Consider the following 112,046-nt stretch of genomic DNA (forward strand, 5'->3'; position numbering starts at 1 on the left):
CGGGATGTCCAGAAAGGGCGCGGCGAAAGTGCCCATGAAATGACCACCGCAACCGACCCAGTCGCCGCCGTGGTCATCGGCACCCGCCATGACGATCCAGTCGCGGCGCTCGACGTCCGGCCAGGCGGCGCGCAGCACGGCGAGCGCGTTGTCATGGAACGCCTGCCCGCCCGTCATCTCTCCGAACGGGTGGGCAAGACGGAAAACCGCGTCGGGCGCGCAAGCGGCGTCGAGCGCGGCGCGGATCGCATTCTCGTCCCAGTCGTCTTGCGCGGCACGCAGGGGGGCCAGGGCCGCCTTGTTCGCTGCGTGAGTCATTCCGCGGCCTCGCCATAGGGGACGTTCTTGCCGCCATAGCGCCGCACGCGGACGTTGCATTGTTCGGCATGGCCCACGAATCCTTCGAGCATGCACAGCCGCGAGCCGTATTCGCCCACCAGCGCGGCGGCCTCGTCCGTTGTCACCTTCTGGTAGCTGTGGGTCTTCAGGAACTTGCCGACCCAGAGCCCGCCCGTATAGCGGCCCGCCTTCTTGGTCGGAAGGGTGTGGTTCGTGCCGATCACCTTGTCGCCATTGGCCACGTTGGTGCGCGGGCCCAGGAACAGCGCCCCGTAGCTGTGCATGTTCTCCAGGAACCAGTCGTCGCGGTCGGTCATCACCTGGACGTGTTCGTAAGCCATGTCATTGGCGACCTGCAGCATCTCGTCATGGCTGTCGCAGAGGATCACGTCGCCATAGTCGCGCCAGGATACGCCGGCGGTCTCGGCCGTGGGCAGGATCTCCAGCAGGCGGTCGACCTCGGCCAGCGTCTCCCTGGCCAGCTTGCGGCTGTTGGTGATCAGGCAGGCAGGGCTGTTGAAGCCGTGTTCGGCTTGCCCGATCAGGTCAGTGGCGCAGATTTCCGCGTCGACGGTTTCATCGGCGATCACCATGGTCTCGGTCGGTCCGGCGAAAAGGTCGATACCCACGCGCCCGAAGAGCTGCCGCTTGGCCTCGGCCACGAAGGCGTTGCCCGGGCCAACCAGCATATGCACCGGGTCGATGCTCTCGGTGCCGATGGCCATGGCGCCCACGGCCTGGATGCCGCCCAGGCAGAGAATCTCGTGCGCCCCGCCCATGTGCATCGCCGCCACGATGGCCGGGTGCGGCTCGCCGTTCACCGGCGGAGCGGAGGCCACGATGCGCGGCACGCCCGCCACGCTCGCCGTCAGGACGGACATATGGGCACTGGCCACCATGGGGAACTTGCCGCCGGGCACGTAGCAGCCCACCGATTGCACGGGAATGTTCTTGTGACCCAGAACGACGCCCGGCAGGGTCTCGACCTCGATATCCGTCATCGACGCGCGCTGCGCCTCGGCGAACCGCCTGATCTGGTCCTGTGCGAACTTGATATCCTCCATCTCGCGCGGGCTGACCTTCTGCATGGCCGCCTCGATCTCGGACTGGCTCAGGCGATAGCTGTCCGGCGTGTAGCCGTCGAATTTCTCGGACAATTCGCGCACGGCGGCATCGCCGCGAGTCTCGATATCCTTGAGCGTGGACTCCACGACCGTGCGGACCTTGCTGTCCTCCTCGACGCGCTCGGCCTCGGGTTTGCTTTTCTTGAGGTGTTCGATGCTCATGTCTTTCAACCTTGCTTTTCCGGTTGGGGCGGCTCGATCTCGCCCCGGTCAAATCTTTCCCACCCGTGGCCGTCGAACACGTCCACGCCCAGCTGCGCCAGAACATGCGGGAAATCGACCATGACCCAGTTGTCAGTGATCTTGCCGTCCTCGACCTTCCAGAAATCCATGTACCGGATTTCCACACGCTCACCTGTTGGCGCGACACCCATGAAATCGCCCGAATGGGTGGCCTCCTGCCGGCCGAAAGCGGCGGCCCATTCGCCCATGTAAAGCCGCGCCTCGTCCACGCAGACCTTGTCGGAAAAGGCCGCCTGGAAGGGGCGTTGCCAGTTGTCCTGGAATTCGCGCAGACCGGTCTTGGTGCCGCAGCCCTGATTGCCCATCCAGCGGAAGCTGTCGGCAAAGAATTGGCAGATGTCATCGACGCGGTGATCGTTGAGACCGTCGACCATGCCCTCGATCACGGCGCGCGTCTCGTCTGTCTTGTCCAGGTCCGTGTCGCGCGTCAGCACGGCCTGTTCGGGGCGGGAACCTCTCATCGGGTCACTCCTGTCGTGTCGGGTTGAAGGGGGCGTGGCGGTTGGCGCCCTCCTTCGACAGGAAATCCCGCGGCACCCGGTTCAGCGCCGGATGCCGGCCCGTGGCACTATTGCGAAAGGCGCGGCTCATCCCTTGACGGCCCCCGCGGTCAGCCCGCTGACGATCTGGCGCTGGAACACCATGACCAGCAGGAACAGCGGCGCGGTGATGGACACGGCAGCGGCCACGGCGACCACTTGGTCCGTCGTCGTGGTCTCGCGGTTGAACATGCCCGCGATGGCCGGAACCATGGTCTGGTTCGAGGCGTCCAGCAGCAGCGAGGTCACGAGGAAGTCGTTATAGGCCAGAAGGAAGCTGAACAGCCCCGTGGTGATGACGCCGGGCCACATGACCGGCATGATGACCAGCCGGAAGGCCTTGAAATGCGAACAGCCATCGACGCGCGCGGCCTCGTCAAGGTCGGCGGGGATATTGGCGAAGAAGCTGCGCAGCATCCAGATGGTGAAGGGCTGGTTGATGGCCACCAGCACCGCGATGACCGCCGCCGGTTTGCCGTAGAGCGTGGGCGCGTTCTCGCCCAGGAGCGGCACCAGCCACTCGGCCGAGTTGATGAAGACCGGCAGGTAGCCCGCCACCAGGACCGAATGCGGCAGCGACCGGAAGATCAGCGCAATGATCAGGATCCAGAAGGCCAGCGTCGAGCCCGACCGTGCCAGCCCGTAGCCGGCCAGCGTGCCGACTGTAAGCGAAATGGTCACAACCCCGGTGGTCACGATCAACGAATTCTTGAAATTGTCGATGAAACCGCGCTCGATCCAGACGGTCTGGTAATGCTCGGTCGTGGCGCCGATGATATCACGCCCCAGCGGGCCGACCAGCGGGCCCAGCAGATCAGTCACCAGCGGCAGCACCCCGAAAAAGACCAGCACGAAGCCCAGCGCCACCAGCACGGCGGCAACGACCCAGCCCAGGGCGACAAAGCCGCCGGGGCTGTAGCTTGCCACCAGCGGGGGCACGCGCCGCACCGTCATCCGCGCGGTGACCCAGATCACTGCCAGGCCGAGGACGATCTCGAGGATCGACCAGCCGGACCCGTCGGCACGGGTGGCCGGCCCGAAGATGACGTTCAGAGGGTTGGCGTCGAAGGCATCCACCGGCGACTTGAAGCTCATCACCGTGATCCAGGCGATCGGGAAGGCCGCGATCAGGCACCACAGGGCCAGGAATGTGCCCGACATGATGCGTAGCGATGCGGGTTGGCGCAGGGCTTTCGCGGTGGACATCAGTGGCTCCCCTTGTGGTCACGCCACGTGCGCTTGAGCAAGGGCACGAGCAGGATTGCAATCCCGATCATCGTCAGCATGGCCGAGGCCGAGGCACGGGAGATCGAGCGGTTCCCGGCCTGGTCGGGCGTCAGGAAATCGTAGGTGAGCCACTGCAGCGAGATCACGTAGCCTTCGGCGCGGAAGCCGACGACCTCCTCGAAGACACGGTAGGTATCCATGAGGTGGATCATCGCCACGAAGATCAGCAGCGGCGCGAGGTGCGGAATAATGATCAGGCGCAAGCGCTGCCAGCGGTTGGCCCCGTCGATCAGGGCGCTTTCAAGGCTGTCCTGGTTGACCGTCTGAAGCCCGGCGTAGAACACGATCGCCGCGAAGGGCGCGACGTGCCAGACCCGGTAGAACATCATCATCAGTTCGATGGTCCAGGCCTGGGCGAAAAGCGCCAGGTCCTGCTCCAGCCACCATTCCAGCAGCGCGGTCAGGATCCCGTCGCCCCGGAACAGCCAGTTGATGGACAGCGCCCCGATCACCGGCGTGATGATGAAAGGCAGCAGCGACAGGAAGATCACCGGCCCCTTGATCCTCTGCGAGGCGTTGTTGATAACCAGCGCGATGGCCAGGCCGAAGCCCAGCACCAGCGGCAGGGTCACAAGAGTGAACATCAGTGTGAAGCGCAGCGCCTTCCAGAAGTCGATGTTCTGAAGCGCGGTCCAGGACCGGTCCTGCACCGCCTCCCAGAAGCGGCCCATCTCCAGGACGTTCCGATAGGTCTGAAACCCCACGAATTCGGTTTGGCGCGTGATCTCGCCCGCCTCGTTCAGGACGGGCCGCGTCTCCATCTCGGTGGTGCAGGTCTGTTCAAGAAAGCCGGCGGTGCAGCTTTCGACCTCGACCGTCTCGTAAATCGGCTGTGTGACCGTGAAACTGTTCCAGAAGACCGACACGAGCGGGAAGGCAATGAACAGCAGCATCATGAAGATGGACGGGCCGACGAAGGCGGCAAACACTTTGGGCTTCATGGGTCCTCTCCCGGGTTGGGCCGTGGGGCCCGGCGTGGCGGGTCGGTCTGGTCGGCGGCCGCGCAGGGGGCGCGCGGCGACGCCGGGGGATCGGGGCCGCGCCCTGGCACGGCCCCGGATGTGCCTTAGTCGATAAGGCCGGCCTCTTCAGCCGAGGTCATGTAGGCCGCCTCGATGTCGGCCAGCGTGGTCTCGGCGTCCTTGTTGCCGTTCAGATAGGCCGCAATCCCGTTGCCCAGCGCGCTGTGCATGATGCCCATGGCGGAGGAGGCGGGATAAGGTCGCGCGCCGTTGGCGGCGGTGGCGGCGGCCCCGGCGGCCAGGTCACCGGGCTCATAGCCGTCAATCAACCAGACGGCGGCCTCGGGGCTTTCCTGCACCGTTTCGGTGTCAATGCCCTCCATGGCGACGCGGAAGGCGGCCTCGGCCTCTTCATCGGTTATGTTGCTGGCAATAACGATGCCGTCCCACCAGATCGACGAGACCGGCGCCTCCGGGCCCATCGGGGCCGAGGCCATCTTGACCTTGCCGACGACCTGGCTTTCCTCGGGGTCGTCCATCGCACCCGCGCGGCTGGCCCAGAGGTTCGCCATGGCAATCTGGCCTTGCTGGAACTGCTGCTGGACATAGGTGGAATCTGCGGCCAGGTATTCCGGGTCGAGATACTCGGTCGTGGCCTTGAGCTTCTCCAGCGACGCTACGCCCATCTCGTTGTTGATCGTGGGCATGTTGTCGTCGTCGACGAAATCGCCGCCATGCGCGAGGAACATGTTCACGAATTCCTCGCCCAGGTTCCAGCCCGATGCGAAGGTGCCGCCAAGCGGATAATCGACGACGCCAGCCTCCTCGATGACCGCCGCGGCCGCCAGCATCTCGTCGTAGGTGGTGGGCACCTCCAGGCCGAGATCGTTCAGGATGTCCTCGCGGTACATCAGGTGCTGGTTGTTCACCATCATGGCCACGGCCATTATATCGCCATCCACGGTGATCAGCTGGTTCGGGCTCAGGTGCTGGCCATATTCGTCGACCAGATCGTTGAGCGGGCGGATCGTGCCGGCATTCAGCAGCGGGATCATGGTGGCGTTCGCCACCCCGCCGATATGATAGAGTGAGGGGTCCGCGGCGAAGGCTTCAGGCTGCTTCTCACGGAATTCCTGGTCGAGGTTGGCCTCGAAGTTGCCGCATTCGGCCATGTTGTCTGTCACGGCCTTCCAGGCCTCGAAGCCGGCCGTGAGCGACCGCAAAGGCACGTCGTTTTCAAAGGCGCATTCGGCGGCGCCGGCGCTGGCAACCGCGCTCATTGCTCCTGCCATCAGGATGGTCTTGAATGTCATGCGGAATATCTCCCTGCTTGTTTGTGGGCAGCCCTGCAGTCGCAGCCCGAAGTGTTGGAGGCCTCAACCCCCGATACGCTCACCCGTCCGGGCATCGAACAGGTGGCAATGCTCGTGCCCGACATGGATCGTGACCATGTCGCCGATCTCGGCGCGGAAGGTCTTGTCGGCCTTGGCCGCGACCAGAACACCGCCGATGCGGACGCTGACCATCGTGGCATCGCCCAACAATTCCAGAGTGTAGATCGGCGCGGTGATCTGTCCGCCGCCGGCCTTGCCCGGGCGCACCTCGGCATCTTCGGCGCGAAAGCCCAGCGTCACCGGCCCGTCGGCCACGTCCAGCCCCTCGATCCGGGTGCTTGACGTGGAAAAGACGCCGCCGTCGCAGTCGCCGTCCATCAGGTTCATGGCGGGCGATCCGATGAACCCGGCCACGAAGGTGTTCGCGGGTCGGTCGTAGATTTCGGTCGGGCTGCCGACCTGCTGGACGATGCCCTTTTCCATGACGACGACGCGATCCGCGAGCGTCATGGCCTCGATCTGGTCATGGGTGACGTAGACTGTCGTCACGGAGAGTTCGTGGCTGAGGTTCTTGATCTGTGCCCGCGTGCTGACCCGCAGCTTGGCATCGAGGTTCGACAGCGGCTCGTCCATCAGGAAGACGTTGGGTTCGCGCACGATGGCCCGGGCCAGGGCCACGCGCTGGCGCTGGCCGCCCGACAACTCCGACGGCTTGCGGTGCAGGAAATCGTCCAGCTCGACCATGGCGCTGGCGCGCATGACCCGTTCGTCGTGACGGGTCGGGTCGGTGCCGCGCACCCGTAGCGGGAACCGGATGTTCTCGTAAACGTTCAGGTTGGGGTAAAGCGCGTAGGACTGGAACACCATGGCCACGTCGCGGTCCTTGGGTTCAAGGTCGTTGATGACCTTGCCATCGACCGTTATCTCGCCCTCGGTCGGGTCTTCCAGGCCGGCGATCATGCGCATGGTCGTCGTCTTGCCACAGCCCGAGGGCCCCAACAGCACGAGGAATTCCCGGTCCGCGATCGTCAGATCGAAATTATCGACGCCGACGAAATTGCCCCAGCGTTTCGTCACGCCGCGAAGCTGGATTTCGGCCATCGGGTCACCTCTCCTGTGAATGCACGCATTTTGCATACGTTTGCATGAACCCTAGACTCTCGTTTCAGCTTTCGGCAAGTTCTTTTTGCAAGCGTATGCAGAAACAAGGATAAGATATCGTCCCAATGGCAGATTTTCAGGCAGCGAAGGACATCGTTTTGGCATATCACGCCGCACTCGACGCGGCCGAACCCGATTCGGCCGCACGGGTCCTGGCGGGCTGCACGACGCCCGGCTACATCTGGCGTGGCTACCACCCGTTCGGCGAATTGACCGGCCCGAAAACCGTCGCCGAAACCTTCTGGGCCCCGCTCAAGACCGCCCTGACCGGGCTCCAGCGGCGGGAGGACATCTTCCTGGCCGGCACCAACGAGATTGATGACCACGCCAGCACCTGGGTCGTCTCCATGGGGCACCTGATGGGCCTGTTCGACGCGCCCTGGCTGGGTATCCGTCCCACACGCAAGATCGCCATGCTGCGCTATTGCGAATTCAACCGCATCGCGGACGGCCGCATCGCGGAGACGGCGATGTATTTCGACATTCCGAACCTCATGGTCCAGGCCGGTCAGAACCCCTTTCCGCCGCAAACCGGGGCCGAACTGGTGCAACCGGGGCCGATGACCCACGACGGGCTGCTGACCACGGCCCAGCCCCCCGAAGAAGGCGAAACGACCCTTGCGCTGATCAACGCCATGATCGCCGATCTCGGGCAATGGGACTCGGGCCTTGGCCTGTCCGAGGAGCTGGCCCGCAGCTGGCATGACGACATGGTCTGGTGGGGTCCGACCGGCATCGGGGCCACCTATACGATCGACCGCTACGCCCAACAGCACTCGGGTGTCTTTCGGTCCGCCTTCACCGACCGGTCAAAGACGACACACCTGTGCCGCTTGGCAGAAGGGCACTACGGCGGCTTCTTCGGCTGGGCGAATTTCACGGCGCGGCCCACGGGCGGTTTCATGGGAATGCCCGCCACCGGCGCGCCCGGCGAATTCCGGGTCATCGACATCTACCGGCGCGACGGCGACAAGCTGGCCGAGAACTGGGTCTTCGTGGACCTGCTGCATTTCTGGAAGACGCAGGGCGTTGATATCCTCGCGCGCACAACGGAGATCGGCGCATGAAGATCGACGCACATCACCACCTGTGGGACCTTTCTGCCGTGCATTATCCCTGGCTCATGGCGCAGGGGGTCGAGCGCTTCTTCGGAAACCCGGCCCCGATCCAGCGCGACTACCTTCTGGAGGAATTTCGGCGCGATGCGGCCGGGATCGGCGCCTCGGTTCACATCCAGGTCGGTGCCGAGGACGGCTGGGCCGAGGCACAGTGGGTCCAGCGCATCGCCGACAGCGCCGCTGACTGGCCATTGGCGCAGGTGGCTTTCTGCGATCTGACGGACCCGGCGCGCGACGCCAAGCTGGACCGGCTGCAGAGCCTGCCGAGCGTCCGCGGCGTGCGCCAGATCGTGGGACGCGCCCCGGGCGAGGACGCGGCGACCGGGACCAACGCCCTGCTGGACACCCCGGCGTTTGCCGAAGGCCTGCGCGATGTCGGCGAGCGCGGGCTGTCCTTCGATCTGCAACTGATCCCCGAACTTTACGAGGGCATGGCGCGGGTGCTCGACGGCGCGCCGGACACGCCCGTTGCGCTGTGCCACGCAGGCAGCCCGCATGACCGCAGCCCCGCCGGCTTGCGCGCCTGGGCCGATGCGCTGCGCCTGCTGTCAGAGCGGCCGCAGGTCATCTGCAAACTGTCGGGACTGGGCATGTTCGATCATGCCTGGACCCGGGACAGCCTGCGCCCCGTGATCGAGACCTGCCTTGACCAATTCGGACCCTCGCGCTGCATGTTCGGATCGAATTTCCCGGTGGATTCGTTGTATTCCGACTATGCTGCCGTGCTGGCTGCCCACGCGGCCATCGTTCCCGAACCCGCGCAGGGGGCCGTCTTCCACGACACCGCCGCCCGGTTCTACAATCTGCCGTGACAGGGCGATTGCTTCACGGAACCACTGTCCACCCTGACTGGAACGACGACAACGACCACATGCGCGCCTGCTGCCTGTCCGCCGAGGCGGCAATCAAACCGGGGTATCTAGCGCGGTCCATAGGCCCTAGAGTATCCGTCTTGATCAAGCTATTTTTGGCGACCATTCGCGGTCTTGTCGAACGAGTGCGTTGTCCAGTTCGATGAGCTTTCGCATGAGGGTTGTTAGCGCGACTTTTGCGGGTTTTCCATCCGATATCATCGCTTGGTATTTCTGCTTCAGATCCGTGCTGTAGCGGGCGGCGACGAGCGCAGGCATATAAAGCGCATCGCGCAGGAATTTGCGTCCGCCTTGAATGAATGCCTTACCTCGCCATTGGCCCGATTGTCGGGTCATGGGGGCGAGACCGGCAAGGCTGGCGATCTGTTTGCGGGTCAGGGTGCCGATTTCCGGACATTCGACAAGGATCGCAACCGCAGTGACCCGGCCCAGCCCCGGGATCGAGCAGAGAATGTCGAAGACGCGTGCGCGTTTCCGGCACTGGCGCGCGAGGTCCAGCAGCGCTGCTTCCAACTCAGCGAGCTGGCGTTTGATCTGTCGAGGGCGGCCTTCCGCCCGCGGGGCACAGGTCACGATTGCAAAATGCCGCGGGTCTGCGCATACTTTGACCGGGCGCAATAGCATACCGGGGCGAACCGGCCGGCGCCGCTTATACGGGCACTCATGCAAGGCGTGATCGACATGCGGGCATTTCTTCTTCTCGTGGTCTCTCTCGGGCTTGCGGCCTGTGGTGGAAGCAGCCATCGCGACGCGCGCACGATCGGCGCAACGCCCACGGTGGCCTTTGCCACCGGCCCGATCTACAGCGCCTGCCGCGCCTCGGACCGGGACGCCACCGACCGCCAGCTCTGCGGCTGCATTCAGGCCGTTGCCGACCGCGAACTTTCGGGCAGCGACACCCGCCGCATCGCCGGGTTCTTCGATGACCCCGAAGAGGCGCACGCGGTCAAGATCTCGGACAGCTGGCGCAATGAGTCCTTCTGGGACCGCTACCGCGCCTATGTCAGCGCGGCACGGCAAACCTGCGGCTGAGCGCCTCCGCGCAGGCCTCGATCAGGTCCAGGCAACCCTCGAAATCGCGGGTATAATAGGGGTCTGGCACTTCCGCCGCCCCGGCCAGTTCGGCGAAATTCTCGACCCGGGTGGCGTTGCCGGGCGGCCGCTGGGCCTCGATGTCGCGGAGGTTAGCGGCATCCATGGCGAAGATCAGCTCGAAAGCCTCGAAATCCGACGGGTCGAACTGCCGCGCGCGCAGGTCCGACAGGTCATGGCCGCGTGCCCGGGCGGCGGCCTGCATCGGCCCGTAGGGCGGTGCGCCGACGTGCCAGCCCCCGGTGCCCGCGCTGTCAAGCCCGAGGTCCGGCAGGCGGCTGCGCACCACTCCCTCGGCCGCGGGCGAGCGGCAGATATTGCCCAGGCAGACGAAAAGCACCCGCGTCATGACAGCACGCCGCGCCGCGTCATGGCCCGCGCGTAGAGCAGTAGCAGAATGGCCACCAGAACCACCGCCCCCGAGATGGCAAGCGAGACAGGACTGCCTACCTCGAGCGCCGAGGGCTCGGCCAGGCCGATGCCATAGGCCGTGGTCGCGACAATCCCCACCAGCGACAGGCCGAAGACGCTGCCGGCGAGTCGCGACCGCAGAAGCAACATCACCGACCCCAGCACCGCGCCCCAGACAGCGATGGCCCAGCCGGCATTGACCCAGACCGGGAAGCCGTCGATGTGGGCGCGCTGTGCCGCGGTCATCAAGGAGGTGTAGCTGTCCATCGACAGCCGGGTCATGAGATAGTCGAAGGCCCCGCCCGCATTCCAAAACAAGGATGCAAGGCCCACCAGCCAGAGATGCCATGCACGCATGTTGATTCTCCCGTGTCTGCCGGGTCAGGCTAGCACGAAAGAGGGGGACGCCGATGCAGATCGCCATCCTGACCGGTGCGGGCATCTCGGCCGAGAGCGGGCTGGACACCTTTCGCGATGCGGGCGGACTGTGGGCACGCTATGACCTGGCCGACCTGGCCACGCCCGAAGGCTTTGCCCGCGATCCGTCCCTCGTGCTGGATTTCTACAATCACAGACGGCGCGCAGCCCGGAAAGCGACCCCGAATCCGGCACATGCGGCGCTTGCAAGGTTGCAAAAGCAAAAGGGCGAGCGGGTCACGCTGGTCACCCAGAACATCGACGACCTGCACGAACGGGCCGGGTCCGACCCGGTAATCCACATGCATGGTAGCCTGTTCGGCGCGCTCTGCGGCGCCTGCCGGACTCGTTGGCCAGCGGCGCCGGTCATGCGTCCCGCAGATACCTGCCCGGCTTGCGGCGCGGAATCACCTCGCCCAGATGTCGTCTGGTTCGGAGAAATGCCCTGCCATATGGATCGCATCATGTCCGCGCTCGCGCAGTGCGATCTCTTCGTGGCCGTAGGGACCAGCGGCGCGGTCTTCCCGGCGGCGGGCTTCGTCGACCTCGCACGCGACAGCGGCGCCAAAACGCTGGAACTCAACCTGGAACCCGGTGACCGCACCGGTGCCTTTGACACCGGCCGGGAAGGCCCGGCCAGTGTGCTTGTCCCCGCCTGGGTTGACAAGGTTCTCTCGGTCTAACCGTCGTCGCCGGACCCGTTGTCCATGTTGCCATGGTCCATGTCACCGTCCATGGTCATGGCCGTACGCTCGTTATCGATGGGGATCTCGAGCGTCATCTCGCCCGCATGTTCGAAAGTCAGGGTCACCGTGATCGTCTCACCCTGCTCGAACGGCTGGCGAAGCCCCATGAACATCACGTGATCGCCGCCGCGCGCGAGGTTGTGCGCCTCGCCCGCCGGGATGGCAAAGCCCTCTTCGACCTCGATCATGCGCATCACGTCGCCGTCGACGACATGGGTGTGCAATTCCACCCGTTCAGCGACGTCGGACCGCGCCGCGACCAGCCGGTCGGCAATGGCGCTGTCGTTCTGGATCGTCATGAAGGCTGCCCCGGCCATGGCCGTGGCCCCGGCTGCGCGGGCGTAAGGGTCTTCGATGGTGATGTCCTCAGCCCATGCGGGCAGAGCAAGGGCGAGGGCGGCGATCAGGCCGAGAGTGGTTGATTTGAGCATCATGTCTGCTCTCCTGTCTGGTGGCGGGATCGACCCCGCCATGTTGCAAACTGTAAAGCCGGGTTTCAGACAGACGGTGGCGGGTCACGAGCCCGAGTGGCGATGTGAAGATGTGAAATCGCGTGTTGGACTTCAAGGTTTTGCACCAAGCGCCGCATGTGGACAGGTGAAACCGCATTCGGCTCCGGAAAGGCCAGCGCCACCATAAGCGCGAGCGCGACGTCAGGGCAGATATGTGCAGGCCCGATCGGGTTGCCCTCACGGTCCATGGCGACCACGATGATGCTGCCGTCCGCGCAAAGCTCGACCTGCCCGGCGGCCTGCGGCTGACCCCGGGCCACGGCCAACTGCACCGAGGTCATCGCGACCAGCAGCGCCAGCAGGACCGGCAGGATAGAGCGAGGTAGCGTCATTGTCCCTTGCTATTCCGAGACCGCGCCCGCCGGTATCGGACAAAGCGCCGCGCACATGGCAAAGGCCCGGGCGCCAAGGGCGGCCGGACCTTTGAAAAAACCTCGGGGCAGATCAGGCTGTGACCTGAGCCTTGAGAATGTCCTTCTTGACCTTGAGCGCATCGGCGGACAGCGTGTCGTCCTTTGCCTTGGCCATGAACTGGTCCAACCCCCCGCGGTGGTCCACGGTGCGTAGCGCGGCAGAGGAGACGCGAAACCGGAAGCTCCGGCCCAGGACGTCGGATTGCAGCGTCACGTCCTGCAGATTGGGCAAGTAGCGGCGCTTGGTCTTGTTGTTGGCGTGGCTGACATTGTTGCCAGTCATCGGGCCTTTACCGGTCAGTTCGCAACGACGCGACATCTTTTTGTTCCTTGTTCAGGCAGGGCCCGGCGGACGGGCGAGCCCCTCGTTCAAACAGAATAGGCCCCGTGGCGCGGCGCAGGGCCTCAAATTCGATTTGGCCGACCTAGGCGGATTCCACGGCGCCGTCAACCCGCAAGGCGCGGATTCCAAGTGGCCCTAGCCCTTGCCACGGAACCTCTGCACCAAGTGGTCAGCCGCAAGCGCCGGAAGCAATTCGCCGCTGGCAACGCGGGCCTGCAGGTCCTCCAGCAGGGTGGCGATGGACGGGTCCTCTTCCAGCGCGGCAAGCAGGCCGGCGCGCACCTCCTCGCGGAACCAGAACAGCGCCTGCCCGGCGCGGCGCTGGTCCCAGATGCCCCGGTCCCGGCGCCAGGCGATCAACGACTGCATCTCGGCCCAGGCGTCTTCTATGCCACCGGTTTCAAGTGCCGAGACGGTCAACGCCTTGGGAAATCCCTCGGGGTCCTGCGACCGGCGACGCAGAAGGCGCAGCGCGCCGGCATAATCCGAACAGGTGCGCATCGCCTGCGGACGCAGGTCACCATCGGCCTTGTTCACCAGGATCATGTCGCAGGTTTCCATGATCCCGCGTTTCACCCCCTGCAATTCGTCCCCGCCCGCCGGGGCGAGCAGCAGCAGGAAAAGGTCCGACATCTCGGCCACCGCGGTTTCCGACTGGCCCACGCCCACCGTCTCGATCAAGACCACGTCGAAGCCCGCGCCTTCGCACAGAGCGATGGCCTCGCGGGTGCGGCGGGCGACACCGCCCAGCTGGCTCTGGCTGGGCGAGGGGCGGATGAAGGCCTTCGGATCGCGCGACAACCGCTCCATCCGGGTCTTGTCGCCCAGGATCGACCCGCCCGAGCGCGCGCTTGAGGGATCGACGGCCAGGACGGCGACCCTCTTGCCCAGCCCTGTCAGCATCAGGCCGAAGCTTTCGATGAAGGTGGACTTGCCCACGCCCGGCGTGCCCGACAGGCCGATGCGCAGCGCCTGGCGCGCCGGGTCGAGCGCCGCCAGAACCTCCGCCGCGAGGGCGCGGTGATCTGGCCGCGCGCTTTCCACCAGGGTGATGGCCCGCGCCAGGGCGCGCCGATCACCCCTTGCGATCTTTTCTGCCAGAACGGTCGTTTCCATGGCGAACGTTGTGGCGCGGTGCGGCGCCACTGTCCAGAGGAGGCCAGAGCAGACGACTTGTCGCGAAGCCTTGACCTTGGCGCGCGGTCGGGCTGCAACTGGGCCGATGAAACGCCTGCCCATCTACGACTGCCTTCCCGAGCTGATCGACGCCCTGCGCGCCGAGGGCAGGGCCGTGCTGCAGGCCCCGCCCGGTGCGGGCAAGACGACCCGGGTGCCATTGGCCATGCTGGAGGCGGGCCTGACCGATGGCCGCATCGTGATGCTGGAACCTCGCCGCCTGGCCACGCGTGCCGCCGCCGAACGGTTGGCCGAGGGGCTGGGCGAGGCGCCGGGCCAGACCGTGGGCTACCGGATGCGCGGCACGAATGTTCCCGGCAAACGTATCGAGGTGGTGACCGAGGGCATCCTGACCCGCATGATCCAGTCCGACCCGGAACTGCCCGGCGTCGGCGCGGTTCTCTTCGACGAATTCCACGAACGATCCCTGAATGCCGACCTCGGCCTGGCCCTGGTGCTGGAGGCGCGCGCAGCGCTGCGGCCCGACCTGATCCTGCTGGCCATGTCGGCGACGCTGGACGCGGCCCCGGTGGCCGCGCTGATGGAAAACGCCCCGGTCGTCACGTCGCAGGGTCGCAGCTACCCCGTGGAGACCCGTTTCCTGGAGGCGCCCGTTCCCAAGGCCACGCGGCTTGAGGCGGCCACCGCGCGCCTGGTGGAACAGGCCGTGGCCGAGACAACGGGCGGCGTGCTCGTCTTCCTGCCCGGCGAGGGCGAGATCAGGCGCACGGCAGCGCAGTTGTCACTGCCCGGGGACTGCCAGGTCCGGCCGCTATATGGCGCCCTGCCCTTTGCCGAGCAGCGCGCAGCGATCGCGCCAGTGACCTCGGGGCGCAAGGTGGTGCTGTCCACCTCGATCGCCGAGACATCGCTGACCATCGAGGATATTCGCGTCGTCGTGGATGCGGGCCGGGCGCGGCGGGCGCGCTTCGATCCCGGCGCGGGCATGTCGCGGCTGGTCACGGAGCCGGTCAGCCGGGCCGAGGCGACGCAGCGCGCGGGCCGCGCGGGCCGGGTTGCCGAGGGGGTGTGCTACAAGCTGTGGACCAAGGGGGCCGACGGGGCCCTGCCCGCCTTCGCCCCACCCGAGATCGAGGCCGCCGATCTGAGCGGCCTGGCGCTGGAGTTGGCGCTTTGGGGCAGCGCGGACCTGCCCTTCCTGACGCCCCCGCCTCCACGCGCCCTGGACGAGGCCCGCGCGCTGCTGCGGGATCTGGGCGCGCTGGACGGATCCGACCGGATCACCCCGCATGGACGCGCCCTTGCCCGCTTGCCCCTGCATCCTCGGCTGGCCCATATGCTGCAGGTGGCGGGCGCACCCGCGGCGCCGCTGGCTGCCCTGCTGGCCGAACGCGACATCCTGCGCGGGGCCCCGGTGGACCTGTCGCTGCGGCTGGCGGCTCTCAAGGGGCGGCATGGCGGGCCGGGCACGGTGCATGCCGCAGCCCGCGACCGGGTGCGGGCCGAAGCAAAGCGGCTGGCCAAGAGTGCCCCGCGATCCGCCGCGACCTACAGCCCCGCGCAGATGGCCGCGCTCGCCTATCCCGACCGGATCGGGCTGCGCCGATCGGGCGATGCGCCACGCTATGTCCTGTCGGGCGGCAAGGGGGCGGTGCTGGGGGGCGACGATCCGCTGGCGGGCCAGCGCCTGCTGGTCGTGACCGACACCGATGGCAACCCGCGCGAGGCGCGAATACGTGCCGCCCTGACCCTGACGGAAAGCGAGCTGCGCGCGGTTCATGGCAGCCGCATCGCCTGGCAGAACCACTGTGCCTGGTCGCGGCGCGGGGGCCGGGTGCAGACCCGGCAACAGGAATGCTTCGGCGCGCTGGTGCTCGACGACAGGCGCTGGTCCGATCCTCCGGCCGAGGTGGTCGCCCGCGCCATGCTGGCGGGTATCCGCGAGATCGGCCTGCAGCTTTCGTCCGCCGCCGAGCGGTTTCGTGCGCGCGTCGCGCTGCTGCGCGCGCAAGACGCGCGGCTCCCTGACATGGGAGACGCAGCCTTGCTGGCGGGGCTGGAGCATTGGCTCTTGCCGCATCTGACGGGTGTGCGCAGCGCCGGTGACTGGAAAGCCTTCGACAAGCTGCCCGCGCTGGAGGCGATGCTGGACTGGCCGCAACGCGACCGGCTGGACCGGGAGGTGCCCGCGCGGTTCACCACGCCGCTGGGGCGCAGGGTGCCCATCGACTACGGTGCCGAAGCGCCCGAGATTTCCCTGCGCCTGCAGGAAATGTTCGGCCAGACAAGCCATCCGAGCGTGGCCGGACGGCCCCTTCGTGTGACGCTGCTCTCGCCCGCCGGGCGCCCGGTGCAGACCACGATGGACCTGCCCGGGTTCTGGTCCAACTCCTATGCAGACGTACGCAAGGACATGCGGGGGCGGTATCCCAAGCACCCCTGGCCCGAGGACCCGACGCAGGCCGACCCGACCCTGCGCGCCAAGCGGCGGGGTTAGCGGGGGCTCTGCCCCCGTCCGCGTCAGGGCGCGCTATCCTTGGATGCCGGCTCAACGCCACCAGGGGCCATGGCGGTCTTCGCCGCCGTCAACCCGGTCGAACCCGTGTCTGCCGAAGAAATCCCGCTGGGCCTGAACCAGGTCGGTGGTGCCCCGGGCGCGGGTCATGCTGTCGAGAAAGCCGAGGGCCGCGGCCAGGGCGGGTACAGGGTGACCGCCGCTGGCGGCTTGCGCCACGACGGCACGCAGGGCGGGCAGGCTGTCGTCCAGCATGTCCTTGAAGGCGGGGGCGAAGACCAACTGCCCCTGCGGCAGGTCCCCCCGAAACGCCTTGGCGATGTCGTCGAGCAGGGCCGAGCGTATGATGCAGCCCGCGCGCCAGATCTCGGCGATGCGGGCGGGGTCGAGCGACCAGCCGTAGGCGTCCGAGGCCGCCAGCAGGGTACGGAACCCCTGGGCATAGGCGATGATGCGCCCGGCCAGCAGGGCCTGTTCCAATTGCGCCTCGGACAGGTCGACCGGGCCGGCAGTCTGGCCATAAAGACCCTCGCCTGTCTCGCGCAGTGGCTTTTCCGCCGACCAGCTGCGGGCAGCCACCGCCGCCTCGACCGTGGTGGCGGACTGGCCCAGTTTCACGGCCTCGATCACTGTCCAGCGGCCGGTGCCCTTCTGCCCGGCCTGGTCGAGAATGGCATCGACCGCCGGCACACCGGGCGCATCCTCGGCCTTCAGTATCTTGCCCGTGATCCCCACCAGGTAGCTTTGAAGAGGGCCGCTGTCCCACACCGCGAAGGTCTTGCCGATCTCGGCAGGGGCCAGGCCCTGGCCATGACGCATCAGCCCGTAGATCTCCGCGATCATCTGCATATCGGCATATTCGATGCCGTTATGGACCGTTTTGACGAAATGCCCCGCCCCGTCGGGGCCGAGGTGGGCGGCGCAGGGGACGCCCTCGTACCGAGCCGCGATGGACTCGATCATGGATCTGATGCCGGACCAGGCCTGTTCGGTACCGCCGACCATGATCGACGGGCCATGGCGCGCGCCCTCTTCCCCACCGGAGACACCCATGCCGATATAGGTCAGGCCCGCCGCCTCGAGCGCCTCGGTGCGTCGCCGCGTATCGTTGAAATCGGCATTCCCCGCGTCGATGATCGCGTCGCCCGGCGTCAGCAGCGGCCGCAGTCGGTCTATGGTCTCATCCACAGGCGCGCCCGCTGGCACCATCAGGATAACGGCGCGCGGGCCGGGCATGGCAGGCACCATGGTTTCAAGGTCATGATGGGCCGAAAGATTGTCGGCCAGCCCCGCCGCGGCGGCATCGTTGCGGAAAGCATCGACAACCTGATCGCTGCGGTTCGAGACATGAAGGCCGAAGCCCTTGTCGAGGATATTCAGCGCCAGCGCGCTGCCCATGGTACCGAGCCCGTAGAGGCCCAAGGTTGCGCCGGTGCTCATCGTCATCTTCCCTCCCGGCCTGCCTGCCGCTGTGCCCCTACATGCCCTTGCCGCCGGACCGCGACAAGGCCGATCCGGGCACGGCCGCGTGATTTGCCATTTTGCAGATACTTCTTTAAGAAGTTCCCCCGATAAAAAGAATGCAGGGCAGGCAGGGAAACATGATCCAGTTCCGACTTCACGCGATACGCGACTATTTCGCACCGCTGTTCCGGCGTCCCAACGCGGTGCAAATGGCGGCACTGTGTTATCGTGGCGGCTCGGACGGCCCTGAAATCCTGCTTGTCCAGAGCAGTGCCGGCCGTTGGATCATGCCCAAGGGCTGGCCTGTGAAAGGCACCGACGGGGCCGGCACGGCCCTGACCGAAGCCTGGGAGGAAGCCGGGGTCAAGCATGGCAAGGCCGAGTCTTCCGCGTTCGGAAAATTCCGGACGACCAAGACGCTTGATGATGGACCGCGGGTGCCCTGCACGACCTACGTCTATCCGGTCGAAGTGCGCGCGCTGAGCAATGACTATCCCGAAGCCGAGGATCGCAGGCGCAAGTGGGTGCCCCTGTCCGATGCCGCCGATCTCGTCGGAGAAGAGGGGTTGCGTGACATTCTTACCCGGTTCGCGAAGCGAACCGCCGCCTGATCGTCCGCCGCGCGATTGCATCGTCCCTTGCACTCCACTAACGGACCGCCGAACGGGAACGTAACAGTTTTGTGACGAGCGGCCCGGTTCGCGCGGCACAGGGGGACGGCATGGCCGACAAGAACACCGAGTGGACGACCCTGGACAAGGATCTGGGCCGGATAAGCCAGCTCGAATACGCCTCTCAATACGTGTCGCGCCCGATGGTGGGACCCGGCATTGCCCTCGCTTTCATGGTGGTTGTCGGCTTGCTGGCCGGGCTTTTCTGGGGCGGGCAACCGACATCCCTGATCGTTGTCGCCGCGGCGATCTTCGGCGCTTACATGGCGATCAATATTGGCGCCAACGACGTGGCCAACAACATGGGCCCCGCCGTGGGTGCCAATGCGCTGACCATGGGTGGCGCCATCGTCATCGCGGCCCTGTTCGAAAGCGCCGGGGCGCTGCTGGCGGGTGGCGACGTGGTTTCAACAATTTCCAAGGGGATCATCACGCCCGACAGCCTGGCCGATTCCGAGGTCTTCATCTGGGCGATGATGGCGGCGCTGATTTCTTCGGCACTCTGGGTCAACCTCGCCACCTGGGTCGGCGCACCGGTATCCACCACACATTCCGTCGTCGGCGGGGTCATGGGGGCCGGGATCGCGGCCGCCGGCCTGGCGGCCGTGAACTGGCCGACCATGGGCGCCATCGCCGCCAGCTGGGTCATCTCACCGATGCTTGGGGGCGCGATCGCGGCCGCCTTCCTGGCCTTCATCAAGGCGCGGATCATTTATCAGGACGACAAGATCGCCGCCGCGCGGCGCTGGGTACCAGTGCTGATCGCGATCATGGCGGGCGCCTTCGCGGCCTACCTGGCGGTCAAGGGCCTCAAGCGGATCGTCACGCTCGACCTGGGCACCGCCTTGCTGGTCGGGCTGGCGGTCGGGGCCGTGGCCTATGTGGTCGCCGCGCCGCTGATCCGACGCCAATCCGAGGGGATGGAAAACCGCAACAAGTCGCTCAAGGCGCTGTTCGCCCTGCCGTTGGTTTTTTCCGCCGCCCTGCTGAGCTTTGCCCATGGCGCCAATGACGTGGCAAACGCCGTGGGGCCCCTGGCCGCCATCGTCCATGCCGAGCAATTCGGCGAATTTGCGGGCAAGGTCAGCATCCCCACCTGGGTCATGGTGATCGGGGCCTTCGGGATCTCCTTCGGGCTGGTGCTTTTCGGACCGAAACTGATCCGGATGGTCGGCAGCCAGATCACCAAGCTGAACCCGATGCGGGCTTATTGCGTCGCGCTGTCAGCGGCAATCACGGTCATCGTGGCAAGCTGGCTGGGCCTTCCGGTGAGTTCGACGCATATTGCCGTTGGCGGGGTCTTCGGCGTTGGCTTCTACCGGGAATGGCACCACGAACGCCGGGCCCGCGATCGTGGAGCGGCCCGCGGGGTGCGCCTGCCGGTCGAGGAGCGGCGGCGGCGCAAGCTGGTGCGCCGGTCGCATTTCATGACCATCGTCGCAGCCTGGGTCATTACCGTGCCCGCGGCGGCGGTGCTGTCAGGGCTGATCTTCCTGGGGCTGTCGACGGTGGTGTTCTGAACGCACCCAGCTCAGGGATCATACGCCCAGACAGTGCCGCATGATCGCTTTCTGTGCGTGAAGGCGGTTCTCGGCCTCGTCCCAGATCACCGAATGGGGGCCATCCATGACTTCAGATGTCGCCTCGTCATCGCGATGGGCAGGCAGGCAGTGCATGAACAGCGCATTGGCATTGGCGCCGGCCATGAGATCGGCATTGACCTGGTAACCGCGCAGCTGGTTGTGGCGCCGTTCCCGGGCCGACTGGGGATCATGCATGCTGACCCAGGTATCGGTCACGACAAGGTCGGCGCCCTGCACGGCCTTTACCGGGTCGCGCTCGACCTCGACCGTGACGCCCTTGGCGCGGGCCTCTTCCATGAAGACCTGCTCGGGGTCCAGCGGCTCCGGCCCGGTGAAGGTCAGGTCGAAGCCGAACTGCCCGGCGGCATGGATGAAACTGGCGCAGACATTGTTGCCATCGCCGGACCAGACGACCTTCTTGCCCGCGATGGGCCCGTTGTGTTCCTCGAATGTCAGGATGTCGGCCATGATCTGGCAGGGATGGCTGCGATCGGTCAGCCCGTTGATCACGGGCACGTCGGCATGTTCGGCCATCTCCAGAAGGGTCTGTTCCTCGAAGGTGCGGATCATGATCAGGTCGACATAGCGCGACAGGACGCGCGCGGTATCGGCGATGGTCTCGCCATGGCCCAGCTGCATGTCGGACCCCGACAGGACCATGGTTTCACCGCCCATCTGGCGCACGCCCACGTCAAAGGAAATGCGGGTCCGGGTCGAGGGTTTCTCGAAGATCAGCGCCACCATCTGCCCGGCCAGCGGGGTGTCGTCATCGGCCATGCCTTTCGGGCGGCCATTGCGATCGTGCTTCATCGCGGCGGCGTTGTCGATGATCCGCCGCAGCTCGGTGGCGTCGGTCTTGTTGATGTCGAGGAAATGGGTCATGTCGATCTGCTTTTTTCTTGGTCGGGGCGAAGTCCGGGTAATGCCGTATCAGGGGTGGATCATCACCTGCACGGGATCGCCGTCTTCGCCCGGCACTGTTTTCAGGGGGCGAAATCCGGCCCGGGCATAGGCCGCGATGGCACGGGTATTGGCCGGATCGGGATCGGTGAGGATAACCGGGTGGCGGCGTCGCAACCGGCGCAGCCGCGCGGCAATGTAGCCCGCCGCGTGCCCCTGGCCCAGGAAGGCCGGGTCGCCCAGGAAGGTATCAAGGGCCCGCGCACCCGCGGGCAGGTCGGCATATTGCGGCATGGGCCAGTGATGTGCGTCGTAATCCTGGAGGAACGCGAAGGGGATGCCCCCGGCGTGCACGATCCGCAGGTTGATGGCGGGATTCTCGATATCGCCGGCAACCAGCGCCCATTCGGATTCGCCATCACGCCACCAGCCCGCGATATGGGGCTGGGCCAGCCAGGCCTTGAACATCGGCGCATCGGCCGGTGTCACGGGGCGAAAGCTGTAGTCAACCATGCACGGTCATGCCACTTGCGGCGGCATCGAGCCGGTTCACGGCCTCGGAGATATCCGCATCGGTCACGGTCAGTGGCGGCAGCAGGCGCACCACGTTATCGGCCGCGGGCACGGTCAGAATCTCCTCGTCGTAGCACGCCTGCACCACGTCCGTATTGGCCGCCTTGCATTTCAGGCCCAGCATCAAGCCCGCACCGCGCACGGCCTCGAAGACATCCGGATGACTGGCGACCACCCCCTCCAGGCCCTGCCGCAATTGGCCCGCCTTGCGGTTGACCTGCGACAGGAAGGCGTCGTCGGCCACGATCTCCATGACCTTGCAACCCACCGCACAGGCCAGCGGGTTGCCGCCATAGGTCGACCCGTGGCTACCCGCGGTCATGGCCTGCGCGGCCTTTTCCGTCGCCAGCACAGCGCCCAGCGGAAAGCCCCCGCCGATGCCCTTGGCGACCATCATGATGTCCGGGTTCACCCCGGCCCATTCATGCGCGAAGAGCTTGCCGGTCCGGCCCATGCCGCACTGCACCTCGTCAAGGATCAGCAGCAGCCCGTGTTCATCGCAAAGCTCCCGCAGCCCCTCCAGACACTGGTCAGGCAACGGGCGGATGCCGCCCTCGCCCTGCACGGGCTCGATCAGGATCGCGCCCACGTCCGGCTGTGCGGCAGCCGATTTCAGCGCCTCGTGATCGCCCCAGGGCAGGCTTTGGAAACCGGGCAGACAGGGCCCGAACCCCCTGGTCATCTTCTCCGACCCAGCCGCGGCGATACCCGCGCTGGAGCGGCCATGAAACGACCCCTCGAAGGTCAGGATGACGGGGCGGTCCTCGCCCCGGTCATGACGGTATTTCCGGGCCATCTTGACGGCCAGTTCGCAGCTTTCGGTGCCGGAATTGGTGAAGAACACCGTATCGGCGAAGGTCTTGTCCACCAGCATGTCGGCCAGCCGCTGTTGCGGTTCGATCTGGTAGAGATTCGAGACATGCCAGAGCTTGCCCGCCTGGTCGGTCAGCGCCTGCACAAGGTCGGGATGGGCATGACCCAGCGCATTCACGGCGATCCCCGCGCCGAAGTCGAGGAAGCGGCGCCCGTCCTGTTCCACCAGCCAACTGCCCTCGCCCGACACGAAGCTGAGCGGCGCGCGGTTGTAGGTGGGTAGAACGGAAGGGATCATCTTTGTTGTCCTTGCTTGGAAAGCCCGAGTGATGCCGAAAGGCCGGGCATTGGTCAACGATGCGAAGGGAAATGGTGGACGCGCGTGGCGTCGCGGACGCAGGTTCAGCGTCGGCGTCGGGTCTGGGTGGTGATCGGCACGCACATCATGGGTTGGCCCTTAGGGCAATTCCCAGGCCGTTGGAACCCCTATCCGGCATCCGCACGCAAACAGGCACGGATGTATTTGGCGGCCGAGCGATAGTGCGACGGCCCGGCGGCCTCGGCCCATCGTCCGGTCGTCCAGTCGTTGTCGGCGCCCTTCATCGGCCCCCCGTAAAGCGCCGCGTCGTCCATTTCGGTCATGAAGGCCAGCAATCGCCCATGCCGGTCGGCGAGCATCGCGCGCGCCGCGTCCCAGTCCAGGTCCGACTGCCTTTGGCGCAGGTCGGCGTTGTAGGCCTTGAGCTGATTCCACTTGTAGCCCGGTGCGGGAAAGGCCACGTCCTTGCCGGCCCGGCCGTCGTGATACCAGCCCAGGAACAGGTCGATCCAATGGGCGCGATGGGCGATCACGTCCTTGATCGAGGTGTCCTCGTCGCGCTTGCGCATGGCTTGGACGGTCGGAATGCCGGCGATCAGCCGCTCCAGCTTGGCATAGTCCTTTTCGGTGACGGCAATCAGGTCGGCGCGGGTGGTGGCGGCGGGCATGGACCGGCTCCTGTCGGGTCATCACGCCCCATGATGGCGCGCAGAACCCGATTACGCCTTGATCCCGCGCAAGGTTCGGCCCGGGTCTCAGGCCTTGAGCCGGTATCCACGTTTCAGCCAGATCCAGACCATTCCCAGGATCACCACGGCCGCGCACAGAACCACCACCAGCCCCAGCCAGGGGGAGCTGTCGGATACGCCGATCGCCCCGTAGCGCACCCCGTCGATCATGTAGAAGAACGGGTTGAGGTGACTGAAGGTTTGCAACGCGGGCGGCAATGCCTCGATCGAGTAGAAAGTGCCGGACAGGAAGGCCAGCGGCGTGATCAGGAAGTTCGTGATCGCGGCCAACTGGTCGAACTTGTTGGCGTAGATGCCGCCGATCATGCCCAGCCCGCCGAGGACGACCGACCCGGCCACCACGAAGGTCAGCGACCAAAGCGGATGTGGCCAGGGGACATCCAGGAACATCCAGGCCCCGATCGCGATCACCAGCGCCACCATGAGGCCCCGCGCCACCGCCCCGGCCAGGTACCCCAGGAGCAGCTCCACCGGCGACAGCGGCGGCATTAGCGTGTCGACGATATTACCCTGTACCTTCGCGCTGGCGATTGAGGACGAGGTATTGGCAAAAGCGTTCTGGATCACGGTCATTGTCAGGATGCCCGGCGCGATGAATTCGAGGAATGGCACGCCCATGACATCACCGCGGCGGCTGCCGATGGCGATGGTGAAGATCATAAGCAAAAGCCCCGCGTTGATCAGCGGCGCCATGACGGTCTGGCTCCAGACATTCATGAAACGCTGTACCTCGCGCCGGGCCAGGGTCCAGGTGCCCAGCCAGTTCACCGCGCCGAAACGGCGCACGCCCATTTCCGGATTCTCGGTCATCCGCCCGTCCTTTTGCCTTCGATCCGCTTGTATCTGCGGTGTGCGTGCTTAGAATAGGACGCTGACCCGAGATACAACCCCCCGCGCGGTGGCGAAGCGCCATCCGGGGCCAGACCGAGCGGATTGGAAGCAGATGTCCTGGACCGACGAGCGCGTCGAGACGTTGAAGAAGATGTGGGGCGAAGGCCAGTCGGCCAGCCAGATTGCCAAGGAGCTGGGTGGCGTGACACGCAATGCCGTTATCGGCAAGGTGCACCGGCTGGGCCTGTCCAATCGGGCCGGGTCGGGCGGTGCCGCCGCCGCGACCGCAGCGGCCCCCGCGCCCGAGGCGCCTGCGAAACCGGCCCCCGCGCCGAAGCCCGCCACCAAGCCCAAGGCCCGGCCCGAGCCTGAGGCCGAGAACGTCGCCGCCCCCGCGCCCGAGGCACCGGCCGGCCAAGGAGAGGCCAACGAGGACGCGCCGCGCACCACCGCGCGCCGGGCCATCATCCCCGCCGGCCAGCCGCTGCCGCCCCAGCCCAGCGCCAACGAGATCGACCCCGAGGCCCTGGCCAAGGTGAGCGAAGTCGAGAAGGCCGCCAAGAGGCTCAACCTCATGGAACTGACCGAGCGGACCTGCAAGTGGCCCATCGGCGATCCGGCGACCGAGGATTTCTATTTCTGCGGCCTGCCGGTGCAACAGGGCAAGCCCTATTGCGAGGCCCATGTGGGCGTGGCCTTCCAGCCCATGTCCAGCCGCCGCGATCGCAAGCGCTAGACGGTTTCCAGCACCCGCTGTTTCAGCGCCGGCAAGAGCTCTGTTTCGATCCAAGGGTTGCGGCGCAAGACAGCTGTGTTGCGCCAAGACGGGTGCGGCAGAACGAAGGTGCCCGGCGCATGGGCGCGCCAGTTGCGCACGGTTTCGATCACCCCCGCACGCGCGGCCTCGGGGCCAAGGTGCCAACGCTGGGCATGGCCGCCGATCACCACGGTCGTGGCGACGCGGGGCAGCTGCGCCATCACCGCCGCGCGCCACGTTTCGGCACAGCGCCGGGGCGGAGGCAGGTCACTCCCGCGGGCGTCATATCCCGGAAAACAGAAGGCCATTGGCACGATCGCCACCCGGTCCTTGTCGTAGAATTCGGCGCGGCTGAGCCCCAGCCAGTCGCGCAGACGGTCGCCCGAACGGTCATCGAAGGGCACGCCGCTTTCATGCACGCGCAACCCCGGCGCCTGCCCCGCGATCAGCAGCCGCGCCGTGGGCCGGAACCAGGCGACGGGCCGCGGCCCATGGGCGGTTGTCGTGCCCGCGAAATCTTCGGCGCAGAGCGAACAGGCCCGGATACGGGATTTCAGCGTGTCGGCGTCCACGATCGACGGCTCCTTTCGGAGCAGCAACCTAGCGCCGTGCCGCCGCGCTGTCAGCCCGCCGCCTGCTTGCCCTCGGCAGCCCAGATGGCGCCGCGTCGGATCATCTCGGTCACCTGCGGCACCTTCAGGTCGTCCAGTTCGTGCCCGATGGAGCAATAGAACACCCGCCCCTTGTCCCACCGCCGGGTCCAGGTGACGGGGATCACCGTGCCTTCGATCCACCAAAGGTGCTCACCGGAAAAGGTGGTCGTGGCCAGCACGGTGTTCGAGGGGTCGGTGAGCATGTAATACTGCTCGGACCTGATGCGGAAACTGCCGATGCCCCGGACCAGCGGATGGTCGGGCTGGCAGATGGTCACGTCGTAGTCGATGTAGTCTTCCTTGGGCTGGAGGTTGTCCGGCCAGCCCGGCGGATGCGCCACGAACTGCCCGCCGATCAGGAAATGGTAGGTTGGCCGGTCGCGAAAGGCGTCACCCATGTGCCCGTGCCATCCAGCCAGCCCGCAGCCATCGCCGATCAGCTTGAGCAACCCGTCCTCTTGCGACTTGGTCATGTTGCCGAACTCGGCCTGGTGGCCTGAGCGGGCCGAGGACCAGATCGGGGTGATAAGGTCCAGGTCGGCCAGGTCCTCGGGCCGGTCCAGCGGCGCCAACGTGTCGTATACGTCCACTTCGAAGCCGTTGGACTCCAGCAGGTCCTTGTACCAATCGGCGAAATGCGTCGGCGTGTGACCCTCCCAGCCGCCGACGAAAAGCGCAGCCTTCATGTCCGGTCCTTCCTCATGAATTGCAGGATCGAGGCCATGTCGCGGGCGCCATAGCCCTCGGCCTCGGCCCTGAGCAGTCTGTCCAGTGTCACCCGCCCCTGCGGCATGGCGGTGCCCAGCCTTTCGGCCAGGGCGGATGTGACCTGCATGTCCTTTCGCGCCAGTGCGACGGTAAAGGTCACGTCATGGGCCGCCTCGTCCAGGTAGAGCGGGCGGCGGTATTTCAGCATCGGCGCGGCGGCGGCGCTGTTCTCGATCACGTCGAACGCGGCCTCGGAGGCGATTCCAGCGGCCTCGGCCAGGGTCATGGCCTCGGCCAAAGTCTGGTTGATCCCGTGGATCAGCGAGTTGACCACCAGTTTCATCACCGCACCCGCGCCGATGGCGCCAAGGCAGATCGTCGCCCGACCCATGGCATCGAAGAGCGGCATCAGGGGCACGGCCTCTGCCTCGGTGCAGCCCGCCATGATCAGCAATTGCGCCTCCTCCGCCGCCTGCGTGGCGCCCGAGACAGGAGCGTCGATCACCGTACAGCCTGCCGGCGCGGCTTCGGCCAATGCCGCGATGTGATCGGGTGACATGGTGCCCATTTCCACGAACACCCGCGCGCCACCGCCCGCGAAAAGCCCGTCTTCGGAAAGGTGCACTGCCTCGGACGACAGATCATCGGCCAGCATGGTCACGACGACCTCGGACGCCTCGGTCAACGCGGCCGGGCTGTCGGCCACGGCGCAGCCTGTCCGGTCGGCCAGCGCCCGCGCCTTGCCGGGCGTGCGGTTCCAGACGGTCACGTCATGCCCGGCAGCCACGAGGTTGCTCGCCATATGGGCACCCATACGGCCGAGGCCGGCAAATCCGACCCGCATGTCAGGCCACCTTGTCACTTTCAAGACCGGAGATCGCCTGGATCAGGCTGTCCTCTGTCACCTCTTCCGAAGTGAACGTGCGCATCACTCGGCCCGAGAACATGGCGACGATCCGGTCACTGACATGCAGCACCTCCGGCATTTCCGAGCTGATGACGATAACGGCATAGCCCTGCGCGGCCAGGTCGCGGATCAGGTTGTGGATCTCCGACTTCGACCCGACGTCGATGCCGCGCGTGGGCTCATCGACGATCAGCACCTCGGGACGCATGGACAGCCATTTGCCGATGACGATCTTCTGCTGGTTGCCGCCCGACAGGTTGCCGACGGTCTGGCGCCAGCCCGGCGTTCGAATTTCGAGCTTGTCGCGATACTGGTCAAAGATCGAGATCTCGGCCCCGTCGCTGACGAAGGGCCCGGCGGTCAGGTCATCGACCTGCGGCAGGGTCATGTTGTCCCGGCAATTCATGCCGAGGACCAGCCCCTGACCCTTGCGATCCTCGGGCACCAACGAGATACCGCGCGCGATGGCGTCGATGGGGGAATGGATGCGAACCTCCTCGCCATTGAGCAGGATCTGCCCCTCGGAGGGGTCACGCAGGCCGAAGATCGTTTCGGCGATCTCCGTCCGGCCCGCGCCCACCAGCCCGTAGAAGCCCACGACCTCGCCCCGCCGGACGGTGAAACTGACATCCCGGAACAGGTGGCCACAGGACAGGCCGCGCACTTCGAGCGCGACATCGCCCATCTCGTGATGGCTTTCGTTGCGGCTGAGATCCAGCTTGCGCCCGATCATGAGCTGCGTGACCGCTTCCTCGTCCGTTTCGGCCGTGTTGAGCGTGCCGCGATAGCCCCCGTCACGCAGAACGCTGATCCGGTCTGTGATCTTGAAGATCTCTTCCATCCGGTGCGAAATGTAGATGATCCCGACGCCCTTGGATTGCAGATCCGCGATCACCTTGAACAGCACCACCTTCTCGGCATCGGTGAGCGAGGCCGTGGGTTCGTCGAAGATGACCGCGCGCGGATCAACGGTCAGGGCGCGGGCGATCTCGACCATTTGCTGGTTGGCGATCGACAGGTCCCCGACACGTGTCCTTGCATCGAAGCCCACGTTGAGCGTCTTGAGGATCGCGTCGGTATCCGTGTAGAGCTTGCCCCAGTCCACCCGGCCGAATGATTTAAGCGGCAGTTCGCCCAGCCAGATATTCTCGGCCACCGTGAGTTCATCCGCGAGGCTGAGCTCCTGGTGGATGAAGACGACACCTCGCGCCTTGGCCTGCATGGGTGAGGCGACGGTCACCGGTTCCTCGGCAACATAGATCTGGCCCTCGTCGGGATCGTAGATACCGCCGAGCACCTTCATCAGGGTGGACTTGCCGGCGCCGTTCTCGCCCATCAGGGCATGAACCTCGCCGGGGCGAAGATCAAACGAGACGCCATCGAGGGCACGCACGCCGGGGAAGGTCTTGACCACCCCTTCCAGGCGCAGAACAGGGGTTTGATCCGTCATATCTTCAGCTCCTCCTTGCCCTTGCGGTTCAGCTGGCGATCCAGGAACAGCACCGCGATCAGGATCAGGCCGATCACGAGGTTTACCGTTTCGGTATCGGCGCCGATATGTCCCAGCCCCTTGCGCAGCAGCTGGATGGCGATGACCCCGCCAAGGGTCGAGATGATCGAGCCGTAGCCCCCGGCCAGCTTGGTGCCCCCCAGCACCACGGCGGTGATCGCCCACAGTTCGTAGAGCATGCCGTCGTTGGGGTTCACCGAACCGCTTTCCGAATAGAAGACGACAGCCGATAGCGCCGCGAGAAAACCGATCAGCATGAAATTGAGCAGGAAGTGCGGCCCGACCCGTATACCGGCGTTCACGGCGGCGTCGCGATTGTTGCCTATGGCATAGGCATTGCGGCCGTGCACCGTCTTGGTCATGACCAGCCAAAGGATCAACGCCACCCCGAGCAGGAACCAGCTTGCGGTATGCAGCCCCAGGAACTGCGCCTCGGCGAAATCCACCAGCGTCCAGTTCAGATGGCTTGTGGGCTGCTCTCCGTTGTACATGAAGACGAGCCCGCGAAAGCCCAGCATCGACCCCAGTGTGACGATGAAGGCATCCACCCCCGTCTTCCAGACGATCAATCCGTTGATCGCACCGAGCACCACGCCGGTCAGCAGCGCAAATCCCCAGGCCAGCGGGATGGCCCAGTCACCGAGGTTCTGCATGAAAGGCCAGGTCATGCTGTCCAGCATCACGATGGCGGCCAGCGCGAAGGTGGCGCCGACGCTCAGGTCGATGTTGCCGTTGATCATGATGATTGTCATGCCCAACGCGATTATCCCGATAGGGGCCGACTGCTTGAGCAACAGCAGCATGTTATCGAAATCCATGAAGGCCGTGTCCGTGACCGACAGGTAATTGCCCGCGATCGAGAAGAAGGCCAGTTCAAGGACGATGAAGCCCCAGATCGCGCCCTGCTTGAGCAGGTCCTTGCGTGTTGCCATTTTCATGGTGTCCCTCCCTCAGGCGATCGGCGACCAGAGACGGCCCCGCTTGGCGGCGATGTCCAGCCAAACCGCCAGGATGATGACCGCCCAGATCACGACGTCCTGGACGTAGAATTCGAGGCCGATCAGCAGCAGGCCGTTCTCGATGAAGCCGAAGATGAGAACGCCGATCACGGTCTTGATGATCGTGCCCGACCCGCCGAGCAGCGATGCGCCGCCCAGGATGACCATGGCGAGCACCTCGAGTTCGTAGCCCTGGCCGACAGTGTTCTGGCTGCCCAGGCTGCGGCTGGCCTGCAACAGGCCGGCCGTGGCCACGCAAAAGGCCGAGATCAGGTAGGTGAAGAACACCACCCGCGCCCGGGGAATGCCCGAGAAGGTTGCCGCCTGCCCGTTGCCGCCCACGGCATAGATCTTGCGCCCGAAGGGCGTCTTGGACAGCACCAGGCTCAGCACGATGGCAAGTGTGCCGAAGATGACGATCGGCATCGGCACGCCCAGCACATCGCCGCGCCCGAAGATGCCGAACCAGGTGCCTTCCTTGTCGGCGATGTCCATGTTCTGGCCGCCCGACCATGTCAGCGTCAGGCCGTGGATCGCGGAAAGCATCCCCAGCGTTACGATCAGTGAATTGAGTTTCAGGTAGCCCACCAGAAACCCGATGAAGGCCCCCAGCGCCAGGGTCAGGCCGAACATGGCCGGTATCGCCAGCGTCGGACCGAGCGTATCATGCAGGTCCAGCACGACGATCGTCGAGAAGGACATCATCGACCCGACCGACAGGTCCAAATTGCCGCCGATCACCACGAAGGTCACGCCCAGCGCCATCACACCCAGGATCGCCGAGGACCGGATCACGCCAAAGATGTTGTCGATCGCGATGAAACGCTGATTGGCCAGCGCGAAGCCGACCATGAACAGCACGAAGGCGACCAGGATACCCTGCCGGGCGAGGAAGCCGCCGATCCCCTTTTTCGTCAATTCCGCCATGTCATCCTCCCAGATGGTGCGCCGCGGCCCGCGGCCCGGTCACACCAAGGTCATTCCGCCGTCGATCATAACGATCTGCCCGGTCATGTAGTCACTGTCCTTCGAGGCAAGGAACGTCGTCGTCCCGGTGATATCCTCGGGCCGGGCCACGCGGCCCTTGAGTATCTCGGCCGAAAATTCCTCCATCGCCTGTCCGGGGCGCTCGGCGGCGCCGATCTCCATCAGGTCTTGGTCGACCTGTTCCCACATCTCGGTCGCGACAACGCCGGGCGCGAAACCCGTGACGGTTATGCCATGCTTGGCCAGGTCCCGGGCGCCCGATTGCGTGAGCGAGACAACTGCCCATTTGCTGGCGCAGTAGGGTGCAACATTGTCGAAGCCCTGCCGGCTGGCAATGCTGGCGGTGTTGACGATCTTGCCGCCACCGCCTTGGGCGATCATCTGACGGGCCGCTTCCTGCATGCCGATCATGCAGCCCAGACCATTGATACCCATAATGAAATTCCAATTTTCCTCGGTCACGTCGAGGAAATTCATAGGCTTGTTCACGCCCGCGTTGTTGAACTTGACGTCCAGCCGTCCGAAGATTTCGACAGCATGGTCGATCATTGCACGAACCTGCCCGCGATCTGTGACATCCACCACCGCGTGGGTCACCTTGGCGCCGGCCCTGTCCGCGCGCGCCACGTTCGCCGCTGCCACCTCGGCGATCTTGTTCGCGTTTATGTCGGCGAAACAGACATTCGCACCCTCGGCCAAGAGGGCTTCTCCGATCGCGCGGCCGATGCCTTGTGCCGCGCCAGTGACGATGCAGGACCGCCCCGAGACTCGCGTCATGACACACCCTCCCGATTTGCCTTGGAACGAAAAATGCGCGGGGCAGAGACGCCACCCCGCGCATTCCGGGAGAGACCTAGAACACCGGCTTGGAGAACTCGTCCATGTTGTCCTGAGTGATCTTCGGCGTGTCGAAGTAGTTCAGGAAGGGCAGGTCCTCGCCGTTCAGCGTGTCGATCGCCGTCTTCAGCGCGGCCTCGGCGTCATCGACGGGCGACTGGTAGATCGAGCCCCAGTAGTCCCCGTCTGCCATGGCCTCGTAGCCAACGGCGAAGTTGGTAGCGCCGACGAAGGTGATGCCGTCACGGCCCGCGGCCTTGGCGGCATTCAGCGCTCCCACGCCCATGTTGTCGTCCCCGGCGTAGACACCGTCGATGTCGTCATACTTGACGAGGAAGGCTTCCATGACCTGCTGCGATTTCTCGCGGTTCCAGTCGCCGGGCTGGCTTTCCACCAGTTCGACGTTCGGGCAGACCTCGGGCAGACGATCCTGGAAACCGTCGGAGCGTTCGATCGCGGTCGTGTAGCCGGGCTGGCCGGTGATCTCGACCACGCGGGCCTCGTCCTCGATGCCCAGGGCCTTGAAGCGGTCGCACATGATCTCGGCCGAACGCGCGCCTTGGGTGACGTTGTCGGGACCCGAGAAGGAGGAGACGAAGTCGAAGCCGGCCTCGGCGATGTTCGAGTTGGTGACGACCACCGGAATGTCGGCCTGGCTGGCCTTGCGCACGGCGGGGATCACGGCCTCGCCGTTGGTCGGCCAGATGATGATCGCATCGACTTCCTGCTGGATGAGGTCTTCCATCTGGGCAATCTGGCGGGCCACGTCGCCGCCGGCATCCAGCACCACGACCTCGACGTTGTCGTTGGCCTCGGCCGCCGCAATGAAGGCCTGCTCGTAGGTTGTCTGATAACTGTCGACGCCCACGTTATTCTGGGTGATGCCGATGGTGTAGGTCGAATGCGCCTCGGCCAGGGCCGACGTGCCGATCATGGCCGTCGAGCAAGCCAGCGCTAATTTCATTGTCTTCTTCATTCCTGGGTCCTCCCATTAGATGTTCTGTGCGGATCGCGGCTGTCCTCCCAGACCGGGATGACACCCGGCGCGATCCTGTCTCAATAACGCGCGATTCTGCTTCGCTTGTGATCCATCATTTAATCCAATATGGATATTTTTGTATCCGATACGGATTTTTTATCCATACAGTCGGCAGCCCAATTTGAACATTTTGAGGACACATCGATGCACGAATCGAACCGCGCCCCTGCAACCTCCGACAATCTGCGAGCCATGCACCAGCCTGCTGCCAAAGATATCCATTACGGACAAACCTCTGTCGGCCCGGCTGACGGCCTGTCCGGCGTGGCGGCAAGCCCCGACCTCGAACGCATCGTGCATTTTCTTCAGGCCTTCTGCGTCGAGATCGACACGGCGATCGACCCCAACACGCCGAACCCGCATCTCAACATGATCCTGCACCTCTTGCGCGGGCACCTGGAGGGACGCGTGATCTCTCCTTCCTCCATGGTCGCTGCGGCCGGGGTGCCCTATGCCACCGGCACGCGCAAGCTGGCCGACCTTCGCGGTGCCGGACTGATCGAACAGCGCCCGCGCACGAAGAGCGGCAAGAGCTTCTCGCTGCATCCCAGCCCGCAATTGCTGGATAGTTTCAGCCAGCTGGCCGACCGGGTCGACCGCATGGCCCGGGCCACGTTGCTGCAGAAATCCGGCGACGGTGGCGACGCCGACTACTATTTCGGGCGCTCCTACCAACCCGGCCTGGCCGCCATCGCCCCGCCAAGTGCCCTGCCGCAGCCGCTCAAGCTGTCGGGCGGCCTGCGCATCCTGGTACATGGCGATCCGACCTTCATGGTCATGGAAACGCTCAAGCGACAGTTCGAACAAATCGTCGGCACCGACATCCACCAGCGCGCCTTTTCCATAGACCGACTGCGCGAAGAGGCCCTGCGCAACGCCGCCCGCCCCAAGAGCCGCTATGACCTGATCGCCGTCGACCTGCCCTGGCTGGGCGAGTTCGTCACCAAGGGTGTCATCAGCCCCTTGGCCGATGTCATGGATGTTGACCGCCTGGATCCCAGCGACTTTCACACCGCAGGCTGGCGCGCGGCGCACTGGGGTGGCGCGCCCTATGGCGTGCCGAGCCAGACGACCCCCGAACTGATGTTCTATCGCAAGGATTGGTTCGCCTCCGAAGGGCTTGAACCGCCGGCGACCACCGATGCCGTGATCGCCGCAGCACGCCGCCTGCACGACCCGCGCCGGGGGCGCTACGGCGTGGCCTGGAACGCGGCGCGGGGCACGGCCCTCGGCCATACCTTCATGATGACCTGCGCCGCCTTCGGCCAGCCGATCATCGACATCCCGCGCATCGCCGGTGGTTTCGACGCCGACAACCTGGCCGAGGGCGGCTTCGCGCCGCGCTTCGATACCGATCGCGCCCATGCGGCGGCCGACTACCTGATGCAACTGCTGGATTTCTCGCCGCCCGACATCCTGTCCATGTCGTGGTACGAGCGCGTCCGCCCCTATGCGGAGGGCAAGGTAGCCATGGCCTATGGCTATACCCTGTTGGCCCCCTATTTCGAACTGGACAGCAGCTGCCCGGCTCATGGCAACACCGGCTACCTGCCCCATCCTCATGGCCCCGAGGGCGCGCCCATCGCGCCAGTTGGGGGCTATGTGCTCTGCGTGCCGTCCAACCTGGCCCGCGAGCGGGTCGAGGATGCCGCCGAAGCGCTGGTCGCGTTCACCTCGCCCGCGGCACAAAAGCTCTATGCCCAGAACGGCAGCCGCACGGCACCGCGCTATTCGGTTGGCGCGGACCCCGAGGTACGCCGCCTCTCGCCCATCTTCGAGATGGTCGACCAGATGTCATGGCGCGACGAGCTGCAGTTCTGGCCGCGTCCGCCGATCCCGCAGGTGTCAGACATCATCCGCATCTGTGGCCACGAGCTTCACGACATGCTCCGCGGGGTCGTGACCCCGCGCGAGGCGCTCGCCCGGGTCCAGGCCCGCGCGGACGACATGCTGCGACAAACCGTCACCTAGTCCGACACCCAAGGGAGGAAACCATGGACCCCAATCGCCTGAACGGCAAGAACATCCTGATCACCGGCGCGGCCCGCGGCATGGGCGCCGCCAATGCCGAGGCCTTCGCGGCCCAGGGCGCCAACGTTTGTCTCGGGGACCTGGACCTCGACGCCGCGCAAGAGATGGCCGACAAGATCAATGCCGCCGGGAACGGCAAAGCGATTGCCGCGCGCATGGACGTGACCAAGCGCGCGGACAACGCCGCCGCCGTCGCCGCCACGGTCGAGGCCTTCGGGTCCATCAACGTGGGCGTGTTCAACGCCGGACTCAACAAGCCCCGGTTCTTCATGGATATCGACGAAGACAACTGGGACATGATCATGAACGTCAATACCAAGGCCATGTGGCTGGGCATGCAGGAAGTTGCCCGCCAGATGATCGCCCAGGGACCGATGGAGGATCACCCCTACAAGCTGATCAACGTCGGTTCCATCGCCAGCCGCAAGCCGCTGATCGACGTCACCGTCTACTGCACATCGAAATACGGCTGCCTGGCACTGACGGAATGCGGTGCCCTCGGTCTGGCCGAGCATAACATCACCGTGAACGGCTATGCGCCGGGCGTGGTCGTCACCCCGCTCTGGGAACAGCTTGACAAGGACCTTGTCGATATCGGCTTCAAGGAACGCGAAGGCCAGGCCTACGACGACATCGTCGCCAACAACCTGGTGATCAAGCGCGTCTCCTACCCGGACGACATCACCGGGACCGCATCCTTCCTGGCTAGCGACGACAGTGACTACATGACCGGCCAGATGATCCACATCGACGGGGGCTGGGTGACAAAGTAGCCCCGCCTCCACCAAGAGATCCGCACACAAACAGCCGCGGGCACGCCCCGGCAAGGAGTTCTTCATGTCAGACCGTCCAGGCAATGCCTTGATGCCCAACCTGCTGACCCCGCAGGACCTGAAACCCAACTGGCAGTGGGAGGCAAAGCTGCCTTCGCCCGGCCACATGTCGGTAGATTTCGAGCGCCGGGTCGATCACGACCGGCTGCGCCGCTATCGCCTCGCGCGCACGCGGCAGTCGTTGCAGGCCTCGCAGGCCGGATCGTTATTGTTGTTCGACGTCAACAACATCCGCTATGTTTCTTCCACAAAGATCGGCGAGTGGGAGCGGGACAAAATGTGCCGCTTCTGCCTTCTGACCGGCGACGATTCGCCTTATGTCTGGGACTTCGGCAGCGCCGCGGTGCACCACCAGAAGTATTCGGACTGGCTGGAACCCGATCACTGCCTTGCCGGCGTCGTCGGCATGCGTGGGACGATCCCGCCGGAATTCGGCCTGATGCGCAAATACGCCAAGATGATCGCCGAACTGATCAAGGACGCGGGCATGGCCGACATGCCGGTCGGTGTGGACTATGCCGAAACGGCCATGTTTCACGCATTGCAGGAAGAGGGCATCAAGGTTGTTGACGGCCAGCAGATCATGCTGGCGGCCCGCGAGATCAAGAACTGGGACGAGATTCAGCTTCTGACCCAGGCGGCCAGCATGGTCGATGGCGTTTACCACATGATCTACGAAGAGCTGAAGCCGGGCGTGCGCGAGAACGACATCGTCGCGCTGTCCAACAAGATGCTCTACGAAATGGGCAGCGACGACGTCGAGGCGATCAACGCGATCTCGGGCGAACGCTGCAACCCGCATCCGCACAACTTCACGGACCGCCTAATCCGGCCCGGTGACCAGGCCTTCTTCGATATCCTTCAGTCCTACCAGGGCTACCGGACCTGCTACTACCGGACCTTCAACGTGGGGCGCGCGACACCGGCGCAGAACGACGCCTACGTCAAGGCGCGCGAATGGATCGATGCCTCGATCGCGATGATCAAGCCGGGCGTGACCACGGACAAGGTGGCCGAGGTCTGGCCGACGGCGGAAAGCCTCGGCTTCCCGAACGAGGATGCGGCCTTCGGGTTGCAGTTCGGACACGGGCTTGGGCTGGCGCTGCACGAACGGCCGATCATCAGCCGCGCGGTCAGCCTCGATCACCCGATGGAGATCCAGACCGGGATGGTCTTCGCGCTGGAGACCTACTGCCCGGCGACCGACGGTTATTCCGCCGCCCGCATCGAGGAAGAGGTCGTGGTGACCGAGACCGGCTGCGAGGTAATCAGCCTGTTCCCGGCCGAGGACCTGCCGATCGCCAACCGCTACTGAGCAAGCCATCGCTCCAGCACATGTGGGGGGCTGTCTGCCCCCCACACCCCCCGAGGATACTTGCGGCCAGAAGAAACCCTGATGGTCGCCCCGCAAAGGACACTGACAATGGCCAAGGCCAAGACCAACACCGAAGACTACCTGGCGATGTACCGCCAGATGGTGCGCATTCGCACCTTCGAGGACAACGCCAACCAGCTTTACCTGTCGGCCAAGATGCCCGGCTTGACCCACATGTATTCCGGCGAAGAAGCCGTGGCCGTGGGCATCTGCGAGGCCCTGACCGACTCCGACCGCATCACCTCGACCCATCGAGGCCACGGACACTGCGTGGCAAAGGGTGCCGCGTTCAAGGAAATGTTCTGCGAGCTTCTGGGCAAGCAAGAAGGTTATTGCCGGGGCAAGGGCGGCTCCATGCACATCGCCGACCAGAGCCACGGCAACCTGGGCGCCAATGCCATCGTCGGCGGCTCCATGGGGATTGCCACGGGCTCGGCTCTGCGCTCGAAACTGCAAGGCGCAGATGACGTGACCGTCTGTTTCTTCGGCGACGGGGCCACGGCGCAGGGCCTGCTCTACGAGGTCATGAACATGGCCGCGCTCTGGAACCTGCCAGTGATCTATGCCTGCGAGAACAACGGTTATTCCGAGTACACCAAGACCGAGGAAATCGCCGCCGGGTCCATCACCGCGCGGGCCGAGGCCTTCGGTATCGAGGCCTTCAAGGTTGACGGCCAGGACGTTCTGGCGGTCAACGAGTTGACGCAAAAACTGGTGGCGCGCTGCCGCAAGGGCGAGGGGCCATTCTTCCTGGAGCTGGAAACCTACCGCTACCACGGCCACCACGTCGGCGACATCAACCGCGAATACTACCGGTCCAAGGACGAGGAAAAGGACTGGAAGGAAAACCGCGACCCGATCGTGCGTTTCCGTGGCTACCTCGTCGAACAGGGCATCGCCACCGAAGAAGAGATCGAGGCGATGAACGCCGAGATCGACAAGGATGCAACCGAGGCCGTCGCCTACGCCGAGGCCGCGAAATACCCCGACGTTTCCGAAGTCGACATGCATGTCTACGCGGACTGAGGAGAGAGAGATGCGAGAAATTACCCTGTCCCAGGCGGTGAACGAAGCCATTGCCGAGGAAATGCGCCGCGATGAAACGGTCTTCCTGATGGGCGAAGACGTGGCCGAGGCCGGCACGCCCTTCAAGGTCCTGTCGGGCCTGGTCGAGGAGTTCGGCACCCAGCGCGTCATCGACACGCCCATCGCCGAACCGGGCTTCGTCGGGCTGGCCGTGGGCGCGGCCATGACCGGCGCGCGGCCCATCGTCGACCTGATGTTCGGCGATTTCCTCTACCTGGTCATGGATCAGCTGTGCAACCAGGCGGCCAAGCAGCACTACATGTCCGGTGGCAAGCTGACCGTGCCGATGGTCCTGCGCACCAACCTCGGGGCAACGCGCCGGTCGGCCGCGCAGCACTCGCAGAGCTTGCAGGCGCTGGTGGCGCATATTCCGGGGCTGAAGGTGGCAATGCCCTCCTCGGCCTACGAGGCCAAGGGCCTGATGAAGACGGCGATCCGCGACAACAACCCGGTCGTGATCTTCGAAGACAAGCTGATGTACCAGGACAAGGCCCCGGTCCCGGAAGAGGAATTCCTGATCCCCTTTGGCGAAGCCAACGTGAAGCGCGAGGGATCGGACATCACCTTTATCGCCACGTCCTCCATGGTGCAGGTGGCCGAGAAGGCCGCTGAAATGCTGGCCGCCGACGGTATAAGCGCCGAGGTCATCGACCCGCGCACCATCGTGCCGCTGGACGAGGCCACCCTGATCGAAAGCGTCAAGAAGACCAGCCGCGCCATCGTCATCGACGAGGGCCACCAAAGCTACGGCGTGACTTCCGAAATCGCCAGCCGCCTGAACGAAAAGGCCTTCTATCACCTCGACGCGCCGGTTCTGCGCATGGGCGCGATGGACGTGCCCGTTCCGTTCAGCCCGGCACTGGAAGACATCACCGTGCCGACACCCGAGGGCGTGGCCGAGAACGCTCGCAAGCTCTGTGCTGGGGACATGATTCATGCAGCGTGACGTGACAATGCCTCAGCTGGGCATGGCTCAGGACGCAGGCAAGATCGTGTCCTGGCTGAAAGCCCCCGGCGACGCAGTCGCCAAGGGGGATGCCCTGTTCGAGGTGGAAACCGACAAGGCCACGATGGAAGTCGAGGCGCAGGCCGCGGGCTTCCTGACCGGCGTGAGCGCCAGCGAGGGCGAGGACGTGCCCGTGGGCGCGGTGATCGCCCGGATCAGCGACAGCGCCGAGGATGACACGCCTGCCCAAACGGCCGCGGCCCCCGCGGCAGAGGCCCCGGCCGATGACCTTCCCGATGGCCATAGCGTGACCATGCCACAGCTTGGCATGGCGCAGGATACCGGGCTGCTGGTGGGGTGGCTCAAATCGCCAGGTGACGCCGTCGCGGCGACGGACGTGCTTTTCGAGGTCGAAACCGACAAGAGCACCATGGAGGTCGAAGCGGGACGCGACGGATATCTCGCCGCAACGCTTGCACAGGCCGGCGAAGAGGTGCCCGTCGGCGGGCCAGTGGCGGTGATCAGCGAGGCGGCACCGGCAAACCCCGTGGCCCGCTCTGTCGCAAAGGCGGCGGCGGCACCGGCGGCGGAACCCGTCCCGACCAGGCCTCAGCCGACGCCCGAACCGTCGCGCACCGCGCAGCCGGCTGCACCGCAGCCAGCAGGCGGGCGCATACTCGCCTCGCCCAAGGCGCGGCGGCTGGCGCTGGAACAGGGGCTGGACCTGGCCCGTCTGGCCAAGGCGGGCTATCCGCAGCCCTACCATGTCAGAGACCTCGACACGTTGCGCAGCCTGCCCGCCGCCGCATCGGCCGCCGAGGTGGGCACGGCAAGTCGCCGGCTTGTGGCCGAGGTGCCCGAGGATGGCCTGCCGGGCTTCACCGCCTGGGCCGCGGGGGCGCATGGTCTTTCGGATGCCGACGCGATCCTGGCCGCGCTGGCGGCCTGCTCGATGCCTGTTCCCGGGCCGGTGGCCGTCGAACGGCAGGGACAGACGAAAACCTATGCACTGCCCGCCGGCCGAGGCCTGTCAGACGCCATGGAAACCGATGATGCCCCGGCCCTGATCCTGCGTGACCTGCGCGGCAGTCGGCTGACCAGCGTCGAAATGGGCGGCGAAGCCACCCCGGCTCTGACCCTGACACCAAAGGGTGACGGGCTGACCCTCACGCTGGAATGCGCCCCGTCCGAAATGGATGCCGCTGACGCGATCCAGCTTCTTTCCGACTTCGCGGGCCGGGTGGAGCAACCGCTCCGCCACCTGCTCTGACCCCTGGAGACCGACATGGACTACACCGATCTCTACATAAACGGCGCATGGCACGCGACCGAGACGCGCTTCGAAGTGATCAACCCCGCCACCGAAAAGGTGCTGGCCTCGGTCGCCTCGGCCGAGATCGCCGATGCCGACGCCGCGCTGGATGCCGCCGACAAAGCCATGGCCGACTGGGCCGCGCGCACCCCGCGCGAACGCTCCGAAGTGCTGCGCAGGGCATGGGAATTGATGACCGCGCGGCTGGATCACTTCGCCCATCTGATCACGCTGGAAAACGGCAAGGCGGGCGTCGATGCCCGCGGCGAGGCCGCCTATGCCGCCGAGTTCTTCCGCTGGTTCGCGGAAGAGGCCGTGCGCGCCGACGGGTTGATCACCCATGCGCCCGCCTCGGGCGCGCGAATCCTGGTGCAGCACAAGCCCGCCGGGCTGGCCGTGCTGATAACGCCTTGGAATTATCCGGCGGCAATGGGCACCCGCAAGATCGCCCCGGCGCTGGCGGCAGGCTGTGGTGTCATCATCAAGCCAGCCTCGGAAACGCCCCTGACAATGCTCGCGCTGATGCCCCTACTGGAAGAAGCTGGCGTGCCCAAGGGCCTGGTCAACGTGCTGCCCAGCAAACGCACCGGCGCACTGGTCGATCACATGTTGCACGACCCCCGCGTGCGGGTGGTCAGCTTCACCGGGTCGACAGGGGTGGGCCGGAAACTGTTGAAATCCGCTGCCGACCAGGTGTTGAAACCTGCGATGGAACTGGGCGGCAACGCTCCTTGCATCGTTTTCGAGGATGCAGACATCGAAAGCGCCGTCGAAGGCACCATGCTGGCCAAGATGCGCAACCTCGGCGAGGCCTGCACGGCCGCCAACCGCATTTACGTGCATCAGGACGTGGCAGAGGCGTTCACCCGTCGCCTGACCGAGCGCATGGCCGCGCTCAAGGTCGGCGACGGCACGGACCCGTCCGTGGACGTCGGCCCGCTTGTCAATGCCGATACCCGCGACAAGGTGGCCGCGTTCGTGGCCGATGCCGTGGCCAAGGGCGCAAAGGTCGAATGCGGCGGGACCACGCCCGACGGGACAGGGTATTTCTACCCGCCCACCGTGTTGTCAGGCGTCTCCGAGGATGCGGACTGCGTCCACGACGAGATATTCGGCCCCGTCGCGGCACTTCAGACCTTTTCCGACCAGGAAGAGGTGATCCGGCGCGCCAATGACACGGAATACGGCCTTGTTGCTTATGTCTTTTCCGAGGATTTCAAGCGCGCGATGCAGGTCTGCGAACGTCTTGAATTCGGCATGGTGGGCCTCAATCGCGGGCTGGTCTCCGATCCGGCGGCCCCCTTCGGTGGCGTCAAGCAGTCGGGCCTTGGCCGTGAGGGCGGGCACGAGGGCATGCTGGAGTTCATGGAAACCCAGTATATCTCGGCCAACTGGTAGGGGGTGGCAATGTCAGACATCATCGCCAGCCCCTCGACCCGCCGCCTTGCGCGTGACAATGATGTGGATATCGAGGCCCTCGCCAGGCGCCTTGGCCGCACCACGATCGGCCCCGAGGATATCACCGGAAATGCTTCCGCACCCGCAGGCGGCGCCGGCGACACGTCCTACTGGGACGTGGACCATAGCCAGTATGGTCCCGTGACCGAGGAACCGATGAGCCGCTTCGCGCAGGTGGCGGCGAAAAACCTTGCCGCCGCGCAGGCGCTGATACCGGCGGTCACACATCACGACCGCGCCGATGTCAGCGCAATCGAGACCTTTCGAAAGGCGCTCAAATCCGAAGCGCAGGAACGCGGTGTCAAGCTGACCGCGCTGGCCTTTCACGTGGCGGCTCTGGCCCGCAGCCTGCGGGCCTTTCCGCGCTTCAATGCCTCGCTGACGCCGGATGGCGAAACGTTGGTGCTGAAGGGCTACGTCCATATCGGGATCGCCGTGGACACGCCGCATGGCCTGATGGTGCCGGTGATCCGCGATGCGGACACCAAGGGGCTGTGGCAGATCGGCGCGGAAATCGCAGACCTGGCCACCCGAGCCCAGGCCCGCAAGATCGGACCCGATGAAATGGGCGGGGCCTCGATGACCATAACCAACCTCGGCGGGATCGGCGGTACCGCCTTCACACCCATCGTCAACCCACCCGAGGTGGCGATCCTCGGCATCACGCGAACCGAGACGATCACCCGCTGGGATGGCGACACGCCGCGCCCGGTGCCCATGGTGCCGCTGGACCTGTCCTATGATCACCGCGTGATCAACGGGGCAGATGCCGCGCGGTTCCTGGCCCACTATGCCGGGCTGATCGGTGAGCCCCGCAACATGATGATCTGAGAAGGACCGGTCCACGAAAAAAAACGGCGCCCCGCAGGGCGCCGTTTCTCGTCTTGCCGTTTCATTGCGCGGCTCAGGCCAGGTCGTAGCGGTCAGCGTTCATGACCTTGGTCCAGGCAGTGACGAAGTCCTTGACGAACTTCTCTTTCGCGTCGTCCTGGGCGTAGACCTCGGCGTAGGCCCGCAGGATTGAATTCGACCCGAACACAAGGTCCACGCGGGTGGCTGTGTAGGCGGTCTCGCCCGTCTTGCGATCGACGATGGCGTATTCGTTGCGGCCCGTCGGCTCCCACTTGAAGGACATGTCGGTCAGGGTTTCGAAAAAGTCCGTCGTCAGCGCACCGGGCGTCTTGGTAAAGACGCCATGCGCCGTCCCGCCATGGTTCGTGCCCAGAACCCGCATACCGCCGATGAGGCAGGTCATTTCCGGCGCTGTCAGGCCCATGAGCTGCGCGCGGTCCAGCAGTAGTTCCTCGGCGGTGACTTCGTAGTCCTGCTTCATGAAGTTGCGGAACCCATCGGCCATCGGTTCGAGATAGGCGAAGCTGTCGGCATCGGTCATCTCGTCCGTGGCATCGCCGCGGCCCGGCGCGAAAGGAACATCGATGTCGACACCAGCGGCCTTGGCCGCCTGCTCGACCCCGAGGTTGCCGGCCAGGACGATCACGTCCGCGATCGAGGCGCCGGTTTCCTTGGCGATCGGCTCCAGCTTGTCCAGAACGCGGTTCAGGCGCTCGGGCTCGTTGCCTTCCCAGTCCTTCTGCGGGGCAAGCCGGATGCGGGCACCGTTGGCGCCGCCGCGCAGGTCGGACTGACGGAAGGTCCGTGCGCTGTCCCAGGCGGTGGCGACCATGTCCGGGACAGACAGGCCGGCCTCGGCGATCCGGGCCTTCACTGCAGCCACATCATAGACGTCAGACCCGCTCGGCACGGGATCCTGCCAGATCAGGTCCTCTTGCGGGGCATCAGGCCCGATGTAGCGAATGCGCGGGCCCAGGTCGCGGTGGGTCAGCTTGAACCAGGCGCGGGCGAAGGTGTCGGCGAAGTAGTCCGGATCGGCGATGAACTTCTCGCAGATGGCGCGATAGGTCGGATCCATCTTCATGGCCATGTCCGCATCGGTCATCATCGGCATGACACGCTTGGTCGGGTCGGTGGTGTCGACCGGCATGTCCTCTTCGCGGATGTCGATCGGGCGCCACTGGTTGGCCCCGGCGGGCGACTTGGTCAGTTCCCACTCGTAGCCGAAAAGCAGGTCGAAATACCCCATGTCCCACTGGGTGGGATTGGTCGTCCAGGCGCCTTCGATCCCGCTGGTCACGGCATTGGTCGCCTTGCCATCCAAGTTCGGATTGACCCAGCCGAAGCCCTGCGTTTCCACGTCGGCCGCTTCGGGTTCGGCGCCCAGCGCCTCGGCGTCGCCGTTGCCGTGGGCCTTGCCGACGGTGTGGCCACCAGCGGTCAGCGCAGCGGTTTCCTCGTCATTCATGGCCATGCGGGCGAAGGTCACGCGCACCTGCTCGGCGGTGTTCATCGGGTCGGGCTGACCGTTCACACCCTCGGGGTTCACGTAGATCAGGCCCATGTGGACCGCGGCCAGGGGGTTTTCCAGTGTCTCGGGACGCATGATGTCCTCGTAGCGTTCGCTGGCATCCCCCACGAATTCTTTCTCGGATCCCCAGTAGACATCCTTTTCGGGGTGCCAGATATCCTCGCGTCCGAAGGAAAAGCCATAGGTTTTCAGCCCCATGGATTCATAGGCCATGGTACCCGAAAGCAGGATCAGGTCCGCCCAGGACAGCTTGCTGCCGTACTTCTTCTTGACAGGCCACAACAGGCGGCGCGCCTTGTCCAGGTTGCCGTTGTCGGGCCAGGAATTCAGCGGAGCGAACCGGATATTGCCGTGGCCGCCGCCGCCGCGCCCGTCCTGAATGCGGTAGGAGCCAGCCGAGTGCCAGGCCAGGCGGATCATCAGTCCGCCGTAATGGCCCCAGTCTGCCGGCCACCAGTCCTGGCTGTCGGTCAGCAGCGCCTTGACGTCTTCCTTGACCGCTTCGAAGTCCAGCTCCTTGACCTCTTCACGGAAGTCGATGTCGACCAGCGGATCCGGCTTGCGGTCGTGCTGGTGCAGAATGTCGAGGTTGAGCGTCTTGGGCCACCAGGCGGTGACCGAGGGTTCGGTGGACGTCAGCCCGCCATGCATCACAGGGCATTTGCCCGCCTTATCAATGTCGTTTCCGTCCATCTTTTCCTCCGGTCATCGACTGTTGAATCATCAATGGCTATGCCATTCGCAGCTAACATAGGGGTCTTTTAGAATTAGTTTAAGTTGAATATTCTGATTGACATGATAACTTTCCCTTATGTCTTCACTGACCCTCAAGCAGATGCGCTATTTCGAGGCCCTGGCCCGGCACGGCCATTTCGGCCAGGCCGCCGCGGCCTGTGCCATCAGCCAACCCGCCCTGTCCATGCAGATCAAGGACCTCGAAGCCCGGCTGGGCACCCCGGTCTTCGAGCGTGGCCCCAGGTACGTGAGGCTGACGGCCTTTGGCGAACGCGTCGCGGCGCGGGTCCGAGATATCCTGCGCGCGGTCGAGGAGCTGGACGATCTGGCGCGCGCCGCGCGCGATCACCTGACCGGGCCGCTGCGTATAGGCGTAATTCCGACCATCGCACCCTACCTGCTGCCCCGCATCGTGTCCGAGATGTCGCGCCTGCACGACGGGTTGGACATCAACGTGCGTGAAAGCCTGACCTCGACCCTGATCGAAGAACTCGCGCGGGGGCGCATCGACACGGCCATCGTGGCTCTGCCAGTGTCGGAACCGGGGCTTGAGGAGGTGGCGCTCTTCGAAGAAGATTTCGTGCTTGTCCGGCCCGGGACCGATGCCGATCAGCCCGTCCCCGCACCAGAACGCCTGCCCGAGATGCGCCTTCTGTTGCTGGAAGAAGGGCACTGTTTCCGCGAGCAGGCCCTGTCGTTCTGCAACCGCTCGGCCCAGGCCCCGCGCGAGGTGCTGGACGGCTCGACCCTGTCGACGCTGGTGCAGATGGTCGGCGCCGGGATCGGCATCACCCTGATCCCCGAAATGGCCGTGCCGGTCGAGACCCGCTCGGCCCCTGTATCAGTCGCGCGGTTCCCCACACCCGCGCCGCGGCGCACCATCGGCATGATCTGGCGTCGGACGAACCCCCTGGCCGATCGGTTGGCGGTCATTGCCGAAGTCGTGCGGGCCGCCGCCGGGGCCGCCCCCTGACCGAGGGTCGCTACCCCATCTGCCGCACTGGCTGAATAACACTATGGCGACCGGAGAATCTGCGGTAGATTGGGCCAAGAAGAGGCGCAGAAACAGCCCGCAACGGGCCAAAGACGGCAGGCATGGCAAAGCAGGAGACGAAACAGGCGACGATCACCCTTGGGGCGGCCGGCAAGACCGACGTCCGTACCCAGTTCGGAGCCCTGTGCTATCGCATCAAGAATGGCGAGCTGCAGTTCTGCCTGATCACCAGCCGCGGCACCGGCCGCTGGATCGTACCCAAGGGCTGGCCCATGGATGGAGAGACCCCCGGCCAGGCCGCAGCCACCGAAGCCTGGGAAGAGGCGGGGTTGGAAGGGCGTGTGCGCAGCCGGCCGCTCGGTGTCTACAGCTACTACAAGAGCCACAGCGACGACGCCCTGCCCTGCGTCGCGGTAATTTTTCCGCTCAAGGTCAGGAAGGTCCACAATCGCTGGCCCGAGCGCAAGGAACGCAAGCGGCGCTGGGTCAATCGCCGCAAGGCCGCCAAGATGGTCGACGAACCCGAGTTGCGGCAAATGATCCTGTGCTTCGATCCCAAACTGGTTTGATTGCCAAGACGGGGGATCAGCCCTATTTAACCGCTAGGCAAACCACCGCGGCAGGGTCTTGATGATCCACTACACGCTCACCTGCGACCGCGACCACCAGTTCGACAGCTGGTTCCAGTCCTCGGCCGCCTACGAGAAACTGCGCGATGCGGGCCAAGTGGCCTGCGTGACCTGTGGCTCAAGCAAGGTGAGGCGCAGCCCCATGGCGCCCAGCATCGCCAGGGGTGGGGCCGATCCGGCCCCGACACTGGATGGCGCCCCGACATCGGACGCAGAGAAAGCCATGGCCGCCCTGCGCCGCCAGGTCGAGGAGAACAGCGATTACGTCGGGCCGTCGTTCGCCAGGCAGGCGCGCGCCATGCATGACGGCACCGTGCCCGAACGCGCCATCCACGGAGAAGCCAAACCGGAAGAGGCCAAGGCCCTGATCGCGGACGGCATTCCGGTGGCGCCCCTGCCCTTCATCCCCCGGCGCAAGACCAACTGACCCTGCGTCTCAGGTGCCTTGGAAATCGCAAAGGGCGTGAACTTCCATGCCCATCCTCTCCAGCCGCTTGCGCCCGCCCAGTTCCGGCAGGTCGATGACGAAGGCACAGCCCGTGACCGCGCCACCCAGCCGTTCGATCAGCTTCACGCCGGCCTCGGCGGTGCCGCCCGTGGCCAGAAGGTCATCGACCACCAGGACGGTCTGACCGGCACCGATGGCATCGTCGTGCATCTCCATCACCGCTTCGCCGTATTCAAGCTGATAGGATTTTTCGATCACCGCCCCCGGCAGCTTGCCCTTCTTGCGGATCGGCACGAACCCCTTGCCCAGCTGGTGCGCGATGGCCCCGCCAAGGATGAAGCCGCGCGCCTCCAGCCCGACGACCAGGTCGATGGGCTGACCCGCGTAGGGGTGCAGCAACTGGTCAACCGCCATGCGGAATCCGCGCGGATCGGCGAAAAGCGTCGTCACATCGCGGAACATGATCCCCGCGTGCGGGAAGTCGGGGATCGTGCGGATATAGTCCTTCACGGTCTTCATGGGCACGGGTCCTTTCGGGAAACAGTCAGAGAACGCGGCCGGCCACGGCATCCAGCTTGCGCAGCAGGTCGGGATCGCGCGCCTCGGGCGCGGTCAGGATGGCATTGTCCAGCGCCCGGTCACAGCCGCAGGGGCACGGTGCGGCATGGTCCAGTCTCTCGGGCAGCCCGGCAACCGTGCGGCGGGCCTTGTCTGCATTGGCATCCAGGGTGGCGATGATCTCGGAGATATCGACGCTGCCATGATCCGGGTGCCAGCTGTCGTAGTCGGTGATCATGGCGATTGACGCGTAGCAAAGCTCGGCCTCGCGGGCGAGCCGCGCCTCGGGCATGTTGGTCATTCCGATCACATCACAGCCCCAGACATCGCGATAGAGCGCCGATTCCGCTCGGGCCGAGAACTGCGGCCCTTCCATGGCCAAGTAGGTGCCGCCCCGGTGAACGCGCACATCCGCCGCCTGCGCGGCCTCGGCACAGGACTCGGCCAGCCGGTTACAGACCGGCTGCGCCAGGCTGACATGGGCCACACAGCCGGTACCGAAGAAGCTGCGCGCACGGCCGATTGTACGGTCGATGAATTGCTCGACGACGACGAAATCCCCCGGCGCCATCTCCTCGCGGAACGACCCGCAGGCCGAAACGCTGACCAGGTCGGTGCAGCCCAGCCGCTTGAGCGCGTCGATATTGGCGCGGTATGGCACGGTGCCAGGCGCATGGACATGTCCGCGCCCGTGGCGCGGCAGGAAAGCAAGCCTTACGCCATCGATCTCGCCCAGAAGGATATCGTCCGACGGCGCGCCCCAAGGGGTCGCGACCGGGTGCCATTCGGCCCGCTCCAGTCCCGGCAGCTGGTACAGACCCGAGCCCCCTATTATCCCGATCATGGCAGCCATCGCACCCTCCGTCGCTGTCCTTGGCCACCTTGCCCAAACCCGCCCCGGTTGTGAAGCGGGCAATCCCCCGGAGCGGGTTGTAATAACGCCGAAATTTCGGGCACCAGGGAGAGCGAGCGATGCCGCACCGTCATGTATCGCCCGGCCGGGCAAGCGCGAAGTCCTCGCGCACGGCCGTATAGTCGCTGTAGCCCAACCGGGCGAGCGGGCTGAACCGCGTCACGTCGAACCGCCCCCCGACCAGGCAATCGTCGCGCATGTGCACGCCTTTCACCTCGCCGAAAACGACGAGATTCGCCGCACCAGGCAATGCGACGATCCGCGTCAGAGTGCACTCCAGCACCGCCGGGGCCTCGGCCACGCGGGGGCAGTCGATGGTCTCGCATCCTGCCTTGGCGATACCGGCCTTGGCGAATTCGTCCACCTCGCGCGCCAAGCCGCCCGAGGTGCGGTTCATCGCCTCGCGTGCCGCGTACTCCACGATATTGACGGCAAAAACGCCGGTGTCGCGAATATTGGCCACGCTGTCCTTGGTGCCCGCCCGATCGGGCTTGGCCGAGGTCGAGGCAAACATGACCTGCGGCGGCGCATAGGCGACCGCGTTGAAAAAGGAATAGGGCGCCAGGTTGTCCACCCCGTCCGCCCCGCGGGTCGAGATCCAGCCGATCGGCCGCGGCGCCACGATGGCCCCGAAGGGGTTGTGCGGCAGGCCGTGGCCGATTTCGGGGCGGTAGAACATCAGTCTCTCCAAGCGTTTGCCGTGGTATGGCCCCCATGCTACCGAGCATCGCGGAAACAACAAGAAAGACCGGCGCATGAACCTGCGTCCCGAACGCGACGAGGACTGGTGGGAGGTCGAGGCGCTCTTCGACCTGTGTTTCGCGCCGGGGCGCGAGGCCCTGTCGTCCTATCGGCTGCGCGACGGGGTGCCTCCCGTGGGCCCGCTCTGCATCGTGGCACGCGACGCCGATGGCATCCTGGGCGGCGCGATCCGGGGCTGGCCAGTGTGGATCGGCACAGCACGAGCGATCCTGCTGGGCCCGGTCGCCGTTCACCCCACGCGCCAGGGCGAGGGGCTGGGAGGCTGGCTGATCCGCGCGCAGGTGGCCGAAGCGGCCCGCCAAGGCTGGGAGAGGGTCATGCTGGTCGGCGATGCGCCCTATTACGCGCGCTTCGGGTTCGAACCCTTGCAGGGCGTGCACATGCCCCCGCCCACCAACCCCGACCGAGTGCTTGGCCTTGGCCTGACACCCGGCGCCTGGGCCGGGGTCTCCGGCGAGGTTTCGCGCGCGCGCGAAGAGGGTGATTGAAAAGCCCGCCGCCCTTCCCATCTTCAATTCATGACAGCCGAACCCGAGTCCATGCGCCTGGTCAATCCCGACCCGGCGCAGCCGCCGCTGGACGACGCGGCCCGCGCCACCATCAAGGCCCTGGCCGCGCAACAGCATGCGGCGGGCACAGTGCTGATGCAGGTGATCAATTTCGTTGGCGGGCAGGTCGAGGACGGGCTGAAGCTTTTGCCGGGCGCGCAGCTTGCCCGGATCGAGAGCGCCGCCAGTGCCGCCTTGCGCCAGTCCTACGACCTGGCCGGTCAGAGCCGGCGCGGCGCCATGGCCGGCCTTGCCGCATCTGAGTCCGGACACCGGGCGCTGGCCATGATCTCGGGTGCGCTGGGCGGCATGGGTGGGCTGCCCACGGCGCTGGCCGAGCTTCCGGTGGCCACCACGGTGATCTTCCGCTCGGTCCAGTCCGTGGCCGAGGCCCACGGCGAGGACCCCAAAAGCGAGGAAACCCGTCTGCAATGCCTTCAAGTCTTCGGCGCCGGCGGGCCGGGCACGGGCGACGATGGCATAGACACCTCGTTCATCGGCGCACGGCTGACCCTGACAGGCCCGGCGCTCAACAAGCTGCTGGCGCGGATCGCGCCGCGCTTCGCCTCGGTCATCGGCCAGAAACTGGCCGGCCAGGCGGTGCCGGTGCTGGGCGCTGCGGCCGGGGCGGGCACCAACTATGCCTTCATGGACTATTACACCCGCATCGCCCGGGTGCATTTCGGGCTGCGCAAGTTGGCCCGGACCCACGGTGAAGAGGCCGTGCTGACGGCCTTTCACGCCGAACTGGCACGGCTGCGGCGCCCGGCGATCCGGCGTTAGCCCCGCAGCGCCTCGATCACGGCATGACGCACGGACTGTTCGCCCCTCGCGCGGGCGCCGTCCATGGCCGACTTGACATCACCCAGATCCACCTGGTGGAGCAGGTGCTTGACCGGCCCGATCGAGGCCGGGCGCATTGACAGCGACCGCAAGCCCAGGGCGGCGAAGCACACCGCCTCGATCGGCCGGCCGGCATCCTCGCCGCAAAAGCTGACGGGCGTGCCCAGCACCGCGCAGCGGTCTATCAACTGTTCGAGGAAGGTCAGGAAACTGACGTTGAGCGTATCATAGCGCCGCCGCACGCGCTCGTTCTCGCGGTCGGCGGCAAAGAAGAACTGCTTGAGGTCATTGCCCCCGATAGACAGGAAATCCACATCGCGGAAGAACTGGTCGGGCGCAAAGGCCAGGCTTGGGGTTTCCAGCATCGCCCCCACCTCCACGCTGTCGGGCAACGGATGGCCCAGGCGGCGTTCACGGTCCATGGCCTTGTCGAACTCGGCCCGGGCATCGCAGAATTCCTGCAACTGGGCCACGAAGGGGAACATCACCGTCAACGGCCGCCCCGCGGCGGCGCGGATGAGGGCCTGCAGCTGCATCCGCAGCACGCCCGGTTTGTCGAGACCCACACGGATCGCGCGCCAACCCATGGCCGGGTTCGGTTCGTCGTTGGGCTTCATGTAGGTCAGAACCTTGTCGGACCCGATATCCAGCGTACGGAAGGCCACGCGCTTGCCGCCCGCGGCATCCATGACCCGGGCGTAAAGCGCCGACAGCTCGGCCCGCTTCGGCATCTGGTTGCGGATCAGGAATTGCAGCTCGGTCCGGAACAGGCCCACGCCGTCGGCCCCCGACGAGGGCAGCGAGGGCAGATCGGCCATCAGCCCGGCATTCATGCTCAGGGAAACGGTCTGGCCGCAGCGGGTCGTGGCGGGTTGGTCCACCAACGAGGCATAGCGTTCCTGCGCCGCCGCCTGCATGGCGATCTTGTCGCGAAAGGCCGAGCGCACGGTGTCGTCGGGCCGCAGGTGCACGATCCCCTGTTCACCGTCCACGAGGATGGGGTCACCGTTCAACGCCTCGGTGGTTATGTTCTTGGCATGGATCACCAGCGGAATCGCCCAGGCGCGCGCGACCACTGCGGCATGGCTGCCGACCGAGCCTTCCTCGAGCACGATGCCCTTGAGCACCTTTCCGTAGTCCAGCAGTTCGCCCGGGCCGATGTTGCGGGCCACCAGCACGGGGTTCTGGGGCAGTTCGGCCCCGGTGTCGCTGCCCTGCCCGGTCAGGATCCGCAGCAGCCGATTGGACAGGTCGTCGAGGTCGTGCAACCGGTCGCGCAGGTAGGCATCCTTCGACTGCGCCATGCGGGTTCGAGCGAGGGACTGCTCCTTTTCCACCGCCGCCTCGGCCGACAGACCGTTGTCGATGTCGTCCTCCATCCGCTTTAGCCAGCTGCGCGAATTGGCAAACATCCGGTAGGCCTCGAGCACATCCTTCTGGTCGGCACTGGCGCCGGAATTGCGCGCCAGCATCTGGTCCACCGACAGCCGCAGGGTGTCGATGGCCCCCGACAGGCGGGTCTTTTCGGTGTCGGGATCGTCGGCGATGGGATTGGTGACAACCACGCGCGGCTCGTGCAGGAAGACATTGCCGCCCGCGGCGCCTTCTTGTGCGACCGTGCCGCGGAACATCACCGGCTGCTGGTGGCGCGCGGAAAGTGCCGCACCCTCGCCCACGAAAGCGCCGAGTTCCGTCATCTCGGCCAACACCATGGCCACGACTTCCAGCGCATAGACCTCGTCGGCGGTGAACTCGCGCACCGCCCGGGACTGCACCACCAGAACCCCCATGGTGTCGCCCAGCCTCTGGATCGGGACGCCGCAAAAGCTGGAAAACCGCTCTTCGCCGGTCTCGGGCATGTAGCGGAACCCCCGGGCGGCCGGGGCATCGGCGGTGTTGATCACGTCGCGCGCCTTGGCGACGCGGCCCACCAGCCCCTCTCCCACGCGCATGCGGGTCTGGTGAACAGCCTCGGGCGAGAGACCCTCGGTCGCGCAAAGCTCCAGCGTTTCGGCATCGCGGAAAAGGTAGATGGAACAGACCTCGGTGCGCATCGAACCGGCGATCAGCGCCACGATCCGGTCCAGACGCTCCTGGCCGGCATCGTCGTCGGCCATGGCATCGCGCAGCCGGCCAAGCAGCTTGCGGCTTTCGGTTTCGAAGCTCTCGGGCATGTCCCTCGTCCCTGCCGGTATTCTGCCGGGCATTCGGTTCCCATAGCAGCGCAGCTACCGCAACGAGAACCGCGCTACCGTGATCGCGACCGAAGATTGCACGGCTGGCCCCCGGTTGTCACGCGCCATGCGCTGGCGTCCGACGTCACTCCACCTTTTCCAGTTCGAAGGCGTCGTGCAGGGCCTGCACCGCGAGTTCCATGTACTTGCGGTCCACCAGCACGCTGATCTTGATTTCCGAGGTGGCGATGACCTTGATGTTGATCCCCTCCTGCGAGAGCGTCTTGAACATGGTCGCGGCCACGCCGGACTGGCTGCGCATCCCGATACCGACGGCGCTGATCTTGGCCACGTCCGTGTCCGCCACGAGGTCATGATAATTGATGTCGCCCCCCGCCTTGGCCACGTTCAGGGCTTTCTCGGCGCGGGGGACCTGGTCCACCGGGCAGGAAAAGGTCATGTCGGTGCGACCCTCTTCGGAGATGTTCTGGATGATCATGTCCACGTTCACCCCCGCATCGGACAAGGGTCCGAAAATGGCGGCGGCGATGCCGGGACGGTCGGCCACCGAGATCAGGGTCATCTTGGCCTCTTCACGGCTATAGGCGATGCCGGATACGGGGCGGTTTTCCATCACGTCCTCCTCGTCGCAGACCAGGGTGCCGGCCGCGTCGGATTGTTCCTCGAAACTGCTGAGCACCCGCAGTTTCACGTTGTAGCGCATGGCCAGCTCGACCGAGCGGGTCTGAAGCACCTTGGCCCCTAGGCTGGCCAGTTCCAGCATTTCCTCGAAGGCGATGCGGTCCAGTTTGCGGGCCTTGGCCGCGATGCGCGGATCGGTGGTGTAGACGCCATCCACGTCCGTATAAATGTCGCAACGCTCCGCATCGAAAGCCGCGGCGAAGGCCACCGCGGTGGTGTCGCTGCCGCCCCGACCCAGCGTGGTGATCCGGCCCTCGGGGCTGACGCCCTGGAAGCCGGCCACGACGGCCACGCGCATCCCCCCGGCGAACTTTCCGGCAATGTTGTCCGTGGGGATCTCCTCGATCCTGGCGGCGGAATGGGCGCTTGTCGTCCGCACGGGCACTTGCCAGCCCTGCCAGCTGCGCGCGGGAACGTCCATTTCCTGAAGGGTCAGCGCCATCAGCCCGGCGGTGACATTCTCGCCGGAACTGACGATCGCGTCGTATTCGCGGGCATCGTAAAGCGGACTGGTGTCGCTGACATAGCCCACAAGCTTGTTCGTCTCGCCCGCCATGGCCGAGACGATGACGATGACGTCATAGCCCTTGGCGACCTCGACGCCGACGCGCTTGGCCGCACGGCGGATGCGGTCGGGGGTGGCGACGCTCGTACCGCCGAATTTCATCACGAGAACTGGCATGTGCGGCCCTTGGTTCGATCCGCGCCCTGATATGCGCAAGCCCGCCCGAGGGCAAGCGTCACCACCCGCGCAGCACCGCGCCGGGATTCAGGATGCACCGCGGATCCAGCGCCTGCTTGATGGCGCGCATCGTGGCCAGTTTGACCGGGTCGGCATAGCGCTCCAGGTCGGCCACTTTCAGCCGTCCCACCCCGTGTTCAGCACTGACCGACCCGCCCATCTCGTGCGTCAGGTCATGCACCGCGCGCTTGACCGCTGCGCGCTTGTCCGCGTGGTCGGCGCGGCTGCGGCCCGGCCGTGGGAAAACGTTGTAATGCAGGTTGCCGTCGCCCAGGTGGCCGAAACAATTGATTCGGAAATCGCCGACCTCGGCCAGCCTGCCGGGGGCCTGCGCGATAAAGTCGGGGATCGCGGACAGCGGCAGCGAAATGTCATGCGACGACACCGCGCCGATGGCACGGTTGGCCGCCGGGATGCTCTCGCGGATTGTCCAGAGGTCGCGCGCCTGCTGCAACGACTGGGCGATGGTCCCGTCACGGGCGAGGCCCCGCTGCTGCGCGGCGGCGAACAGCGCCTCCAGCGCGCCCTGTGCATCCTGCCCGGCGCCCAGGCCGACCTCGGTCAGGACACACCACTCGGGCACCGCGTCCAAGGGTCGCGGATGGTCGATCCCGGCCTCGGCCAGGAAGTCGAAGCCCTGCCGGTGTATCAGTTCGAAGGCCGAGACCGTCTCGCCCAGTTGCGCTCCGGCCAGCGCCAGAAGATCCAGCGCCGCAGCGGGATCGGGCACGGCGATCAGCGCGGTCGCTGTCTCAACCGGGCGCGGCATCAGTTTCAGCGTTGCCGCTGTAATGATGCCCAATGTGCCCTCGGCCCCGATCATGAGGTCGCGCAGGTCGTATCCGGTGTTGTCCTTGCGCAATCGCGACAGCCCGTGCCAGACGGTGCCATCGGCCATGACGACCTCCAGCCCAAGGCATTGCGCCCGCGCGTTGCCATACCGGATCACGTTCAGCCCACCTGCGTTGGTGGCCAGCAGCCCGCCGATCCGCGCCGACCCCTCCGAGGCCAGAGACAGGGGGAACAGGCGGTCCGCGCCCTCCGCCGCCGCCTGGATATCGGCCAGGATCGCGCCCGCCTCGACTTCCATCGCGTTTTCTTGAGGGTGAACCGCGCGGATCGCCGCCATGCGGTGCAGCGACAGGATAACCGGGGCCGGATCGGATTCGGTGATCTGGCCGCCGACAAGGCCCGTTCCCCCACCATAAGGGATGATCCCGACAGCGGCCCGATCACACAGGCGCACGACGGCCGCAACCTCTTGGGTGGTCGCCGGGGCCACGACCAGCCCCTTCCCCTGCCAGCGCCCGCGCGGCTCTCGCAAGTAGGAAGAGGCGTCGTCAGGCAGACCCTCTTGCCCCAACCTGTCGCTCAGCTTCGATTTGAGCTCGGGGTTAACGGCGTTCAACATGGGTCGGGTCAAAGCATGTGCGCACGCTTGGGGCAAGTCACTCTGACAGGAACTCGGGCTCAAGCACCATGACCGTTCGCCGCGACGGCAGGCTGTCCAGCGACAGGGTGATCCCGGACCCGCCGGTGCGCACGATGTCGTAGCCACTGACCTCCATGTCATCGAGAAAGGCGTTCAGCGTGCTGCGCCCGAACCAGTGCATCGGGATCACCACCGAGGACCGCAACCGATCCATGACCCGCAACAAAGTCTCGTGGCGCAGTGTCAGTCCGCCATCCACCGCAGCCATCACCACGTCGAGACGCCCCAGCATGGCATATTGCGTATCGTCGGGTTCATGGTGCAGGTGTCCCAGGTGGCCGACGCAGAGCCCGGCCACCTCGAAGACGAAGATTGAATTGCCGTTCTCTCGCACCGTGGGCCCGTTGGACCGAACATCGGTGTGCACGTTGCGGATCAGCATTTCGCCCAGGTCCAGCTCGTGATCGCGCGGCTGGCCATTCAGTTCCCAGCCTTCCAGAACATGGGGGATCGCCGGGTCCGGCGCGCTGGTGAAGTGGGTGGAATGGGCGTTGTTCATGGTCACCACGTCGGGGGTGAAATCCACGTTGCCATACCAGCCGGTGAAATCGGTCATTGCCGAAAGCCTCTCCGACTGGATCAGGAACATGGCATGATCGACGTAGGTTATTCGCACCGTGTCCTGCGCGACCGGGTCGCGAAAACTGGCGCGGTGCAGGTAGTCAATGCCGGGCGCCTGCGCGAAGGCGCGGCAATGCGACGGGATACGATCCTGCGCCGAGACGGCGCCGGCGGTGACAAGACAGACAAGCGACAGGATGTAGCGGATCATGACAGGGCCTCCTGATCCTAGGATAGCGCAGCCGCACGGAAAGTCAGATATTTATGCGCGCCCGAGGGACGCCTCCTGTCACGAAAGAAGGACCCGCATGCCGCTCGGGGGCATGCGGGCCGGCTCTGCCATTGGCTCGGCGCTGCTTCAGTTTTCCATGCGATCCGTCAGATCGGCGCGCAGCTCCGGATCATTCTGGGCCAGTTCGATGATCTCGACATAGCGGTCGACGTCGATATCTGGCGTCTCGTTCACCGCGGCCATCATCTCGGTACGGGCCTCTTCCATCAGCTGTTGCTGCTGGGCCTGGTCGCCTTCGGCCTCATCGAGCCGCGCGGCGTAGGTCTGTTCGATCGACATGACCGCATCGACCGCCGCGACGAAGGCGTCCAGCTCAACCGCGGAAACATCGGCTGCGGCGGCAGCCTCGTCGCCGTTGGCCGCGTTGGTGTCCTGCGCAACGGCCGGGGCGGCTACCAGCGCGGAAACGGCCATCCCGGCGGCTGCGAAAGTTGTATGGAGTGTCTTTGTAAGGGTCATTCCGATCCTTTCAGGTGTGAAGTGGTTCAGAAATCAGCACTTAACGTGCTGGCACCGGGACACCAAACACCCCTGCGGAAATCCGCTGACACCACCACCCGGCGCAAGTGTGGATCAGGCGTGGGCGAATGGCACCGGACCGGCCTACCCCGCCTCGGTCTTGCCGCGCCGGTCGTGGCGCAGGTTCGCGTAGAGCACGTGGTTGCGCCAGCGCCCGTTGATCTGAAGATAGGACTGCGCCACGCCCTCGTACTTGTAGCCGCAGGTTTCCAACAGCCGGCGCGAGGCGGTGTTCTCGGGCAGGCACCCGGCTTCGATCCGGCTCAGGTCCAGCACGGTAAAGGCGTAATGCACCAGCGCCTCGATCGCCTCGCGCATGTAACCGTTCCGGGCATGGGCTGCACCGATCCAGTAGCCGGTGGTCCCGGCCTGCGCCGGACCACGCCGGATATGATCCAGGGTGATCGCGCCCAGCAGCACCGCGTCGGCGCGCCGGATCAGGAAAAGCGGCACCGCGGTGCCGTTGGCAACCGACCGCTGCGCCCAATAGACACGGTTCGTGAAGCTCTTGCGCGACAGGTGGTCGGGGGCCCAGCTGGGCTCCCACGGGGTCAGGAAGTCGCGGCTTGCCTCTCGCAGCGCCACCCAATCGCGGAAATCCGTGTGCTGGGGCGGGCGCAGAGTCATGCGCTCGGTCTCCAGCCGGAGCTTCCGCCTCTGGCGCAACATCACGCCGCGAGCCTTTCGCGCAGGGACTCCAGCGTCGGGGCGTCACCCACCGGACCATAAAGCGCCATGGCCGTGCCCGCGCGGCTCAGCATGTCGGCGCCGAAGCTGCGCACATCGCCGGTCGTCACCGCGTCGATGCGTCGTGTCGTTTCCTCGATGCTGGGCACCTTGCCCCAGATCGACAGAAGCCGCGCCAGGCGCTCGGCCCGGTTCGAGGGGCTTTCAAGGCCCATCAGCATCCCGGCCTTCATCTGGGCACGGGCGCGGGCGACCTCTTGCGCGCTCATGTCCTCGGCAGCGCGTTTCATGGTGTCGATGGTCAGATCGGCCAGTTCGCCCAGTTGCTCGCCCGAGGTTCCGGCATATACCGTCATCATGCCGGTATCCGAATAGGCGCCGGTCTGTGCAAAGATCGTGTAGCACAGCCCGCGATTTTCGCGCAGGTCCTGGAACAGGCGCGATGACATGCCGCCGCCCATGGCGATGGCATAGATCTGCGCGGCGTAGATCCGGTCGGCGCAGTAATCCGGCCCCTCGAAGGCCAGCGCGAAATGGGCCTGTTCCAGCGTCTTGTCGTGGCGCGCCTCGCCGCCACCAAAACGGGCGGGCGTCGCAACATTGGCCGGGGCGCGGGCCGGCAGGTGGCCGAAATGCGTCTCGGCCAGTTTCAGCAACTCCTGCGGGTCGACGGCCCCGGCAGCGGCCAGGATCATCTGTTCGGGGCCGTACTGATCCTGCACGAAACCGGCAAGGTCCTCGCGGGTAAACGCATTCACACGCTCGGCCGGGCCCAGGATCGGGCGTCCGATCGGCTGATCCGGGTAGGCCTGTTCCTGCAGCCAGTCGAAGATGATGTCGTCGGGCGTGTCCAGCGCCTGGCCGATCTCCTGAAGGATCACCCCGCGCTCGACCTCGATCTCGCGCTGGTCAAAGACCGGGTTGAGCAGGATATCGGCGATGACGTCCATGGCCAGGGGCACGTCCTGTTCCAGCACGCGGGCGTAGTAGGCTGTCATCTCGCGACTGGTATAGGCGTTAATGTAACCGCCCACGTCCTCGATCGCCTCGGCGATCTGAAGCGCACTGCGCTTTGCCGTCCCCTTGAAGGCCATGTGTTCGAGGAAATGTGCGATTCCGTTCTGGTCGGCCCGTTCGTGGCGCCCCCCAGCATCGACCCAGATACCCAGGGCGGCGGATTTCAGCCCGGGCATGACCTCGCAGGCAACGCGGAACCCGTTGGAAAGGGTGTGGATTTCGACAGTCACTTGGTGCGGCGCTCCCGGATCAGGGTTTCAAGGGCGGCCAAATCGTTGGCCACGGGGGTAACACGCTCAGCGCGATCATAGAGGTCGGCCATACGATCCGGCAGCGGGGGCCGGATGCCGCTGGCCTGTTCCACTGCGTCGGGGAACTTGGCCGGGTGGGCGGTGGCCAGCGTGATCATCGGCGTCGCCCCCAGATACGCCTCGGCCACCTCGACGCCCACGGCGCTGTGCGGGCACAGAAGCTCGCCCGAGCGGGCGATCTCGGCGCGAATGCGCGCCAGGGTCTGCTTTTCCGTCGCCCGGCCGCTGTCGAAACTCTCGCGCAGCATCTCGATGGCGCCCTGCCCCACGGTGAAACCACCCTTGTCGCGCAACTCGTCCATCTGCGCGGCCACGACAGCCCCGTCGCGGCCATAGGCCTCGAACAGGGCCCGTTCGAAATTGGACGACACCTGGATATCCATCGAGGGGCTGATCGAGGGCATCACACCCTCTTTCAACTGGGCGCCGGTCTGCAGCGTGCGATGCAGGATATCGTTCTGGTTCGTGGCCACCACCAGCCGGTCGATGGGCAGGCCCATGCGCTTGGCGATGTAGCCGGCGAAGATGTCGCCGAAATTGCCCGTGGGGACAGTAAAGCTGACTTTGCGGTGTGGCGCGCCGAGGCTGACGGCTGCGGTGAAGTAATAGACAACCTGGGCCAGAACCCTGCCCCAGTTTATGCTGTTGACCCCGGCCAGGCCCACCGCGTCACGGAAGGCGAAGTCGTTGAACATGTCCTTGAGGCGCGCCTGGCAATCATCGAAATCACCCTCGACGGCGAGGGCATGAACATTGGCCTCGGTCGGAGTGGTCATCTGCCGGCGCTGCACTTCGGAGACCCGGCCGTGCGGAAACAGGATGAAGACATCCACGTTGTCCAGCCCCCGGAAAGCCTCGATCGCGGCCGACCCGGTATCGCCAGAGGTGGCGCCGACGATGGTGATCCGTTTACCCGACCGGGCCAGCGCCGCCTGGAACATCTGGCCGATCAGCTGCATGGCGAAGTCCTTGAAGGCCAGCGTGGGTCCGTGGAACAGTTCAAGCAGGAAATGATTTGGTGCCAGCTGCTTGAGCGGCGCGCGCGCGGCATGGCCGAAGCCCCCGTAGGCGGTGTCGATCAGGCCACGGAACTCGGCGTCGGTGAAGGTCTCGCCGACGAAAGGGCGCATGACCTCAAAGGCGGCTTCTTCGTAGCTTTTTCCGGCCAGCGCGGCGATCTCTTCCGCGCCCAGGCGCGGGATCGTCGCCGGAACGTACAGCCCGCCGTCCCGCGCCAGGCCGGTCATCATCGTCTCTTCGAAATCCAGCGCGGGGGCGGTCCCGCGCGTTGATACGTATTTCATGCCTCAGGGTCCCCACGGCGAAGGTTGCGGCGCAGCCAGTAAAGGCTCATGGCCAGCCAGACCGCGGCCAGCAGGAACCAGGTGATCGCGTACTCCAGGTGGTCATTGGCAATGTTGACGGTGTTCACCGGCAGCGGCTCGATCCGCGGATCGAGGGCCGAGGCCCGCGACAGCACCACGAGCAGCCGCTCGGTCTCCAGACGTTCGGCCATGGGGGCCACATCACGGCCGAACCAGATATTCTCGTCTAGGTTTGGGGCTGGTGTGGAACTGTTCACGTCATCGGGCCAGAGCAGCGTGCCGGTCACCTCCATCTCGGGGCGGACCGGGGCGGTGTCCTTTGCCTCCAACGGAAGCAAGCCCTGGTCCAGCAGGATGCGGCGGCCCGTCTCGGTCTCGAAGGATGAAACCACGCGATAGCCCGTCCCCTCTTGGGTGCCCGAGACCAGCACGTGCAACTCCTCGCCCGTGGGACGGCCCGAGACGGTGACGGTGCGGTATTCGTCCTGCGCCTCGTTCACCTCGTCAGGCAGGGGCACCGGGCCGGCCGCCATGCGCGCATTGATCCCGGCCAGAACGCCCTCTTTCCACTCCAACCGATCCATCTGCCAGAATCCCAGCCAGAGCAGCACGGCGAAGCCCCCCAGGCCGACGAGGATTGAAAACAGGAGTTTTCGCATCAAGACATCCGTGATTGCGGTGCATGTACGGCAAAAACGCGCGGGGCATTGGCGCCCCGCGCGTCTTGTCCTGTCCGCCGGCGGGGGTCAAGACCCGCCACCGCGAAAGGCGCTAGGCGCCCCAGACGTAGATCGAGGCGAAGAGGAACAGCCAGACCACGTCCACAAAGTGCCAGTACCAGGCGGCGGCCTCGAAACCGACGTGCTTTTCCGGCGTGAAATGCCCCTTGTAGACGCGGATCAGGCAGACCAGCAGGAAGATGGTGCCGATGATCACGTGCGCCCCGTGGAATCCGGTCGCCATGAAGAAATTCGCGCCATAGATGTTGCCCGCGAGGCCGAAGGCCGCGTGGCTGTATTCATAAGCCTGGAAGCCGGTAAAGATCAGGCCGAGCAGCACCGACAGGATCAACCCGTTCTTCATGTCCTCGCGGTTGTTCTCATGCACGAGAGCGTGGTGTGCCCATGTCGCGGCAGCACCCGAGCACAGCAGGATCAGCGTGTTGATCAGTGGCAGGTGCCAGGGATCGAAGGTCTCGATACCGACGGGGGGCCAGACGCCGTCCACTGCAGGGCTTTGCGGACCCATCGGGTACATGGCGTGCTTGAAAAAGCTCCAGAACCAGGCGGCGAAGAACATGACCTCTGACATGATGAACATGATGAAGCCGTAGCGCAGCCCGATACGCACGACGGGGGTATGATCCCCCTGCTGGCTTTCGGCGACGACATCGGCCCACCAGCCGAACATGGTGTAAAGCACCGCCACCAGGCCGATCAGGAACATCCAGGGCGCCGACCCATCCATCCAGAGCACCGCCCCGAACAGCATCACGAAAGCGCCCACGGACCCTAGGAAGGGCCAGATGGAGGGGTTGAGAATGTGGTAGTCGTGGTTCTTTTCGTGCGCCATTTTGTGCGTTCCCTCGCGCGATATTTTTAGTTTTGGGTCCCGACAACCGGGGCGGTCGCCGTTATCAGCCCGGCATCCAGGGCGGCCTGCTGTTCCTCATCGGGCAGCGGGGCCTCGTGGAAGGTATACCCCAGGGTGATCGTGTGGACATACTGCCCTTCGCGGTCGTCGACAATATCAGGGTCCACGAAGAAGCTGACGGGCATCTGAACGGTCTGGCCCGGCTGCAGGACCTGCATCTCGAAGCAGAAGCAGTCGATCTTCTCGAAGAAGCCGCCCGCGTCGTAGGGCGCCACATTGTAGCTTGCCGAGCCCGCGACAGGAACATCGCTGGTGTTGGTGGCCTCGTAGAAAGCCAGCGCCGTTTCACCTATACGCACCTCCATTTCCCGCTGCGCGGGCTTGAAGCGCCAGGGCATGTCGCGTTCGACCGAGGCATCGAAGCGAACGGTCACGGTCTGATCGAGGATTTCGTCGCTGCCGGCCTCGGCCACGCCGGTCACACCACCAAAGCCCGTGACCCGGCAGAACCAGTCATAGAAGGGCACCGAGGCCCAGGCCAGCCCGCCCATGAGAACCACGACCGTAACGGCCTGCGCAGCCGTGCGGCGGGTGCCGTCTTCGATGCGGTTGAACGGATTCAGGTTCATTCGGCGCTCTCCTCTGCTTGGTCCCGTGCGGCGTCTTCCAGAGCCGGCCGGGCAACGTGGTCGAACCGTTCCATCTGGCGGGGGTCGTCAAGGGACTGGACCTTGACCACCGTCAGGCCCAGCACCAGCGCGACGAAGCCGGCCAACAGCAAGCCCAGCCCCACATTGCGGTCCAGGCGGCGCTTGTGCAGTTCATGTTCTACCCTGATCGCCATGGCTTACCAGCCCCCCAGGCCTTGACCGCGCAGGATCGCCTCAAGAAGAAGCGCGCCGAAATGGCCGAAAAGATAATAGAGCGAGATCTTGAAGACGCGCTTCTCGGTCGCGTGGCCGTCGGCCTCGCTCGCGGTATCGTCGCGGCGCCAGATGTCAACAGCGCCCTTCAGGAACCAGCCATTGAGCAGAAGGGCCACTGCAAGGTAGGCCGGCCCGCCGATCGAGGTGAAACCGATACCCAGCGCCACCGGCGCCAGCGCGATGGTATAGCCCAAGATGTGATTCCGAGTGACGCGGCGGCCATGGGTCTCGGTCAGCATGGGCACGTTCGCGTTGCCGTAGTCGGATTTCACGAAGAGCGCCAGCGCCCAGAAATGCGGTGGCGTCCACATGAAGATCAGCGCGAACATGAGCACGCTTTCGGGCGCTATGCTGCCCGTGGCCACCGCCCAGCCGACCATGGGCGGGAAGGCCCCCGCAGCCCCGCCGATGACGATGTTCTGCGGCGTCGAGCGCTTGAGCCACATGGAATAGATCACCGCGTAAAAGAAGATCGTGAAGGCCAGCAGCCCGGCGGCCAGCAGGTTCGCCGCCAGCGCCAGCAGGACCACGGAAAAGCCCGACAGGGCCAGGCCGATGCCCAGCGCCTCGCCCGGCTGAACCCGGCCCGAGGGAACGGGGCGCGACTGCGTGCGCTTCATCACCGCGTCGATGTCGGCATCCCACCACATGTTCAACGCGCCGGACGCACCCGCTCCGACTGCAATGCACAGGATGCTGACGAAGGCGATGTAGGGATGCACCGGCACGGGCGCGACCAACAGACCCACGAGCGCGGTGAAGACCACCAGTTGCATGACACGCGGTTTCATCAGGGCGAAGTAGTCGCCCATCTTCGCCTCGTGGGAAGGGATGGTCTGTTGGCTGACGTCGGTCATTTGTATCCCGTTCGATTGTCGTCGGCTGCCCGCCCGGACCCGGGGTCGGGACGGCAGCCCGGGCCGATCAGGCTGGATAGTCTTGCTTGGCGGTGGCCAGCCAGTCCTCGTAGACCTCGGGGCTCACCACCTTGACGGTGATCGGCATGTAGGCATGGTCCTTGCCGCAAAGCTCGGAGCATTGGCCGAAATAGACCCCTTCCTTCTCCGCCTCGAACCACAGCTGGGCAAAGCGTCCCGGCACCGCGTCCTGCTTCACACCGAAGGCGGGGATCGTCCAGGAGTGGATCACGTCCGCACCGGTCACGGTCATCACCACGGTCGCGCCGGTCGGAACGACAACGGCCGTGTCGGTGGCCAGGCGGAACTCGTCCTCGGAATAGCCGGCCTCGACAAGCTGGTCGCGGATGCTGTCGTTCAGGTTCCCCTCGCCATAGCCGATCATGTAGCTTTCGAAGAAGATATCCTCGTCGGTGTATTCGTAAGACCAGAACCACTGGTATCCGGTAACGGTGATGTTGATGTCACCCTCGGGAATCTCTTGCTGCTTGAACAGGGTCGGCAACGAGAAGGAGCCGATGAAAACCAGGATCACGATCGGAACCACCGTCCAGGCCACTTCCAGCGGCGAGTTGTGCGTGAAGGTCGCTGGCGTCTTGTTGGCGCGATCATTGTAACGCAGGATCACCCAGGCCAGCAGCCCGGTCACGAACAGCGTGATCGCCGTGATGATGATCAGGACCATGGCATCGAGCCACTGCAGGTCACGGGCCAGTTCCGTGGCGGCGGGCTGGAACCCGGTGCCGCCCGGCTGGGGTGTCCCGATGATCTCGAGGTCATCCATGCCCTGCTGGGCCGAGGCCACCCCGGCGAGGGCGGCGGTTGCGAGGGCCGATCCGGCGGCAAGGCCCAGCTTGCTGACAAAGGTGTTCAGTCGCATGTCATTCCCTAAAGCAGTTCGGACAACGAAACCGGAATCCCGTTGTATTCAATTGCGGTCATCCCATAATCTGGGGGGCAACTCAAGCGCGGCCATTGTGGCAAACGGTCGCTTTCTTGATCTGGATCAAAGCCCGGACCCTCCCGGGCAGGAGGACCCCCTTGACAAACACACCGAACGACATGCCTTCGGACACCGGGTTTCGCCCATTCGAGACCCACCTGGACCGCGACGCCGCCCTGTCGCGGGTCAAGGCGGCAGTGGCCGGCGCCGACGACGGCGAGCTTTTCATGGAACGGCGGCGGTCCGAGGTTCTGGCCTTTGACGACGGGCGGGTCAAGACCGCCAGCTTCGACGCCTCGGAGGGCTTCGGGCTGCGCGCGGTGCGCGGCGAGACAGCCGGATACGCTCATTCGACGGTGATCGACGACCAGGCCCTGAAACGTGCCGTGGCCACCGCACGGCTGGCCGTGGGCGAAGGCGGCGGCACTCTTGCCGATGGCCCGGCCCGGACCAACCGCCACCTTTATACCGATGCGGATCCCATGGCCGAGGCCGAGTTCCCCGCCAAGATCGAACTTCTGGCCGAGATCGACGCCGTCGCGCGCCAGATGGACCAGCGCGTCGTTCAAGTTTCAGCCACGCTGGCCGCCTCGCACCAGGAGGTGGTGATCCTGCGCCCCGACGGCACCCAGGTCAGCGACACCCGACCCATGAGCCGTCTCAACGTTTCGGTCATCGTCGAGCAGGACGGCCGGCGCGAAGGCGGAACCGCGGGCGGTGGCGGTCGGCTGGGGCTGTCTCATGTCGTGGCCCGCGAAAGCTGGGAACCGAAACTGCGCGAGGCGCTGCGCATCGCCCTTGTGAACCTGCACGCGGACCCCGCGCCCGCGGGCGTCATGGACGTGGTGCTGGGCCCGGGCTGGCCCGGCATCCTGTTGCACGAGGCCGTGGGTCACGGGCTTGAGGGGGATTTCAACCGCAAGGGCAGTTCGGCCTTTGCCGGGCTGATGGGGCAGCAGGTTGCCGCCCCCGGCGTGACCGTGCTGGACGACGGCACCCTGCCCGACCGGCGCGGATCGCTGACCGTGGATGACGAGGGCACGCCCAGCGCCCGCAACGTGCTGATCGAGAACGGCCGCCTGGTTGGCTACATGCAGGATCGCCAGAACGCCCGCCTCATGGGCGTGGCGCCCACCGGCAACGGGCGCCGCGAAAGCTATGCCCATATCCCGATGCCGCGCATGACCAACACCTACATGCTCGGCGGTGATGCCGCGCCCGGCGACCTGGTCGCCGATTTGAAGGACGGTATCTACGCAGTGGGCTTTGGCGGCGGGCAGGTGGACATCACCAACGGCAAGTTCGTCTTTTCATGCACCGAGGCTTATCGGGTCAAAGACGGCAAGGTCGGCGCCCCGGTCAAGGGCGCTACCCTGATCGGCGACGGCGCCACCGCCCTTCAGCAGATACGCGGCATCGGCAACGATATGGCGCTGGACCCGGGCATGGGCAATTGCGGCAAGGCCGGCCAATGGGTGCCGGTTGGCGTGGGCCAGCCCAGCCTGCTGATCGGCGGACTGACCGTTGGCGGGGCGGCGGCGTGAGCCTGTTCCGCAGCCCGCCGATCCCGGGCGTCAGCTGGCGACTGGTCCTTGGCGGGTCGGCCGGCGTGCTGATCGGGGGCGTGGCCATCGGCTTGATATTCCTCGGGCTGTCCAGGCTGCTCGCCGCGCCCGAGGGGCAATCGCCCGGGATTGCGAAGGCCTTTGTATCGCACGTAGCCACGGTTTTCCTGTTCTCGCCCTTCGTCACCTGGGTCGGGCTTATCCCCGGCGCCCTGCTCTCGATCCCGGCCGCCCGCGCGGGCTGGGCCGGACCAGGCACGGCGGTTCTGGCGGCGGGGCTGTTCTTCGGCCTTGCCGGCGGTGTGACCGGCGGGCCGGAAACGCTCTACATCTGGGCAAGCTCCGCGCTGCCCTTCGCGCTGCTGTTTTGGCTCGGCGCCTGGATCGCCGAGCCGCGCCTGCGCGCCGCGCCGGTCTGACCACCGGGGGCCAACGCGAAAAATCCGGGTCGGGCATTCTCTTTACCCGCGATTAACCCTTGGCGGTCTAGACCTGAACCCGCAGCAGGCGGAGGACAGGATGACCGGGGATACGCACTCTTCCACTCACCCCCCACTCCCACCCACCACGGAAGATGACCGGTTCAAGGCCCTTCGCCTGTTGCGCTCCCGCCGGGTGGGTCCATCGACCTGGCGCCGCCTGATCGCGGAACACGGGACTGCCGGGGCCGCGCTGGACGCCCTGCCCCAAGTCGCCCGCGCGGCCGGAGTCGATGATTACCGGGCCTGCCCCGAGGGCGTCGTCGCGGCCGAGTTCAAGGCCGGCGCCGCGGCCAGGGCACGGCTGGTCTTCGAGGGCGATCCCGACTACCCGGCCGACTTGGCCACCATATCCGACGCGCCGGTCGCACTGTGGATGCTGGGCGACATCCGGCTGGCGCAGCGTCCGATGATCGCCATGGTGGGCGCACGCAATGCATCGTCGCTGGGCACGCGCATGACCCGCAAGCTTGCCACCGACCTTGGCGAAGCCGGCTTCTGCGTGGTCTCGGGCCTGGCACGAGGGGTGGATGCCGTGGCCCATGACGCGGCGCTCGCGACCGGCACCATCGCGGTTCAGGCCGGGGGCGTAGACGTCATCTATCCCGCCGAGAATGCCTCGCTGGCCGGGCGCATCGCCGAAACCGGCCTGCGCCTGTCGGAACAACCCATGGGCCTGCAACCGCAGGCTCGCCATTTCCCCGCGCGCAACCGGATCATCTCGGGCCTTGTCCGCGCCGTCGTGGTGGTCGAAGCGGCCGCCAAGTCCGGCAGCCTGATCACCGCGCGCAACGCGCTCGACCAGGGGCGCGAGGTCATGGCGGTGCCGGGTCATCCCTTCGACGCCCGGGCGGCGGGCTGCAACATGCTTATCCGCGACGGGGCGCAACTGGTGCGCGGCGCCGACGACGTGACCGAGGCACTGGGCGATCCCGCCCCCGCCGCGCAGCCAGAGACGCAACCAACACCGGACCTTCCCACGCCCCCGCCCGAACGCCGCAGCCTTAGGGACACCGCCGCGCTGCACCGGGACATCCTGTCGCGGCTGGGGCCGAGTCCCATCGCCGAGGATCAGTTGATCCGCGACCTGCATGTCGCTCCGGGCCAGGTTGCCCCAGCACTGGTGGACCTGGAACTCGAGGGGCGCATCCTGCGCCAGCCCGGCGGCCTGTTGTCACGCGCGGTCTGACGGCTTCCGGGGTTTGCCGGTCACGGCGTCCGATCGCTGGCCGCGATCGACCGAAGGCAGAACGGGATCAAGCTCATTGCCGAAACGCCATCACGCGCCGGCACCGGACGCCGCGAGGGGCATCGTCGGCCCACGGCCCGCAGCCCCGAGCCGCGCTTCGACTTGACCCCGGCGCCGTGTCATCCCAAGTGAACGCATTGACAAACGCGCCGGCTCGCGCCCTTTATGCCCGGCCCGCGGCCCAGATTTTTCAAGGAGTGTTCATGCCCGTTGTCGTCGTCGAGTCCCCGGCCAAGGCCAAGACAATCAACAAGTATCTGGGCTCCGACTACACCGTGCTGGCCTCCTACGGCCATGTCCGCGACCTGCCCCCCAAGAACGGATCGGTCGATCCGGACAACGGATTCGATATGGTCTGGGAGGTTGCCAACGACAGCAAGAAGCACGTCAAGGCCATCGCAGACGCCCTGAAGGACGACAACGAACTGATCCTCGCGACAGACCCCGACCGCGAGGGCGAGGCAATTTCCTGGCACCTTCAGGAGGCGCTGACCAAGCGCCGCTCGATCAAGAAGGACACCGCCGTCAGTCGCGTGACCTTCAACGCGATCACGAAAGAGGCCATCACCGAGGCCATGCGGCACCCCCGCCAGGTCGATGGCGACCTGGTCGAGGCCTACTTGGCGCGTCGCGCGCTGGACTATCTTGTTGGTTTCAACCTCTCGCCCGTCCTGTGGCGCAAGCTGCCTGGCGCACGCAGCGCGGGACGGGTGCAATCGGTCTGCCTGCGCCTGATCGTCGAACGCGAGATGGAGATCGAGGCCTTCGATCCCCGCGAGTACTGGTCGGTCAAGGCCCAGTTGGAAACCCCGCGCGGTCAGGCCTTCGAGGCGCGGCTGACCACGCTGGCCGGCAAGCGGCTGGAAAAGTTCGACATCGAAAACGAGACCCAGGCCGAGATGGCCGTGCAAGCGGTCAGGTCCCGTGATCTGGCGGTTCAGAAGGTCGAAGCCAAGCCCAGCAGCCGCAACCCCTCTCCGCCCTTCATGACCTCGACCCTGCAGCAGGAAGCCAGCCGCAAGTTCGGCATGGGCGCACGGCAATGCATGAACACGGCACAGCGCCTTTACGAGGCCGGGTTGATCACCTACATGCGCACCGATGGCATCGACATGGCCCCCGAGGCCGTGGCCGACGCGCGCGGCGCGATCGAAACGCGCTATGGCAAGGACTACGTGCCGGCCTCGGCCCGCGTCTACAAGAACAAGGCCAAGAACGCGCAGGAAGCCCACGAGTGTATCCGCCCCACCGAGATGTCCAAGTCCCCGGCCGAGGCGCGGATCAGCGAGGCCGATCAGAAAAAGCTCTATGACCTGATCTGGAAGCGGACGCTGGCCAGCCAGATGGAAGCGGCGCGGCTTGAGCGCACAAGCGTCGATATCGGCAGCGCCGACGGCCAGGTGGTGCTGCGTGCCAACGGGCAGGTCATCCTGTTCGACGGGTTCCTCGCCGTCTACGAGGAAGGCCGCGATGACGTGGTCGATGACGACGACAAACGCCTGCCCCAGATGTCCGAGGGGGATGCGGCCAGGAAAAGCTTGGTCAACCCTGAGCAGCATTTCACCCAGCCCCCGCCGCGTTACACCGAGGCAACGCTGGTCAAGCGGATGGAAGAGCTGGGCATCGGGCGACCCTCGACCTATGCCAGCGTGATCTCGACGATCCAGGACCGCGAATATGTGCGCAAGGAGAAGAACCGCCTGATCCCCGAGGACAAGGGCCGGATCGTCACGATTTTCCTGCTGAACTTCTTTCGCAAGTATGTCGGCTACGAGTTCACCGCGAATCTTGAAGAGATGCTTGACGATGTCTCGGCCGGACAGCGCGACTGGAAAGAGGTGCTCTCGGGCTTCTGGCGCGATTTTCACAAGGCCATCGAGGAAACCTCGGAACTGCGCATCACCGAGGTGCTGGACGTGCTTGACGACGTGCTGGCGCCGCAGTTGTACCCGCCGCGCGAGGATGGCTCCGACCCGCGCGTCTGCCCCAAGTGCGGCGAGGGGCGCCTGCACCTTAAAACCTCGCGCACCGGGGGCTTCGTGGGCTGCGGCAACTACCCCGACTGCACCTATACCCGGCCGATCGCAGGCGAGGGCGCAGACGGCGATGAACGTGTCCTGGGCGAGGACCAGGGCGACGAGATCTGGCTGAAATCGGGCCGGTTCGGGCCTTACGTCCAACGCGGTGAACCGACCCCCGAGAACAAGAAGCCGCCCCGCGCCTCGCTGCCAAAGGGCTGGGACAAGGAGGCCATGGACCTCGAAAAGGCGTTGACCCTTCTCAGCCTGCCACGCGAGGTGGGCGAGCATCCCGAGGGCGGCACGATCAAGTCGAACTTCGGCCGCTTCGGCCCCTACGTGATGCACCAGCGCCCGGACGAGGCAAAGCCCGTCTACGTCAACCTAAAGGACCCCGACGACGTGTTCCAGGTGGGCATGAACCGCGCGGTCGAGATGCTGGCCGAGAAGCGCGCCAACCCGGGGCGGGGTGGTCGCACGGCGGCCAAACCCCTGAAGGAACTGGGCGAACACCCTTCCGAGGGCGGACCGGTCAACGTCATGGAAGGCCGCTACGGACCCTATGTCAAATGGGGCAAAGTCAACGCGACGATTCCCAAGGAGACGGAACCGGCCGACGTGACCATGGAAAAGGCGGTCGAGCTGATCGCCGAGAAGACGGCGAAAAAGGGGGCCGGCAAAAAGGCCGGTGGCCGCAAGAAGGCTTGACGGCACAAGACATCGTTTCCCTTTTCGAAACGGTTTCATAATATTGCCCTATTCCGTATCTAGATGGGCGGGCAATGAGCATGACCCTCACCCCCGATCCAGCGACCTCGCCGCAGCCCCGCCACGCCACGCGCCGTTGGCGCGACATCGCAGTGCTGGGCGGGCTTTTCGCGCTTGTCATCGCGGGGCTGGCAGGTATCGCCGCGGCCACCGGCTGGGCCGAGACACGCGCACAGCTGATGCGACTGACCGGGGGCCAGGTCGCGCTCCTGCTGGGGCTGAGCCTCGTCAACTACCTGTTTCGCGGCGCCCGGTGGCATCTGTTTGCGCGGCGGCTTGGTCTCCCGACGGGGCTTGCGCAGGACATGCGGCACTTCGTGGGCGGCTTTGCCATGTCGGTGACACCGGGCCGGGTGGGCGAATTGATCCGCATGCGCTGGCTGAAACGCGAAACCGGCTGGGCGGTCGAACGCACCGCCCCGCTGGTGCTGGTGGACCGCGCTTCGGACCTCGCATGCATGGCGCTGATCCTTGCGCTTTCTGTCGCGCTTTCGGCAGGCGGGGCGCGCATGGCCGTGCCGGTCGCACTGCTGGCGCTGGTGGCGGCCTGGATCGCCACGCGCCCGCGCCTTCTGGCCGGCGGCGTGACGCTGGCCTATCGGCTGACCGGCCTGCTGCCCCGCATCATGGGCCGGGTCCGCGGTGCGGCACGATCACTGGCGGTCTTTTCCAACGCGCCGACGCTGTCGCTGTCGATCCTGATGGGGTTGGTCGGCTGGGGCGCCGAGGGCTATGCCTTTCACCTGCTGCTGGTCTGGATGGGGGCCGATATCGGGCTCTGGGCCGCGATGGGCATCTTCACCTTTGCCACGCTCGCGGGGGGCCTGACCGGCGCGCCTGGCGGGGTTGGCGGGGCCGAGGCGGCCATGGTCGCGCTGCTCTCGCTGGAAGGCGTCCCGCTTGAAGTCTCGATCCCCGCCACCGCCGTGATCCGGCTGACGACCCTGTGGTTCGCCATCGCGATCGGGCTGGCCGTTTTCCCGCTGGCCGAGCGCCGCGCGGCACGCGCGCAGGCTTGAGCATCATGGAGGGCGCACGGCGAATAACCTATTCGGGCTGGGGCCGGATCCATAGCGCAACCGGCCCGGTCGCGCGTCCCTTCGCGGCCACGGCCATCGCGGGCACCGCCCCGGCCTTCGGCAACCGGCGGTCCTACGGGGACGCGCCGCTCAATGATGGTGGCAGCGCCTGGGACATGACCGCGCAGAACCGCATCCTCGACTTCGATCGCAGCACCGGGGTCCTCACCGCCGAGGCGGGGGTGACCCTGGGCGCACTCGCCCGCATCCTGCCACCGCGCGGCTGGCTGCCGCCAATCCTGCCCGGCACGGGCTTTGCCACCCTGGGCGGGGCCGTTGCAATGGATGTGCATGGCAAGAACCATCACGAAAGCGGCAGCTTCTGCCAGCACGTCACAGCCCTGACCCTTTTGCAGAACGGCAAGCCGCGCAGGATCACGCCCGGCCGGGACAAGCAGCTCTGGGCCGCCACTTGCGGCGGGCTGGGCCAGACCGGCGTGATCATCCAGGCCACGATCCAGCTGAAACCTTGCCCGGGCGAGGTCATGGTCGTGACCGAGCGCCGGGTCGAGGACTGGGCCGAACATATCGCCCATCTCGATGCTTCGGACGCCGCCTATTGCGTGGGCTGGATCGACGCAACCGCGCGCGACGGGACCCTCGGCCGCGGCATTCTGGAAGAAGCCGAGATCGGCCGCGGGCTGCCACCGTCCCGGCCCGCGCCAAGGCGGGTGCCGCTGGACGCGCCACATTGGGCCTTGGCCGCGCCGATCGTGCGGGCCTTCAACAGCCTCTATTACCGTCGGGTGCCTGCGGCGGGCCGGACGGTCGTGCGTGCCTTAGAGGATTTCTTCTTTCCGCTGGACAAGATCCATGACTGGAACCGCCTTTACGGCAAGCGCGGTTTTCACCAGTTCCAATGCGTGGTGCCACTGGACAAGGCAGATGCCTTGCGCGACATGCTGGCCGAGATCGCCGAAAGCGGGCTTGCCTCGCCACTGGCCGTGCTGAAACGCATGGGACCGGGCCGGGCCGGTTACCTTTCCTTCCCGATGCAGGGCTACACGCTGGCGGTGGATTTCCCCGACAGCGCCGCCGCGCGCGACCTGATTGCCCGGCTGGAGGACCTGACCGTTGCCGCCGGCGGGCGCATCTACCTGGCCAAGGACGGGCTGGCCAGCGGCGCCCGCGTCAAGGCGATGTATCCCGAACATCCCCACTGGCTGTCCGAGGTCCTCAAGGCCGATCCGGACGGCGCACTTGCAACTGACATGGTCCGCCGGCTGGACCTGCGGAGGACATGATGGAACAGACCTGGATCATCCTGGGGGCAAGCTCGACAATGGCGCGGGCCCTGATGCAGAAACTCGCCGAAGAGGGCGCCGGACTGGTGCTGGCCGGGCGCAGGATGGACGACCTGCAGGCTAGCGCCTGCGACGCCCTGGCCCGGGGCGCGGTCCTGGCCGAACCGGTTGCGTTCGACGCCCGACGCCCGGACAGCTTCCAGCCGGTGATCGACCTCGCCCTGAAACAGCCCGGGCAGATCAACTGCGCGGTGTTCGTCGGCTCCATGCCACCACAAGCGGAAATCGACGCCGACCCGGGGCTCCTGGACGGTGTCATTGCCGACAGCTTTACCGGCCCGGCCCGGTTCCTGCAGATGTTGGCCCCCCACCTGGAAGACCGTGGCTCGGGCATCGTGGTCGGGGTCGGATCGGTCGCCGGTGACCGTGGGCGGATCGGCAACTACGTGTACGGCGGGGCCAAGGGCGGCTTTGCCACCTACCTGTCGGGGCTGCGCAACCGCCTTGGCCGGAGCGGCGTGCATGTCCTGACGATCAAGCCCGGCCCGGTGGACACGGCCATGACACAGGACATGGAGGACCTGCCTTTCATGACGACCGCCGAGGCGGTGGCCGATGATATCCTGGCCGGCATCAAGCGCGGCAGGAACGTGCTATACACCCGGCGCATATGGTGGCCGATCATGATGGTGATCCGCGCCATCCCTGAACCCATCTTCAAGAAGATGTCGATCTAGCCCATCAGCCGGAAATACCACTCGGTCCACAGGCCGGCCGCATAGAACATCAGTGACAGCGTGATCAGAAGGTAACCGATGCCGCGGATGTCGCGCAGGGCAAAGACGATGGGATCATAATCCTGGCGACCGAAATAGCCCAGACGGATCATCCGGTAGAGCCAGGCCGCGATCGGCAGCAACGCCACCCAGAGCAGCCACTGGTCGGGGTAGAGCAACTGCGCCTGGTCCGACCAGGAATAGAGAAAGAAGATCACCAGCGACCCTACCATGCCCAGCACCGCCATGTTCAGCAGGTCACCGCGGTCACCCCTGGCATAGCCCCGCCCCGGCAGCCGCTTGTCATCGGGCGCCAGGGCCAGTTCCGTCATCCGCTTGACGCAGCCCAGGGTCAGGAAGACCGGGAAAATGAAGATGAGCATGAAGACCGAGGCCTGCACATCGCTCGCCACCGCGCCGGCGACGACCCGTAGCGTGTAAAGCGAGGCCAAGGTCGCGATATCGATCCAGCGCAGCCGCTTGAGGCGCAAGGAATAGGCCAACGACAACGCCATGTAGAGCGCCACAACACCCAGCATTTGCACCGACAACAGTGCCCCGAGCCCCAGCGCCAGCCCCGCCAAACCCGCGCAGGCCACCATGCCCACCGGGATTGGGACCGTTCCAGCGGCGAAAGGGCGGGCTTTCTTGGTGGCGTGGCGGCGATCAGCCTCGATATCCACCAGGTCATTCACAATATAGATGGTCGAGGCCGCCGCCGAAAAGGCCACGATCCCCAGAAGCACCCTCAGGAACGTGCCCGCGTCAAAGGCATGGGCCGCGATCATCGGCAGGAACAGCAGCACGTTCTTGACCCATTGGTGCGGCCGCAGCGCCTTGAGAAGGGCCCGTGGGGTCCAGCCGCCCGCGATTCGGGTCGGGCTCTCCAACCGGTCCGCCGCACCGCCGGCGCCGCCGACGACAATGGCATGGTCGGCGTGTCGCCAGACCTCGATATCCGCGGCCGCGTCGCCCGCGTAGTCGAAGCCCTTCTCGCCAAAGGCCGCGACGAGGGCGCGTGCCTTGGCGGGCCCTTTCAGGTTCTCGCCATCCCGCGAGGCAAAGACACGGTCGAAGCCGAAGCGCCGCGCCAGCGGTTCGACAAGGGACACATCCGAGGCCGAGGCCAGGACCACCTCGCGCCCCGCCGCGCGGGCCTTTTCGACCAGCGCGACGAGCTCGCTACGCACCGGCAGCAGGTCGATACGCAGCGGCGCGATCCGGGCCAGTTCGGCCTTGAAGGCCGCCTTGTCGGGCAGCCGGCCAAGGGCCCGCAGGGTACCGGCGGGATCGGTCCCCACACCCTTCCAGGCGCATTCCAGCAGCATATCGGTCCGCAGCAAGGTACCATCTGCATCCACGACAAGGGGTTTGCCCGGCATCTCATCCCTCCGGCTTGATGTTGAAGACGCAGCCGTCGCTGGGCAGTTCGGGCGGAGTGACACAAAGTCCCCGCGCCACCCGCCAGGCGGCCAGCACCTTGGGGACGTAGGCGCGGGTTTCGGGATAGGGCGGCACGCCGCCATTTTCGCGCACCGCGCCTTCGCCGGCATTGTAGCCGGCCAGCACCATGATCAGGTCGCGCTCGAACTCTTCCATGAGCCAGCCGAGGTAGGCCACACCACCGGTGATGTTCTGTCGGGTATCAAAACTGTCGCGCACGCCGAAACGCTCGGCTGTGGCGGGCATCAGCTGCATCAATCCCCGCGCGCCCGCGCGGCTGACGGCCTGCGCGTCGCCGGCGCTTTCCACGGCGATCACCGCCAGCACCAGGGCGGGCGACACGGGTTCCCCAACCGAGGCGGCGAGGATTTGCGCGCCGTAGCGCTCGGCCAGGGCACCCATGTCGCGCAAGCGCGGCTGCGGGATGGCCAGATCGTCGGGAGCATTGACCAGAACCGTTTCGGCCTTCACGAAGCTGGCCGGGTCAGAGGCACCGAGATCGGGCGAGACCGCGCCCCAGAACCAGGCGATGTCCGGTGCAGGCCGTCCGACCTGCCCGCCCGCCGGGGGCTGCTCGACCGCGGCCATACCCGGCGTCGTCACCGGCGCGCTAGGGGCGGTCGGAGCGATCTGGACGGTTATGCGACCCGTCGCGCCCTCCGGGGGAACGCCGATACGCTTGAAGGTGAAATCCTCTTGCAAGCGGTGTTGCTCGGCTCGGGGCGCGCCCGCGACGGCAAGCGCTGCCAGCACCGCCATGAATGCCGAAATGATGCTGCGCCGCATTTTCGCGGTCTCCACCTGCCTCGATCTGTCAGGGCGCACTCTACCGCGTCGGGGGCAGGCTGACCAGAATTGTGTGACGGGGGCGGAAGGGGCGGCCCGCGCCGCCTCCAGCCCGGTAAAAAAGCCTGTCAAATAACTGGGAAACACCCGAACGTGAAAAAATAAATGTTCAATATCAATATTTTAATAAATCAATTCACGAAAAATTAATCGGCTGCAAAAATGCACGAAAGCCGTCCAAATCTCGCCCCAATCGATTGGCTATATCTACTCATCCGAAACGGGGACTGCACCAATGAAGAGGCCGGTGCGGGACGATCCGAAGCGGAGAGTAAAACCGAGCGAAACCCTGAGGAGGGACATCAAATGCTGAACTACATCAAGAACTTCCGTAACGACGAAGATGGCGCCGTGACCGTTGACTGGGTCGTCCTGACCGCAGCCATCGTGGGCCTTGGCATCGCCGTGCTGACCACGGTGGGCGAGCAGACCGCCTCCTTCGCCGACGACATCTCGACCGAGCTGAGCAGCCAGGGCATCAAGGAATACTGATCGCCGGCACGTCCGATCCGTCGGACCTGAGACAGGGGCCGCTCCTTCGGGGCGGCCCTTCCTTTTTCCGGCAATGGTTGACGCGGAATTACCCCAAGCACGGCCAGAAGCTGACACAGTCGCACGATAGCGGTTTCATACAACCTTGGGTTTCGGAGAAACACATGTTCAACATCCTACGCAAATTCCGCCGGTCGGATGCCGGGGCCGTGACCGTCGATTGGGTCGTCCTAACAGCGGCGATCGTCGGGCTGGGCGTGGCCGTCGTGGTCACGATACTCCAGACCACGGCCGATGGGGCCGAGGGCCTTGGCGCGCATCTCGACGAACAGACCATCAAGACCTACTGATTGATGCGCTGCTGGCCGATGCCGGGCACGCGACAACGCTGACCCGAAGCGGTCACGCGAGCGACCCAAAACGGCCGCATTCCCGGAGTATTCGTTGAGTCCGTAATGAGTGGGTGCCCCAGCGGTACCGCAAGCGAAAGGAAAGAGAATGCGAGCAGTATTCGGTCTTGTCCTGATCATCGGGGTCGGCCTTGCGGGGGCGGCCATCTACATGGTGCAGGGATACTTCGAACAGCAGAACGCCCAGCTCGCGGCGCAGCGGGCCAGGATGGCCCAGAACGTGCCCACGGTCGACGTTCTCGCCGTGAACCGTGTGGTGGAATACGGCGAGGAGATCACGCCCGAGGATGTTGTTTCCATCAAGCACGCCGAACCCTTCCTGCCCGAGGGTGTTTTTCGCACCGAAGAGGACTTCTTTCCAGAGGGCCCCGAGGAGACCCGCGTCGCCCTGCGCCAGATGGAACCGAACGAGCCTCTGATGGCCGTCAAGGTCACCGCGCCAGGGGAAAGTGCCGGGATCAACGCACTGCTGACGCCGGGCCTGCAGGCCTATGCCATCGACGTGACCGTACGCTCGGCCGTGTCGGGTTTCCTGCGTCCGGGCGATCGCGTCGACGTCTACTGGACCGGCCAAGCCAACCTGGGCGAATTCGGCGGCACCACGGGCGTCACAACCCGCCTGATCCAGAGCGGGCTGACCATCGTCGCCGTGGACCAGAGCACCGACAGCGGGCGTGCCGCAGCCTCGGGCCAGGTGCGCACCGTCACCGTGGAAGCCGACAGCGCCCAGGTCGCCGCCCTTGCCACCGCGCAGGGATCGGGCCAACTATCGCTCGCCCTGGTCGGGGACAGCCTGCCCGCGGCGTCGAATGGCCCGGTCGAGGTCAACCAGGCCACGCTGCTTGGCATTACCCCACGCCAGGAGCCCGAGCCGGTCGAACAGAAAGAGGTCTGCACGATCCGCCAGAACCGCGGCACCGAGCAGATCGAAGTCGAGATCCCCTGCACGAACTGATCCCACCCGGCATCGCGTCATTTCGCCCGGACAGGCCCGCGTCCGGGCGGTTCCGTTTCGCCGCTTGTTGCGGGTTATCCACATGAACCACCCTGCGCACGGTATTGATTCTTGCAAAAAAAGCCGTTTCAGTGCAGGGTCACGATAATATCGGGCAAAAATGCCCAGCAGTGGGCGTGATCGAGAGGCAGGTCACATGACATTCAGAATACCGATCAAGGCGGCCCTCGCTGGGCTTACCCTTGCCCTCACGGCCGCGCCCGCGATGGCGCCCGCCGAGACCCTGCAGGTGATGACGGGCTCGCCATCGAGCGCGTTGAACGTTCCAATGAACCGTGCGGTTGTCGTCGAAAGCGACACGCCCTTCGCCGAGCTTTCCATCGCAAATCCGGGCATCGCGGACATCTCGTCGCTGTCGGAACGCACCATCTACGTACTTGGCAAGGAGCCGGGCCGCACTACGCTGACCCTTCTGGCCGGCGACGGCCGCCTGATCACAAACGTGGAAATCCACGTCACCCCGGACATCGCCGAGTTCAAGGAACGGCTGGAGCAGATCCTGCCCGGTGAACCGATCGAAGTCCGCACCGCCAATGATGGCATCGTCCTGTCCGGCACGGTGAGTTCCTCGGCCAAGCTGGACCGTGCCCTGCAACTGGCCGAACGCTATGCCGCCGGTCGCGTGTCCAACCTGATGAGCGTCGGGGGCACCCAGCAGGTCATGCTGCGCGTGCGTTTCGCCGAAATGCAGCGCTCGGTCTCCAAGCAGCTCAGCTCGTCGGTCGCCATCGGCGGCGACACACTGGGGGGTGACCTCGGCACGGCGATCGGCACCGGAACAACCGCCAGCGAAGGTGGCCGGACCGGCGCCCTGAGCGGCGCCCTGCCCGGCTCCAACGACAACCAGGGGGCCATGCTCTTCGGATTCAACGCGGGCGGGCTGGAGGTCGGTATCCTCCTGGAGGCGCTGGAGGAACGTGGCGTGGTCCGCACCCTGGCCGAGCCCAACCTGACGGCGCTGTCTGGTCAGGAGGCGCGGTTCCTCGCCGGGGGCGAATACCCGATCCCGATCGCCCAGAGCGATGACCAGATCACCGTTGAATACAAGCCCTTCGGCATCGAGCTGAACTTCGTGCCGCGCGTGATCGATGGCGATGTCATCAACCTGGAACTCAACGCTTCGGTGAGCGCACTGGACCCGGCCAACGGCTTCAGCCAGAACGGGTTTACCATCGACGCCTTCAGCACGCGCGAAACGTCGACCACCGTCGAGATGCGCGACGGCGAGAGCTTTGCCATCGCCGGGCTGCTGTCGGACGATTTCACCGACCTCGCCGGCCAGGTGCCGTGGCTTGGCGACATACCGGTGCTGGGCGCGCTGTTCCGCAGTGCCGAATATTCGCGCCAGCAAACCGAACTGGTCATCATCGTCACGCCGCACCTCGTCACGCCGACCCGGGGCGAGGCGCTGGCCCTGCCGACCGACCGGGTGCGCCCGCCGTCGGAACGCGACCTGTTCCTGTTCGGCCGGGTCGCGACGGACGGCGCCCCGACGACGGGTGGCGCCGGGGAAGTCGCGCGCCAGGACTTCAGCGGGTCCTACGGCTACGTCATGGACAACTGAGGAGTCAGGCTCGTGAAACGTTCCCTCATCCTTGCGGCCACGGCCCTGATTGCCCTGTCGGGCTGCGACGACCTGACGAATGTCTTCAGCACGCGCGAGGCCGGCTCCGAGATCGACTCGGGCTATTTCGGCAACGCCACCATGAACAACATCCAGGTCGGAACCGGGCAGGCCAATTACGTCATCAACCTCAACCAGCGCTTCTCGAACGAGGTGCAGCCGACGATCAACTTCGCGTTCAACTCCACCGCACTGGACCAGCAGGCCCGGCAGGTTCTGCGCCAGCAGGCGACCTGGATCAACCAGTTTCCAGAGGTCCGTTTCAAGGTCTTCGGGCATACCGACCTTGTCGGTTCGCGCGCCTACAACCGTCAGCTTGGCCTGCGCCGTGCCCAGGCCGCGGTGGCCTACCTTGTCAGCCAGGGTGTCGATCGCGGACGCCTCGAGGCGGTGGTCACACAGGGCGAGACGCAGCCCCTGATCGTCACCGAGGGACGCGAGCGCCGCAACCGGCGCACCGTCACCGAGGTCACCGGTTTCGTGAAGAACCATCCCACCGTGCTGAACGGTGAATATGCCGCGGTGATCTTCCGGGATTACGTGTCCACCGGGGTTTCGAGCAGCCTCGGCGGGTTGAACCCGCCGGGCCTGGGCCACAGCACGAACCTTCCGGGCGGACAGGGCGGCGGGGACTGAGCGCACCGCACCAGCGCCGCGCGTTTCATGCGCGTTGAAACGGGGCCTTTCAGGTCCCGTTTCGCTTTCCGGCACTTGGAAACAGAGACGCTCAGGCACGGCCCACCGTCTCATTATTCCGCACAATGGCGGAAATTCGGCCCCATTATCGACACGTTTCTCCGTGAATTTCAGCCTTGTCCCAGCCCCCAGTGCGTCCCGCGACGCCGGGCTGGAAAATCGTGATACGGCCCCCGACCGTCCAAGTTCCGTGGGGCCGCTGGAAAGGACGAACCAGGCATGAGTGGTGCAATGCTGCAGCCCGAACCGCAACCGATCACGGCCTGCACGGTCAGTCGTGACGTGCAGAACTTCGATCTGCTGATCGAAGACATGGAAAACTGCATGGGCGAAAGCTGGGGCGACCTGGGGTTCGAGGATACGCTGGCCTTCCTGGAGCAGTCCGAGGCCCGCGACCTGGAATTCCTGGCCATCGCCATGGACGAGGAGGACGAGGCGGATATCGGCCTGATCGTCGACATCGTCCGAACGGCCAAGGACAAGTCCATACGGATAATTCTCATCATCGGCGAGGAGGTTTCTCCGACCACGCTTCACACGCTGATGCGCGAGGGGGGCGACGAATTCGTCCCATACCCCCTGCCCGAGGGCGAACTGGCCAACGCGATCGACCGCGTGATGGCCCCGCCGCCGCCACCGCCCGCGCCGGTCCAGGACGTCACGACAGCCCTCAAGGCCACCGACGACCGCAGCGGCGTCGTGATCCCGGTACACGGCATGGCCGGCGGCACGGGCGCCACGACGCTGGCGGTCAACCTGGCCTGGGAACTGGCCACGATCGAGTCGAACAGGACCAAGACCAGGAAGAAGGACAAGGACAAGACCGGCGAGAAACCGCCCCAGGTCTGCCTGATCGACCTGGACTTCCAGTTCGGCAGCACCTCGACCTTTCTCGACCTGCCGCGCCGCGAGGCGGTGTTCGAGCTGTTGCAAGACACTGAGGCCATGGACAGCGAAAGCTTCATGCAGGCCCTGCAAGGCTTCGAGAACAAGCTGCATGTCCTGACCGCGCCCACCGACCTCATCCCGCTGGATATGGTGACGCCCGCCGATATCGAGCGGCTCATCGAGACCGCGCGAATCAACTTCGACTATGTCATCATAGATATGCCCAAGACTTTCGTGGAATGGACAGAGACGGTGCTGAACGCCGCCCATGTCTACTTCGCGACGCTCGAGCTGGACATGCGCTCGGCCCAGAACACGCTGCGGGTCAAGCGTGCACTGCAGGCCGAGCAGCTTCCCTTCGACAAGCTGCGTTTCGTGCTGAACCGCGCGCCCAAGTTCACCGACCTGAGCGGCAAGAGCCGTATCAAGCGGCTGTCCGAGAGCCTGGGGATTTCCATAGAGGTTCAGATGTCCGACGGCGGCCGCCCCGTGGCCCAGACCGCCGATCACGGCGTACCGTTGGCCGAGGGCCTGCCCAAGAACCCGCTGCGCCGGGAGATCCTGAAACTCGCGACATCGGTCCACGCGCACAACGTCGCCGATGATGCGGCAACCGGATAAGGAGCCCGCCCGATGTTCTCGAAATACAAGAAGACGGCACCGGCCCCGAAAACGACCGCGTCCCGGGCACCGGCCCACGACAGCGGACCGCAGACCCAGGCCGAGAAGGACGCCAAACCCGAGGCGCCGCGCAAGGCGCTGATGCGCGCCAATCCCAAGCCCGCGCAAGTCGCGCCAAAGGACAAGGAGGTCAAGCGCAAGGAACGGCTGGGCGAGATCAAGCTGGAACTGCACAAGGCGCTGCTGGACAACCTGAACCTGGCCGCGCTGGACCAGGCCTCGGAGAAGGACCTGAAGGCCGAGATCACCTCGATCGCCACCGAGGCGCTTGAGGATATGGGCGTTGTCCTCAACCGCGAGGAACGCACCACCCTGACCCAGGAGCTCTTTTTCGAGGTCAAGGGCCTGGGTCCGCTTGAGACCCTGCTTCAGGACGACAACGTCAATGACATCCTGGTCAACGGACCCAAGCAGATTTTCGTGGAACGCGGCGGCAAGCTGGAACTGACCGACATCACCTTCAAGGACGAACGCCACCTGCTGCGGATCATCGACAAGATCGTCTCGGCGGTAGGACGCCGGGTGGATGAATCCAACCCCTATGTCGACGCACGTCTGTCCGACGGGTCGCGTTTCAATGCCATGGTGCCGCCCATCGCGGTGGATGGCTCGCTCGTCTCGATCCGTAAGTTCACCAAGGACAAGCTGGGCATCGAGGACCTGGTCAACTTCGGCGCTTTCTCGGAAGAGATGGCCGCCTACCTGCAAGCGGCCGTCTCGACCCGGCTCAACGTGATCGTTTCGGGCGGCACGGGCTCGGGCAAGACGACCTCGCTGAATGCGCTATCGTCTTTCATCGACAATTCCGAGCGGATCCTGACGATCGAAGACACCGCCGAACTGCAGTTGCAACAGACCCACGTCGGCCGGATGGAAAGCCGCCCACCCAACGTCGAGGGCAAGGGCGGGGTCAGCCAGCGCGACTGCCTCAAGAACGCACTGCGGATGCGGCCCGACCGCATCATCGTCGGCGAGACCCGCGGTGAGGAAGTCATCGACATGCTTCAGGCCATGAACACCGGTCACGACGGGTCGATGACCACGATCCACGCCAACAACGCCCGCGACGCGATCAGCCGCCTGGAGAACATGGTCGCCATGGCCGGGATCGAGATGCCGCTCAAGGCGGTGCGCAGCCAGATCGCCAGTGCCGTTCACCTGATCGTCCAGGTCAGCCGCCTGCAGGACGGGTCACGCCGCATGGTCTCGATCACCGAGGTGACGGGCATGGAAGGCGACGTTATCTCGATGCAGGAGGTCTTCCGCTACCAGCGCGTGGGCCTGACACCCGAAAACAAGATCATCGGCCACTTCACCGCCACCGGCGTGCGGTCGCACTTCTCGGAGCGTTTCAAGCTCTGGGGCTACGATCTGCCGCCGCAGATCTTTGAACCCGTAGCGGCGCAATAACATGTCAATCGCAGCAGAACCCATCATCTACGGGCTGATCTTCGTGGCCATCCTGGTGCTGGTCAACGGCATCTACCTCGTGGCCTTCGGCAAGTCGATCAGCCTCAACAGTCGCGTCAACCGCCGCCTCGAGATGCTCGAGAAGGGCAACAACCGCGAGGAAGTGCTCGAGCAACTCCGCAAGGAGATGACCCAGCACATCAAGAGCCAGCGCATCCCGCTCTATTCGCTGCTGGCCAACAAGGCGCAAAAGGCAAACATCGCCTTCACGCCCTCGCAGTTGATCGTCGTGATGGGCGTCCTGTCGGGCGTCGCCTTCTTCGGGTTGACCTTTGGCACCACCGCCTCGGCGCCGGTGCGCCTGGCCGTGGCCGTGGCAATGGGGGTTGGCGGGGTTTACATGTGGATCACCAAGAAGGCCAACAAGCGCTTGGCCCTGCTCGAGGAACAGCTGCCGGACGCGGTCGAGCTCATGGTCCGGTCGCTCCGGGTCGGCCACCCCTTCAGCTCGGCCGTCAATATCGTCGCTAAGGAAGTCCCCGACCCGCTGGGCACCGAGATGGGCGTGATTTCTGACGAGGTCGCCTATGGCCGCGACATGGGCGAAACGCTCAAGGAGATGGCTGACCGCATCGACATGCAGGACCTGCGCTTCCTGGCCGTGGCCGTGACCATCCAGCAGCAGGCCGGGGGCAACCTGGCCGAGATCCTGGCCGGCCTGGCCAAGGTGATCCGGGCACGCTTCAAGCTATTCCGCAGGGTCAAGGCCATCACGGCCGAGGCGAAATGGTCCGGCATGTTCCTGTCGGGCTTCCCGCTGGTCGCGCTGGTCATGATCAACGTGATCCAGCCCAACTACTATGACGACGTGCGTGAAACGGCAGTCTTCATCCCGGCCTGCCTGATCGTGGCGGTCTTCCTGGTGGCCAATATCATCGTCATGCGCCGGCTCGTGGACATCAAGGTCTGAGGAAAGTCATGCAAATTCTCGATACCGTCTCACAGAAGCTCACCGAGATGCTCGGCCCCTTCGGCCCGCTCATGGCGCTGGGAATGCTGGGGGTCCTGCTGATCCTTCTGGTCCTGCCAGCCCTTCTGAACAAGGACGAGGACCCGCTGGAAAAGCTCAAGTCCAGCAACCAGGCCAACCAGGACAGGACCCAGGGCACCCGGCTGCGCGTCGGCGGCGGCAAGGACAAGCTCGAAAAATACTCCGACTTCCTGGAACCGCAGAACCAGGAGGAGTTCTCGTCGGCCAAGCTCAAGCTGGTGCAGGCTGGCTATCGCAGCAAGAATGCCGTGCGGGTCTACCACTTTTCGCAGTTCGCGCTCGGGCTGGGTTTCCTGGTGCTGGGCGCGGGCTACGCCATATTCGATTCCTCGACCGGCGAACCCACGGCCCAGTCCATGATGATCTCGATCCTGCTGCCCGGCATGGTCGGCTACATGCTGCCGAAATACTGGGTGAAGCGGCGCCAGGACGAACGCCAGGAACAGATGGTCAACGGCTTTCCCGACAGCCTGGACATGATGCTGGTCTGCGTCGAGGCGGGCCAATCGCTGGACCAGGCAATCATCCGCGTGGCGCACGAACTGGAATCCGGCTTTCCCGCCCTGGCCGAGGAATACAAGATCGTCTCGCACGAGATGAAGGCCGGCAAGGACAAGACCCAGGTTCTGCGCGACATGTCCGAACGCGCGGGTGTGCCCGACATCGCCAGTTTCGTCACTGTTCTGATCCAGTCGCAGCAATTCGGGACCTCGATCGCCGAGGCTCTGCGTGTCTTCTCGGCCGAGATGCGCGACAAGCGCGTCATGCGGGCCGAGGAAAAGGCCAACACCCTGCCCACGAAGATGACACTGGCAACGATGATGCTGACCCTTCCGCCCTTGCTGATCATCCTGATCGGCCCCTCGGTATACGAGATTTCGGTGACACTTTCGGATTCCGGTCTCTGAGTCCGCGCGCCGAGTCGATCCCGACTTGAACCACAGCGCGGTATGGGCAAGCCTTCGGCATCCGCAGATATCCTTACGACAGGCAGCCCCGCGCGCCCATGATACGCCACCTCCGCCCGATCCCGATACTTCTCTGCGTGCTGGCCGCCATTGCAATGGCGGCCTGTGCCCCGACTGGATTTGCCCCCGAGGGCGAGCGGGTCTATGCCCCCGGTGTCGCGGGCGAACCGGATGTTGACGGGCTGATCGTGGGCCACCGGCTGATGGCGGCGGGGGAATTCGAGCTTGCGTTGCAGGCCTATACCCGTGCGGCCGGGCGGCAGGGCCTGAATGTCGACACGCTTTCGGCGCTGGGGTCGGCAAACCTGCGGCTCGGGCGGCTGGGCCAGGCCGAGGACCTGCTGCGCCGCGCGGTCGAGGCCGACGCGACCTTCGTGCCGGCCTGGAACAACCTGGGCGTCATCCTCATGGAACGAGGCAAGATTGCCGAGGCGGCGCAGGTCTTCCGTCGCGCCTATGCAACGGACAACGGTGATTCGGACCGTATCCGCGACAACCTGAGCTTGGCGCTCGCCAAGCTCGGGAATCCGGGTTACTCTGATGCTGAAGAGAACGAAGAGTTCCGACTGGTTCGCCGCGGCACGGGAGACTACCTGCTCCTGGGCGGCGACCCCTAGAGGCAAGAGCAGCAAGAGGACGCAAAACATGCGCCACCCGTTCCTCCTTTTCACGACCCTGGTCGGGGTATGGGCACTGTCCGCCTGCGACCGATCGGGCGAGGCCCAGGTGAACCGGGCCCTTCAGGACGTCAACGCCGTTGACGAAACCAACCTCAACGATGTCATGCTGACCGTCGGCGACCCCGACGAAGCGGTGCGCTACTTCGCCCGCGCCAGCCAGAACGACCCGGGCCGCATCGACCTGATGCGCGGGCTGGCCAAGTCGCTGGTCCGGGCACGCGAGAACGGCCGCGCAGTCGAGGCCTGGTCCGAGGTCACCGCCCACGAGGAAAGCACCGCCGACGACGAGGTCAGCCTGGCCGATGCTCTGATCCGCACCAACCAGTGGGAGCGCGCCGAAGAGGTGCTCGATGGCATCCCTCCCACCCACGAGACCTACGAACGCTACCGGCTGGAGGCCATGGTCGCCGACAGCAACGAGGAATGGGACAGCGCCGACAGTTTCTACGAGACCGCCGCCGGGCTCACGACCCGGCCCGCCGGCGTCTACAACAACTGGGGCTTTTCCCGGCTGACGCGGGGCGATTACGAAGGCGCGGAAGAGCTGTTCCTGGACGCGATCAAGAACGATCGTGACCTCTTTACCGCCAAGAACAACCTTGTCATGGCCCGCGGGGCGCAGCGCAACTATGACCTGCCGGTGATCCCCATGAGCCAGGTCGAGCGGGCGCAATTGCTGCACACGCTGGCGCTGACCGCGATCAAGCAGAACGACGTGACCATCGGGCGCGGCCTGTTGCGCGAGGCGATAGACACCCATCCGCAGCACTTCGAGGCCGCGGCCCGATCGCTGCGGGCGCTCGAAGACAACGTGACGAACTGATCCGGTGATCGAAACTTCGCTGAGCGTCACCCAGGCGGCCTGGTTCCTGCCTTTCGCGGCGCCGCTATGCCTGTACGTGGCCTGGAACGATCTGCGGGCGATGAAGATTCCGACCTGGTCCACGGACCTGCTGGCGCTGGTGTTCGTGGTGCTGGGCGCCTTCCTTATGCCGTTCTGGCCGGATTACCTGCTGCGCTTTGCCCATTTCGGCGTGGTTCTGGCCATCGGGGTCGGGCTGAACGCCTTCGGGGCGCTGGGGGCGGGGGATGCCAAGTTCATGGCCTCGGCCGCGCCTTTCGTTGCCCTGCAGGACGTGGGTGGGGTGCTGTTCTTGTTGGTCATCAGCCTTGTTGCCGCTTTTGCCGTGCATCGACTGTGCAGGGCCATTCCCCCTGTCCGCGGACTGGCCCCGCACTGGCAAAGCTGGACCGAGACGCGGCGCTTTCCCATGGGGTTCCCATTGGGGGTGACGCTGGTGCTGTACTTGGCCGGTCCGCTGATCTGAAACGATCCGGCAAACGCCGAACGAACGAAACACCGCTTTTCGCATTCGCCCGGCGAGGCGGGCATGGGACCCGGCGATCAGGTCTGTCCGATAAGCGATTGGCCCCTGCCACCCTACCCCTTGCCATAGAGGGTATAAAGCGGCGTGCGGCGGATCTCGGTCAGTTCGTCGGTGATGCCGCGCGTCTTGAATTCCTCGATCATGCTGTCGCGGATCTGCGGGAGCCGGGGGCAGCTCGGAACCAGAAGGTAGTCGGCATTCTCCCAACCGGGCAGACCCCCGTAATACCAGGGTGCCCCGCCCTCCAGGGGATCAAGTGCCCCGAAAAGCCAGAACGAACTGAAAAGGTCCGCCGCGAGGATGGAGCGGCCATCGGCCAGCCCCGCCTCTTCCAGATCGCGGGTAATGGCATCCATGACAGCTTGCAGCCCAAGTTCGAGCGTACAATCCTTTAGGTTCTCGCCCATGAAGGTCGGCGGGGTCTCGCGTTCGGCAAGGGGGCGGTATCGTTCCAGCCCGGTCCCTGGACCGTCCAGTGCGACCCGCGCATCCACCCGGTTGAACCGCAAACTGCGCACCTGCAGGTCGGCGTGTTGCCGGGCCCGGGGCAGCAGGGGAACGTATTCGGCCGGATCGACCCGCAAATGGCGCAGCGGACTGTAGGCAAGGTTCGCGTAGGAAGCCAGGGACAGCGCCAGCGCCATGGCCGCGGCCACACCCAGCGCGTCGCGCAGGGGCCAGCCGAAGGCGTTGCGCAGCACCTTGTCGGCCTCGGGGCGCAGCGCCAGCAGCAGCACCGCCACCAGCATCAGCCACTTTGGATCGTTTCCGTAGTTCTGGTAGGTGACGTAGAAGAAGCCCGGCACCAGCAGAAGCAGGATCAGCCCGCCGGTCTCCATCCGCGCCTGGCGCAGCAGGATGACACCGCCCAGGGCAACCAGCGATCCGCCGAGGTAGGCCGGCGCCCCCATGACCGCCGTGAGCGGGTCGCCCGGCGCCGCGCGCACCTCGGATCCGGCAACCGTGGCCAGGTCGGCCATATAGGCCGGCCAGATCCCCGGCCCAAGGAAAAGCGTAATGGCGGTAAAGGCGGCCAGCCCGGTTCCCAGCGCCCAGCCCAGCGCCCGGCGCTGTTCGGTCATCACCAGCGCCAGCGCGACGGGCAGCGCGAAGGCGGCGAAATAGGTCACCTTGACCATGGCAAGAAGGACCATCATCAGGCCGATGATGATCCCGTCGACCTGGCCGACGCGGGGATGGACCGGCGGGATCAGCGCCGCAAGGATCGCAACGAAGGCTGCCGCCCAGGCCTGTCGGTTGTAATGCATCGAGACCGAGATATTGGTCTCGGCCCCGCCGTCGATCAGCGCCAGCAGCAGCACCATGACAACGCCGCCGAAAAGTAGGGCAAGGTTGGGGCCAAGGCGGCTGGCCGCGACCCACACGACCATGGGCAGGAAGAGTGCCGCGACGATTACCTGCGACCAGAGAAAGGCCATGCCGACGCCCATCCCCGACATCACCAGAAGAGCCACGGGCCAGAAGGCAAGCGCGCCGATCGGCGTCATGAAGTCCAGGTGCGACACCTGCCCCTCGGCCATGCGAAAGACGATCTCCATCAGGTGCATCGCGTCACCGTCGTGCTTGTCGATGTAGAGGCCGCCCTTGAGAACCGCGGCTCCCCCCATGACGAGGACGATCATGGCCAGAAAGGCCGTCAGGATAACTGGGTTCGGTCTGCTCATGTGCGCCTCTGGAACGCCTTTGTCCCTTTTTTCGCCACAATAACCCGGCAAAAAGCGGATCATACCCCCTGCGCCCTGCCGGGCCGGATTTGACACCGGTCGCGTCCTGCGGGCCACAAGTGCAACCGAGAAAGCGAGCCTGCCGCCATGAACATGCAGACCTCCGACGTTGTCGCCCCACCCGCGCCAAAATCGCTGGAGGCCATGCGCCTTCCACCGGTGATGATGCGCGACATCGTCCTCAAGACGATGTTTCGCAAGAACGCCGAAACCGTTTCGGACCTGGCCCGGGCCATCTGCCTTCCGGTGCCCGTGACCCAGGAACTTGTCGACCTGGCCCGCACGCAGAAGCTTCTCGAGGCGATGGGGACACTGAACGCCAATTCCGGCAACGAGATGGGGTATCAGTTGACAGATGCAGGCAAAGCCCGGGCGCTGGATGCGCTGGCGCAGTCGGAGTACTTCGGCGCCATGCCGGTTCCGCTGGAGGTCTATGCCGAGCAGGTCAAGCGCCAGTCGATCCGCAGCATCCAGATCACCCGCGACCAGCTGACCGCAGCCATGGGGCACCTGATCCTGCCGCCGGACCTGCTGGACCAGCTCGGTCCAGCGGTCTCCTCGGGGCGGTCAATCCTGATGTACGGCCCCCCGGGGAACGGAAAATCATCGATTTCCAATGGCATCCGCGATGCCCTGGGCGACAAGATCTACATCCCTCGCGCCATCGAATACGCCGGCCAGGTCATCACCGTCTATGACCCGATCGTCCATGCGGCGGCCGAGGAGCAGGTGGACGACCCGAATTCCCTGCGCCGCACGAGCGGCCGCTTCGATACCCGCTACGTCAGGTGCGAGCGGCCCACGGTCGTCACCGGCGGCGAGCTGTCGCTCTCCATGCTGGACCTTGTCTACAACCCGACCGCGCGCACTTACCAGGCGCCGTTGCAACTGAAATCCTCGGGCGGGGTCTTTATCGTCGACGACCTCGGCCGCCAGGAGGAGCCGCCGCAGAAACTGGTCAACCGCTGGATCGTGCCGCTTGAGGAAAGCCGCGATATCCTTGCTCTGCAATCGGGCGAGAAGTTCGAGGTGCCCTTCGATACACTGGTGATCTTTTCGACCAACTTCCACCCCAACGACATCTTCGACAAGGCCGCGCTGCGCCGGATTTTCTTCAAGATCAAGATCGACGGCCCCACGCAGGAGGATTTCCTGAAGATCTTCGCTCTGGTCGCCCGCAAGAAGGGGATGCCGCTGGACGAGGAATCTCTGGTCTACCTGTTGCAGGAAAAATACCCGACCATCGACAACGTTTATGCCAATTACCAGCCGGTATTCCTGATCGACCAGATCATCTCGATCTGCGAATTCGAGGGCATCCCCTACCAGATGCGTCCGGACCTTGTGGACCGCGCCTGGGCGAACATGTTCGTCAAGGAAGAGGACATCCTGCACTGAGGGATCGGATCAGACCCTCCCGGCCCGTCCGACCAGCAGGAGCCGCTGAGCCCGTCGGTCTGCGAGAGACCCCCAAGGCATTCCGGACCAAAGACGCCGGGCGCGCTGGCACAGCCCCACGGGTCGAACTAGTTTCACCCCATGACAATCTTGCCCCGGACATTCCGCGACTGGTTCGATGCACGGGGATGGGCCGTTCACCCGCATCAGCAGCAGATGCTGGACCGCGCCGCCGACCCGGCCACGCTGCTGATCGCGCCTACCGGGGGCGGCAAGACGCTGGCCGGTTTCCTGCCAAGCCTGGTGGACCTGGCCGAGGGTGGGCATGACGGGCTGCACACGCTCTATGTTTCGCCGCTCAAGGCGCTGGCGACGGATATCCGGCGCAACCTGACCGCCCCGGTTCAGGAGATGGGCCTGCCCATCCGCATCGAGGATCGCAGCGGCGACACCACCTATACCGCCAAGCGCCGCCAGCGGGCTGACCCGCCGCATATCCTTCTGACCACGCCGGAGTCGTTGGCGCTGCTGACCAGCTACGAGGACGCGCCGCGTATCTTTGCCGGGCTGCAACGGGTGATCGTGGATGAAATCCACGCCCTCGCCGAAAGCAAGCGTGGCGACCAGTTGATGCTGGCCCTTTCCCGGCTGGAGGGGTTGGCCCCGGGTCTACGGCGCGTCGGGCTGTCGGCCACGGTTGACGACCCCGCGGCGATCGCACGAACCCTCGCGCGTCACCCCGACCCCTGCCCGATCCTGGAGGCCGATCCCGGCCCGGACCCGGACATCGAGATGCTGGTCACGCAAAGCCGCCCCCCCTGGTCCGGCGGTGGAGCAAAGCACGCGATTCCAGAGGTTCTTGAACAGGTAAGAAATCACAAGACCACGCTTATTTTCCACAATACACGCGCCCAGGCCGAGATCTTCTTTCACCATCTCTGGCTGGCAAACGACGACGATCTGCCCATTGGCATCCACCACGGCAGCCTGAGCCGCGACCAGCGCGAAAAGGTCGAGGCGGCCATGGTGGCCGGACGGTTGCGCGCCATCGTCTGCACCGGGTCGCTGGACCTCGGGATCGACTGGGGCGACGTGGACCTGGTGATCCAGATCGGCGCGCCCAAGAACGTCAAACGGATGGTGCAGCGCATCGGGCGGGCCAATCACCGCTACAATGCTCCGTCAAAGGCGCTGCTGGTGCCCGCCAACCGCTTCGAGGTCGTCGAATGCCATGCCGCGCTTGAGGCCGCCCGCGAACATGACCTTGACGGCGCACCGCGTGGCCCAGGCCCGCTGGACGTGCTGTGCCAGCACATCCTGTCCCGCGCCTGCGCCGGACCCTTTGAGGCCGACGCCCTCTTCGCCGAGGTCCGGACCGTGGGCGCCTATGCCGACCTGCCGCGCGCCGCCTTCGACGATTGCCTGTCCTTCTGCGCGACAGGCGGCTATGCCTTGCGCGCATATGACAGGTGGCAGCGCCTGAAACAGACCGACGGGAAATGGCACCTGCGCGATCCCCGCGCGGCCCGGCGCATTCGCATGAACATCGGCACGATCCAGGATGCGGATCTTCTCAAGGTGCGAATGCGGCGCGGCAACAGAACGCTGGGCGAGGTCGAGGAAGCCTTTGCCGCCTCGCTCACGCCCGGTGACCGATTCCTGATCGGTGGTGAGGTTGTGCGCTACGAGGGTCTTAAGGAATTGACTGTCGAGGTCAGCCGAACCCCCGGGCGCGAGCCCAAGGTCGCCGTTTTCTCGGGCACGAAGTTCGCCACCTCGACCCAGCTGTCACAACGTATCCTGCAGCTTCTGAACCGCGACTGTTGGCCGGACCTGCCGGGGCACACTGCGGACTGGCTGGCGCTGCAGCACAAGGTCAGCCGGATGCCCTCGGCCGGGCGGTTGCTGGTCGAGACCTTTCCGCACGAAGGGCGCGAGCACCTGTGCCTCTATGGCTTTGCCGGGCAGAACGCGCACCGCACGCTGGGCCTTATCCTGACCCAGCGGATGGAGGCGGCGGGCCTGTCGCCGCTGGGCTTCGTCATGACCGACTACGCCCTGCTGATCTGGGGGCTGGAACCCGTCCCCGACCCTGCCGCCCTCCTGAACCCGGCCGATACGCGTGCGGGGCTGGACTCCTGGCTGCAAGGCAACGCGGTGATGAAACGCACCTTTCGGGGCGCCGCAACCATCGCCGGGCTGATCGAGCGGAACATCCCCGGCCCCAGGAAAACCGGCAGGCAGGCGACGTTTTCGTCCGACATCCTTTACGACACGCTGGCCAAGTTCGATCCCGATCACCTGCTGATGCGCATCACCCGCGAAGAGGCCATGCGCGGGCTGGTCGATTTCGGCCGGATCGAGGACATGCTGGGCCGCATCGAAGGCATCGACCACCAACGGCTGACCCGGGTTTCCCCCCTGGCCGCGCCCCTGTTGCTGGAACCGGGCAAGGTGCCCATCGCCGGCGAAGGGCGCGAGCGGCTGCTGGAAGCCGAGGCCGACCGGCTGATGGCCGAGGCCGGTCTCGCCGCGCTTTGATCTTGCAGGCCCGCGACGGCTGGGCCAAGTCGGGGCCATGTCGCATCACGTCCTGAAACTCGGCGAGCATGACCTGCAGGCCCGCGCCGATGGCAGCCTGTTCTGGCCGGCCATGGGTCTGCTGTGCGTGTCGGACCTGCACCTGGGCAAGTCCGAACGCATCGCGCGGCGTGGTGGGGGCCTTCTGCCCCCCTACGAAACCCAGGAAACACTGACCCGGCTGGACGCCGCGATCGCAGAGACGGCGCCCCGCCATGTGATCTGCCTCGGCGACAGTTTCGACGATCTGGACGCCGCCACCAGTCTGCCCGAGACGGTGCGACTGCATCTGGCGGGGCTTCAGGCCGGGCGCGACTGGACCTGGATCGAGGGCAACCATGACCCTGGCCCGGTCGCTCTGGGCGGCAGCCACCTGGCCGAACATGTCCTTGAAGGGCTGCGGTTTCGTCACATCGCCACGCCGGACAGGCCCGAGGTGTCCGGTCACTATCATCCCAAGGCTCGGGTGCCGGGCACCACAGCGGCGCGCCCCTGTTTTCTCGCGGATCGCGACCGGGTACTTCTGCCTGCCTTCGGGGCCTATACCGGCGGGCTGCGGGCCACCGAGCCGGTTCTGCGCGACCGCATGGGCACCGATGCGATCGCCATACTGACCGGACGCCGCGCGGTGGCCGTGCCGCTGGCCGCACTCTAATCCGCCGGATGTGTGGCCGCCGCAAGGTCTGGCCGGTGTTTCGGGCCAACCGCAACCCTCTCCTCGACCGGCAACACGACCACCACGTGATGGTCAGACAGGCCGAGCCGTACGACGCCCGCCCCTGCTCGCCGGAGTTCAAGCGCTCGTGCAGCCGGTCCCGGCGCGGAACAGGCCGAAGGGGCGGCGACATGGCCCAGCGCAGCAAAGGCACCCTTTGGCGTCCCCGCCAGAACCGGCGACATCGGCAGCCCATGCGGCCCTGTCGCTTCTGCACCCTGGCAAAGAGGTGCTGACCAAAAGAACGAAGGTCTACCTGCTTGCCCGACCAGTGGCGAATGTCCGCGGGCCACGGTGCGGGTCGAGAAACCGGGTCGGCGCCCGCTGGAGGTGACAGCGCGCGTCGCGGCCGTGACGGGCGACCGGGGACCCCACGTCACCCTGATGCAGGGAACGATGCTGCCGCTCAGGCCGTAAGGCCCTCGGGTTCGGCCAACCCACTGGCGCGGCAGCAGGCGGTAACGGTATTGGCCAGCAGGCACGCAATGGTCATCGGCCCGACCCCGCCGGGCACCGGCGTGATTGCGCCGGCCACCTCGGCGCAACTGGCATAGTGGCAATCCCCGACAAGGCGCCCCTTGCCGCCCTCTTCCTCGGAGGGCAGACGGTTAATGCCAACGTCGATCACCGTGGCACCCGGCTTGATCCAGTCGCCGGGCACCATCTCGGGGCGTCCCACGGCGGCCACCACGATATCGGCGCGGCGCACGACGCCGGGCAGGTCCTTCGTGCGGGAATGCGCGATGGTCACGGTGCAGCTGTCGCCGAGAAGCAGCTGCGCCATGGGCTTGCCGACGATATTCGAGCGGCCGATCACCACCGCGTCAAGCCCCGAAAGACTGCCCAGATGATCGCGCAGCATCATCAGGCTACCCAGCGGCGTGCAGGGCACCATGCTCTTCTGTCCAGTGCCCAGAAGCCCGACATTCGAGACATGAAAGCCGTCCACGTCCTTGGCCGGGTCGATGGAGTTGATCACCAGATCCTCGTTCAGGTGACCCGGCAGCGGCAGTTGCACCAGGATGCCGTGCACGCCGGGATCAGTGTTCAACTGGTCGATCAGCGCCAGCAGGTCTGACTCCGGTGTGTCGGCCTCCAGACGGTGCTCGAAGCTCTTCATGCCGACCTCGACCGTCTGCTTGCCCTTGGACCGGACGTAGACCTGGCTGGCCGGGTCCTCGCCCACAAGCACGACCGCAAGGCCGGGGATGATCCCGTGTTCTTCCTTCAGTCGCGCCACGTGGCCCGCCACTTTCTCCCGCACGCTGGCCGCGAAGGCCTTGCCGTCGATCACACTGGCCGTCATCTCATGCCTCCGTATTGGCGTATTCAGCTGCGTAGTGCTCTTTCTGGAGCTGCGTCGCAAGCACCGCGTTCTGCATCAGGATCGCCACGGTCACCGGGCCGACACCGCCGGGCACCGGCGTGATCCAGCCCGCGACCCCGGCGCAGCTTGCGAAATCGGCATCGCCTACAGTGCGCGGGCCATCGGGCGTCTCGACCCGGTTGATACCGATGTCGATCAGGGCCGCGCCGGGTTTCACCATCTCGCCCGTTACCAGCCCCGGCTTGCCCACGGCGACGAAGACCGCGTCCGAAGCCCGGCTGTGCATCGCCACCGAACGGGTCATGTGATGGCAGACCGTGACCGTCGCCCCAAGCCCCATCAGCAGGAATGTGATCGGTTTGCCCACGATCTCGGAATGGCCAATGACCGTGACATCCAGTCCTTCCAGCCGCAGCGGCAGGGTTTTCAGGATTTCGACCGCCGCCACGGCGGTGCAGGGGCCAAGCGCCAGATCGTTGTAGACAATATTGCCGATGGAAGCAGGATGCATCCCTTCCACGTCCTTGAGCGGATGCACCGCCCTCTGCAGGGCCTTGACCGGGATATGATCCGGCAAGGGACGCTGGATGATGATGCCGTTGACCCGCGGATCGGCGTTCAGCCCCTGCAAAACACCGACCAGCTGTTCGAGCGACATCGACGCATCGTAGGTGCGCGCCTCGAACTGCACGCCGGCGCTTTCGGCGCTACGCTGCTGGTTGCGCACATAGAGCGCGGCCGCCGCGGTATCGCCGACCGAGATGGAGACCAGCCGCGGCTGCCAGCCGTCAACGGCCAGCGCCTCTGCTTGCTGCGCGATCTCGGCACGCTTTCGCGCGGCGATGGCCTTGCCGTCGATCAGGGCGGCACGATGCATTGCGGTCATGGAATGCTCCGGACGGGACGGCGGGCGGGGCGCATTGCCTTCCCCTCAGGGAAGGCAACAGCGTCGTCCCGCCGGATCAGAACAGGCCTTCGATGAGGCCCTCGTCGTTCAGGCGGATATTCTCCGAGGCCGGCTGCCGCGGCAGGCCCGGCATGGTCATGATCTCGCCGCAGATAACCACGATGAACCCGGCCCCCGCCGAAAGGCGCACCTCGCGCACAGGCACGGAATGCCCCGTCGGCGCCCCGCGCAAAGACGGGTCGGTCGAGAAGGAATACTGCGTCTTGGCCATGCACACCGGCAGGTGACCGTATCCGGCGTCCTCCCATTCCCTGAGTTGGTTGCGGATCTTGGCATCGGCCAGCACCTCGTCGGCACGGTAGATCGCCGTGGCCACGCGCTCGATCTTCTCGAAAAGCCCGAGATCGTCACGGTAGAGCGGTGCGAATTGGCTGGCCCCGCTGTCGGCGACCTCGGCCACCTTGCGCGCCAATGCCTCGGACCCTTCCGAGCCCAGCTCCCAGTGGCGCGACAGCACCGCTTCCGAGCCCTGCGTTTCCACGTAGTCCTTGACCGCCTGGATTTCGGCATCAGTGTCGGTGACAAAGTGGTTGATTGCGACCACGACCGGCACGCCGAACTGCTTGAGGTTGCCGATATGGCGGCCCAGGTTGGCACAGCCCTCCTGCACGGCATCGACGTTTTCGTCGCCAAGATCGGCCTTGGCCACACCACCGTTCATCTTCATCGCGCGCACCGTGGCCACCAGGACCACCGCGTCAGGGGCGAGCCCGGCCTTGCGGCATTTGATGTTCATGAACTTCTCGGCGCCAAGGTCGGCCCCGAAGCCGGCCTCGGTCACGACGTAATCGGCGGTGTTCAGCGCCGTGGTGGTGGCAATGACCGAGTTGCAGCCATGGGCGATGTTGGCAAAAGGCCCGCCATGCACGAAGGCGGGGTTGTTTTCCAGCGTCTGCACCAGGTTCGGTTGCATCGCGTCCTTCAGCAGCACGGTCATCGCGCCATCGGCCTTGATGTCGCGGCAGTAGATCGGCGACTTGTCCCGACGATAGGCCACGATCATGGCGCCCAGACGCTTTTCGAGGTCATTGAGGTCAGTGGCCAGGCACAGGATCGCCATGACTTCCGAAGCCACCGTGATATCAAAACCCGTCTGGCGCGGAAAGCCGTTGGCCACCCCGCCCAAGGACGTGACCGTGTCGCGCAGGGCGCGGTCGTTCATGTCCATGACCCGGCGCCAGCTGACTCGGCGTTCGTCGATTTCCAGCTCGTTGCCCCAGTAGATGTGGTTGTCGATCATCGCCGACAGCAGGTTGTGCGCCGCCGTAATCGCATGAAAGTCACCGGTGAAGTGCAAGTTCATGTCCTCCATGGGCACGACCTGTGCCCGGCCGCCGCCCGCGGCGCCACCCTTCATGCCGAAGTTCGGCCCGAGCGAGGCCTCGCGGATGCAGATCGCGGCTTTCTTGCCGATGCGGTTGAGGCCGTCCCCCAGCCCCACCGTGGTCGTGGTCTTGCCCTCGCCGGCCGGGGTCGGGTTGATGGCAGTCACGAGGATCAGCTTGCCCTTGGCATTGCCCTTGGCGGAATTGATGAACTCCTGGCTGACCTTGGCCTTGTCGTGGCCATAGGGCAGCAAGTGGTCGCTGTCGATGCCCAGCTTTGCGCCGATCTCCTGGATCGGCTTCTTGCTGGCCTCGCGGGCAATTTCGATGTCGGTCTTGAATGCCATTTTTGCGGTCTCTTCCCTGGGATCGGCCCCGGCGGGGCGCGTGGTCAAATGCTGGCACACCCTAAACACGACATGGGCGGCCCTTGCACCGCGATTGCGACATTTTCGCTGCCGGAATCGTCGGTCATGCCCGGGCGCATTTCCGATCGGAGCTGTTTCGCCGCCGCCGCGCGCTCAGGGTGCCCAGGCGCGCTGGTCGGGAACGTGCAGCCGCAGACGGTCGCCGATCACAAGGGCGCCGGGACGTTCGACCCAGGCGGTCACTCCGCGACGACCCTCGGCGGCGGCCTTGAAGGCTTTGCCGTGGCCAGGGTGCTGCCGCTCGACCGTCAGGCCGGGCTGGTGGCAGGGGCGGTTCTGCATGTCGATCACCAGCGTGGTGCCCCTCTCGGCCTGCAGGCGCGCGGAGGGTGGCAGATGGCTGAAGTCCGCCAGCCCCGTCACGACCATCGTTGCCCCCAGCCAGGTCGGGTCCAGTGCCTGCAGCCCCATGTCGGCGGCAACCTCTGCAAGGTCCTCGGCGCTGACGATGCTGAGCTGCCGGACATTGGCAATCTCGGTGCCCCTGGGATGCTGCGCCGTGACCCGCGAACACGAGGGCCGGGTGCGCCCGGCATAGGGCGCCCCGACCAGCCCGTCGAAGCCCAGCTCCAGGCGATCCAGAGCAACGCCGCCGACCGCCGGTTCCGTCCGGTCCGTCATCCGGCCCAGCCATGTGATCGTCGCGTGGTGGTCGGTGGGTTTCAAGGCGGGCATGGGGGTCTCCGGCGTGGTCACGACGATCATGGTCAGCCGCTTGGCACCCCGGCGCAAGATGTGTCGCAAAGAAAAAGCCCCGCCGGTCGGGCGGGGCCTTCAAAGGATCAGGCCGTCGGCTCGGGCTCCGGTTCCGGACCCTTGGGCTTGCGCCCCTTGGTCTTGGGGATCGCAGTAACCGAACTGCCGTCGGTGGGCGGCGAGTCATCGGCATCATCGTCACGGTTGAGCGGTTCGCCCTTGATCACCTTGGTGATTTCGCCGCCCGTAAGGGTCTCGTATTCGAGCAGACCCTGCGCCAGACGTTCCCATTCCTCGCCATGCTCGGTCAGGATGCGCTTGGCCGTATTATAGCCCTCGTCGATCAGGTCCCTGACCTTGGAATCGATGATCTTCTGGGTCTCGGGGCTATGGTTGGTGCCGCCACCATAAGCGCCCAGGTAGGACTCCTGTTCGTTTGCGTAGTCGACGTGTCCCAGTTCCGGATCATAGCCGAACTGCGTCACCATGGCGCGCGCGATCTTGGACACCTGCTGAATGTCCGATGTCGCCCCAGAGGTCACGTTCTCGGGGCCGAATTTCAATTCCTCGGCCACCTTGCCGCCCATCGCCATCGCGATCTTGGACTTGTACTTTGTGAAGGTCACCGATAGCTGATCGCGTTCGGGCAGCGACAGCACCAGGCCCAGCGCCCGGCCGCGCGGGATGATCGTGGCCTTGTGGATCGGGTCGTGCTGCGGGACGTTCAGGCCAACGATAGCATGGCCAGCCTCATGATAGGCGGTCAACTTCTTTTCGTCCTCGGTCATGACCATCGAGCGCCGCTCGCTGCCCATCATGACCTTGTCCTTGGCATTCTCGAAATCGAGCATCGTCACGAACCGTCGGCCCACCCTCGCAGCCATCAGCGCCGCCTCGTTCACGAGGTTGGCCAGGTCGGCCCCGGAGAAACCGGGCGTGCCGCGTGCGATGATGCGCAGGTCCACGTCTGGGCCCAGTGGCACCTTGCGCGAATGCACACCCAGAATCTTCTCGCGGCCCTTGATATCGGGGTTGGGCACCTGAACCTGCCGGTCAAAGCGGCCCGGGCGCAGCAGCGCGGGGTCGAGAACGTCGGGGCGGTTGGTGGCCGCGACGATGATGATGCCTTCGTTGGCCTCGAACCCGTCCATTTCCACCAGCAGCTGGTTGAGCGTCTGTTCACGCTCGTCATTGCCGCCACCGTACCCCACGCCACGGGACCGTCCGACGGCGTCGATCTCGTCGATGAAGACGATGCAGGGCGCATTCTTCTTGGCCTGTTCGAACATGTCGCGCACGCGGGATGCACCGACACCCACGAACATCTCCACGAAGTCCGAGCCGGAGATGGTGAAGAACGGCACGCCCGCCTCGCCCGCGATGGCGCGAGCCAGCAGCGTCTTACCCGTGCCCGGCGGGCCGACCAGCAGCGCGCCCTTGGGGATCTTGCCGCCCAGGCGGCTGAATTTCTGCGGATTGCGCAGGAACTCGACAATCTCTTCCAGCTCGTCCTTGGCCTCGTCGATGCCGGCGACCTCGTCAAAGGTGACACGACCGTGTTTTTCCGTCAGCAGCTTTGCCTTGGACTTGCCAAAGCCCATGGCGCCACCCTTGCCGCCGCCCTGCATGCGGTTCATGAAGTAGATCCAGACCCCGATCAACAGCAGGAAGGGCAGTAGCCCGAGCAGGAAAGTCGCAAAACCGGACTGTTCCTGCGGGCGCGCCTCTACCGACACACCGTTATCCATGAGCAACTGCGTGACCTCGGCATCGCCGGGGACCACCGCCATGTAGCTGCGATTATCGGACCCTTGGTAATAGAGCTTTTCCCCGTCCATCGTGACCTCGGTCACCGCGCCGGATTCAACGGCCTGGACGAATTGCGAATAGCTTCTGGTGCTGCTGCTGTTCGTCGCCTGATCCCCGCCGAAAAGCTGGAACAGGGCGATGATTACGATGAACAGGACGACCCAAAAGGCCAAGTTGCGCGCGTTTCCCACGGCGGACTCCTATAGATTCGGTCACGGGCGCGCCAAGCGCCGCAGTATTGCATCAAGATAGAGACCTTGGCCCGTTCTTCAATGCGAAAGCAGGTAAGATGCAAAAGACGTGACAATCCGCGCACTCCAGTCGGAATTATGCCCAGCCAAAGGTGCGGCGATCAGCACGTCGCCCTGCCAGATCGCCGGAGACGCCATGAGCGAGGCGCGCGGCAGGCCGGTGTCGCGCCAGTCGCGGCAATCCTTGATCCCCTCGCCGAGCGCCCGGACTTCCAGCCCGGGCGCGTGCGGCCCGTCCAGACTCCAGCGCCCGTCCCAGGTCTCGGTGGTTGCTGATCGCCTGTCCTTGACGGCATTGTATTCGCGGGCAATTCGGAGAACAGACCCCGCATCCTCGGTCACGAGGCAGCCTGCGGCAGTCTGCCTGGGTCCGTCCTCCGCCAGCGCAGCCTCCAGGTTCGCCAGTGTGGTCCGGCGCGGTGCATAGGCCGCGCCCGCCACCCATTGCAGCCCCCGCGAGATCAGCCGCCGTTCGATTTCCGGGTGCAGCGGCGGATCCGCCCGTCGCGGAATCAGCAGGTCTCCGCGGTCCTCAGTCACATGGTTTTGCGCCTCTTGCGCGGTATAATGCTCCAGCGCCGAGCGGCTCATGCGCAACGCATGGGCCGTTTCCGTCAACCCCGTGACATTGACACCAAGGGGGGTCAGGGCCGCCAGCAGCGCCCGGGCGCGGGTCCGGTCATAGCTCGGGTCCTCGTTCGTCGGGTCCTCGATCCACTCGACCGCGTTGCGGCGCAAGTAGGCGCGCAGCGCTTCCCGCCGGCGCTGCCACAGGGGCCGGGCCCAGGTCAGGCCGTTCCGTTCGAAGATCACATCCATTGCCGACAGTCCATCCACCCCGGCCTTCCGTCCCAGCCGCATCAGGAAGGTTTCGGCCACATCATCAGCGGTATGGCCCAGAAGGACCCCCCCGATGTCACGGCCCCGGGCCCAGTCGGCGATCAGGCGATAACGGGCCGCCCGGGCGGTTGCCATGGTGTTGCCGCCCTGCGCGCCCTGCCACCTAAGGGTTGTCTGTGGAATCTCCAGCCGGGCGCAGAAGTCGGCGACGGCGCGGGCCTCGGCCGCCGCCTCGGTACGCAACCCGTGATCGACGGTCACTGCCTCGATCTGTTGGCCAAGCCGAGTGGCCCAACGCCAGGCAATGTGCAAAAGCGCCACCGAGTCCCCGCCGCCCGAGACAGCCACACCAAGGCGCGCGGGCACCCTCCCCGGAAAACAGAGATCCATGTCATGCAGAAGCGCAGCATCGGGTCCCTGCGCCCGCAGCCAGTCCGGGTCTAGCGGCATCCGAGCGATTGCATCGCCTGGCCCGCCACGTCGACCTGGTCACTGTCGGGAAAGCGCGTGGCCACCTCGCCGAGGGTGATGCAGGCGTCCTGTTGCTGGCCCAGGTCACCCAGAGCCCTGCCCAGGCGCGTCAGCGCCTCGGGCGCAACGGGCCCGCGCGGGGCGGCCGAAAAACTGTCGAGGAAACCGCGCGCGGCGTTGGACGTCTCACCCAATTCCTCATGGGCCTTGCCGCGCAGCAGGTGGACCTCGGGCGCGACCGGCGAGCCGGGATAGGTTTCGCTGAAACTGGCAAGCAGGTCGGTGGCCGCGCGATAGTCACCATCGGCCATGGCGGCCTTGGCGCGCTCGAAATCCTCGCGCTCGGCCAGGGCCAGTTCGGGGCCCGTACCGGGATTCTGGACAGGCTGATCCGCCGCGGCGCTGTTTTCCCCTCCGAGCGTCGGCGTGCTGCCCAAACTTCCTATATCGCAGTCCGGTTCAAGCTCGCAAAGCCGGAATTCGAGATCGCCGATGCGGTTGGTCCCGTCGCTGACGATCCGATCAATGCGGAATTCCAGTTGCTCGGTCTTGGCCGTCAGGCGAGTAAGCTCGGCCTCGATGGCGATGAGCCGGTCCAGCGGAGACGCTCCGGCGACACCCCCTTGAGCGGGCTGCCCGCTCGGGCTCAGCTCTTGCCGCAGCCGTTCAAGATCACCGTAGAGCGCGGCCAGTTGCGCCCGGATGTCGGCCAGCGTCTGATCCTGCTGCGCCGCCGCTGGAAACGCCAACACCAGCATAAGACCGACCGAAAGAAGACCCTTGCGCAGCATCGTGCCCCCCTGGCCCTTCACATTGTCAGCTTGTCGCGCCGAGCGAGATCACGGTAACGGCCCGGCGGTTCTGCGAATAGCAGCTTTCGTCGGAACACACCGCCAGCGGTTTTTCCTTGCCCCAGCTCTTGGTATCGATGCGGTTTGCCGCCACACCCTTGGAAACCAGGTAATCCCGCACCGAATTGGCCCGGCGCGCGCCAAGCGCAAGGTTGTATTCGCGGGTGCCCTGTTCGTCGGCGTGGCCTTCGATCACGGCCCGGTAATCGGTATTGGTCAACAGCCACCGGGCTTGCCCGTCCAGAACGGCCTGCGCCTCGGAACTGAGCGTGGACTGGTCGACCGCAAAGAGAACGCGGTCGCCGATCGTCTGGTTGAAATAGGCCGGGCTTTCGGGATCGCCCGCCGATCCGAGGGCCGACTGCTCAATCCCCGCCTGGCCCCCCGGGGTGCCCGCCCCGGGATTGTCGAAACGGTCGGCGTTGGTGCAGGCGCTCAGTGCCAGCGCGCCGAGAAGAAGGGCCGCCTTGAGTGCATGGGTCATTCGATGTGTCCTGTCATTCTTTGTAATGCTCGTTGCAGGCAGCATAGCATGGCCCGCGGGCCTTAGAAATCACCAATGCGTGGTCAACGCTGCAAGGGCCCCCAGGACGGGTCCGAAGCGCCCGTTGGTGTCGGAACCTGCTTCAGGTTGCGCCCTGTGATATCGACAGAGAACAGGCTGGAGGTGCCACCGGCGCCACGGGTTTCGCGCGAGAACATGATGACCCGGCCGTTGGGGGCCCAGGTCGGACCCTCGTCCAGGAAGGACGCGGTCAGCAGGCGCTCCTCGCTGCCGTCGGTGCGCATCACGCCTATATGGAACCGCCCCGCGTTCTGCTTGGTAAAGGCGATCAGATCCCCGCGCGGCGACCAGACAGGGGCGCCGTAGCGCCCCTCGCCAAAGGAGATGCGCCGGGCCTCGCCACCGTTCGCGCTCGTGACATAAAGCTGCTGCTGGCCGGAGCGGTCACTTTCAAAGACGATGCGGGTGCCGTCGGGGCTGAAGGAGGGCGCGGTCTCGATCGACGGGGCATTGGTCAGCCGCGTGTGCTGACCCGTGCGCAGGTCGGTGCGCCAGATGTCGGTATTTCCGCCTTGGGACAGGCTGTAGATGACCTGCTGACCGTCGCGGCCAAAGCGCGGGCTGAAGGCCATGTCGCCCGGCTGGGTGGTCAACTGCTGGCGCCCGACCGTCGAGACCTCAAGCACGTAGATCCGCGGAAATCCGCTTTCATAGCTGGTATAGAGCACCCGGTCGCCGTTGGGGCTGAATCGCGGAGCCAGCACGATGGCGCTGCTGTCGGTCAGGTACTGCACGTTGGCGCCGTCGTAATCCATCACTGCCAGGCGTTTGGCGCGGTTGTCCTTGGGACCGGTCTCGGCGACGTAGACGACGCGGCTATCGAAATAGCCTTCTTCGCCCGTAATGCGGGAATAGACCGCGTCGGCGACCTTGTGGGCCATGCGGCGCCAACCCTGGGGCGTGCCCGAGAATTGCAGACCCTCCCCCATCTCGGCACCGGAAAATACATCGTAGACGCGGAACTTGACGGTCAGTCGCCCGCCGCTGGCGGCAACTTCGCCGATCACCAGCGCCTGGGCGTTGATCGCCCGCCAGTCGGCAAAGGCGATGGACCCGGTAAAGCTGTCCGGGGTCGAGATGAAGGCCGACCGCGGGATCTGCCGGAACAACCCGGTCCCCGTCAGGTCCTGCGCCACGACGCGGCTGATGTCGGTTGCCAGTTCCTCGGCACCGGCGTCCTCGGCGTGAAAACCCGGCAGGGCGAATGGCAACGGCTCGATGACACCGTCGGTCAACTCCAGCCGGAGCGGCTCTTGCGCCGAGGCCGCCGTGGCGAGAAGCAGCGCCATTAGGAAGGTCAGAAACCGGATCATCATGTCGTCTCCATTCTCTCAGGATCGCCTGCCCGTGCAATAGCCGCGTGCAGGGGGGCCTGTCGGGGGGAAAAACCGTTGCCATCTACCATGAGCGCATGTTCTCGGGGTTGAAGGTCAGTTCCACGTTGCGCCACTGCTCATACTTGTCTGATGGCAGGTCGTAGCCGGCACCATCGGTTTCATTCTGGCAGCGCAGCAGGGCGCGGCGGGCAATGCCATAGGCGGTATCCGCATCCGACTGGCTGCCGCCCTCGAATCCGATCATGCGCACCGATCCGCCGTCTACCCTGCCCTCCTGCGTCATCGAGAACGCCACTATCACCTTGGTCCGCATCGCCCCTGTCGAAGCGCTGCCCACGTTCCAGCACCTCCCGATCTGTCGCAGGAAACCGGTCTTGGCGGCGTCACTCAGTTCACCGCCCACGATACCAGCGGTGGGCTGCGGCGCGGGGTCGGCCACCGTCTCGGCCAGGGCCTCGGCCACGGGATCGGCGGGCGCGCTTTCGGCATCGGCGGTCTCGGCGGGCTGCGGCGCCGGGCGGCTGGGCCGGGCCTGCGGACGCAGGCTGACCTCGGGGGCCCCGGCGGGCGTCTCGGCCTCGGTGACAATCTCGGGGGCGGCTTCCTCGGGCGCGGTGGACTGGTCCACCTCCGTCTCTGAGGTCTCCTCGGCCGGGGCATCCGAGGTCGCCTCGGCCACCTGGTCGTCAACCTGGGCATCCGGCTCGGGCGGTGCGACCGGTTCCGGCGCGATGCGCTCGGAAGGGCGTGGGACAGGGCGTTGGCTCTCGCCAAGCTCGGTCGAGGGCGGCGGGGCCGGCGCGGGCAAAACCTGCGGAAGCTCCGGCACAGTGTCCGTTACCTCGGCCTCGGGCGTGTCCATTTCGGGTGGCGCGGGGGGCGTTTCAGGGTCCGGCACGTCGACCGGCGCGGGCGTCTCGGGCACCTGCGGGGCGTTTTCCTCCTCCGGGGCGGGGGGCTCTTCCGGCGCGATGTCCGGTTGGGGCGGGGCTGCCACCTCTTCGACTGGGGCGTCCGGCGCCCCGGCACGCAGCATCGCCTCGAAGGCGTCACCCGAGATCATCGAGACCTCGGTCACCTGCATGTCCAGAGGCTCGGACTCCAGCCCCCAGCCGGCCAGCAGCCAGAGGATCAGGGCCGCATGCCCCGCGCCCGATATGTAAAGACCCGCGCTCATGTCTGTTCCGGCCTAGCCGTCCGCCTCGTCCAGCCCGGGGCCGCCGCTGTCGGTTACAAGCGAGATGTTGGATATCCCCGCCGCCGTCAGCGCGCCCATGACCCGGGCCACCCGTTCGTAGGGCAGGCTGCCGTCGGCGCGCACGAAGACCCGGTCGCTGTCGCGTTCGGCAAGGATGCCCTGCAACCGCGCCACCAGCTCGCCGCGCGGCACCTCGGTCGTCATCAGCATGACCCGACCATCCGCCGTCAAGGTAAGGGACAGAGGCTCCTCCTGCTCGCTTGGCAGGGCACCGGCGGCGGTGTCCGGCGTATCCACCTCGATCCCGGCGACCATCAGCGGCGCGGCCACCATGAAGATGATCAGAAGCACCAGCATCACGTCCACGAAAGGGGTGACGTTGATTTCGGCCATGGGCTGGGAGCGCCGCACGCGACGCCTGCGGCGTCCGCCCCCGTCGGCCGATTTGATGACCCCGGCCCCCATGGTCTAGCTGTCCAGCTGGCGACTGAGGATCGTGGCGAACTCGTCCGCGAAGGCCTCGTAGCCGTTCACGATCCCGTCGCTGTCCGAACTCAGCTTGTTGTAGAAGATCACCGCCGGGATCGCCGCAAGCAGGCCCAGGCCCGTGGCCAACAGGGCCTCGGCGATGCCCGGCGCGACGACGGCCAGATTCGTGTTCTGCTGCTCGGCAATCTCGATGAAGGCGTTCATGATGCCCCAGACCGTGCCGAACAGCCCCACGAAGGGCGCGGTCGATCCCACTGTAGCCAGGATCGGCAACCCTTTCTGCAGCTTTTCGGCCTCCTTGGCGATGGCCACGTCCATGGAGCGTTCAATACGCGCCTGCGCCCCGGCGATCAGCTCGCCGTCCTGCCGGTGGCTGCGGCGCCATTCGGTCATGCCGGCGGCAAAAATGCGCTCGGACCGGCCCTTTGGGTTGGGCCCGATACGGTCGAACAGCTCGTCCAGCGGGTTGCCGGACCAGAACGCCTCGTCGAAGACACGCGCCTCGGCCCGCGCGCGGCGGAACTGGACCCATTTGTCGATGATCACGGCCCAGCACCAGACGCTGGCAAGGATCAAGAGGATCATGACAAGTTTGACGGTGATCGTGGCGCGGGCGAACAAGGCCCACATCGTGTAATCGGATGCTGCTTCCATCTGCCTGCTCGTTGTTTGTGGGCCGGTTGCGGCCTCTTTGACGACAGGTGTATCCGGATTTGAAGCCGAAAGCCAAGAAAACCGCGCGCGGGCGCGGATTTCCGTGTCCCTAAGGGGCCGGATTCGGCGGAATACCGCTGGCATGACGCCGGCGATGGCCTCAGGCCTGACAGGCGCTGCCCATCAGCGGGGTTCGTCGGGCTCGTCTTGCGCAGTCCCCGACTGGACGAGCATGTAGCCGCGACCGTGCACCGTCCGGATGCGCCGCGCCCCCGAGCCGTCGGGAAACAACTTTCGACGCAGGCTGTAGATGATCCCATCCACCACGCGGTCGCTGATTGCCCAGTCCTTGCCGCGCACCTCGGTTATGATCTGCTCTCGCGACAGGACCCTGTCGAGGTGCAGGGCAAGCACGATGAGCACGTCGTACTCCATGGGCGTCAGGGGCACCTGCCGGCCCGCTATCTCGACGGTCTGTTCCACGCCGCAGATCCCCATGTCGTCGATCCTGCGCAGGTAGTCGTCCGGCAGGGGCCGCTCGCCTTCGTCATTGGCCGGCGTGACAATGGTCCGCCGCAACACGGTCCGGACACGGGCGGCCAGTTCACGCGGGCGGATGGGCTTGGCAACAAAATCGTCAGCGCCCATTTCCAAGGCCAGAACGGCATCGACCTCGTCATTTCGGGGACTCAGCACGATCACCCCACAAGAGGTCTGATGACGTAGCCGCCGCGCGATCTCGAACGCGTCCAGGTCCCCCAGACTACTGCCGACGATGCAGATATCCGCACCATGCCGTCTGACCGAATCGACGAGGCAGTCGTCGGGCCCGAAATGGTCGACTTTGAATCCGTCGCCACGCAGTTGCCGGGAGATCAGATCGCGGTCGGCCGCATCGTCATCATGAACAAGGGCGGTCAGGGTCCTGGAAGCGGGCATGGAAGCGTCCTTGCCGGTTTGAGCACGATCGGGCGACTCAGACCGATTTAGGTTTAAAGAAGCATTTTTCGCACATGAATTCGCCGGGAACAACACGTCGCTCGCTTTTCGCCGGCAGCCCCAGCCCCGTCTTTGGCCTCGACACCTGCGTGCCGCGCGAGGAAACAAACAGGAACAAACATGTCCAATTTTGAACACAATTGAGGTCATTTACTAAAGTTGAACGCAGAATTAGCCTGCAACCAATAGGTGAAAGGAGTGTCCGATGAGCATCCAGTTCTTCGCGCCGCGCGGCGCAGACAACCAGATCGTGAAACTGCCATCGACACTGAGGCGCACCGTCAGGTGGCTGCCGCAGATCGGCGACATCTTTCCCGACTTCAACGTCGAGACGACCGCTGGCCCCCTGAATTTCTGGAAGTGGGCCGAGGGGCACTGGGTCCACCTGTTCAGCCATCCGGCGGCCAATACCCCGGTCTGCACGACCGAGATCGCCTCCATCGCCAGCTATTCCGCCGCCTGGAAGACCGCCAATGTCAAGAACCTGGCGCTGACCGGCTCGACCATCGAAGAGCAGGAACAGTGGCACGACGACATCGCGCGCCTTTTCAACGTCGACGTCGATTTTCCATGCGCCCAGGACACCGGCCTTCGCCTGTCCAAACTCTTCGGGATGATGCACGAGAAAGAGGCCGATACCTACCCTATCCGCAAGAGCTTCCTGATCGACCCGTCGATGCGCCTGCGCATGATCTTCGAATACCCCGTCTTCATCGGCCGGCGCACCGACGAGATCCTGCGCGTCCTGCAGGCCCTTCAGATGCGCGACCGAACCGGCGCGGCCACCCCCAGCGACTGGGAAGAGGGTGATATCACCCTCATTCCCGACGACCGGCCCGAGGCGCATGTCTGGCGCGACTTCGGCGCGAATTCCACCCGGCTCAGCCCCTACCTCAGGGTCGTGCAACCGACAGATTAAGCGGGCGGTGGGAGGCGTTTCAGTGCAATGTCCGGCGCAGGACGTCGGGCAGACGCACCGGACGGCCGTCGCCGCCCAGCGCGACCAGCGTCACGGTAGACGCGAACAGGACAACGCCGTCGCGCAGCACATCCTGTTTCAGGACGAGGCGCGCGCCGGTCAGGGCCTCGACCGATGTATGAACCACCAGCTCATCGTCGAAGCCCGCAGGCTGGATGTAGTCCGCCTCGACCCGCCGCACGGCGAAGACAATGCCTTCTTCGGCCTTGAGCCGTCCCTGGTCAACGCCAAGGTCGCGCACCCATTCGGTGCGGGCCCGTTCGATGAATTTCAGGTAATTGGCGTAGTAGACGATCCCGGCAAGATCGGTGTCCTCGTAGTAGACGCGGATCGGCATACGGTGGGTCATTGCAGGGCCTCCAGGCGGGCGAACAGGCGCAGGGCGTGGCTGGCATCCTGCGCGACGGCCGGCATCACCGGGTCATAGACCCCGCGGATCACCCCTGCAATCTCGGGGCGCAGAACGGCGACGCCGTCGGCCATGGCCAGCGCCGAGACATCCGTGAAGGCCCGGTCGGACCACAGCAGGATCGTCTGCACCGCCTGGGAGAGCGCCAGCGTTTCGGCCGGAACCTTGGACATCTCGGAATCCATGCGGATGAAGATGAAACAGGCCCGGATCGCCCCGCCCTCGTCGAAGCGGAAGATGCGATACTGGTTGGCGTCCTGCGCCGACAGCCGCGTGACCAGCGGGCCCAGGTCGGGCACCAGCCGATCCAGGTCTGGCACCTGGTTCAGCTCGTTCCAGTCGCGACAGAAGAACACCATGGTGTTGGCGCCGAGTTCCGGGTCCGTCTCGGCCATGGTGTGACCGGACAGCGCGCAGACCGCCTCGAAGGCGCCCTTGACCACGGACAGGGTCTCATCCTCGATCCCGAAGACGATTGGCACGATGGGCCTGCCCCAGCGCGCACAAAGGTAAGACCCGTCCGAGCGGGTGAACAGCGCCTCGATCTGCTCGGGGGAAAGCGTCGTCATCACGGCCCTCGTCTCATCTCGATCAGGCGGCAAAGCGCGCCCGGGTACGGTTGGCAAAGGCGACGAGCGTCAGCATCACCGGCACCTCGACCAGAACGCCCACCACGGTCGCCAGCGCGGCGCCCGAGTTCAAGCCGAAAAGGCTGATCGCCACGGCCACGGCCAGTTCAAAGAAGTTGGACGTGCCGATCAAGGCGCAGGGCGCTGCAATGCGATGCGGCACCTTCAGCGCGAAAGCCGCCGCATAGGCCAGCGCAAAGACGCCGACGCTTTGCAAAAGGATCGGCACGGCGATCAGCACGATCACCGTCGGTCTATCGAGGATCACCTGCCCCTGCAGCCCGAAGAGGATCACCACCGTGGCGATCAACCCGACGATGGAAAAGGGTTTGATCCGGCCCTGGAAGGCGGCGATCGCCTCCGGCGTGCCCAGCATGCGCCGGGTCAGCAGCCCGGCGACCAACGGCAGCGCGATGAACAGCAACACCGACAACAGCAGCGTTTCCCAGGGCACGGCGATGTCCGTCACCCCGAGCAGAAAGGCCACGATGGGCGCGAAGGCAACCACCATGATCAGGTCGTTCACCGTGACCTGCACGAGGGTGTAATTCTCATCCCCCTGCGTCAGATGCGACCAGACAAAGACCATGGCCGTGCAAGGCGCCGCGCCCAAAAGGATCAGCCCCGCGATGTATTGCTGCGCATCCGCGGGGGCGATCCAGCGGGCGAAGACCACCTCGAAGAAGAGCACCGCCAGAGCGGCCATGGTGAAGGGCTTGATCAGCCAGTTGACGGCCAGCGTGATCAGCAGCCCGCGCGGCTGGCGCGCGACCTGCCCCAGCGATCCGGGATCGACGCCCACCATCATCGGGTAGACCATCGCCCAGATCAGCACGGCGACCACGAGGTTGACGCTGGCGACCTCCGCCGCCGCGATCGCGTTGACCACCGGCGGGGCCAGGTTGCCCAGGGCAATCCCGAGCACCATGGCCGCCGCGACCCAGACCGACAGGTATCTCTCGAAAACGCCCATGATGCCGCGCGGCCCCCGTGCCCAGACTGCGGGGCGGTGATGCGTCAGAACCCGGCCCGGCGCAAGCCCGCCAGCGGCCGGTTTTGGCCCCCGGCCCGCTCACTCTTTCGTGGCGCGGGTGTCGATCAGCCCCGAGACCCCGGCCACCGCCAGCAGAGCGAGGAACCAGCCCGTGGCGATATGCACCCACAGATAGGTCCGCGTGGCGGGCGAGACCCTTTCATCCGGCACCCAGTAGTCCTGCACCTCCAGGTCGACCACCGGCACCAGCGTGTCGAGCGAGTAGAGCGCGGCGTTGAACGTGGGATAGCCCGCCGCCTCGGGCTGGGAATGGTAACAGGCCAGCGTCGAGGGGTGATCGCCCCGCCGCGCGCCCCCCTCCGCGCACTGCGCCCATTCCGGCTTGCTCAGGATGACGGCGTTGTTGGGCTTGAAGCCGCCGTCGCCATGCGCCACGCCGAAGAGCACCGCGCCGAACAGCCACATCCCCGCCAGCCACCCCAGCGCCCGCAGGGGCCGGTGGCCATAGGCGATGAGGGCGGAAAGCAGCCCGTCGCGCAGGCGCAGAAAGGCCAGCGTCGACCATGCCCCGACAAGGCCCGACCGCGCCGCCAGGCGCGCTTCGATGTCATGGGTCGAAGCCTCGCGGTCAGCTTTCGCGATGCGCGTCCGGATTTTCGACAGATGGGCGGCGGCTTGCGCGCGCCGCACCCGGCGCTGCC

General features: G+C 65.6%; 110 protein-coding genes and 1 pseudogene (1 of these 111 running past the window's edge). 44 read left to right on the plus strand and 67 right to left on the minus strand.

Annotation, left to right across the window (positions count from 1 at the left end):
- From VJ897_RS08865 to VJ897_RS08900, 8 genes and pseudogenes are all read right to left on the minus strand, one after another.
- Positions 1 to 318, minus strand: a pseudogene (locus VJ897_RS08865) (ester cyclase); the annotation flags it as partial.
- On the minus strand, positions 315 to 1,625 hold the full coding sequence (gene hisD / locus VJ897_RS08870) for a histidinol dehydrogenase (protein ID WP_324055213.1): 1,311 nt from the start codon (positions 1,623 to 1,625) through the stop codon (positions 315 to 317). The pseudogene VJ897_RS08865 and the gene hisD, both read right to left, overlap by 4 nt.
- Positions 1,626 to 1,630: 5 nt before the next feature.
- Positions 1,631 to 2,167 carry an ester cyclase gene (locus tag VJ897_RS08875; protein ID WP_324055215.1) on the minus strand — a complete coding sequence of 179 codons (537 nt, stop codon included), beginning with the start codon at positions 2,165 to 2,167 and terminating at the stop codon, positions 1,631 to 1,633.
- Between the two features lie 4 nt (positions 2,168 to 2,171).
- The gene (locus VJ897_RS08880) at positions 2,172 to 2,297 is read right to left on the minus strand and encodes a hypothetical protein (RefSeq protein ID WP_324055217.1); all 126 of its coding nucleotides are present in this window, start codon (positions 2,295 to 2,297) and stop codon (positions 2,172 to 2,174) included.
- Positions 2,294 to 3,451, minus strand: a complete 1,158-nt coding sequence (locus VJ897_RS08885) for a carbohydrate ABC transporter permease (protein WP_324055219.1) — start codon at positions 3,449 to 3,451, stop codon at positions 2,294 to 2,296. The genes VJ897_RS08880 and VJ897_RS08885 overlap by 4 nt, the downstream gene beginning before the upstream one ends.
- Positions 3,451 to 4,473, minus strand: coding sequence for a carbohydrate ABC transporter permease (locus tag VJ897_RS08890; RefSeq protein WP_324055221.1), 1,023 nt, complete (start codon positions 4,471 to 4,473; stop codon positions 3,451 to 3,453). Before VJ897_RS08890 ends, VJ897_RS08885 begins: the two co-directional genes overlap by 1 nt.
- A 125-nt stretch (positions 4,474 to 4,598) precedes the next feature.
- Complete coding sequence (locus VJ897_RS08895) at positions 4,599 to 5,807, minus strand: ABC transporter substrate-binding protein (protein WP_324055223.1); 1,209 nt, start codon at positions 5,805 to 5,807, stop codon at positions 4,599 to 4,601.
- 63 nt (positions 5,808 to 5,870) lie between these two features.
- Positions 5,871 to 6,929 (minus strand): ABC transporter ATP-binding protein, encoded by a 1,059-nt coding sequence (locus VJ897_RS08900; protein ID WP_324055225.1) that lies wholly within the window; start codon positions 6,927 to 6,929, stop codon positions 5,871 to 5,873.
- Positions 6,930 to 7,054: 125 nt separating this feature from the next.
- On the opposite strand from VJ897_RS08900, the gene VJ897_RS08905 reads away from it, so the two are divergent.
- Positions 7,055 to 8,056, plus strand: coding sequence for an ester cyclase (locus tag VJ897_RS08905; RefSeq protein ID WP_324055227.1), 1,002 nt, complete (start codon positions 7,055 to 7,057; stop codon positions 8,054 to 8,056).
- Positions 8,053 to 8,919 carry an amidohydrolase family protein gene (locus VJ897_RS08910; protein ID WP_324055229.1) on the plus strand — a complete coding sequence of 289 codons (867 nt, stop codon included), beginning with the start codon at positions 8,053 to 8,055 and terminating at the stop codon, positions 8,917 to 8,919. The genes VJ897_RS08905 and VJ897_RS08910 overlap by 4 nt, the downstream gene beginning before the upstream one ends.
- A gap of 144 nt (positions 8,920 to 9,063) precedes the next feature.
- Here the strand turns inward: VJ897_RS08910 and VJ897_RS08915 are convergent, their stop codons facing one another.
- Positions 9,064 to 9,492: a transposase gene (locus VJ897_RS08915; RefSeq protein ID WP_324055231.1), complete on the minus strand. Its 429-nt coding sequence runs from the start codon at positions 9,490 to 9,492 to the stop codon at positions 9,064 to 9,066.
- Positions 9,493 to 9,660: 168 nt separating this feature from the next.
- Here VJ897_RS08915 and VJ897_RS08920 point away from each other — a divergent pair, with 168 nt between their 5' ends.
- Positions 9,661 to 10,011 (plus strand): arginine transporter, encoded by a 351-nt coding sequence (locus tag VJ897_RS08920; protein WP_324055233.1) that lies wholly within the window; start codon positions 9,661 to 9,663, stop codon positions 10,009 to 10,011.
- Here VJ897_RS08920 and VJ897_RS08925 read toward each other — a convergent pair.
- Positions 9,983 to 10,420, minus strand: coding sequence for a low molecular weight protein-tyrosine-phosphatase (locus tag VJ897_RS08925; protein ID WP_324055235.1), 438 nt, complete (start codon positions 10,418 to 10,420; stop codon positions 9,983 to 9,985). The two genes, VJ897_RS08920 and VJ897_RS08925, sit on opposite strands and share 29 nt — an antisense overlap.
- Positions 10,417 to 10,839 carry a hypothetical protein gene (locus VJ897_RS08930; RefSeq protein WP_324055237.1) on the minus strand — a complete coding sequence of 141 codons (423 nt, stop codon included), beginning with the start codon at positions 10,837 to 10,839 and terminating at the stop codon, positions 10,417 to 10,419. The genes VJ897_RS08925 and VJ897_RS08930 overlap by 4 nt, the downstream gene beginning before the upstream one ends.
- 53 nt (positions 10,840 to 10,892) lie before the next feature.
- On the opposite strand from VJ897_RS08930, the gene VJ897_RS08935 reads away from it, so the two are divergent.
- Positions 10,893 to 11,582, plus strand: coding sequence for an NAD-dependent deacylase (locus VJ897_RS08935; protein ID WP_324055238.1), 690 nt, complete (start codon positions 10,893 to 10,895; stop codon positions 11,580 to 11,582).
- Here the strand turns inward: VJ897_RS08935 and VJ897_RS08940 are convergent.
- The 4 genes from VJ897_RS08940 to meaB all read right to left on the minus strand — a co-directional run bounded on the left by VJ897_RS08940 (position 11,579) and on the right by meaB (position 14,029).
- A complete protein-coding gene (locus VJ897_RS08940) occupies positions 11,579 to 12,079 on the minus strand; it encodes a copper chaperone PCu(A)C (RefSeq protein ID WP_324055240.1) in 501 nt (166 codons plus the stop codon). The two genes, VJ897_RS08935 and VJ897_RS08940, sit on opposite strands and share 4 nt — an antisense overlap.
- A gap of 62 nt (positions 12,080 to 12,141) precedes the next feature.
- Entirely contained in the window at positions 12,142 to 12,489 is a 348-nt protein-coding gene (locus VJ897_RS08945) for a hypothetical protein (protein WP_324055242.1), read from the minus strand.
- Between the two features lie 112 nt (positions 12,490 to 12,601).
- Positions 12,602 to 12,889 (minus strand): 50S ribosomal protein L28, encoded by a 288-nt coding sequence (gene rpmB, locus VJ897_RS08950; RefSeq protein WP_324055243.1) that lies wholly within the window; start codon positions 12,887 to 12,889, stop codon positions 12,602 to 12,604.
- A 159-nt stretch (positions 12,890 to 13,048) separates the two neighbouring features.
- The gene (gene meaB, locus VJ897_RS08955; protein WP_324055245.1) at positions 13,049 to 14,029 is read right to left on the minus strand and encodes a methylmalonyl Co-A mutase-associated GTPase MeaB; all 981 of its coding nucleotides are present in this window, start codon (positions 14,027 to 14,029) and stop codon (positions 13,049 to 13,051) included.
- Between the two features lie 106 nt (positions 14,030 to 14,135).
- On the opposite strand from meaB, the gene hrpB reads away from it, so the two are divergent.
- Positions 14,136 to 16,547: an ATP-dependent helicase HrpB gene (gene hrpB, locus VJ897_RS08960; RefSeq protein ID WP_324055247.1), complete on the plus strand. Its 2,412-nt coding sequence runs from the start codon at positions 14,136 to 14,138 to the stop codon at positions 16,545 to 16,547.
- Between the two features lie 51 nt (positions 16,548 to 16,598).
- On the opposite strand, the gene gnd is transcribed toward hrpB, so the two are convergent.
- Positions 16,599 to 18,005 (minus strand): NADP-dependent phosphogluconate dehydrogenase, encoded by a 1,407-nt coding sequence (gnd, locus tag VJ897_RS08965; RefSeq protein WP_324055390.1) that lies wholly within the window; start codon positions 18,003 to 18,005, stop codon positions 16,599 to 16,601.
- A gap of 161 nt (positions 18,006 to 18,166) precedes the next feature.
- Between gnd and VJ897_RS08970 the strand changes: the two genes are divergently transcribed.
- Positions 18,167 to 18,640 carry an NUDIX hydrolase gene (locus VJ897_RS08970; RefSeq protein ID WP_324055249.1) on the plus strand — a complete coding sequence of 158 codons (474 nt, stop codon included), beginning with the start codon at positions 18,167 to 18,169 and terminating at the stop codon, positions 18,638 to 18,640.
- Between the two features lie 110 nt (positions 18,641 to 18,750).
- Positions 18,751 to 20,220, plus strand: a complete 1,470-nt coding sequence (locus VJ897_RS08975; RefSeq protein WP_324055251.1) for an inorganic phosphate transporter — start codon at positions 18,751 to 18,753, stop codon at positions 20,218 to 20,220.
- An 18-nt stretch (positions 20,221 to 20,238) separates the two neighbouring features.
- Here the strand turns inward: VJ897_RS08975 and argF are convergent, their stop codons facing one another.
- The 5 genes from argF to VJ897_RS09000 form a co-directional block, all read right to left on the minus strand.
- Complete coding sequence (gene argF / locus VJ897_RS08980) at positions 20,239 to 21,165, minus strand: ornithine carbamoyltransferase (RefSeq protein ID WP_324055252.1); 927 nt, start codon at positions 21,163 to 21,165, stop codon at positions 20,239 to 20,241.
- A 48-nt stretch (positions 21,166 to 21,213) separates the two neighbouring features.
- Entirely contained in the window at positions 21,214 to 21,696 is a 483-nt protein-coding gene (locus VJ897_RS08985) for a GNAT family N-acetyltransferase (protein WP_324055254.1), read from the minus strand.
- Positions 21,689 to 22,867 (minus strand): aspartate aminotransferase family protein, encoded by a 1,179-nt coding sequence (locus VJ897_RS08990; RefSeq protein WP_324055256.1) that lies wholly within the window; start codon positions 22,865 to 22,867, stop codon positions 21,689 to 21,691. Before VJ897_RS08990 ends, VJ897_RS08985 begins: the two co-directional genes overlap by 8 nt.
- A 188-nt stretch (positions 22,868 to 23,055) precedes the next feature.
- Positions 23,056 to 23,556, minus strand: a complete 501-nt coding sequence (locus VJ897_RS08995) for a ClbS/DfsB family four-helix bundle protein (RefSeq protein ID WP_324055258.1) — start codon at positions 23,554 to 23,556, stop codon at positions 23,056 to 23,058.
- An 87-nt stretch (positions 23,557 to 23,643) separates the two neighbouring features.
- On the minus strand, positions 23,644 to 24,447 hold the full coding sequence (locus VJ897_RS09000) for an ABC transporter permease (RefSeq protein ID WP_324055260.1): 804 nt from the start codon (positions 24,445 to 24,447) through the stop codon (positions 23,644 to 23,646).
- Positions 24,448 to 24,580: 133 nt separating this feature from the next.
- Between VJ897_RS09000 and VJ897_RS09005 the strand changes: the two genes are divergently transcribed.
- Positions 24,581 to 25,204 carry a GcrA family cell cycle regulator gene (locus tag VJ897_RS09005; protein ID WP_324055261.1) on the plus strand — a complete coding sequence of 208 codons (624 nt, stop codon included), beginning with the start codon at positions 24,581 to 24,583 and terminating at the stop codon, positions 25,202 to 25,204.
- Here VJ897_RS09005 and VJ897_RS09010 read toward each other — a convergent pair.
- From VJ897_RS09010 to VJ897_RS09045, 8 genes are all read right to left on the minus strand, one after another.
- Entirely contained in the window at positions 25,201 to 25,797 is a 597-nt protein-coding gene (locus VJ897_RS09010; RefSeq protein WP_414706715.1) for a uracil-DNA glycosylase family protein, read from the minus strand. The two genes, VJ897_RS09005 and VJ897_RS09010, sit on opposite strands and share 4 nt — an antisense overlap.
- Before the next feature lie 50 nt (positions 25,798 to 25,847).
- Positions 25,848 to 26,564, minus strand: coding sequence for a ThuA domain-containing protein (locus VJ897_RS09015; RefSeq protein WP_324055263.1), 717 nt, complete (start codon positions 26,562 to 26,564; stop codon positions 25,848 to 25,850).
- Positions 26,561 to 27,430, minus strand: a complete 870-nt coding sequence (locus tag VJ897_RS09020) for an NAD(P)-dependent oxidoreductase (RefSeq protein ID WP_324055265.1) — start codon at positions 27,428 to 27,430, stop codon at positions 26,561 to 26,563. Before VJ897_RS09020 ends, VJ897_RS09015 begins: the two co-directional genes overlap by 4 nt.
- A gap of 1 nt (position 27,431) precedes the next feature.
- Entirely contained in the window at positions 27,432 to 28,943 is a 1,512-nt protein-coding gene (locus tag VJ897_RS09025) for a sugar ABC transporter ATP-binding protein (protein WP_324055267.1), read from the minus strand.
- Positions 28,940 to 29,941: an ABC transporter permease gene (locus VJ897_RS09030; protein WP_324055269.1), complete on the minus strand. Its 1,002-nt coding sequence runs from the start codon at positions 29,939 to 29,941 to the stop codon at positions 28,940 to 28,942. Before VJ897_RS09030 ends, VJ897_RS09025 begins: the two co-directional genes overlap by 4 nt.
- Positions 29,942 to 29,953: 12 nt before the next feature.
- Complete coding sequence (locus VJ897_RS09035) at positions 29,954 to 30,928, minus strand: ABC transporter permease (RefSeq protein ID WP_324055271.1); 975 nt, start codon at positions 30,926 to 30,928, stop codon at positions 29,954 to 29,956.
- 39 nt (positions 30,929 to 30,967) lie between these two features.
- Positions 30,968 to 31,765, minus strand: a complete 798-nt coding sequence (locus VJ897_RS09040; RefSeq protein ID WP_324055273.1) for an SDR family oxidoreductase — start codon at positions 31,763 to 31,765, stop codon at positions 30,968 to 30,970.
- A 76-nt stretch (positions 31,766 to 31,841) separates the two neighbouring features.
- Positions 31,842 to 32,801 carry a sugar ABC transporter substrate-binding protein gene (locus tag VJ897_RS09045; protein ID WP_324055275.1) on the minus strand — a complete coding sequence of 320 codons (960 nt, stop codon included), beginning with the start codon at positions 32,799 to 32,801 and terminating at the stop codon, positions 31,842 to 31,844.
- 207 nt (positions 32,802 to 33,008) lie between these two features.
- Here VJ897_RS09045 and VJ897_RS09050 point away from each other — a divergent pair, with 207 nt between their 5' ends.
- From VJ897_RS09050 to VJ897_RS09085, 8 genes are all read left to right on the plus strand, one after another.
- On the plus strand, positions 33,009 to 34,835 hold the full coding sequence (locus VJ897_RS09050; protein WP_324055277.1) for an ABC transporter substrate-binding protein: 1,827 nt from the start codon (positions 33,009 to 33,011) through the stop codon (positions 34,833 to 34,835).
- A gap of 23 nt (positions 34,836 to 34,858) precedes the next feature.
- Complete coding sequence (locus VJ897_RS09055; protein WP_324055279.1) at positions 34,859 to 35,668, plus strand: SDR family NAD(P)-dependent oxidoreductase; 810 nt, start codon at positions 34,859 to 34,861, stop codon at positions 35,666 to 35,668.
- A 64-nt stretch (positions 35,669 to 35,732) separates the two neighbouring features.
- The gene (locus VJ897_RS09060) at positions 35,733 to 37,043 is read left to right on the plus strand and encodes a M24 family metallopeptidase (protein ID WP_324055281.1); all 1,311 of its coding nucleotides are present in this window, start codon (positions 35,733 to 35,735) and stop codon (positions 37,041 to 37,043) included.
- A 108-nt stretch (positions 37,044 to 37,151) separates the two neighbouring features.
- Positions 37,152 to 38,129, plus strand: a complete 978-nt coding sequence (locus tag VJ897_RS09065; RefSeq protein WP_324055283.1) for a thiamine pyrophosphate-dependent dehydrogenase E1 component subunit alpha — start codon at positions 37,152 to 37,154, stop codon at positions 38,127 to 38,129.
- 10 nt (positions 38,130 to 38,139) lie between these two features.
- Positions 38,140 to 39,135, plus strand: a complete 996-nt coding sequence (locus tag VJ897_RS09070) for an alpha-ketoacid dehydrogenase subunit beta (protein WP_324055285.1) — start codon at positions 38,140 to 38,142, stop codon at positions 39,133 to 39,135.
- Positions 39,125 to 40,405: a biotin/lipoyl-containing protein gene (locus VJ897_RS09075; RefSeq protein ID WP_324055287.1), complete on the plus strand. Its 1,281-nt coding sequence runs from the start codon at positions 39,125 to 39,127 to the stop codon at positions 40,403 to 40,405. Before VJ897_RS09070 ends, VJ897_RS09075 begins: the two co-directional genes overlap by 11 nt.
- Positions 40,406 to 40,420: 15 nt before the next feature.
- Positions 40,421 to 41,845 (plus strand): NAD-dependent succinate-semialdehyde dehydrogenase, encoded by a 1,425-nt coding sequence (locus VJ897_RS09080; RefSeq protein ID WP_324055289.1) that lies wholly within the window; start codon positions 40,421 to 40,423, stop codon positions 41,843 to 41,845.
- Positions 41,846 to 41,854: 9 nt separating this feature from the next.
- Positions 41,855 to 42,736, plus strand: coding sequence for a 2-oxo acid dehydrogenase subunit E2 (locus tag VJ897_RS09085; protein WP_324055291.1), 882 nt, complete (start codon positions 41,855 to 41,857; stop codon positions 42,734 to 42,736).
- Between the two features lie 73 nt (positions 42,737 to 42,809).
- Here the strand turns inward: VJ897_RS09085 and katG are convergent, their stop codons facing one another.
- Positions 42,810 to 44,981, minus strand: coding sequence for a catalase/peroxidase HPI (gene katG, locus VJ897_RS09090; protein ID WP_324055292.1), 2,172 nt, complete (start codon positions 44,979 to 44,981; stop codon positions 42,810 to 42,812).
- A 118-nt stretch (positions 44,982 to 45,099) separates the two neighbouring features.
- On the opposite strand from katG, the gene VJ897_RS09095 reads away from it, so the two are divergent.
- From VJ897_RS09095 to VJ897_RS09105, 3 genes are all read left to right on the plus strand, one after another.
- Positions 45,100 to 45,996 carry a hydrogen peroxide-inducible genes activator gene (locus VJ897_RS09095; RefSeq protein WP_324055293.1) on the plus strand — a complete coding sequence of 299 codons (897 nt, stop codon included), beginning with the start codon at positions 45,100 to 45,102 and terminating at the stop codon, positions 45,994 to 45,996.
- A gap of 122 nt (positions 45,997 to 46,118) precedes the next feature.
- Positions 46,119 to 46,586, plus strand: a complete 468-nt coding sequence (locus VJ897_RS09100) for an NUDIX hydrolase (protein WP_324055294.1) — start codon at positions 46,119 to 46,121, stop codon at positions 46,584 to 46,586.
- A gap of 61 nt (positions 46,587 to 46,647) precedes the next feature.
- Entirely contained in the window at positions 46,648 to 47,073 is a 426-nt protein-coding gene (locus tag VJ897_RS09105) for a DUF1178 family protein (protein ID WP_324055295.1), read from the plus strand.
- A gap of 9 nt (positions 47,074 to 47,082) precedes the next feature.
- Here the strand turns inward: VJ897_RS09105 and VJ897_RS09110 are convergent, their stop codons facing one another.
- The 3 genes from VJ897_RS09110 to VJ897_RS09120 form a co-directional block, all read right to left on the minus strand.
- Positions 47,083 to 47,613: an adenine phosphoribosyltransferase gene (locus VJ897_RS09110; RefSeq protein ID WP_324055296.1), complete on the minus strand. Its 531-nt coding sequence runs from the start codon at positions 47,611 to 47,613 to the stop codon at positions 47,083 to 47,085.
- 25 nt (positions 47,614 to 47,638) lie between these two features.
- A complete protein-coding gene (locus VJ897_RS09115) occupies positions 47,639 to 48,505 on the minus strand; it encodes an S-methyl-5'-thioadenosine phosphorylase (RefSeq protein WP_324055297.1) in 867 nt (288 codons plus the stop codon).
- 130 nt (positions 48,506 to 48,635) lie between these two features.
- Positions 48,636 to 49,244 carry a flavin reductase family protein gene (locus VJ897_RS09120; RefSeq protein ID WP_324055298.1) on the minus strand — a complete coding sequence of 203 codons (609 nt, stop codon included), beginning with the start codon at positions 49,242 to 49,244 and terminating at the stop codon, positions 48,636 to 48,638.
- Between the two features lie 76 nt (positions 49,245 to 49,320).
- On the opposite strand from VJ897_RS09120, the gene VJ897_RS09125 reads away from it, so the two are divergent.
- Positions 49,321 to 49,815, plus strand: a complete 495-nt coding sequence (locus tag VJ897_RS09125) for a GNAT family N-acetyltransferase (RefSeq protein WP_324055299.1) — start codon at positions 49,321 to 49,323, stop codon at positions 49,813 to 49,815.
- Between the two features lie 30 nt (positions 49,816 to 49,845).
- Complete coding sequence (locus VJ897_RS09130) at positions 49,846 to 50,658, plus strand: EcsC family protein (RefSeq protein WP_324055300.1); 813 nt, start codon at positions 49,846 to 49,848, stop codon at positions 50,656 to 50,658.
- On the opposite strand, the gene ptsP is transcribed toward VJ897_RS09130, so the two are convergent.
- The 14 genes from ptsP to coxB all read right to left on the minus strand — a co-directional run bounded on the left by ptsP (position 50,655) and on the right by coxB (position 64,856).
- Positions 50,655 to 52,892 carry a phosphoenolpyruvate--protein phosphotransferase gene (gene ptsP / locus VJ897_RS09135; RefSeq protein WP_324055301.1) on the minus strand — a complete coding sequence of 746 codons (2,238 nt, stop codon included), beginning with the start codon at positions 52,890 to 52,892 and terminating at the stop codon, positions 50,655 to 50,657. The two genes, VJ897_RS09130 and ptsP, sit on opposite strands and share 4 nt — an antisense overlap.
- Positions 52,893 to 53,037: 145 nt before the next feature.
- Positions 53,038 to 54,276, minus strand: a complete 1,239-nt coding sequence (locus VJ897_RS09140; RefSeq protein ID WP_324055302.1) for an aspartate kinase — start codon at positions 54,274 to 54,276, stop codon at positions 53,038 to 53,040.
- Between the two features lie 58 nt (positions 54,277 to 54,334).
- Positions 54,335 to 55,747 carry an FAD-binding oxidoreductase gene (locus VJ897_RS09145; RefSeq protein ID WP_324055303.1) on the minus strand — a complete coding sequence of 471 codons (1,413 nt, stop codon included), beginning with the start codon at positions 55,745 to 55,747 and terminating at the stop codon, positions 54,335 to 54,337.
- A gap of 37 nt (positions 55,748 to 55,784) precedes the next feature.
- The gene (locus VJ897_RS09150) at positions 55,785 to 56,600 is read right to left on the minus strand and encodes an MBL fold metallo-hydrolase (RefSeq protein WP_324055304.1); all 816 of its coding nucleotides are present in this window, start codon (positions 56,598 to 56,600) and stop codon (positions 55,785 to 55,787) included.
- Between the two features lie 147 nt (positions 56,601 to 56,747).
- Complete coding sequence (locus VJ897_RS09155; protein WP_324055305.1) at positions 56,748 to 57,140, minus strand: DUF4168 domain-containing protein; 393 nt, start codon at positions 57,138 to 57,140, stop codon at positions 56,748 to 56,750.
- A 144-nt stretch (positions 57,141 to 57,284) separates the two neighbouring features.
- The gene (locus tag VJ897_RS09160; RefSeq protein WP_324055306.1) at positions 57,285 to 57,869 is read right to left on the minus strand and encodes a GNAT family N-acetyltransferase; all 585 of its coding nucleotides are present in this window, start codon (positions 57,867 to 57,869) and stop codon (positions 57,285 to 57,287) included.
- The gene (locus VJ897_RS09165) at positions 57,869 to 59,134 is read right to left on the minus strand and encodes a M16 family metallopeptidase (protein ID WP_324055307.1); all 1,266 of its coding nucleotides are present in this window, start codon (positions 59,132 to 59,134) and stop codon (positions 57,869 to 57,871) included. Before VJ897_RS09165 ends, VJ897_RS09160 begins: the two co-directional genes overlap by 1 nt.
- Entirely contained in the window at positions 59,131 to 60,519 is a 1,389-nt protein-coding gene (thrC, locus tag VJ897_RS09170; protein WP_324055308.1) for a threonine synthase, read from the minus strand. The genes VJ897_RS09165 and thrC overlap by 4 nt, the downstream gene beginning before the upstream one ends.
- The gene (locus VJ897_RS09175) at positions 60,516 to 61,199 is read right to left on the minus strand and encodes an SURF1 family protein (protein WP_324055309.1); all 684 of its coding nucleotides are present in this window, start codon (positions 61,197 to 61,199) and stop codon (positions 60,516 to 60,518) included. The genes thrC and VJ897_RS09175 overlap by 4 nt, the downstream gene beginning before the upstream one ends.
- Positions 61,200 to 61,311: 112 nt before the next feature.
- Positions 61,312 to 62,112, minus strand: a complete 801-nt coding sequence (locus VJ897_RS09180) for a cytochrome c oxidase subunit 3 (RefSeq protein WP_324055310.1) — start codon at positions 62,110 to 62,112, stop codon at positions 61,312 to 61,314.
- Between the two features lie 26 nt (positions 62,113 to 62,138).
- Entirely contained in the window at positions 62,139 to 62,762 is a 624-nt protein-coding gene (locus VJ897_RS09185; protein ID WP_324055311.1) for a cytochrome c oxidase assembly protein, read from the minus strand.
- Positions 62,759 to 62,977 carry a cytochrome c oxidase system small membrane protein gene (locus VJ897_RS09190; protein ID WP_324055312.1) on the minus strand — a complete coding sequence of 73 codons (219 nt, stop codon included), beginning with the start codon at positions 62,975 to 62,977 and terminating at the stop codon, positions 62,759 to 62,761. Before VJ897_RS09190 ends, VJ897_RS09185 begins: the two co-directional genes overlap by 4 nt.
- A 3-nt stretch (positions 62,978 to 62,980) precedes the next feature.
- Positions 62,981 to 63,916 carry a heme o synthase gene (gene cyoE, locus VJ897_RS09195; RefSeq protein WP_324055313.1) on the minus strand — a complete coding sequence of 312 codons (936 nt, stop codon included), beginning with the start codon at positions 63,914 to 63,916 and terminating at the stop codon, positions 62,981 to 62,983.
- A 67-nt stretch (positions 63,917 to 63,983) separates the two neighbouring features.
- Positions 63,984 to 64,856, minus strand: coding sequence for a cytochrome c oxidase subunit II (gene coxB / locus VJ897_RS09200; RefSeq protein ID WP_324055314.1), 873 nt, complete (start codon positions 64,854 to 64,856; stop codon positions 63,984 to 63,986).
- Positions 64,857 to 65,038: 182 nt separating this feature from the next.
- On the opposite strand from coxB, the gene tldD reads away from it, so the two are divergent.
- From tldD to VJ897_RS09235, 7 genes are all read left to right on the plus strand, one after another.
- Positions 65,039 to 66,463 (plus strand): metalloprotease TldD, encoded by a 1,425-nt coding sequence (gene tldD, locus VJ897_RS09205; protein WP_324055392.1) that lies wholly within the window; start codon positions 65,039 to 65,041, stop codon positions 66,461 to 66,463.
- A complete protein-coding gene (locus VJ897_RS09210) occupies positions 66,460 to 66,903 on the plus strand; it encodes a hypothetical protein (protein ID WP_324055315.1) in 444 nt (147 codons plus the stop codon). Before tldD ends, VJ897_RS09210 begins: the two co-directional genes overlap by 4 nt.
- A 100-nt stretch (positions 66,904 to 67,003) precedes the next feature.
- Positions 67,004 to 68,152, plus strand: coding sequence for a DNA-processing protein DprA (gene dprA, locus VJ897_RS09215; protein WP_324055316.1), 1,149 nt, complete (start codon positions 67,004 to 67,006; stop codon positions 68,150 to 68,152).
- A 263-nt stretch (positions 68,153 to 68,415) separates the two neighbouring features.
- Positions 68,416 to 70,938 (plus strand): type I DNA topoisomerase, encoded by a 2,523-nt coding sequence (gene topA, locus VJ897_RS09220; protein WP_324055317.1) that lies wholly within the window; start codon positions 68,416 to 68,418, stop codon positions 70,936 to 70,938.
- 74 nt (positions 70,939 to 71,012) lie between these two features.
- Positions 71,013 to 72,017, plus strand: a complete 1,005-nt coding sequence (locus VJ897_RS09225; protein ID WP_324055318.1) for a lysylphosphatidylglycerol synthase transmembrane domain-containing protein — start codon at positions 71,013 to 71,015, stop codon at positions 72,015 to 72,017.
- A 5-nt stretch (positions 72,018 to 72,022) separates the two neighbouring features.
- Positions 72,023 to 73,321, plus strand: a complete 1,299-nt coding sequence (locus VJ897_RS09230; protein WP_324055393.1) for an FAD-binding oxidoreductase — start codon at positions 72,023 to 72,025, stop codon at positions 73,319 to 73,321.
- The gene (locus VJ897_RS09235) at positions 73,318 to 74,058 is read left to right on the plus strand and encodes an SDR family NAD(P)-dependent oxidoreductase (protein ID WP_324055319.1); all 741 of its coding nucleotides are present in this window, start codon (positions 73,318 to 73,320) and stop codon (positions 74,056 to 74,058) included. Before VJ897_RS09230 ends, VJ897_RS09235 begins: the two co-directional genes overlap by 4 nt.
- Here VJ897_RS09235 and VJ897_RS09240 read toward each other — a convergent pair.
- The gene (locus VJ897_RS09240; protein WP_324055320.1) at positions 74,055 to 75,479 is read right to left on the minus strand and encodes a UbiA family prenyltransferase; all 1,425 of its coding nucleotides are present in this window, start codon (positions 75,477 to 75,479) and stop codon (positions 74,055 to 74,057) included. The genes VJ897_RS09235 and VJ897_RS09240 overlap by 4 nt on opposite strands.
- Position 75,480: 1 nt before the next feature.
- Positions 75,481 to 76,326: a lytic transglycosylase domain-containing protein gene (locus tag VJ897_RS09245; RefSeq protein ID WP_324055321.1), complete on the minus strand. Its 846-nt coding sequence runs from the start codon at positions 76,324 to 76,326 to the stop codon at positions 75,481 to 75,483.
- Between the two features lie 366 nt (positions 76,327 to 76,692).
- On the opposite strand from VJ897_RS09245, the gene VJ897_RS09250 reads away from it, so the two are divergent.
- The 12 genes from VJ897_RS09250 (at position 76,693) to VJ897_RS09305 (ending at position 87,629) form a co-directional block, all read left to right on the plus strand.
- On the plus strand, positions 76,693 to 76,878 hold the full coding sequence (locus tag VJ897_RS09250) for a Flp family type IVb pilin (RefSeq protein WP_324055322.1): 186 nt from the start codon (positions 76,693 to 76,695) through the stop codon (positions 76,876 to 76,878).
- 164 nt (positions 76,879 to 77,042) lie between these two features.
- Complete coding sequence (locus VJ897_RS09255) at positions 77,043 to 77,228, plus strand: hypothetical protein (RefSeq protein ID WP_324055323.1); 186 nt, start codon at positions 77,043 to 77,045, stop codon at positions 77,226 to 77,228.
- A 148-nt stretch (positions 77,229 to 77,376) separates the two neighbouring features.
- Positions 77,377 to 78,243 carry a Flp pilus assembly protein CpaB gene (gene cpaB, locus VJ897_RS09260; RefSeq protein WP_324055324.1) on the plus strand — a complete coding sequence of 289 codons (867 nt, stop codon included), beginning with the start codon at positions 77,377 to 77,379 and terminating at the stop codon, positions 78,241 to 78,243.
- 196 nt (positions 78,244 to 78,439) lie between these two features.
- Positions 78,440 to 79,867 carry a type II and III secretion system protein family protein gene (locus VJ897_RS09265; RefSeq protein ID WP_324055325.1) on the plus strand — a complete coding sequence of 476 codons (1,428 nt, stop codon included), beginning with the start codon at positions 78,440 to 78,442 and terminating at the stop codon, positions 79,865 to 79,867.
- Positions 79,868 to 79,879: 12 nt separating this feature from the next.
- The gene (locus tag VJ897_RS09270) at positions 79,880 to 80,563 is read left to right on the plus strand and encodes an OmpA family protein (protein WP_324055326.1); all 684 of its coding nucleotides are present in this window, start codon (positions 79,880 to 79,882) and stop codon (positions 80,561 to 80,563) included.
- 279 nt (positions 80,564 to 80,842) lie between these two features.
- Positions 80,843 to 82,132, plus strand: coding sequence for a CpaE/TadZ family protein (locus VJ897_RS09275; protein WP_324055327.1), 1,290 nt, complete (start codon positions 80,843 to 80,845; stop codon positions 82,130 to 82,132).
- Between the two features lie 12 nt (positions 82,133 to 82,144).
- Positions 82,145 to 83,602 (plus strand): TadA family conjugal transfer-associated ATPase, encoded by a 1,458-nt coding sequence (locus VJ897_RS09280; protein ID WP_324055328.1) that lies wholly within the window; start codon positions 82,145 to 82,147, stop codon positions 83,600 to 83,602.
- Position 83,603: 1 nt separating this feature from the next.
- Positions 83,604 to 84,572: a type II secretion system F family protein gene (locus VJ897_RS09285; protein WP_324055329.1), complete on the plus strand. Its 969-nt coding sequence runs from the start codon at positions 83,604 to 83,606 to the stop codon at positions 84,570 to 84,572.
- Between the two features lie 8 nt (positions 84,573 to 84,580).
- Positions 84,581 to 85,561, plus strand: a complete 981-nt coding sequence (locus VJ897_RS09290) for a type II secretion system F family protein (protein ID WP_324055330.1) — start codon at positions 84,581 to 84,583, stop codon at positions 85,559 to 85,561.
- A gap of 98 nt (positions 85,562 to 85,659) precedes the next feature.
- Positions 85,660 to 86,238, plus strand: a complete 579-nt coding sequence (locus tag VJ897_RS09295; protein WP_414706716.1) for a tetratricopeptide repeat protein — start codon at positions 85,660 to 85,662, stop codon at positions 86,236 to 86,238.
- A 28-nt stretch (positions 86,239 to 86,266) separates the two neighbouring features.
- A complete protein-coding gene (locus VJ897_RS09300) occupies positions 86,267 to 87,124 on the plus strand; it encodes a tetratricopeptide repeat protein (RefSeq protein ID WP_324055331.1) in 858 nt (285 codons plus the stop codon).
- Between the two features lie 4 nt (positions 87,125 to 87,128).
- Positions 87,129 to 87,629, plus strand: a complete 501-nt coding sequence (locus tag VJ897_RS09305; RefSeq protein WP_324055332.1) for a prepilin peptidase — start codon at positions 87,129 to 87,131, stop codon at positions 87,627 to 87,629.
- 113 nt (positions 87,630 to 87,742) lie between these two features.
- Here VJ897_RS09305 and VJ897_RS09310 read toward each other — a convergent pair whose 3' ends face one another.
- Complete coding sequence (locus VJ897_RS09310; RefSeq protein ID WP_324055333.1) at positions 87,743 to 89,374, minus strand: hypothetical protein; 1,632 nt, start codon at positions 89,372 to 89,374, stop codon at positions 87,743 to 87,745.
- 147 nt (positions 89,375 to 89,521) lie between these two features.
- Between VJ897_RS09310 and VJ897_RS09315 the strand changes: the two genes are divergently transcribed.
- The 3 genes from VJ897_RS09315 (at position 89,522) to pdeM (ending at position 94,067) form a co-directional block, all read left to right on the plus strand.
- Positions 89,522 to 90,832 (plus strand): DUF8689 domain-containing protein, encoded by a 1,311-nt coding sequence (locus tag VJ897_RS09315; RefSeq protein WP_324055334.1) that lies wholly within the window; start codon positions 89,522 to 89,524, stop codon positions 90,830 to 90,832.
- Positions 90,833 to 90,973: 141 nt separating this feature from the next.
- Positions 90,974 to 93,373 carry a ligase-associated DNA damage response DEXH box helicase gene (locus VJ897_RS09320; protein WP_324055335.1) on the plus strand — a complete coding sequence of 800 codons (2,400 nt, stop codon included), beginning with the start codon at positions 90,974 to 90,976 and terminating at the stop codon, positions 93,371 to 93,373.
- A 37-nt stretch (positions 93,374 to 93,410) separates the two neighbouring features.
- Positions 93,411 to 94,067 carry a ligase-associated DNA damage response endonuclease PdeM gene (gene pdeM, locus VJ897_RS09325; RefSeq protein WP_324055336.1) on the plus strand — a complete coding sequence of 219 codons (657 nt, stop codon included), beginning with the start codon at positions 93,411 to 93,413 and terminating at the stop codon, positions 94,065 to 94,067.
- A 466-nt stretch (positions 94,068 to 94,533) separates the two neighbouring features.
- Here the strand turns inward: pdeM and folD are convergent, their stop codons facing one another.
- The 13 genes from folD to VJ897_RS09390 form a co-directional block, all read right to left on the minus strand.
- Positions 94,534 to 95,433 (minus strand): bifunctional methylenetetrahydrofolate dehydrogenase/methenyltetrahydrofolate cyclohydrolase FolD, encoded by a 900-nt coding sequence (gene folD, locus VJ897_RS09330; RefSeq protein ID WP_324055337.1) that lies wholly within the window; start codon positions 95,431 to 95,433, stop codon positions 94,534 to 94,536.
- Position 95,434: 1 nt separating this feature from the next.
- Positions 95,435 to 96,340 carry a bifunctional 5,10-methylenetetrahydrofolate dehydrogenase/5,10-methenyltetrahydrofolate cyclohydrolase gene (locus VJ897_RS09335; RefSeq protein ID WP_324055338.1) on the minus strand — a complete coding sequence of 302 codons (906 nt, stop codon included), beginning with the start codon at positions 96,338 to 96,340 and terminating at the stop codon, positions 95,435 to 95,437.
- 76 nt (positions 96,341 to 96,416) lie between these two features.
- Positions 96,417 to 98,093, minus strand: a complete 1,677-nt coding sequence (locus VJ897_RS09340; protein ID WP_324055339.1) for a formate--tetrahydrofolate ligase — start codon at positions 98,091 to 98,093, stop codon at positions 96,417 to 96,419.
- Positions 98,094 to 98,267: 174 nt separating this feature from the next.
- Complete coding sequence (locus tag VJ897_RS09345; RefSeq protein ID WP_324055395.1) at positions 98,268 to 98,849, minus strand: MOSC domain-containing protein; 582 nt, start codon at positions 98,847 to 98,849, stop codon at positions 98,268 to 98,270.
- A 107-nt stretch (positions 98,850 to 98,956) separates the two neighbouring features.
- A complete protein-coding gene (gene ftsH, locus VJ897_RS09350) occupies positions 98,957 to 100,870 on the minus strand; it encodes an ATP-dependent zinc metalloprotease FtsH (protein ID WP_324055340.1) in 1,914 nt (637 codons plus the stop codon).
- Positions 100,871 to 100,948: 78 nt separating this feature from the next.
- A complete protein-coding gene (gene tilS / locus VJ897_RS09355; RefSeq protein WP_324055341.1) occupies positions 100,949 to 102,220 on the minus strand; it encodes a tRNA lysidine(34) synthetase TilS in 1,272 nt (423 codons plus the stop codon).
- Positions 102,211 to 103,032 (minus strand): tetratricopeptide repeat protein, encoded by an 822-nt coding sequence (locus VJ897_RS09360; protein WP_324055342.1) that lies wholly within the window; start codon positions 103,030 to 103,032, stop codon positions 102,211 to 102,213. The genes tilS and VJ897_RS09360 overlap by 10 nt, the downstream gene beginning before the upstream one ends.
- 25 nt (positions 103,033 to 103,057) lie before the next feature.
- Entirely contained in the window at positions 103,058 to 103,576 is a 519-nt protein-coding gene (gene pal, locus VJ897_RS09365; protein WP_324055343.1) for a peptidoglycan-associated lipoprotein Pal, read from the minus strand.
- 83 nt (positions 103,577 to 103,659) lie between these two features.
- Positions 103,660 to 104,973 carry a Tol-Pal system beta propeller repeat protein TolB gene (gene tolB / locus VJ897_RS09370; protein ID WP_324055344.1) on the minus strand — a complete coding sequence of 438 codons (1,314 nt, stop codon included), beginning with the start codon at positions 104,971 to 104,973 and terminating at the stop codon, positions 103,660 to 103,662.
- A gap of 82 nt (positions 104,974 to 105,055) precedes the next feature.
- Complete coding sequence (gene tolA, locus VJ897_RS09375) at positions 105,056 to 106,171, minus strand: cell envelope integrity protein TolA (RefSeq protein ID WP_324055345.1); 1,116 nt, start codon at positions 106,169 to 106,171, stop codon at positions 105,056 to 105,058.
- 12 nt (positions 106,172 to 106,183) lie between these two features.
- Entirely contained in the window at positions 106,184 to 106,657 is a 474-nt protein-coding gene (locus tag VJ897_RS09380; RefSeq protein ID WP_324055346.1) for an ExbD/TolR family protein, read from the minus strand.
- Positions 106,658 to 106,660: 3 nt separating this feature from the next.
- On the minus strand, positions 106,661 to 107,335 hold the full coding sequence (gene tolQ, locus VJ897_RS09385; protein ID WP_324055347.1) for a protein TolQ: 675 nt from the start codon (positions 107,333 to 107,335) through the stop codon (positions 106,661 to 106,663).
- A 183-nt stretch (positions 107,336 to 107,518) separates the two neighbouring features.
- Positions 107,519 to 108,274: a response regulator transcription factor gene (locus VJ897_RS09390; RefSeq protein WP_324055348.1), complete on the minus strand. Its 756-nt coding sequence runs from the start codon at positions 108,272 to 108,274 to the stop codon at positions 107,519 to 107,521.
- Positions 108,275 to 108,539: 265 nt separating this feature from the next.
- Here VJ897_RS09390 and VJ897_RS09395 point away from each other — a divergent pair, with 265 nt between their 5' ends.
- On the plus strand, positions 108,540 to 109,253 hold the full coding sequence (locus VJ897_RS09395; protein ID WP_324055349.1) for a redoxin domain-containing protein: 714 nt from the start codon (positions 108,540 to 108,542) through the stop codon (positions 109,251 to 109,253).
- Between the two features lie 19 nt (positions 109,254 to 109,272).
- On the opposite strand, the gene ybgC is transcribed toward VJ897_RS09395, so the two are convergent.
- The 4 genes from ybgC to VJ897_RS09415 all read right to left on the minus strand — a co-directional run.
- The gene (ybgC, locus tag VJ897_RS09400; RefSeq protein ID WP_324055350.1) at positions 109,273 to 109,662 is read right to left on the minus strand and encodes a tol-pal system-associated acyl-CoA thioesterase; all 390 of its coding nucleotides are present in this window, start codon (positions 109,660 to 109,662) and stop codon (positions 109,273 to 109,275) included.
- The gene (locus VJ897_RS09405) at positions 109,659 to 110,291 is read right to left on the minus strand and encodes a hypothetical protein (protein WP_324055351.1); all 633 of its coding nucleotides are present in this window, start codon (positions 110,289 to 110,291) and stop codon (positions 109,659 to 109,661) included. Before VJ897_RS09405 ends, ybgC begins: the two co-directional genes overlap by 4 nt.
- Positions 110,292 to 110,313: 22 nt before the next feature.
- Positions 110,314 to 111,324 (minus strand): ACR3 family arsenite efflux transporter, encoded by a 1,011-nt coding sequence (gene arsB / locus VJ897_RS09410; protein ID WP_324055352.1) that lies wholly within the window; start codon positions 111,322 to 111,324, stop codon positions 110,314 to 110,316.
- A gap of 99 nt (positions 111,325 to 111,423) precedes the next feature.
- Positions 111,424 to 112,046: the final stretch of a hypothetical protein gene (locus tag VJ897_RS09415; RefSeq protein ID WP_324055353.1), read on the minus strand. The gene runs 946 nt beyond the window's last position; only the last 623 of its 1,569 coding nucleotides appear in the window; its start codon lies beyond the right edge, outside the window — the gene reads right to left on this strand; its stop codon occupies positions 111,424 to 111,426.

Origin of the sequence: Salibaculum sp. (assembly GCF_035270045.1) — a bacterium.
Classification (GTDB): domain Bacteria; phylum Pseudomonadota; class Alphaproteobacteria; order Rhodobacterales; family Rhodobacteraceae; genus Salibaculum.

Excerpts from the sequence above, each read along its gene's own strand:
- hisD (WP_324055213.1), bottom strand. The coding sequence starts at position 1,625 with ATGAGCATCGAACACCTCAAGAAAAGCAAACCCGAGGCCGAGCGCGTC.
- VJ897_RS08875 (WP_324055215.1), bottom strand. The coding sequence starts at position 2,167 with ATGAGAGGTTCCCGCCCCGAACAGGCCGTGCTGACGCGCGACACGGAC.
- VJ897_RS08880 (WP_324055217.1), bottom strand. The coding sequence starts at position 2,297 with ATGAGCCGCGCCTTTCGCAATAGTGCCACGGGCCGGCATCCGGCGCTG.
- VJ897_RS08885 (WP_324055219.1), bottom strand. The coding sequence starts at position 3,451 with ATGTCCACCGCGAAAGCCCTGCGCCAACCCGCATCGCTACGCATCATG.
- VJ897_RS08890 (WP_324055221.1), bottom strand. The coding sequence starts at position 4,473 with ATGAAGCCCAAAGTGTTTGCCGCCTTCGTCGGCCCGTCCATCTTCATG.
- VJ897_RS08895 (WP_324055223.1), bottom strand. The coding sequence starts at position 5,807 with ATGACATTCAAGACCATCCTGATGGCAGGAGCAATGAGCGCGGTTGCC.
- VJ897_RS08900 (WP_324055225.1), bottom strand. The coding sequence starts at position 6,929 with ATGGCCGAAATCCAGCTTCGCGGCGTGACGAAACGCTGGGGCAATTTC.
- VJ897_RS08905 (WP_324055227.1), top strand. The coding sequence starts at position 7,055 with ATGGCAGATTTTCAGGCAGCGAAGGACATCGTTTTGGCATATCACGCC.
- VJ897_RS08910 (WP_324055229.1), top strand. The coding sequence starts at position 8,053 with ATGAAGATCGACGCACATCACCACCTGTGGGACCTTTCTGCCGTGCAT.
- VJ897_RS08920 (WP_324055233.1), top strand. The coding sequence starts at position 9,661 with ATGCGGGCATTTCTTCTTCTCGTGGTCTCTCTCGGGCTTGCGGCCTGT.
- VJ897_RS08925 (WP_324055235.1), bottom strand. The coding sequence starts at position 10,420 with ATGACGCGGGTGCTTTTCGTCTGCCTGGGCAATATCTGCCGCTCGCCC.
- VJ897_RS08930 (WP_324055237.1), bottom strand. The coding sequence starts at position 10,839 with ATGCGTGCATGGCATCTCTGGCTGGTGGGCCTTGCATCCTTGTTTTGG.
- VJ897_RS08935 (WP_324055238.1), top strand. The coding sequence starts at position 10,893 with ATGCAGATCGCCATCCTGACCGGTGCGGGCATCTCGGCCGAGAGCGGG.
- VJ897_RS08940 (WP_324055240.1), bottom strand. The coding sequence starts at position 12,079 with ATGATGCTCAAATCAACCACTCTCGGCCTGATCGCCGCCCTCGCCCTT.
- VJ897_RS08945 (WP_324055242.1), bottom strand. The coding sequence starts at position 12,489 with ATGACGCTACCTCGCTCTATCCTGCCGGTCCTGCTGGCGCTGCTGGTC.
- rpmB (WP_324055243.1), bottom strand. The coding sequence starts at position 12,889 with ATGTCGCGTCGTTGCGAACTGACCGGTAAAGGCCCGATGACTGGCAAC.
- meaB (WP_324055245.1), bottom strand. The coding sequence starts at position 14,029 with ATGGAAACGACCGTTCTGGCAGAAAAGATCGCAAGGGGTGATCGGCGC.
- hrpB (WP_324055247.1), top strand. The coding sequence starts at position 14,136 with ATGAAACGCCTGCCCATCTACGACTGCCTTCCCGAGCTGATCGACGCC.
- gnd (WP_324055390.1), bottom strand. The coding sequence starts at position 18,005 with ATGAGCACCGGCGCAACCTTGGGCCTCTACGGGCTCGGTACCATGGGC.
- VJ897_RS08970 (WP_324055249.1), top strand. The coding sequence starts at position 18,167 with ATGATCCAGTTCCGACTTCACGCGATACGCGACTATTTCGCACCGCTG.
- VJ897_RS08975 (WP_324055251.1), top strand. The coding sequence starts at position 18,751 with ATGGCCGACAAGAACACCGAGTGGACGACCCTGGACAAGGATCTGGGC.
- argF (WP_324055252.1), bottom strand. The coding sequence starts at position 21,165 with ATGACCCATTTCCTCGACATCAACAAGACCGACGCCACCGAGCTGCGG.
- VJ897_RS08985 (WP_324055254.1), bottom strand. The coding sequence starts at position 21,696 with ATGGTTGACTACAGCTTTCGCCCCGTGACACCGGCCGATGCGCCGATG.
- VJ897_RS08990 (WP_324055256.1), bottom strand. The coding sequence starts at position 22,867 with ATGATCCCTTCCGTTCTACCCACCTACAACCGCGCGCCGCTCAGCTTC.
- VJ897_RS08995 (WP_324055258.1), bottom strand. The coding sequence starts at position 23,556 with ATGCCCGCCGCCACCACCCGCGCCGACCTGATTGCCGTCACCGAAAAG.
- VJ897_RS09000 (WP_324055260.1), bottom strand. The coding sequence starts at position 24,447 with ATGACCGAGAATCCGGAAATGGGCGTGCGCCGTTTCGGCGCGGTGAAC.
- VJ897_RS09005 (WP_324055261.1), top strand. The coding sequence starts at position 24,581 with ATGTCCTGGACCGACGAGCGCGTCGAGACGTTGAAGAAGATGTGGGGC.
- VJ897_RS09015 (WP_324055263.1), bottom strand. The coding sequence starts at position 26,564 with ATGAAGGCTGCGCTTTTCGTCGGCGGCTGGGAGGGTCACACGCCGACG.
- VJ897_RS09020 (WP_324055265.1), bottom strand. The coding sequence starts at position 27,430 with ATGCGGGTCGGATTTGCCGGCCTCGGCCGTATGGGTGCCCATATGGCG.
- VJ897_RS09025 (WP_324055267.1), bottom strand. The coding sequence starts at position 28,943 with ATGACGGATCAAACCCCTGTTCTGCGCCTGGAAGGGGTGGTCAAGACC.
- VJ897_RS09030 (WP_324055269.1), bottom strand. The coding sequence starts at position 29,941 with ATGAAAATGGCAACACGCAAGGACCTGCTCAAGCAGGGCGCGATCTGG.
- VJ897_RS09035 (WP_324055271.1), bottom strand. The coding sequence starts at position 30,928 with ATGGCGGAATTGACGAAAAAGGGGATCGGCGGCTTCCTCGCCCGGCAG.
- VJ897_RS09040 (WP_324055273.1), bottom strand. The coding sequence starts at position 31,765 with ATGACGCGAGTCTCGGGGCGGTCCTGCATCGTCACTGGCGCGGCACAA.
- VJ897_RS09045 (WP_324055275.1), bottom strand. The coding sequence starts at position 32,801 with ATGAAGAAGACAATGAAATTAGCGCTGGCTTGCTCGACGGCCATGATC.
- VJ897_RS09050 (WP_324055277.1), top strand. The coding sequence starts at position 33,009 with ATGCACGAATCGAACCGCGCCCCTGCAACCTCCGACAATCTGCGAGCC.
- VJ897_RS09055 (WP_324055279.1), top strand. The coding sequence starts at position 34,859 with ATGGACCCCAATCGCCTGAACGGCAAGAACATCCTGATCACCGGCGCG.
- VJ897_RS09060 (WP_324055281.1), top strand. The coding sequence starts at position 35,733 with ATGTCAGACCGTCCAGGCAATGCCTTGATGCCCAACCTGCTGACCCCG.
- VJ897_RS09065 (WP_324055283.1), top strand. The coding sequence starts at position 37,152 with ATGGCCAAGGCCAAGACCAACACCGAAGACTACCTGGCGATGTACCGC.
- VJ897_RS09070 (WP_324055285.1), top strand. The coding sequence starts at position 38,140 with ATGCGAGAAATTACCCTGTCCCAGGCGGTGAACGAAGCCATTGCCGAG.
- VJ897_RS09075 (WP_324055287.1), top strand. The coding sequence starts at position 39,125 with ATGCAGCGTGACGTGACAATGCCTCAGCTGGGCATGGCTCAGGACGCA.
- VJ897_RS09080 (WP_324055289.1), top strand. The coding sequence starts at position 40,421 with ATGGACTACACCGATCTCTACATAAACGGCGCATGGCACGCGACCGAG.
- VJ897_RS09085 (WP_324055291.1), top strand. The coding sequence starts at position 41,855 with ATGTCAGACATCATCGCCAGCCCCTCGACCCGCCGCCTTGCGCGTGAC.
- katG (WP_324055292.1), bottom strand. The coding sequence starts at position 44,981 with ATGGACGGAAACGACATTGATAAGGCGGGCAAATGCCCTGTGATGCAT.
- VJ897_RS09095 (WP_324055293.1), top strand. The coding sequence starts at position 45,100 with ATGTCTTCACTGACCCTCAAGCAGATGCGCTATTTCGAGGCCCTGGCC.
- VJ897_RS09100 (WP_324055294.1), top strand. The coding sequence starts at position 46,119 with ATGGCAAAGCAGGAGACGAAACAGGCGACGATCACCCTTGGGGCGGCC.
- VJ897_RS09105 (WP_324055295.1), top strand. The coding sequence starts at position 46,648 with ATGATCCACTACACGCTCACCTGCGACCGCGACCACCAGTTCGACAGC.
- VJ897_RS09110 (WP_324055296.1), bottom strand. The coding sequence starts at position 47,613 with ATGAAGACCGTGAAGGACTATATCCGCACGATCCCCGACTTCCCGCAC.
- VJ897_RS09115 (WP_324055297.1), bottom strand. The coding sequence starts at position 48,505 with ATGGCTGCCATGATCGGGATAATAGGGGGCTCGGGTCTGTACCAGCTG.
- VJ897_RS09120 (WP_324055298.1), bottom strand. The coding sequence starts at position 49,244 with ATGTTCTACCGCCCCGAAATCGGCCACGGCCTGCCGCACAACCCCTTC.
- VJ897_RS09125 (WP_324055299.1), top strand. The coding sequence starts at position 49,321 with ATGAACCTGCGTCCCGAACGCGACGAGGACTGGTGGGAGGTCGAGGCG.
- VJ897_RS09130 (WP_324055300.1), top strand. The coding sequence starts at position 49,846 with ATGACAGCCGAACCCGAGTCCATGCGCCTGGTCAATCCCGACCCGGCG.
- ptsP (WP_324055301.1), bottom strand. The coding sequence starts at position 52,892 with ATGCCCGAGAGCTTCGAAACCGAAAGCCGCAAGCTGCTTGGCCGGCTG.
- VJ897_RS09140 (WP_324055302.1), bottom strand. The coding sequence starts at position 54,276 with ATGCCAGTTCTCGTGATGAAATTCGGCGGTACGAGCGTCGCCACCCCC.
- VJ897_RS09145 (WP_324055303.1), bottom strand. The coding sequence starts at position 55,747 with ATGTTGAACGCCGTTAACCCCGAGCTCAAATCGAAGCTGAGCGACAGG.
- VJ897_RS09150 (WP_324055304.1), bottom strand. The coding sequence starts at position 56,600 with ATGATCCGCTACATCCTGTCGCTTGTCTGTCTTGTCACCGCCGGCGCC.
- VJ897_RS09155 (WP_324055305.1), bottom strand. The coding sequence starts at position 57,140 with ATGACCCTTACAAAGACACTCCATACAACTTTCGCAGCCGCCGGGATG.
- VJ897_RS09160 (WP_324055306.1), bottom strand. The coding sequence starts at position 57,869 with ATGTTGCGCCAGAGGCGGAAGCTCCGGCTGGAGACCGAGCGCATGACT.
- thrC (WP_324055308.1), bottom strand. The coding sequence starts at position 60,519 with ATGAAATACGTATCAACGCGCGGGACCGCCCCCGCGCTGGATTTCGAA.
- VJ897_RS09175 (WP_324055309.1), bottom strand. The coding sequence starts at position 61,199 with ATGCGAAAACTCCTGTTTTCAATCCTCGTCGGCCTGGGGGGCTTCGCC.
- VJ897_RS09180 (WP_324055310.1), bottom strand. The coding sequence starts at position 62,112 with ATGGCGCACGAAAAGAACCACGACTACCACATTCTCAACCCCTCCATC.
- VJ897_RS09185 (WP_324055311.1), bottom strand. The coding sequence starts at position 62,762 with ATGAACCTGAATCCGTTCAACCGCATCGAAGACGGCACCCGCCGCACG.
- VJ897_RS09190 (WP_324055312.1), bottom strand. The coding sequence starts at position 62,977 with ATGGCGATCAGGGTAGAACATGAACTGCACAAGCGCCGCCTGGACCGC.
- cyoE (WP_324055313.1), bottom strand. The coding sequence starts at position 63,916 with ATGACCGACGTCAGCCAACAGACCATCCCTTCCCACGAGGCGAAGATG.
- coxB (WP_324055314.1), bottom strand. The coding sequence starts at position 64,856 with ATGCGACTGAACACCTTTGTCAGCAAGCTGGGCCTTGCCGCCGGATCG.
- tldD (WP_324055392.1), top strand. The coding sequence starts at position 65,039 with ATGCCTTCGGACACCGGGTTTCGCCCATTCGAGACCCACCTGGACCGC.
- dprA (WP_324055316.1), top strand. The coding sequence starts at position 67,004 with ATGACCGGGGATACGCACTCTTCCACTCACCCCCCACTCCCACCCACC.
- topA (WP_324055317.1), top strand. The coding sequence starts at position 68,416 with ATGCCCGTTGTCGTCGTCGAGTCCCCGGCCAAGGCCAAGACAATCAAC.
- VJ897_RS09225 (WP_324055318.1), top strand. The coding sequence starts at position 71,013 with ATGAGCATGACCCTCACCCCCGATCCAGCGACCTCGCCGCAGCCCCGC.
- VJ897_RS09230 (WP_324055393.1), top strand. The coding sequence starts at position 72,023 with ATGGAGGGCGCACGGCGAATAACCTATTCGGGCTGGGGCCGGATCCAT.
- VJ897_RS09235 (WP_324055319.1), top strand. The coding sequence starts at position 73,318 with ATGATGGAACAGACCTGGATCATCCTGGGGGCAAGCTCGACAATGGCG.
- VJ897_RS09240 (WP_324055320.1), bottom strand. The coding sequence starts at position 75,479 with ATGCCGGGCAAACCCCTTGTCGTGGATGCAGATGGTACCTTGCTGCGG.
- VJ897_RS09245 (WP_324055321.1), bottom strand. The coding sequence starts at position 76,326 with ATGCGGCGCAGCATCATTTCGGCATTCATGGCGGTGCTGGCAGCGCTT.
- VJ897_RS09250 (WP_324055322.1), top strand. The coding sequence starts at position 76,693 with ATGCTGAACTACATCAAGAACTTCCGTAACGACGAAGATGGCGCCGTG.
- VJ897_RS09255 (WP_324055323.1), top strand. The coding sequence starts at position 77,043 with ATGTTCAACATCCTACGCAAATTCCGCCGGTCGGATGCCGGGGCCGTG.
- cpaB (WP_324055324.1), top strand. The coding sequence starts at position 77,377 with ATGCGAGCAGTATTCGGTCTTGTCCTGATCATCGGGGTCGGCCTTGCG.
- VJ897_RS09265 (WP_324055325.1), top strand. The coding sequence starts at position 78,440 with ATGACATTCAGAATACCGATCAAGGCGGCCCTCGCTGGGCTTACCCTT.
- VJ897_RS09275 (WP_324055327.1), top strand. The coding sequence starts at position 80,843 with ATGAGTGGTGCAATGCTGCAGCCCGAACCGCAACCGATCACGGCCTGC.
- VJ897_RS09280 (WP_324055328.1), top strand. The coding sequence starts at position 82,145 with ATGTTCTCGAAATACAAGAAGACGGCACCGGCCCCGAAAACGACCGCG.
- VJ897_RS09285 (WP_324055329.1), top strand. The coding sequence starts at position 83,604 with ATGTCAATCGCAGCAGAACCCATCATCTACGGGCTGATCTTCGTGGCC.
- VJ897_RS09290 (WP_324055330.1), top strand. The coding sequence starts at position 84,581 with ATGCAAATTCTCGATACCGTCTCACAGAAGCTCACCGAGATGCTCGGC.
- VJ897_RS09295 (WP_414706716.1), top strand. The coding sequence starts at position 85,660 with ATGATACGCCACCTCCGCCCGATCCCGATACTTCTCTGCGTGCTGGCC.
- VJ897_RS09300 (WP_324055331.1), top strand. The coding sequence starts at position 86,267 with ATGCGCCACCCGTTCCTCCTTTTCACGACCCTGGTCGGGGTATGGGCA.
- VJ897_RS09310 (WP_324055333.1), bottom strand. The coding sequence starts at position 89,374 with ATGAGCAGACCGAACCCAGTTATCCTGACGGCCTTTCTGGCCATGATC.
- VJ897_RS09315 (WP_324055334.1), top strand. The coding sequence starts at position 89,522 with ATGAACATGCAGACCTCCGACGTTGTCGCCCCACCCGCGCCAAAATCG.
- VJ897_RS09320 (WP_324055335.1), top strand. The coding sequence starts at position 90,974 with ATGACAATCTTGCCCCGGACATTCCGCGACTGGTTCGATGCACGGGGA.
- pdeM (WP_324055336.1), top strand. The coding sequence starts at position 93,411 with ATGTCGCATCACGTCCTGAAACTCGGCGAGCATGACCTGCAGGCCCGC.
- folD (WP_324055337.1), bottom strand. The coding sequence starts at position 95,433 with ATGACGGCCAGTGTGATCGACGGCAAGGCCTTCGCGGCCAGCGTGCGG.
- VJ897_RS09335 (WP_324055338.1), bottom strand. The coding sequence starts at position 96,340 with ATGACCGCAATGCATCGTGCCGCCCTGATCGACGGCAAGGCCATCGCC.
- VJ897_RS09340 (WP_324055339.1), bottom strand. The coding sequence starts at position 98,093 with ATGGCATTCAAGACCGACATCGAAATTGCCCGCGAGGCCAGCAAGAAG.
- VJ897_RS09345 (WP_324055395.1), bottom strand. The coding sequence starts at position 98,849 with ATGCCCGCCTTGAAACCCACCGACCACCACGCGACGATCACATGGCTG.
- tilS (WP_324055341.1), bottom strand. The coding sequence starts at position 102,220 with ATGCCGCTAGACCCGGACTGGCTGCGGGCGCAGGGACCCGATGCTGCG.
- VJ897_RS09360 (WP_324055342.1), bottom strand. The coding sequence starts at position 103,032 with ATGCTGCGCAAGGGTCTTCTTTCGGTCGGTCTTATGCTGGTGTTGGCG.
- pal (WP_324055343.1), bottom strand. The coding sequence starts at position 103,576 with ATGACCCATGCACTCAAGGCGGCCCTTCTTCTCGGCGCGCTGGCACTG.
- tolB (WP_324055344.1), bottom strand. The coding sequence starts at position 104,973 with ATGATGATCCGGTTTCTGACCTTCCTAATGGCGCTGCTTCTCGCCACG.
- tolA (WP_324055345.1), bottom strand. The coding sequence starts at position 106,171 with ATGAGCGCGGGTCTTTACATATCGGGCGCGGGGCATGCGGCCCTGATC.
- VJ897_RS09380 (WP_324055346.1), bottom strand. The coding sequence starts at position 106,657 with ATGGGGGCCGGGGTCATCAAATCGGCCGACGGGGGCGGACGCCGCAGG.
- tolQ (WP_324055347.1), bottom strand. The coding sequence starts at position 107,335 with ATGGAAGCAGCATCCGATTACACGATGTGGGCCTTGTTCGCCCGCGCC.
- VJ897_RS09390 (WP_324055348.1), bottom strand. The coding sequence starts at position 108,274 with ATGCCCGCTTCCAGGACCCTGACCGCCCTTGTTCATGATGACGATGCG.
- VJ897_RS09395 (WP_324055349.1), top strand. The coding sequence starts at position 108,540 with ATGAGCATCCAGTTCTTCGCGCCGCGCGGCGCAGACAACCAGATCGTG.
- ybgC (WP_324055350.1), bottom strand. The coding sequence starts at position 109,662 with ATGACCCACCGTATGCCGATCCGCGTCTACTACGAGGACACCGATCTT.
- VJ897_RS09405 (WP_324055351.1), bottom strand. The coding sequence starts at position 110,291 with ATGACGACGCTTTCCCCCGAGCAGATCGAGGCGCTGTTCACCCGCTCG.
- arsB (WP_324055352.1), bottom strand. The coding sequence starts at position 111,324 with ATGGGCGTTTTCGAGAGATACCTGTCGGTCTGGGTCGCGGCGGCCATG.